This window comes from Serratia sp. JKS296 (genome assembly GCF_900215445.1).
In the GTDB taxonomy this organism is placed as follows: domain Bacteria; phylum Pseudomonadota; class Gammaproteobacteria; order Enterobacterales; family Enterobacteriaceae; genus Serratia; species Serratia marcescens.
In genome coordinates, this window is sequence record NZ_OCMX01000001.1 from 169,048 (window position 1) to 284,390 (window position 115,343).

Annotated in this window: 94 protein-coding genes (1 of these 94 running past the window's edge); 42 read left to right on the forward strand and 52 right to left on the reverse strand. The window is 61.8% G+C overall.

The genetic code is table 11. The annotated features are described in order from the left end of the window. Nucleotides 1-31 precede the first annotated feature (31 nt). From CRO23_RS00830 to CRO23_RS00840, 3 genes are all read left to right on the forward strand, one after another. Entirely contained in the window at nucleotides 32-3,055 is a 3,024-nt protein-coding gene (locus tag CRO23_RS00830) for an autotransporter serine protease (RefSeq protein WP_097101220.1), read from the forward strand. A gap of 118 nt (nucleotides 3,056-3,173) precedes the next feature. Next, entirely contained in the window at nucleotides 3,174-6,278 is a 3,105-nt protein-coding gene (locus CRO23_RS00835) for an autotransporter serine protease (RefSeq protein WP_441347582.1), read from the forward strand. A gap of 454 nt (nucleotides 6,279-6,732) precedes the next feature. Next, nucleotides 6,733-7,584, forward strand: a complete 852-nt coding sequence (locus tag CRO23_RS00840; RefSeq protein WP_016930454.1) for a helix-turn-helix domain-containing protein — start codon at nucleotides 6,733-6,735, stop codon at nucleotides 7,582-7,584. On the opposite strand, the gene CRO23_RS00845 is transcribed toward CRO23_RS00840, so the two are convergent. From CRO23_RS00845 to CRO23_RS00855, 3 genes are all read right to left on the reverse strand, one after another. Continuing rightward, on the reverse strand, nucleotides 7,574-9,358 hold the full coding sequence (locus CRO23_RS00845; protein WP_016930453.1) for an ATP-binding response regulator: 1,785 nt from the start codon (nucleotides 9,356-9,358) through the stop codon (nucleotides 7,574-7,576). The two genes, CRO23_RS00840 and CRO23_RS00845, sit on opposite strands and share 11 nt — an antisense overlap. Further along, the gene (locus CRO23_RS00850; protein ID WP_004931017.1) at nucleotides 9,355-9,849 is read right to left on the reverse strand and encodes a molybdopterin-dependent oxidoreductase; all 495 of its coding nucleotides are present in this window, start codon (nucleotides 9,847-9,849) and stop codon (nucleotides 9,355-9,357) included. Before CRO23_RS00850 ends, CRO23_RS00845 begins: the two co-directional genes overlap by 4 nt. A 161-nt stretch (nucleotides 9,850-10,010) precedes the next feature. Further along, nucleotides 10,011-11,360, reverse strand: a complete 1,350-nt coding sequence (locus CRO23_RS00855) for an aminotransferase-like domain-containing protein (RefSeq protein ID WP_097101224.1) — start codon at nucleotides 11,358-11,360, stop codon at nucleotides 10,011-10,013. 139 nt (nucleotides 11,361-11,499) lie between these two features. Between CRO23_RS00855 and CRO23_RS00860 the strand changes: the two genes are divergently transcribed. The 3 genes from CRO23_RS00860 (at nucleotide 11,500) to CRO23_RS00870 (ending at nucleotide 13,599) form a co-directional block, all read left to right on the forward strand. Continuing rightward, entirely contained in the window at nucleotides 11,500-12,129 is a 630-nt protein-coding gene (locus tag CRO23_RS00860; protein WP_016930451.1) for a LysE family translocator, read from the forward strand. 33 nt (nucleotides 12,130-12,162) lie between these two features. Continuing rightward, nucleotides 12,163-13,014: a PhzF family phenazine biosynthesis protein gene (locus CRO23_RS00865; RefSeq protein ID WP_016930450.1), complete on the forward strand. Its 852-nt coding sequence runs from the start codon at nucleotides 12,163-12,165 to the stop codon at nucleotides 13,012-13,014. A 66-nt stretch (nucleotides 13,015-13,080) separates the two neighbouring features. Next, on the forward strand, nucleotides 13,081-13,599 hold the full coding sequence (locus CRO23_RS00870; RefSeq protein WP_097101226.1) for a DinB family protein: 519 nt from the start codon (nucleotides 13,081-13,083) through the stop codon (nucleotides 13,597-13,599). 78 nt (nucleotides 13,600-13,677) lie between these two features. Here the strand turns inward: CRO23_RS00870 and gorA are convergent, their stop codons facing one another. Both gorA and CRO23_RS00880 read right to left on the reverse strand, forming a co-directional pair. Continuing rightward, complete coding sequence (gene gorA / locus CRO23_RS00875) at nucleotides 13,678-15,030, reverse strand: glutathione-disulfide reductase (RefSeq protein WP_016930448.1); 1,353 nt, start codon at nucleotides 15,028-15,030, stop codon at nucleotides 13,678-13,680. A 130-nt stretch (nucleotides 15,031-15,160) separates the two neighbouring features. Further along, nucleotides 15,161-16,003 carry a 23S rRNA (adenine(2030)-N(6))-methyltransferase RlmJ gene (locus tag CRO23_RS00880; RefSeq protein ID WP_004931012.1) on the reverse strand — a complete coding sequence of 281 codons (843 nt, stop codon included), beginning with the start codon at nucleotides 16,001-16,003 and terminating at the stop codon, nucleotides 15,161-15,163. Between the two features lie 135 nt (nucleotides 16,004-16,138). Between CRO23_RS00880 and CRO23_RS00885 the strand changes: the two genes are divergently transcribed. The 4 genes from CRO23_RS00885 to rsmJ all read left to right on the forward strand — a co-directional run bounded on the left by CRO23_RS00885 (nucleotide 16,139) and on the right by rsmJ (nucleotide 19,937). Then, the gene (locus tag CRO23_RS00885; protein WP_097101228.1) at nucleotides 16,139-16,543 is read left to right on the forward strand and encodes an ASCH domain-containing protein; all 405 of its coding nucleotides are present in this window, start codon (nucleotides 16,139-16,141) and stop codon (nucleotides 16,541-16,543) included. Between the two features lie 16 nt (nucleotides 16,544-16,559). After that, on the forward strand, nucleotides 16,560-17,021 hold the full coding sequence (locus tag CRO23_RS00890) for an HIT family protein (protein ID WP_097101230.1): 462 nt from the start codon (nucleotides 16,560-16,562) through the stop codon (nucleotides 17,019-17,021). Nucleotides 17,022-17,139: 118 nt separating this feature from the next. Continuing rightward, nucleotides 17,140-19,182 (forward strand): oligopeptidase A, encoded by a 2,043-nt coding sequence (gene prlC / locus CRO23_RS00895; protein WP_097101231.1) that lies wholly within the window; start codon nucleotides 17,140-17,142, stop codon nucleotides 19,180-19,182. Between the two features lie 8 nt (nucleotides 19,183-19,190). Beyond that, nucleotides 19,191-19,937 carry a 16S rRNA (guanine(1516)-N(2))-methyltransferase RsmJ gene (gene rsmJ / locus CRO23_RS00900; protein ID WP_028128290.1) on the forward strand — a complete coding sequence of 249 codons (747 nt, stop codon included), beginning with the start codon at nucleotides 19,191-19,193 and terminating at the stop codon, nucleotides 19,935-19,937. A gap of 28 nt (nucleotides 19,938-19,965) precedes the next feature. On the opposite strand, the gene CRO23_RS00905 is transcribed toward rsmJ, so the two are convergent. The 10 genes from CRO23_RS00905 to CRO23_RS00950 all read right to left on the reverse strand — a co-directional run bounded on the left by CRO23_RS00905 (nucleotide 19,966) and on the right by CRO23_RS00950 (nucleotide 31,105). Beyond that, entirely contained in the window at nucleotides 19,966-20,565 is a 600-nt protein-coding gene (locus CRO23_RS00905) for a KpsF/GutQ family sugar-phosphate isomerase (RefSeq protein WP_016930443.1), read from the reverse strand. Further along, a complete protein-coding gene (locus CRO23_RS00910) occupies nucleotides 20,565-22,202 on the reverse strand; it encodes an FGGY-family carbohydrate kinase (protein WP_016930442.1) in 1,638 nt (545 codons plus the stop codon). Before CRO23_RS00910 ends, CRO23_RS00905 begins: the two co-directional genes overlap by 1 nt. Before the next feature lie 10 nt (nucleotides 22,203-22,212). Beyond that, a complete protein-coding gene (locus CRO23_RS00915) occupies nucleotides 22,213-23,166 on the reverse strand; it encodes an ABC transporter permease (RefSeq protein WP_016930441.1) in 954 nt (317 codons plus the stop codon). A 1-nt stretch (nucleotide 23,167) separates the two neighbouring features. After that, a complete protein-coding gene (locus tag CRO23_RS00920; RefSeq protein WP_004930997.1) occupies nucleotides 23,168-24,157 on the reverse strand; it encodes an ABC transporter permease in 990 nt (329 codons plus the stop codon). Further along, complete coding sequence (locus CRO23_RS00925) at nucleotides 24,150-25,649, reverse strand: sugar ABC transporter ATP-binding protein (protein ID WP_028128101.1); 1,500 nt, start codon at nucleotides 25,647-25,649, stop codon at nucleotides 24,150-24,152. The genes CRO23_RS00920 and CRO23_RS00925 overlap by 8 nt, the downstream gene beginning before the upstream one ends. Nucleotides 25,650-25,754: 105 nt before the next feature. Then, nucleotides 25,755-26,741, reverse strand: a complete 987-nt coding sequence (locus tag CRO23_RS00930; protein ID WP_028128102.1) for an autoinducer 2 ABC transporter substrate-binding protein — start codon at nucleotides 26,739-26,741, stop codon at nucleotides 25,755-25,757. A gap of 328 nt (nucleotides 26,742-27,069) precedes the next feature. After that, nucleotides 27,070-28,413 carry an NADP-specific glutamate dehydrogenase gene (gene gdhA, locus CRO23_RS00935; protein WP_016930438.1) on the reverse strand — a complete coding sequence of 448 codons (1,344 nt, stop codon included), beginning with the start codon at nucleotides 28,411-28,413 and terminating at the stop codon, nucleotides 27,070-27,072. Nucleotides 28,414-28,612: 199 nt separating this feature from the next. After that, nucleotides 28,613-29,050, reverse strand: a complete 438-nt coding sequence (uspA, locus tag CRO23_RS00940) for a universal stress protein UspA (protein ID WP_004930988.1) — start codon at nucleotides 29,048-29,050, stop codon at nucleotides 28,613-28,615. Between the two features lie 267 nt (nucleotides 29,051-29,317). Further along, entirely contained in the window at nucleotides 29,318-30,226 is a 909-nt protein-coding gene (locus CRO23_RS00945; RefSeq protein ID WP_097101233.1) for a LysR family transcriptional regulator, read from the reverse strand. 105 nt (nucleotides 30,227-30,331) lie between these two features. Then, nucleotides 30,332-31,105: an SDR family oxidoreductase gene (locus CRO23_RS00950; protein ID WP_033639172.1), complete on the reverse strand. Its 774-nt coding sequence runs from the start codon at nucleotides 31,103-31,105 to the stop codon at nucleotides 30,332-30,334. 433 nt (nucleotides 31,106-31,538) lie between these two features. Between CRO23_RS00950 and uspB the strand changes: the two genes are divergently transcribed. Further along, nucleotides 31,539-31,874: a universal stress protein UspB gene (gene uspB / locus CRO23_RS00955; RefSeq protein ID WP_016930435.1), complete on the forward strand. Its 336-nt coding sequence runs from the start codon at nucleotides 31,539-31,541 to the stop codon at nucleotides 31,872-31,874. 343 nt (nucleotides 31,875-32,217) lie between these two features. Here uspB and pitA read toward each other — a convergent pair whose 3' ends face one another. Next, nucleotides 32,218-33,720: an inorganic phosphate transporter PitA gene (pitA, locus tag CRO23_RS00960; protein ID WP_016930434.1), complete on the reverse strand. Its 1,503-nt coding sequence runs from the start codon at nucleotides 33,718-33,720 to the stop codon at nucleotides 32,218-32,220. A 300-nt stretch (nucleotides 33,721-34,020) separates the two neighbouring features. Here pitA and CRO23_RS00965 point away from each other — a divergent pair, with 300 nt between their 5' ends. Next, entirely contained in the window at nucleotides 34,021-35,220 is a 1,200-nt protein-coding gene (locus tag CRO23_RS00965; protein ID WP_049278804.1) for an NAD(P)/FAD-dependent oxidoreductase, read from the forward strand. A 28-nt stretch (nucleotides 35,221-35,248) separates the two neighbouring features. Here CRO23_RS00965 and add read toward each other — a convergent pair whose 3' ends face one another. Together add and CRO23_RS00975 are read right to left on the reverse strand one after the other, a co-directional pair. Beyond that, nucleotides 35,249-36,241, reverse strand: coding sequence for an adenosine deaminase (gene add, locus CRO23_RS00970; RefSeq protein WP_097101235.1), 993 nt, complete (start codon nucleotides 36,239-36,241; stop codon nucleotides 35,249-35,251). A gap of 9 nt (nucleotides 36,242-36,250) precedes the next feature. After that, nucleotides 36,251-37,192 (reverse strand): nucleoside hydrolase, encoded by a 942-nt coding sequence (locus tag CRO23_RS00975; RefSeq protein WP_016930431.1) that lies wholly within the window; start codon nucleotides 37,190-37,192, stop codon nucleotides 36,251-36,253. A gap of 160 nt (nucleotides 37,193-37,352) precedes the next feature. Here CRO23_RS00975 and CRO23_RS00980 point away from each other — a divergent pair, with 160 nt between their 5' ends. Next, nucleotides 37,353-38,036, forward strand: coding sequence for a Crp/Fnr family transcriptional regulator (locus CRO23_RS00980; protein WP_016930430.1), 684 nt, complete (start codon nucleotides 37,353-37,355; stop codon nucleotides 38,034-38,036). Here the strand turns inward: CRO23_RS00980 and CRO23_RS00985 are convergent. The 4 genes from CRO23_RS00985 to CRO23_RS01000 all read right to left on the reverse strand — a co-directional run bounded on the left by CRO23_RS00985 (nucleotide 38,033) and on the right by CRO23_RS01000 (nucleotide 40,896). After that, nucleotides 38,033-38,452: a VOC family protein gene (locus CRO23_RS00985; protein ID WP_016930429.1), complete on the reverse strand. Its 420-nt coding sequence runs from the start codon at nucleotides 38,450-38,452 to the stop codon at nucleotides 38,033-38,035. The two genes, CRO23_RS00980 and CRO23_RS00985, sit on opposite strands and share 4 nt — an antisense overlap. A 127-nt stretch (nucleotides 38,453-38,579) precedes the next feature. Continuing rightward, nucleotides 38,580-38,996, reverse strand: a complete 417-nt coding sequence (locus CRO23_RS00990; RefSeq protein WP_028127813.1) for an SRPBCC family protein — start codon at nucleotides 38,994-38,996, stop codon at nucleotides 38,580-38,582. Nucleotides 38,997-39,032: 36 nt separating this feature from the next. Continuing rightward, a complete protein-coding gene (locus CRO23_RS00995; RefSeq protein ID WP_028127812.1) occupies nucleotides 39,033-39,830 on the reverse strand; it encodes an SDR family NAD(P)-dependent oxidoreductase in 798 nt (265 codons plus the stop codon). 55 nt (nucleotides 39,831-39,885) lie between these two features. Further along, on the reverse strand, nucleotides 39,886-40,896 hold the full coding sequence (locus CRO23_RS01000; RefSeq protein WP_016930426.1) for an aldo/keto reductase: 1,011 nt from the start codon (nucleotides 40,894-40,896) through the stop codon (nucleotides 39,886-39,888). Between the two features lie 142 nt (nucleotides 40,897-41,038). On the opposite strand from CRO23_RS01000, the gene CRO23_RS01005 reads away from it, so the two are divergent. Next, on the forward strand, nucleotides 41,039-41,938 hold the full coding sequence (locus CRO23_RS01005; protein ID WP_016930425.1) for a LysR substrate-binding domain-containing protein: 900 nt from the start codon (nucleotides 41,039-41,041) through the stop codon (nucleotides 41,936-41,938). 33 nt (nucleotides 41,939-41,971) lie between these two features. Here the strand turns inward: CRO23_RS01005 and CRO23_RS01010 are convergent, their stop codons facing one another. Genes CRO23_RS01010 through CRO23_RS01020 form a run of 3 tightly spaced genes read right to left on the reverse strand, consistent with a single transcriptional unit; the run spans nucleotide 41,972 to nucleotide 48,341 of the window. Further along, entirely contained in the window at nucleotides 41,972-44,161 is a 2,190-nt protein-coding gene (locus CRO23_RS01010; RefSeq protein WP_097101237.1) for a virulence factor SrfC family protein, read from the reverse strand. Beyond that, on the reverse strand, nucleotides 44,158-47,103 hold the full coding sequence (locus CRO23_RS01015) for a virulence factor SrfB (protein ID WP_176519310.1): 2,946 nt from the start codon (nucleotides 47,101-47,103) through the stop codon (nucleotides 44,158-44,160). The genes CRO23_RS01010 and CRO23_RS01015 overlap by 4 nt, the downstream gene beginning before the upstream one ends. Further along, a complete protein-coding gene (locus CRO23_RS01020) occupies nucleotides 47,103-48,341 on the reverse strand; it encodes an SrfA family protein (protein WP_097101241.1) in 1,239 nt (412 codons plus the stop codon). The genes CRO23_RS01015 and CRO23_RS01020 overlap by 1 nt, the downstream gene beginning before the upstream one ends. A gap of 294 nt (nucleotides 48,342-48,635) precedes the next feature. Here CRO23_RS01020 and CRO23_RS01025 point away from each other — a divergent pair, with 294 nt between their 5' ends. Continuing rightward, on the forward strand, nucleotides 48,636-49,553 hold the full coding sequence (locus tag CRO23_RS01025; protein ID WP_028128293.1) for a DMT family transporter: 918 nt from the start codon (nucleotides 48,636-48,638) through the stop codon (nucleotides 49,551-49,553). Here CRO23_RS01025 and pdxR read toward each other — a convergent pair. From pdxR to CRO23_RS01070, 9 genes are all read right to left on the reverse strand, one after another. Next, nucleotides 49,550-51,043: a MocR-like pyridoxine biosynthesis transcription factor PdxR gene (pdxR, locus tag CRO23_RS01030; RefSeq protein ID WP_097101243.1), complete on the reverse strand. Its 1,494-nt coding sequence runs from the start codon at nucleotides 51,041-51,043 to the stop codon at nucleotides 49,550-49,552. The two genes, CRO23_RS01025 and pdxR, sit on opposite strands and share 4 nt — an antisense overlap. 79 nt (nucleotides 51,044-51,122) lie before the next feature. After that, nucleotides 51,123-51,746: a LuxR C-terminal-related transcriptional regulator gene (locus tag CRO23_RS01035; protein WP_016930419.1), complete on the reverse strand. Its 624-nt coding sequence runs from the start codon at nucleotides 51,744-51,746 to the stop codon at nucleotides 51,123-51,125. A 108-nt stretch (nucleotides 51,747-51,854) separates the two neighbouring features. Further along, nucleotides 51,855-52,394, reverse strand: a complete 540-nt coding sequence (locus tag CRO23_RS01040; protein ID WP_016930418.1) for a fimbrial protein — start codon at nucleotides 52,392-52,394, stop codon at nucleotides 51,855-51,857. Nucleotides 52,395-52,412: 18 nt separating this feature from the next. Beyond that, on the reverse strand, nucleotides 52,413-53,417 hold the full coding sequence (locus tag CRO23_RS01045; RefSeq protein WP_016930417.1) for a fimbrial protein: 1,005 nt from the start codon (nucleotides 53,415-53,417) through the stop codon (nucleotides 52,413-52,415). Between the two features lie 14 nt (nucleotides 53,418-53,431). Then, complete coding sequence (locus CRO23_RS01050; protein ID WP_004930909.1) at nucleotides 53,432-54,043, reverse strand: fimbrial protein; 612 nt, start codon at nucleotides 54,041-54,043, stop codon at nucleotides 53,432-53,434. Between the two features lie 11 nt (nucleotides 54,044-54,054). After that, nucleotides 54,055-54,801: a fimbrial biogenesis chaperone gene (locus tag CRO23_RS01055; RefSeq protein WP_016930416.1), complete on the reverse strand. Its 747-nt coding sequence runs from the start codon at nucleotides 54,799-54,801 to the stop codon at nucleotides 54,055-54,057. A 24-nt stretch (nucleotides 54,802-54,825) separates the two neighbouring features. Beyond that, nucleotides 54,826-57,312 carry a fimbria/pilus outer membrane usher protein gene (locus CRO23_RS01060; RefSeq protein WP_042706109.1) on the reverse strand — a complete coding sequence of 829 codons (2,487 nt, stop codon included), beginning with the start codon at nucleotides 57,310-57,312 and terminating at the stop codon, nucleotides 54,826-54,828. An 86-nt stretch (nucleotides 57,313-57,398) separates the two neighbouring features. Continuing rightward, nucleotides 57,399-57,950 (reverse strand): fimbrial protein, encoded by a 552-nt coding sequence (locus tag CRO23_RS01065; protein ID WP_016930414.1) that lies wholly within the window; start codon nucleotides 57,948-57,950, stop codon nucleotides 57,399-57,401. Between the two features lie 91 nt (nucleotides 57,951-58,041). After that, nucleotides 58,042-58,572, reverse strand: coding sequence for a fimbrial protein (locus CRO23_RS01070; protein WP_015379342.1), 531 nt, complete (start codon nucleotides 58,570-58,572; stop codon nucleotides 58,042-58,044). A gap of 826 nt (nucleotides 58,573-59,398) precedes the next feature. Between CRO23_RS01070 and CRO23_RS01075 the strand changes: the two genes are divergently transcribed. The 5 genes from CRO23_RS01075 to fetB all read left to right on the forward strand — a co-directional run bounded on the left by CRO23_RS01075 (nucleotide 59,399) and on the right by fetB (nucleotide 62,836). After that, complete coding sequence (locus CRO23_RS01075; protein ID WP_370446676.1) at nucleotides 59,399-59,743, forward strand: hypothetical protein; 345 nt, start codon at nucleotides 59,399-59,401, stop codon at nucleotides 59,741-59,743. Between the two features lie 29 nt (nucleotides 59,744-59,772). Continuing rightward, nucleotides 59,773-60,882, forward strand: a complete 1,110-nt coding sequence (locus CRO23_RS01080; RefSeq protein ID WP_079452439.1) for an FKBP-type peptidyl-prolyl cis-trans isomerase N-terminal domain-containing protein — start codon at nucleotides 59,773-59,775, stop codon at nucleotides 60,880-60,882. A 37-nt stretch (nucleotides 60,883-60,919) separates the two neighbouring features. Beyond that, entirely contained in the window at nucleotides 60,920-61,207 is a 288-nt protein-coding gene (locus CRO23_RS01085; protein WP_004930885.1) for a FaeA/PapI family transcriptional regulator, read from the forward strand. Between the two features lie 191 nt (nucleotides 61,208-61,398). Beyond that, nucleotides 61,399-62,076: an iron efflux ABC transporter ATP-binding subunit FetA gene (gene fetA, locus CRO23_RS01090; RefSeq protein ID WP_016930411.1), complete on the forward strand. Its 678-nt coding sequence runs from the start codon at nucleotides 61,399-61,401 to the stop codon at nucleotides 62,074-62,076. Beyond that, on the forward strand, nucleotides 62,063-62,836 hold the full coding sequence (gene fetB / locus CRO23_RS01095) for an iron efflux ABC transporter permease subunit FetB (RefSeq protein ID WP_097101245.1): 774 nt from the start codon (nucleotides 62,063-62,065) through the stop codon (nucleotides 62,834-62,836). Before fetA ends, fetB begins: the two co-directional genes overlap by 14 nt. A 35-nt stretch (nucleotides 62,837-62,871) precedes the next feature. Here fetB and CRO23_RS01100 read toward each other — a convergent pair whose 3' ends face one another. Both CRO23_RS01100 and CRO23_RS01105 read right to left on the reverse strand, forming a co-directional pair. Continuing rightward, a complete protein-coding gene (locus CRO23_RS01100; protein WP_016930410.1) occupies nucleotides 62,872-63,708 on the reverse strand; it encodes a TIM barrel protein in 837 nt (278 codons plus the stop codon). Nucleotides 63,709-63,740: 32 nt separating this feature from the next. Next, nucleotides 63,741-65,183: a sugar porter family MFS transporter gene (locus CRO23_RS01105; protein WP_079452440.1), complete on the reverse strand. Its 1,443-nt coding sequence runs from the start codon at nucleotides 65,181-65,183 to the stop codon at nucleotides 63,741-63,743. 556 nt (nucleotides 65,184-65,739) lie between these two features. Between CRO23_RS01105 and CRO23_RS01110 the strand changes: the two genes are divergently transcribed. The 4 genes from CRO23_RS01110 to CRO23_RS01125 all read left to right on the forward strand — a co-directional run bounded on the left by CRO23_RS01110 (nucleotide 65,740) and on the right by CRO23_RS01125 (nucleotide 68,942). Continuing rightward, nucleotides 65,740-67,245, forward strand: a complete 1,506-nt coding sequence (locus tag CRO23_RS01110) for a CoA-acylating methylmalonate-semialdehyde dehydrogenase (protein ID WP_015379335.1) — start codon at nucleotides 65,740-65,742, stop codon at nucleotides 67,243-67,245. 77 nt (nucleotides 67,246-67,322) lie between these two features. Beyond that, entirely contained in the window at nucleotides 67,323-68,144 is an 822-nt protein-coding gene (gene iolB / locus CRO23_RS01115) for a 5-deoxy-glucuronate isomerase (RefSeq protein ID WP_033639188.1), read from the forward strand. 175 nt (nucleotides 68,145-68,319) lie between these two features. Then, entirely contained in the window at nucleotides 68,320-68,589 is a 270-nt protein-coding gene (locus tag CRO23_RS01120) for a hypothetical protein (protein ID WP_004930864.1), read from the forward strand. 14 nt (nucleotides 68,590-68,603) lie between these two features. After that, on the forward strand, nucleotides 68,604-68,942 hold the full coding sequence (locus CRO23_RS01125) for a type II toxin-antitoxin system RelE/ParE family toxin (protein ID WP_004930859.1): 339 nt from the start codon (nucleotides 68,604-68,606) through the stop codon (nucleotides 68,940-68,942). Between the two features lie 41 nt (nucleotides 68,943-68,983). Here CRO23_RS01125 and CRO23_RS01130 read toward each other — a convergent pair whose 3' ends face one another. Together CRO23_RS01130 and CRO23_RS01135 are read right to left on the reverse strand one after the other, a co-directional pair. Continuing rightward, entirely contained in the window at nucleotides 68,984-69,820 is an 837-nt protein-coding gene (locus CRO23_RS01130) for a MurR/RpiR family transcriptional regulator (protein WP_004930856.1), read from the reverse strand. 203 nt (nucleotides 69,821-70,023) lie between these two features. Further along, complete coding sequence (locus CRO23_RS01135; protein WP_097101247.1) at nucleotides 70,024-71,955, reverse strand: bifunctional 5-dehydro-2-deoxygluconokinase/5-dehydro-2-deoxyphosphogluconate aldolase; 1,932 nt, start codon at nucleotides 71,953-71,955, stop codon at nucleotides 70,024-70,026. Between the two features lie 548 nt (nucleotides 71,956-72,503). Here CRO23_RS01135 and iolD point away from each other — a divergent pair. The 4 genes from iolD to iolE are packed head-to-tail and all read left to right on the forward strand — an operon-like array spanning nucleotide 72,504 to nucleotide 77,379. Then, nucleotides 72,504-74,444, forward strand: coding sequence for a 3D-(3,5/4)-trihydroxycyclohexane-1,2-dione acylhydrolase (decyclizing) (iolD, locus tag CRO23_RS01140; protein WP_079450495.1), 1,941 nt, complete (start codon nucleotides 72,504-72,506; stop codon nucleotides 74,442-74,444). A gap of 41 nt (nucleotides 74,445-74,485) precedes the next feature. Continuing rightward, a complete protein-coding gene (locus CRO23_RS01145; protein WP_097101248.1) occupies nucleotides 74,486-75,499 on the forward strand; it encodes a Gfo/Idh/MocA family protein in 1,014 nt (337 codons plus the stop codon). Nucleotides 75,500-75,538: 39 nt separating this feature from the next. After that, a complete protein-coding gene (locus tag CRO23_RS01150) occupies nucleotides 75,539-76,423 on the forward strand; it encodes a sugar phosphate isomerase/epimerase family protein (protein WP_004930845.1) in 885 nt (294 codons plus the stop codon). A 59-nt stretch (nucleotides 76,424-76,482) separates the two neighbouring features. Continuing rightward, on the forward strand, nucleotides 76,483-77,379 hold the full coding sequence (gene iolE / locus CRO23_RS01155; protein WP_016930404.1) for a myo-inosose-2 dehydratase: 897 nt from the start codon (nucleotides 76,483-76,485) through the stop codon (nucleotides 77,377-77,379). Nucleotides 77,380-77,440: 61 nt separating this feature from the next. Here the strand turns inward: iolE and CRO23_RS01160 are convergent, their stop codons facing one another. Together CRO23_RS01160 and CRO23_RS01165 are read right to left on the reverse strand one after the other, a co-directional pair. Continuing rightward, nucleotides 77,441-78,619: a P1 family peptidase gene (locus tag CRO23_RS01160; protein WP_097101250.1), complete on the reverse strand. Its 1,179-nt coding sequence runs from the start codon at nucleotides 78,617-78,619 to the stop codon at nucleotides 77,441-77,443. Continuing rightward, the gene (locus CRO23_RS01165) at nucleotides 78,612-79,127 is read right to left on the reverse strand and encodes a GNAT family N-acetyltransferase (protein WP_016930402.1); all 516 of its coding nucleotides are present in this window, start codon (nucleotides 79,125-79,127) and stop codon (nucleotides 78,612-78,614) included. Before CRO23_RS01165 ends, CRO23_RS01160 begins: the two co-directional genes overlap by 8 nt. A gap of 389 nt (nucleotides 79,128-79,516) precedes the next feature. Between CRO23_RS01165 and CRO23_RS01170 the strand changes: the two genes are divergently transcribed. The 4 genes from CRO23_RS01170 to gntK all read left to right on the forward strand — a co-directional run bounded on the left by CRO23_RS01170 (nucleotide 79,517) and on the right by gntK (nucleotide 83,624). Then, nucleotides 79,517-80,212, forward strand: coding sequence for a pirin family protein (locus CRO23_RS01170; RefSeq protein ID WP_004930835.1), 696 nt, complete (start codon nucleotides 79,517-79,519; stop codon nucleotides 80,210-80,212). Between the two features lie 130 nt (nucleotides 80,213-80,342). Then, complete coding sequence (gntR, locus tag CRO23_RS01175) at nucleotides 80,343-81,338, forward strand: gluconate operon transcriptional repressor GntR (RefSeq protein WP_016930401.1); 996 nt, start codon at nucleotides 80,343-80,345, stop codon at nucleotides 81,336-81,338. A 340-nt stretch (nucleotides 81,339-81,678) separates the two neighbouring features. Then, complete coding sequence (gene gntT / locus CRO23_RS01180; protein WP_097101252.1) at nucleotides 81,679-82,995, forward strand: gluconate transporter; 1,317 nt, start codon at nucleotides 81,679-81,681, stop codon at nucleotides 82,993-82,995. Nucleotides 82,996-83,096: 101 nt separating this feature from the next. After that, the gene (gene gntK / locus CRO23_RS01185; RefSeq protein ID WP_016930399.1) at nucleotides 83,097-83,624 is read left to right on the forward strand and encodes a gluconokinase; all 528 of its coding nucleotides are present in this window, start codon (nucleotides 83,097-83,099) and stop codon (nucleotides 83,622-83,624) included. 30 nt (nucleotides 83,625-83,654) lie between these two features. Here the strand turns inward: gntK and CRO23_RS01190 are convergent, their stop codons facing one another. After that, on the reverse strand, nucleotides 83,655-84,248 hold the full coding sequence (locus CRO23_RS01190; protein WP_025159894.1) for a YhgN family NAAT transporter: 594 nt from the start codon (nucleotides 84,246-84,248) through the stop codon (nucleotides 83,655-83,657). Between the two features lie 395 nt (nucleotides 84,249-84,643). Between CRO23_RS01190 and asd the strand changes: the two genes are divergently transcribed. From asd to glgP, 6 genes are all read left to right on the forward strand, one after another. Beyond that, nucleotides 84,644-85,747 (forward strand): aspartate-semialdehyde dehydrogenase, encoded by a 1,104-nt coding sequence (gene asd / locus CRO23_RS01195; RefSeq protein WP_016930397.1) that lies wholly within the window; start codon nucleotides 84,644-84,646, stop codon nucleotides 85,745-85,747. Nucleotides 85,748-86,190: 443 nt separating this feature from the next. Next, on the forward strand, nucleotides 86,191-88,377 hold the full coding sequence (gene glgB, locus CRO23_RS01200; protein WP_097101253.1) for a 1,4-alpha-glucan branching protein GlgB: 2,187 nt from the start codon (nucleotides 86,191-86,193) through the stop codon (nucleotides 88,375-88,377). Next, nucleotides 88,374-90,356 carry a glycogen debranching protein GlgX gene (gene glgX / locus CRO23_RS01205; protein ID WP_016930395.1) on the forward strand — a complete coding sequence of 661 codons (1,983 nt, stop codon included), beginning with the start codon at nucleotides 88,374-88,376 and terminating at the stop codon, nucleotides 90,354-90,356. Before glgB ends, glgX begins: the two co-directional genes overlap by 4 nt. A 15-nt stretch (nucleotides 90,357-90,371) precedes the next feature. Then, entirely contained in the window at nucleotides 90,372-91,649 is a 1,278-nt protein-coding gene (gene glgC, locus CRO23_RS01210) for a glucose-1-phosphate adenylyltransferase (RefSeq protein WP_016930394.1), read from the forward strand. A gap of 134 nt (nucleotides 91,650-91,783) precedes the next feature. Further along, nucleotides 91,784-93,214, forward strand: a complete 1,431-nt coding sequence (gene glgA, locus CRO23_RS01215) for a glycogen synthase GlgA (RefSeq protein ID WP_004930807.1) — start codon at nucleotides 91,784-91,786, stop codon at nucleotides 93,212-93,214. Nucleotides 93,215-93,355: 141 nt separating this feature from the next. Then, on the forward strand, nucleotides 93,356-95,803 hold the full coding sequence (glgP, locus tag CRO23_RS01220; RefSeq protein ID WP_004930804.1) for a glycogen phosphorylase: 2,448 nt from the start codon (nucleotides 93,356-93,358) through the stop codon (nucleotides 95,801-95,803). Nucleotides 95,804-95,862: 59 nt separating this feature from the next. Here glgP and glpD read toward each other — a convergent pair whose 3' ends face one another. The 5 genes from glpD to malT all read right to left on the reverse strand — a co-directional run bounded on the left by glpD (nucleotide 95,863) and on the right by malT (nucleotide 102,559). Then, the gene (glpD, locus tag CRO23_RS01225; RefSeq protein WP_004930801.1) at nucleotides 95,863-97,371 is read right to left on the reverse strand and encodes a glycerol-3-phosphate dehydrogenase; all 1,509 of its coding nucleotides are present in this window, start codon (nucleotides 97,369-97,371) and stop codon (nucleotides 95,863-95,865) included. A gap of 247 nt (nucleotides 97,372-97,618) precedes the next feature. After that, nucleotides 97,619-98,377 carry a DeoR/GlpR family transcriptional regulator gene (locus CRO23_RS01230; RefSeq protein WP_004930797.1) on the reverse strand — a complete coding sequence of 253 codons (759 nt, stop codon included), beginning with the start codon at nucleotides 98,375-98,377 and terminating at the stop codon, nucleotides 97,619-97,621. Nucleotides 98,378-98,427: 50 nt separating this feature from the next. Then, nucleotides 98,428-99,264, reverse strand: a complete 837-nt coding sequence (glpG, locus tag CRO23_RS01235) for a rhomboid family intramembrane serine protease GlpG (protein ID WP_097101255.1) — start codon at nucleotides 99,262-99,264, stop codon at nucleotides 98,428-98,430. Nucleotides 99,265-99,435: 171 nt separating this feature from the next. After that, nucleotides 99,436-99,762, reverse strand: a complete 327-nt coding sequence (gene glpE / locus CRO23_RS01240) for a thiosulfate sulfurtransferase GlpE (protein WP_004930790.1) — start codon at nucleotides 99,760-99,762, stop codon at nucleotides 99,436-99,438. A gap of 82 nt (nucleotides 99,763-99,844) precedes the next feature. Beyond that, nucleotides 99,845-102,559: an HTH-type transcriptional regulator MalT gene (malT, locus tag CRO23_RS01245; RefSeq protein WP_016930390.1), complete on the reverse strand. Its 2,715-nt coding sequence runs from the start codon at nucleotides 102,557-102,559 to the stop codon at nucleotides 99,845-99,847. Nucleotides 102,560-103,019: 460 nt separating this feature from the next. On the opposite strand from malT, the gene malP reads away from it, so the two are divergent. Then, complete coding sequence (gene malP / locus CRO23_RS01250) at nucleotides 103,020-105,425, forward strand: maltodextrin phosphorylase (protein WP_097101257.1); 2,406 nt, start codon at nucleotides 103,020-103,022, stop codon at nucleotides 105,423-105,425. Between the two features lie 9 nt (nucleotides 105,426-105,434). Then, nucleotides 105,435-107,525: a 4-alpha-glucanotransferase gene (gene malQ / locus CRO23_RS01255; RefSeq protein WP_097101259.1), complete on the forward strand. Its 2,091-nt coding sequence runs from the start codon at nucleotides 105,435-105,437 to the stop codon at nucleotides 107,523-107,525. Between the two features lie 182 nt (nucleotides 107,526-107,707). Here the strand turns inward: malQ and nfuA are convergent, their stop codons facing one another. Both nfuA and gntX read right to left on the reverse strand, forming a co-directional pair. After that, nucleotides 107,708-108,283 carry a Fe-S biogenesis protein NfuA gene (gene nfuA / locus CRO23_RS01260; RefSeq protein WP_004930777.1) on the reverse strand — a complete coding sequence of 192 codons (576 nt, stop codon included), beginning with the start codon at nucleotides 108,281-108,283 and terminating at the stop codon, nucleotides 107,708-107,710. A gap of 58 nt (nucleotides 108,284-108,341) precedes the next feature. Further along, complete coding sequence (gntX, locus tag CRO23_RS01265) at nucleotides 108,342-109,025, reverse strand: DNA utilization protein GntX (protein WP_028128296.1); 684 nt, start codon at nucleotides 109,023-109,025, stop codon at nucleotides 108,342-108,344. Nucleotides 109,026-109,065: 40 nt separating this feature from the next. Here gntX and bioH point away from each other — a divergent pair, with 40 nt between their 5' ends. Continuing rightward, the gene (gene bioH, locus CRO23_RS01270; protein WP_016930386.1) at nucleotides 109,066-109,836 is read left to right on the forward strand and encodes a pimeloyl-ACP methyl ester esterase BioH; all 771 of its coding nucleotides are present in this window, start codon (nucleotides 109,066-109,068) and stop codon (nucleotides 109,834-109,836) included. Between the two features lie 270 nt (nucleotides 109,837-110,106). Further along, the gene (locus tag CRO23_RS01275; protein WP_004930765.1) at nucleotides 110,107-110,391 is read left to right on the forward strand and encodes a YdgH/BhsA/McbA-like domain containing protein; all 285 of its coding nucleotides are present in this window, start codon (nucleotides 110,107-110,109) and stop codon (nucleotides 110,389-110,391) included. Between the two features lie 41 nt (nucleotides 110,392-110,432). Here the strand turns inward: CRO23_RS01275 and CRO23_RS01280 are convergent, their stop codons facing one another. The 4 genes from CRO23_RS01280 to CRO23_RS01295 form a co-directional block, all read right to left on the reverse strand. After that, entirely contained in the window at nucleotides 110,433-110,672 is a 240-nt protein-coding gene (locus CRO23_RS01280; protein WP_049300451.1) for a FeoC-like transcriptional regulator, read from the reverse strand. Then, on the reverse strand, nucleotides 110,672-112,987 hold the full coding sequence (gene feoB, locus CRO23_RS01285; protein ID WP_097101261.1) for a Fe(2+) transporter permease subunit FeoB: 2,316 nt from the start codon (nucleotides 112,985-112,987) through the stop codon (nucleotides 110,672-110,674). The genes CRO23_RS01280 and feoB overlap by 1 nt, the downstream gene beginning before the upstream one ends. A gap of 71 nt (nucleotides 112,988-113,058) precedes the next feature. After that, nucleotides 113,059-113,283 carry a ferrous iron transporter A gene (feoA, locus tag CRO23_RS01290; RefSeq protein ID WP_028127609.1) on the reverse strand — a complete coding sequence of 75 codons (225 nt, stop codon included), beginning with the start codon at nucleotides 113,281-113,283 and terminating at the stop codon, nucleotides 113,059-113,061. Nucleotides 113,284-113,889: 606 nt separating this feature from the next. Then, a protein-coding gene (locus tag CRO23_RS01295; protein WP_097101262.1) for a Tex family protein crosses the window boundary here: on the reverse strand, nucleotides 113,890-115,343 show its 3' portion. The gene runs 880 nt beyond the window's last position; the window shows 1,454 of its 2,334 coding nt (coding positions 881-2,334); its start codon lies beyond the right edge, outside the window — the gene reads right to left on this strand; its stop codon occupies nucleotides 113,890-113,892.

Here is a 115,343-nt window from a genome sequence, read left to right on the forward strand (position 1 = left end):
AATCGGAGTTCATCGCGCACAATGGAGCGCGATGCTGATCTGCCTGACGGCGATTGGCGGGGCGCAGGCCTCCAGCTATATAGAGAACGGCAAAGCGGGCGATCCGGCCAGCTGGCGCAGCAGTGAGTTTAATGCGGAATGGGGGCTGGGGGCGATCCACGCCGACCAGGCCTACGCCGCCGGTTATACCGGAAAAGGCATCAAACTTGGCATTTTCGATCAGCCAGTCTACGCCAAGCACCCGGAGTTCGCCGGTGAGAATAAGGTGATCAATCTGGTTACCGAAGGCATCCGCGAATATACCGACCCCTATATTCCGGTGAAAAAAGGCGACGCTTTCCGCTATGACGGCACGCCGAGCGTGGATTCCGATGGCACGCTCGGTTCGCACGGCACCCACGTGGGCGGCATCGCCGCCGGCAGCCGAGACGGCGGCGCCATGCACGGCGTGGCGTTCAACGCGCAGATCATCAGCGCGGAAAACGGCGATCCCGGCCCGGAGGACGGCATCATCCTCGGCAACGACGGCGCGGTGTACCAGGCCGGTTGGGATGCGCTGGTGGCCAGCGGCGCGCGCATCATCAACAACAGCTGGGGCATCGGCATCACCGAAAAGTTTGATGAGGGCGGTTATGACCCGGCTTATCCGCATTTCACAGTAAACGATGCGCAAAAGCAGTTCGATCAGATCAAACAGATCCTCGGCACCAAGCCCGGCGGCGCCTATCAGGGCGCGATCGACGCGGCCCGCAGCGGCGTGGTCACCATCTTCGCCGCCGGTAACGACGGCAATCTGAATAACCCCGATGCCATGGCCGGTCTGGCTTATTTTGTGCCGGACATTGCGCCGAACTGGCTCTCGGTCGCCAGCCTGCAGGATCCGACCAATACCGGCGATTACAGCATCAGCACCTTCTCTTCTCGCTGCGGTTACACCGCCAGCCTCTGCGTCTCGGCGCCGGGCACCCGGGTATACAGCTCGATAATCGAAGGCACCAGCGTGGAGAATCTGACGACCGGTTACGCCAAATACAGCGGCACTTCGATGGCGGCGCCGCACGTGGCCGGCAGCGTTGCCGTGCTGATGGAGCGTTTCCCGTATCTGAATGGCGCGCAGGTGGCGGAAGTGCTGAAAACCACCGCCACCGACATGGGCGCGCCGGGCATCGACGCGCTCTACGGCTGGGGGATGATCAACCTGGGCAAGGCCATCAACGGCCCGGGCATGTTGGTGACCGCCGAGGATATTCCCGAAGAATTCCGCATTCCGGATCCGACGGGCGTGGCCTACGGCCCGACCCAGTTTGTAGTGGATCTGCCGGGCGTCGGCGCGGTGCTGGACAAGGGCAAACCGACCGAGCGCGTCTGCAGCGATGTGTTGTGCGGCCTGGATTTCTGGAGCAACGACATCTCCGGCCATGGCGGCCTGACCAAACAGGGCATCGGCACGTTGGTGCTGACCGGTAACAACACCTATTCCGGCCCGACGCTGGTCAATCAGGGGCGGCTGGCGATCAACGGCTCGGTCACCTCGGCCGTCAGCGTGCAGAGCGGCGGCATCGTCGGCGGCAGCGGTACCGTCGGTTCGCTGACCGCCCGCCGCGGCGGCACCGTGGCGCCGGGCAACTCGATCGGCACCCTGAACGTGGCCGGCGACGTCAGCTTCGAGCCGGGTTCGCGCTATGCGGTGGAAGTGGGGCCGAACGGCCAGAGCGATCGGATCCAGAGCGGCGGAGCGGCGACGATCGGCGGCGGCGAGGTGGCGGTCACGCTGGAGAACAGCAGCAACCTGCTGACGCAAAGCGAGGTGCGCAGCCTGCTGGGCCAGCAGTACACCATCCTGAGCGCGCAGCAGGGGGTGAGCGGACAGTTTGACGCGGTGGCGCCGAACTACCTGTTCCTCGGCACCGGGCTGAGCTACCAGCCGACCGGGGTAACGCTGAGCGTCGGGCGCAACGGCACGAGCTTCGCCAGCGTGGCGCAGACGCCGAACGAACGGGCGGTGGCAGCGGCGGCGGATGCGCTGGCGGCGGGCAACCCGGTGTACGAGAGCCTGCTCAACAGCGGCACGGCGGGCGAGGCGCGGCAGGCGTTCCGTCAGCTGTCGGGGCAAATCCATGCGGACATCGCGTCGGCGCTGGTGAACGACAGCCGCTACCTGCGTGAGGCGCTGAACGGGCGTCTGCGTCAGGCGGAAGGGCTGGCGAGCTCGTCGGCCATCAAGGCGGACGAGGACGGCGCCTGGGCGCAGCTGCTGGGAGCGTGGGACCATGCGTCGGGCGACGCCAACGCCACCGGCTATCAGGCCTCGACCTACGGGGTGCTGGTGGGGCTGGACTCGGCGGCGGCGGCCGACTGGCGGCTGGGGGTGGCGACCGGCTACACCCGCACCTCGCTGCACGGCGGGTATGGGTCGAAGGCGGACAGCGACAACTACCACCTGGCGGCGTACGGCGACAAGCAGTTCGGGGCGCTGGCGCTGCGGGGCGGGGCGGGCTACACCTGGCACCGCATCGACACCAAGCGGTCGGTGAACTACGGGATGCAGTCGGACCGCGACACGGCGAAGTACAGCGCGCGCACCGAGCAGCTGTTCGCGGAAGCGGGCTACAGCGTGAAGGGCGAGTGGCTGAACCTGGAGCCGTTCGTCAACCTGGCGTACGTGAACTTTGAAAACAACGGCATCGCGGAAAGCGGCGGCGCAGCGGCGCTGCGCGGCGACAAGCAGCACACCGACGCGACGGTGTCGACGCTGGGACTGCGCGCGGACACTGAGTGGCAGGTGAGCCCGGGCACGACGGTGGCGCTGCGCAGCGAGCTGGGGTGGCAACACCAGTACGGCGGGCTGGAGCGTGGCACCGGGCTGCGGTTCAACGGCGGCAACGCGCCGTTCGTGGTGGATAGCGTGCCGGTGTCGCGCGACGGGATGGTGCTGAAGGCGGGGGCGGAAGTGGCGGTGAACGAGAACGCCTCGCTGTCGCTGGGCTACGGCGGGCTGCTGTCGCAGAACCATCAGGACAACAGCGTCAACGCCGGCTTCACCTGGCGCTTCTAAGCAACATCGACTTAATCCTTGTACGGGAACCGCCTGCGGGCGGTTCCTTTTTCACATCCTGCTAATGAGAACCCGGCGCACCTGGGGCGTCGGCCAATAACAAGCAAAAGGTAAGGAAATGACAACAACAATGGGTTTTGATAGCAAAGGAAACGCTCGCCGCTCGCCGTGGCGGCTGAACGCGCTGGTCTGCTGCATGGCGCTGGCGGGGTATGCGCAGGCGGCGCCGCACGAGGTGAGCGGCCAAGCCGGCGATCCGGCCAGCTGGCGCAGCGCAGAATTCAACGCCAACTGGGGGCTGGGGGCGATCCACGCCGATGAGGCCTATGCCGCCGGCTACACCGGCAAAGGGCAGACGGTGGGCATTTTCGATACCCCGGTCAACCGCCATCCCGAGTTCGCCGGCGACGGCAAACTGATCAACGTGGTCACCGAAGGCTATCGCGCCTATACCGATCCGCACCGGCCGGGGATTAACGCCGGCGATCGCTTTTACTTCGACGGCACCTTCCACTTCTACAGCGGTTCACAGGGCATGCTGAGCAATCACGGGGTGCACGTCGCGGGCATCAGCGCGGCGAACCGCGACGGCGTCGGCATGCACGGCGTGGCCTTCGATTCGCAGGTGATCAGCGTCGATAACGACAACGACGGCCCGGCCTACGGCGAATTCCTTGGCCTGGACGGCGCCGTCACCAATGCCGGCTGGCAGGCGATGATCAAGAGCGGCGTGCGGGTAATCAACAACAGCTGGGGCGTCAGTATTCCCGATTTCCTGTCCGACGGCGGCCGCGATCCCAACGCGCTGCACTTTGAGCTGAAGGATGCGCAGGAACAGTTCGATCAGGTCAAACCGCTGCTCGGCAGTTTGGCCGGCGCAGGCTATCAGGGCGCCATCGACGCGGCGCACAAAAATATTCTGGTGCTGTTCGCCGCCGGTAACGACGGCAACTACAACCAGCCGGATGTGATCAGCGGCCTGGCCTATTTCGTGCCGGACATCGCGCCGAACTGGCTGTCGGTCGCCAGCGTGGCGCAGGATGCGACATCGACCAACAGCGTGCCTTACACCATCAGCAGCTTCTCTTCCCGTTGCGGCTATACCGCCAGCTTCTGCGTCTCGTCGCCGGGCAGCAAAATCTACAGCACCGTGGCCAACGGTTCCGATCCGGCCAACCTGGTGTCGGACTACGGCAATAAAAACGGCACCTCGATGGCGACGCCGCACGTCACCGGCGCGGTGGCGGTGTTGCTGCAGCGCTTCCCGTACATGAGCTCGGCGCAGATTGCCGACGTGCTGAAAACCACCGCCACCGACATGGGCGCGCCGGGCATCGACGCGCTCTACGGCTGGGGAATGATCAACCTGGGCAAAGCCATCAACGGCCCGGGCATGTTCTATACCGTCGAAGATATTCCTGCGGAGTTCCGCATTCCGGATCCGACGGGCGTGGCTTACGGCCCGACCCAGTTTGTCGCCAATATTCCGGGTCTGGGCGCCGAGGTGGATGCCGGCACGCTGCACGCCAGAAAGTGTGACGACATCAGTTGCGAACTGGAAGTCTACTCCAACAACATCTCCGGCCATGGCGGCCTGACCAAAGAAGGGAGGGGCACGCTGGTCATGACCGGCGCCAACACCTATTCCGGGCCGACGCTGGTCAATCAGGGGCGGCTGGCGATCAACGGCTCGGTCACCTCGGCCGTCAGCGTGCAGAGCGGCGGCATCGTCGGCGGCAGCGGCACGGTCGGTTCGCTGACCGCCCGCCGCGGCGGCACCGTGGCGCCGGGCAACTCGATCGGCACCCTGAACGTGGCCGGCGACGTCAGCTTCGAGCCGGGTTCGCGCTATGCGGTGGAAGTGGGGCCGAACGGCCAGAGCGATCGGATCCAGAGCGGCGGAGCGGCGACGATCGGCGGCGGCGAGGTGGCGGTCACGCTGGAGAACAGCAGCAACCTGCTGACGCAAAGCGAGGTGCGCAGCCTGCTGGGCCAGCAGTACACCATCCTGAGCGCGCAGCAGGGGGTGAGCGGGCAGTTTGACGCGGTGGCGCCGAACTACCTGTTCCTCGGCACCGGGCTGAGCTACCAGCCGACCGGGGTAACGCTGAGCGTCGGGCGTAACGGCACGAGCTTCGCCAGCGTGGCGAAGACGCCGAACGAACGGGCGGTGGCGGCGGCGGCGGATGCGCTGGCGGCGGGCAACCCGGTGTACGAGAGCCTGCTCAACAGCGGCACGGCGGGCGAGGCGCGGCAGGCGTTCCGTCAGCTGTCGGGGCAAATCCATGCGGACATCGCGTCGGCGCTGGTGAACGACAGCCGCTACCTGCGTGAGGCGCTGAACGGGCGTCTGCGTCAGGCGGAAGGGCTGGCGAGTTCGTCGGCCATCAAGGCGGACGAGGACGGCGCCTGGGCGCAGCTGCTGGGAGCGTGGGACCATGCGTCGGGCGACGCCAACGCCACCGGCTATCAGGCCTCGACCTACGGGGTGCTGGTGGGGCTGGACTCGGCGGCGGCGGCCGACTGGCGGCTGGGGGTGGCGACCGGCTACACCCGCACCTCGCTGCACGGCGGGTACGGGTCGAAGGCGGACAGCGACAACTACCACCTGGCGGCGTACGGCGACAAGCAGTTCGGGGCGCTGGCGCTGCGGGGCGGGGCGGGCTATACCTGGCACCGCATCGACACCAAGCGGTCGGTGAACTACGGGATGCAGTCGGACCGCGACACGGCGAAGTACAGCGCGCGCACCGAGCAGCTGTTCGCGGAAGCGGGCTACAGCGTGAAGGGCGAGTGGCTGAACCTGGAGCCGTTCGTCAACCTGGCGTACGTGAACTTCGAAAACAACGGCATCGCGGAAAGCGGCGGCGCAGCGGCGCTGCGCGGCGACAAGCAGCACACCGACGCGACGGTGTCGACGCTGGGACTGCGCGCGGACACTGAGTGGCAGGTGAGCCCGGGCACGACGGTGGCGCTGCGCAGCGAGCTGGGGTGGCAACACCAGTACGGCGGGCTGGAGCGTGGCACCGGGCTGCGGTTCAACGGCGGCAACGCGCCGTTCGTGGTGGACAGCGTGCCGGTGTCGCGCGACGGGATGGTGCTGAAGGCGGGTGCGGAAGTGGCGGTGAACGAGAACGCCTCGCTGTCGCTGGGCTACGGCGGGCTGCTGTCGCAGAACCATCAGGACAACAGCGTCAACGCCGGTTTCACCTGGCGTTTCTAAGCCAAGCGGTCATTACAGGGTCAACGGAGCCGGCATGCCGGCTCCGTTTTTATTTGCGGCTGCGGGGTGAGTCCGTATGATGGCGCGGCACCAGGGCAATAAAAAACCGGGACCCTGACGGATCCCGGCTTAAAAGTGGGTAAAACAGATTAGCGCTAAAGGCTCAAGCCCCGTTTTGCTTATGCAGTCCAAGCGATGTGAGCATCGTCTCAGTAGCGGCAACGGAACAAATTTTCCCTGGTGTTACTATGGTTATTATTAAAAATCGTGCTGGTGTTATTTTTTATAGTGTATTGCTGTATGTCTCTTTTGATACCATGTTTGACGATACAACATGGTATGTCAAGCAACGTTTTTAACGCATAATTGCATGGGATGCTAGTTTTAGGTGTGGCTTTTTCAGCAGAAATAATCAAAACGACTGATAAATCAGTAAAAAAAATCGAAGGAACAAATGGATAACAATCATCAAAAATTCGATTCACAGTCGATTGCCAATCGGGTCAGGGAGCTGTTTTTACATTACGGGATTGGAAAACGTCAGCATGCCCGCGAACTCAGCCGCATCTTGGATCTGAGTTTTTCACATGCGCACCGCAAATTGAAAGGGCAAAGCCCCTGGACGCTGGAACAGATCAACAGCGTCGCGGCCGCGTTGGGAGAAACGCCGGCGGCGATCGCCGATTTGAGCGCCGAACATGAGACGACCGAGCCAAACATGGCGCGTGATGCCATCTTTTTCGTGGCGGGGGTGGCGATGCCCTGTGTCGGGCACATTGGCGACGAACTTCCTGCCGGGCGGCCGGCGGAATTTGTGGCGCTGCGCGTGGAGGGGCAATGGCATATCTATCGCGCCGATGAGGCGCCGGCAGGCCCGCGTTACGGCGTCGAACTGATAGAAATTCGGCCCGGTTACGGCGATGACGAGCGGTTGAGCATCGCGGTATTGGACGATTCGCATCAGGCGGCCGATGAGCTGGCCAAGTACCTCGGCGGCTGCGGTTTCAACGCAGTGGCGTTTTACGATGTCGACAGCTTCTGCCAAGCGCTGCAGCAAAGCCTGTTCGACGGTTACGTGGTGGACTGGCTGATCGGTGAGGAAACGGCGGATCGCTGTATCGCCACCATCCGCGCCTCCGACAACCCGGACGCGCCGGTACTGGTGCTGACCGGCGAACTGGGCACCGACCGACGCGAGTCGGAGATCGCTCAGGCGATGCGCGAGTACGATGTGCTCGGTCCTTATGAAAAACCGGTGCGGCTCCATGTGATCGAAGCCGCACTGCAACGCTGTTTTAATCTTTAGCGGGGAACACCTCGGCCAGCGCGCTCGACAGCGCATCCAGCCGAACCGGTTTCATCAGGTAGTTATCGAACAGGGCGCGCTGATCCGCCGTCAGCTGCTCCGGCGTATAGGCGCTGATGCCGATGATTGGCACATGGCGGTTGGGGCCGCGACGATTGCGCAGCTGCCTGGCCAGGGCGGCGCCGTCGATGCCCGGCATCTGCAGATCCAGCAACAGCGCGTCGTAAGGGCGTCTGAGCAGTTTCTGCAACGCGCGCTCCGGCGAGTCGCACAGTTCGTGCTGGTAGCCCAGCTTGTCCAGCAGCGCCGCAAAGGCATCCCCCACCGACTTGTTGTCATCCACCACCAGCACCTGCTGCGGCTTTTGCTGCAGGGGGGCATTGGCGGCGGCGGGCTCGTCGGCGCGCTCTTCTTCACTGATCTGCACCGGAATGCTGACGATAAAGGTGCTGCCTTTCTTGATTTCGCTGTATACCGTGATGGTGCCGTTGAGCAGCGTCACCAGGCCGTGCACGATCGCCAGCCCCATTCCCACGCCGGCATACTGTTTGGTATGCGACTGATCCAACTGGGTAAAGGGTTTGAAGATCTGATCGAGCTGGTCTTTTTCAATACCGATGCCGGTGTCGGTCACTTCGATGATCAACGAATTGCCGCCCGGCTGGCGGCGCAGGCAGCTGTGCAGCGTAATGCTGCCGCTTTCGGTGTATTTGTAGGCGTTGGTCAGCAGGTTGACGATAATCTGCCGGATGCGCAGCGGATCGGAGTGCACCAACAGGTGGCTGCACTCCACTTCGCAGCTCAGTTTGACCTGCTCTTTGCGGGTCAGGGTGGCGATTTCGTTGGCGGTTTCCGCGATCAGCTTCTGCGCGTCGAACGGCACGATGCGCAATTCCATCATGCCGCTGTCGAGGTGCGCGTAGTCGGTCAGATCCTTCATCTGGCTTTCGATTTGCTGCGCGGCGGTCTCCAGCCGCTGGAAAGTGTCCGCATGCTCCGCCGACACTCGGGTGTTCACCAGCACGTCGATGGCCGACATCACGCTCTGCAATGAGGTGCGCAGCTCGTGGCCGATGGCGCCGAGGAAGGCGTTTTTGGTGCGCGTCGCTTTCTCCGCCTCAATGGCTTTGGCCTGCTGGCGAATGGTCAGCCGCTGCTGGCGGAACACGATCAGGGTGATGGCGATCAGCGCGATCACCGAGAACATGACGATCACCAGCCCATAGAAAATAATGTGCCGTTTCTCGATGTAATCCTCATAGGCTGCGGTGCGCTGCTTCACCTCGGCGTGGTCGGTCAGGTTGGCCATTTCGATAGCGTAAGGCTTGATGGCCTTCATGGCCGCGAAAACCTGGCTGAAGTCGATTTTCGGGTTATCCAGCAGTTTATCGATGCGATCCATCTGCAGGCGCATCTGCTTGACCACTTCCGGGTAGCCCGGCTCGGCGTACAGCGGTTGCGTGGATTCGGAGACGGTTTCCAGCACGTAAAAGCGCGAATAGAGGATTTCGAACCGCAGTCGCAGATTGTCGCTGTCCACCTGCGCGGCATGGCTTTGCTGCTCGACCAGCGTGTCGAACTCCGCCAGCTTGATGGAGAACTTGGCGATAGACCAGGAGTAATTCTCCTGCGTGCCGGCGATGGCATACAGCCCTTTTTTCGACAGGGTGGCGCTGTAGTAATAGAGCGTGACGGTCGAAGCCACTAAAAACAGCGCGGCAAAGATGGCCGGGATCGCCAGCCTGCTGCCGTTCTTAAAGGTCGTCAGCTTCATTTGATCACGATCCTGTCGACTTGCCAGATAAAGCGTGAATTGTACAACGGCGAGTTCAGTTCAGGCCCGGCGGCGTCGCGCGGGTAAACCAGGAACAGCGGGCCGAAGTTTCTGAGCTTCAGCATTTCCCCGTCCATCCTGTAGGCCAGGATCATGTTGTATTTCTTGACGTCGGACAGCGGCACGTCGATGTAATAATCGTTCAGCGCGTAGAAAGTCAGCGTCTCGCCCTTGGCGCCGACGCGCTCCAAGATATCGGCCACCGAAATCCCTTCAAATTTTCTCTGCGGCGTCCAGGAAGTGGAGGTGGTGATGCTGCGCACCGGCATCGCCAACAGCTGCTTATCGGTGAACAGATAGCTTTTTTTGACCGGGTCGGTCACGTTGTCGATCTTGCCCGCCACTTCCAGGGTAAAGCTGAGCGCGCTGCTCTGGGCGATAATCAGGGCCACGCAGGCCATCGCAAGGGTTTTGCATAGTTTGAACAGCATCGGTGTTCTCCAGAGGCGCGGGGAGGTTGTATCAGTCCCGCTAATTTATCAGGCAGAATAATGGCAGAAAAAGCAGGCGGGTGCGAAGGGAATAGTAAACCGCACAAAAAGAACAGTCCTGAGCCGGTCGGCCCGTGCGCGTAACCTTTCTCTTCCGTTTGTCAGCCGTTCCGATGCTCTTTCAACAGCTGTGCCAGCTGCGTCAGGCCTGCCGTTAGCTCGTCCGGCGAGGGGGAGCCCAGGCACAGGCGAATGCCCGTCGCACGTTCGTCGCGGGCCACTATCACGGTGTCCGGCGGTGTCACCTTTACGTTGACCAATGCGGCGGCGGCGGCCACAGACTCGGCGGTTTCGCGCGGCATCGGCAGCCAGACATGATAAGCGTCGGGATGCGATACGCAGTCGTCGGCATCAAATATCGAGGTGGCCAGATGCACTCTTCGCTGAGCCTCATGGCGCAACGCTTGCGGTATCGTCTCGATTGCGCCGCTGGACAGCCACTCCTCCACCACAGCGCAAGACAGTGGCGAAGGCGCGAAAGGAATATCTTGCAAGGCTTCTTCCGCCGCAGTTTGCATGCCGGGCGGCAGAGTCAGCATGCCGATCCGCAACCCCGGGCCGAGCGTTTTCGACAGGCCATTGACATGGAACGCCCGCTCGGGCGCCAAAGCCGCGAGCGCAGGCGCCGCAGAGTGACCCAGCGCGTAGACGCCATCCTCGATGATCCAGACATTCGCCTGCCGACATATCTCGACGATAGCCTGCCTGCGCTCGGCGCTCATGGTGGCGGTCGTCGGGTTATGCAGCGTCGGCGTCAGATAGACCGCGGTATGGCCGGAGGAGACTCGCTCGAGCGCGCTCGCCAGCGCCTGCGGCACCATGCCTTGCGCATCGATCTCCACGCCGATCAGGCGATGGCCTTTACGTCGGGCCAGCGCGATCGCGCCGGGGTAGGTGAGTCTCTCCGTCAGTATCGTGCCGCGTGACCCGCAGGCCAGGTCAAACGCCAGCGAAATCGCCTGACGGGCATTGCTGGTCAGCGCCAGGTGCGACGGATCGATCGTGACGCCGACGTTTTCCAGCCAGCGGGCCAACAAACGCCGGTGCTCCAGATGCCCGGTCGGAGGGGAATAGAAGTTCAGATGGTCCGCATCCATTTTCCGCGCAATGCCGGCCAGCGTGCGCGCCAGCAAACGATCGGTAAGCATCGCCGGCGGCGCATTGGATGAAAGATCGATTTCGCGTTTTTCACGGGCGCGGCGAATCGCCACGAACATCCCGCGGCCTTTCACGCTGCGAACCAGCCCGCGTCGTTCCAGGATGGCGTAGGCTTTGGTCACCGTGCCCAGACCGATCGCCAATTGCCAGGCGAGGGGACGGTGAGCCGGCAAACGATCGCCCCCTTGCAGCTTGCCCTCGATAATGTCGTCAGCCAACGCCAGCACCAGCCGTTCGACGGTAGTGGCTTCCACGTTGGCCAGGCGGGGTTGCCAGGGGGATTGAAGCCGCATGGTCGCTCTCCGGAGAAAGAATATAGTGTCACGTGACACTATTTAAATAGGCGAAAAGTGTAACACATACTATGTTGGTGAGGAGTCCCGGCGTTTTCAACAACGGCTCGGCCGTAAGGCGGGTCAGCGGAGTTTTTCCATGATGGTCAGTCAGCTTGCGTTGGTTTACGGCGCCTATCTCCTCGCAACCGCCAGCCCCGGCCCTAGCAACATGGCGATCATGGGCGTGGCGATGCGTGACGGCCGCAGGCCCGCATTGGTGCTGGCCGCCGGCGTGATGACCGGATCGCTGTGCTGGGCGATGTTGGCCGCGACCGGCCTTTCCGCCGTGTTGGCCACGTATGCGCAGGCGCTGTGGACCATCAAGATCGTTGGCGGCGTGTATATGCTGTATCTGGCGCTGCGCGCCGGAAAGTCCGCGTTACGCACGTCCGCCGCGACGTCGGGCATGGCCGCGGAGCGCGATGCGCGGCCTTATCGGGCGCTTTATCGGCAGGGCGTGCTGATGCATCTCGGCAATCCCAAGGCCATCATGTCCTGGATGGCGATCATGTCGCTGGGATTGCGGCAAGGCGCGCCTGAGCAGGTTTTACCGGCAATTATTGGCGGTTGCGCGCTGCTCGGCGTGACGATTTTCGGGGGGTATGCCCTGTTGTTCTCAACGGCGCCGATGATCGCGTTTTACACCCGGGTGAGGCGCTGGATTGAAGGAACGCTTGCGCTGCTGTTCGCTTTGGCGGGCCTGGAGCTGTTGATATCGCGGGGGTAATGAACGCCCGGCGTTAACCTGAGGAGAGAAGCGATGGTTTTTGGCATGCAAATGGTGGATGTCTTTGGCGCCGGGCCGCTCGCTGGCAATCCGTTGGCGGTGATCACGGGCGCCGAAGCGTTGTCGACGGAGGACATGCAGCGTTTGACGCGTTGGTTCAACCTGTCGGAGACGGCCTTTTTGCTGCCGCCGACGCACCCCCAGGCGGATTACCGGGTGCGGATATTCACGCTGGATCGTGAAATGCCGTTTGCCGGGCACCCGACGCTCGGCAGTTGTCATGCCTGGCTCACTGCGGAGGGTATGCCGCGCAATGATGCGGAGATCATCCAGGAGTGCGGGGCGGGCTTGGTGAGCATTCGCCGCGAGGCCGGACGGCTGTGTTTTGCCGCGCCGCCGTTGATTCGCTCCGGGGCGCCTTCAGAAGCGGCGTTGGCCGACGCGCTGCGGTTTTTGGGGATCGCGCCTGAGGAGGCGCTCGATGCCGCCTGGATCGATAACGGTCCGGGGTGGCTGGGGATCCGGCTGGCCAGCGCCGAACGGGTGCTTTCCCTGACGCCGGCGAGAAGCTGGCCGCGCAGGGTCGACATTGGCGTCGTCGGCCCACATGCCGATGGTGACGCAGCCTTCGAAGTTCGCGCCTTTTTGAGCGATCATCTTGGCGCTATCGTCGAAGATCCGGTCACCGGCAGCCTCAATGCCTCCCTGGCCCAGTGGTTGTTCGCAAGCGGCGTGGTCAGCGGCGGCTATATCGCCGCTCAGGGGCGCTGCCGTGGGCGCAACGGACGCGTGCATGTCACCCGCGACGCGAGCGGCCGGATTTGGGTGGGCGGCGATACGCGCACTCAGGTCGAAGGGCGGCTGCAAGGGATTGGCACGGCGTAGAACGCGCCGCCGCACCGCGTGCGGCTGAGCTGAATATCGATTTTCATCCGATAAGGAGTGAGCAGTATGTCTGCAACGGCCATCGATACCTTGAAAATGCTGGTGCGTTACAAAGCCTGGGCGAACGCCTTGACCTTTGACTGTGTGGCGGCCTTGCCGGAAGGCGAAGCGCTGCGGCCGCGCCCGACCCGTTTCGGCAATATGGTGCATACCTTGAATCATGTGTATGTGGTGGACGATATCTTCAGGCACCATCTGCAAGGCCGCAAGCATGGCTACCTCGCGCGCAACACCGAGCAAACGCCTGCGCTTGACGACTTGCGGTGCGCGGTGGAGGAAATGGACCGCTGGTATATCGAACAGGTGGACAGCTGGTCGCCGGAGGCGCTGGCGCAAGCGGTGCATTTCGAGTTCGTCGGCGGGGGGGAAGGCCGCATGACGCGGCAGGAAATCGTGCTGCATGTCGTCAACCACGCTACCTATCATCGCGGTTTTGTCGGCGATATGCTCTATCAGGTGCCCTTTGCTTCACCGGCGAACGATTTGCCGGTGTTTCTTCGCGATCATTACCGCCGGGCGCCGTGAGGCGAGCGAGATAAATAAAAAAAGCCAGACGCTTTCGCGCCTGGCCTGTTACGCGCCGGAACCCGGCGAGGTTGCGCCTCAGCGCATGGTGACGAACTCTTCCGCTGCGGTCGGGTGGATCGCCACGGTGTTGTCGAAGTCCTTCTTGGTGGCGCCCATCTTCACCGCCACCGCGAAGCCCTGCAGGATTTCATCCATGCCGAAGCCGATGCCGTGCAGGCCGACGATCTTCTCTTCTTTACCTGCGCACACCAGCTTCATGCGGCACGGCTGACGGTGCTGCGTCACGGCGCTGTACATGGCGGTGAAGGAGGATTTGTACACCTTCACGTTGTCCGCGCCGAACTTCTCGATGGCTTCCGGCTCGGTCAGACCGACGGTGCCGATCGGCGGGTGGCTGAACACCACGGTGGCGATGTTGCTGTAATCCAGGTGTTCGTCCGGCTTGTTGTTGAACAGGCGCTCGGACAGACGGCGGCCGGCGGCCACGGCGACCGGGGTCAGCTCTACCGCGCCGGTGTTGTCGCCCACCGCATAGATGCCTTTGACGTTGGTGTTCTGGAACTTATCGACGTCGATGTAGCCTTGTTCGTTGGTTTTCACCCCGGTGACGCCGAGGTTCAGGTTGTCGGTCGCCGGTTCGCGGCCGATGGCCCAAATCAGGCAGTCGACGGTGAATGCCTTGCCGTTTTCCAGCTGCAGCGTCAGGCTGCCGTCGGCGTTCTTGACGATCGCTTTCGGCACGGATTCGGTGTGCAGGCTTGGTCCTTCGGTGTTCATCACTTCCACCAGGGTTTCGACGATCATCGGATCGAAGGTGCGCAGCGGCGCGTGCTTGCGCACGAACAGATGCGTTTCCGCGCCCAGCGCGTTCAGCACGCCGGCGATCTCTACGGCGATATAGCCGGCGCCGACGACGGCGACGCGTTTCGGCATGGCGTCCAGCTCAAAGAAGCCGTCGGAGTCGATGCCGTATTCCGCGCCCGGAATAGCCGGATGGCTCGGGCGGCCGCCGGTGGCGATCAGGATGTGGTCGGCGGTGATGGTTTCGCCGTTCACTTCCACGGTGTGCGCATCCACGAAGCGCGCGAAGCCTTTGATCACGTCGACCTTGTTCTTGCCCAGCACGTTGTCGTAGGAATTGTGGATGCGGTCGATATAGGCGGTGCGGTTGGCGACCAGCTTTTTCCAGTCGAAGGCGTTGACGGTGGTGTCGAAGCCGTAGTCCGGGCCGTACTGATGGATGGCCTCGGCGATCTGCGCCGCGTGCCACATGACTTTTTTCGGTACACAACCCACGTTTACACAGGTGCCGCCCAGCTCTTTGGCTTCAATCAGCGCACACTTTTGGCCGTACATGGCTGCCCGGTTGATCGATGCGATACCGCCGCTGCCGCCGCCAATTGCTAGATAATCGTAATGTTTCGTCATCTGGGATTTCCATGAGTTGTGAATTTGAAGAGGGTAAGAGTTTAACGCCTGACCGGGGTTTGTCGCAAAGATTGCGTCGATGGCTGCGATAGGTGGACGCAGGGCGCGGCAAACCGCGCCCTGATGGGGATTATTCCGGTACCACCCAGTTCACCAGATGGTGACCGATGCCCGACGGCACCAGCACCTTGTGCAGCCACGGCAGCACGTTCTTCATCTGCTGTTCCAGCTTCCACGGCGGGTTGATGACGATCATGCCGGAGGCGGTCATGCCGCGCTGATCGCTGTCGGGTTTCACCGCCAGCTCGATCTGCAGGATGCGGCGAATGCCGGTGGCTTCCAGATCGCGCAGCATGCGTTTGATCTGCTGGCGCATCACCACCGGGTACCACAGCGCGTAGGTGCCGGTGGCGAAACGCTTGTAGCCTTCCTGAATGCCTTTGACCACATCCTGGTAATCGGTCTTCATTTCATACGGCGGGTCCATCAGGATCAGGCCGCGGCGCGACAGTGGCGGCAGCTGGGATTTCAGCTGCTGATAGCCGTCGGCGCGCTGCACTTTGGCGCGCTCGTCTTTCTGGAATTCGCTGCGCAGCAGCGGGTAATCGCTTGGGTGCAGCTCGGTCAGGTGAATTTTATCCTGAGGGCGCAGCAGCTGGCGGGCGATCAGCGGCGAACCGGGATAGTAGCGCAGCGTGCCGGAACGGTTGAAGTTGTGCACCACGCTCATGTAGGCCGCCAGCTCCTCGGGCAGATCGTCGCGTTGCCACAGCAAGCCGATGCCTTCCAGGTATTCGCCGGTGCGCTCGGCGTGTTCGCCGCTGAGCTGATAACGGCCCGCGCCCGAGTGGGTATCCAGATACAGGAACGGCTTCTCTTTTTCCTTCAGCGACTCGATGATCAGGCTCTGAACGGTGTGTTTGAGCACGTCGGCGTGGTTGCCGGCGTGGAAACTGTGGCGATAACTTAACATGACGGGTGGCGGTTCCTTGTGCTCCGCAGGCGGAGCATTCAATGCAATAAGGCTTATAATCTGCACAGTATAAACTGTCTGGCCGGGAAAAACCGGACTCCGTTGCCGCAGACGTTAACAGAAAGGGACAGGACGATGAGCAAACAGGCGATTTTGGCGAATTACCCCGACGCGGCGCGCTGGGCGTTCGGCGACGGCCCCGCGTTAGCCGACGAGCTGCTGGGATTGGTGCTGAGCGGGGATAAAACCGCCACCTGCAGTTCCTATGCGAGCTATCGTCGGGAACAAACCCCGCGGATCGGCGATTACAGCATCGTTCTCGATGGCCGCGGCGAACCGGCCTGCGTGATCAGAACCCTGGCGCTGCGCCTGGTGCGCTACGATCGGGTGACCGCCGAGATGGCGGCCAAAGAGGGTGAAGGCGACAAAAGCCTGGCGTTTTGGCGCCAGGGGCATCAGGCGTTCTTCACCCGCGAGGGCACCTTTGCGCCGGACATGTGGCTGGTGTTCGAAGAGTTCGAACGGGTTGAAACGCTGTGAATCACAAGGAGAAAAGATGAGCTGCATTTTTTGCGACATCGTGGCGGGCAAGGCGCCGTGCCATAAAATCTGGGAAGACGACGACCATTTGGCGTTCCTGTCCATCTTTCCCAACACCGACGGTTTCAGCGTGGTGATCCCCAAGGCGCACCACCCGAGCTACGCGTTTGATCTGCCGGACGAGGTGCTGAGCGCGTTGATGCTGGCGACCAAGCGGGTGGCGCGGCAGCTGGATCGCGTGTTCGAGGATGTCGGCCGTTGCGGCATGGTGTTCGAGGGCTACGGCGTCGACCACGTGCACGCCAAATTGATCCCGCTGCACGGCACCGCGTCGCTGGAACAGTGGCGGCCGATCGAAGCGACCTCGCCGAAGTTTTTCACGCGTTACGAGGGCTATATCTCCTCCCACGATGCGGCGCGCGCCGACGACGAACAGCTGGCGGCGCTGGCTGCCCGCATCCGCCAAAGCGCCATTTAAGGCACGAACGATCAACGCCGGGCATTGATTTTCCTGCTGCCTGGCTCCATGTTAGAGATTCATACGCATTTTAAGGCTCGCCCGTGCGGCGGGCCCCAACGCTAATCAGGACTGCCCTATGACAAATCCGTTGCTGACCCCGTTTTCCCTGCCGCCTTTCTCGGCGATCCGCCCTGAAGATATCGTGCCAGCGGTGCAATCCGCGCTGGCGGACTGCCGCGCTGCGGTAGAGCGCGTGGTCGCGCAGCCGGGCCCGTTCACCTGGGACAATCTGTGTCAGCCGTTGGCGGAGTCGGACGATCGCCTGTCGCGCATCTGGTCGCCGATCGGGCACCTGAACTCGGTGAAAAACAGCCCGGAGCTGCGCGCCGCCTATGAGCAAGCGCTGCCGCTGCTGTCCGAGTACGGCACCTGGGTCGGCCAGCACGAAGGGTTGTATCAGGCCTACCGCAGCCTGAAAGAGGGCGCGGCGTTCGAGGCGCTGAGCGTGCCGCAGCGCAAGGCGGTGGACAACGCGCTGCGCGACTTCGAACTGTCGGGCATCGGCCTGTCGGCGGATAAACAGCAGCGCTATGGCGAGATCGTTGCGCGCCTGTCCGAACTGGGTTCCACCTACAGCAACAACGTGCTCGACGCCACCATGGGCTGGAGCAAACTGATTACCGACGAAGCCGAGCTGAGCGGCCTGCCGGAAAGCGCCCTGGCGCAGGCGCAGGCGATGGCGCAGGCCAAAGAGCAAGACGGCTGGCTGCTGACGCTGGACATGCCGAGCTACCTGCCGGTGCTGACCTACGCCGACAACCGCGCGTTGCGTGAAGAGATGTACCGCGCCTTCGCCACCCGCGCCTCTGACCAGGGGCCGAACGCCGGCAAATGGGACAACAGCGAAGTGATGGCGGAAACGCTGGCGCTGCGCCACGAGCTGGCTCAGCTGCTGGGCTTCGCCACCTACGCCGACAAGTCGCTGGCGACCAAAATGGCGGAAAGCCCAGAGCAGGTGATCGGCTTCCTGAGCGATCTGGCCAAACGCGCCCGCCCGCAGGCCGAGCAAGAGCTGGCGCAGCTGCGCGCCTTCGCCAAACAGCACTATGGCGTGGACGAGCTCGACGCCTGGGACATTACCTACTACGGCGAAAAACAGAAGCAGCACCTGTTCTCCATCAGCGACGAGCAGCTGCGCCCGTACTTCCCGGAGCAGCGGGTGGTGGAAGGGCTGTTCGAAGTGGTGAAACGCATTTACGGCATCACCGCCAAAGAGCGTAAAGACGTGGAAACCTGGCATCCGGACGTGCGCTTCTTCGATCTGTTCGACGCCGACGGCGAGCTGCGCGGCAGCTTCTACCTCGATCTGTACGCCCGCGAGAACAAACGCGGCGGCGCCTGGATGGACGACTGCGTCGGCAGCCTGCGCAAGGCCGACGGCACGCTGCAAAAACCGGTCGCTTACCTGACCTGCAATTTCAACCGTCCGCTGGGCGACCAGCCGGCGCTGTTCACCCATAACGAAGTGACCACGCTGTTCCACGAATTCGGCCACGGTCTGCATCACATGCTGACGCAGATCGATACCGCCGGCGTCTCCGGCATCAACGGGGTGCCGTGGGATGCGGTCGAACTGCCGAGCCAGTTTATGGAAAACTGGTGCTGGGAGCCGGAAGCGCTGGCGTTTATCTCGGGCCACTACCAGAGCGGCGAGCCGCTGCCGAAGGCCATGCTCGACAAGCTGCTGGCGGCCAAGAATTACCAGGCGGCGCTGTTTATCCTGCGCCAGCTGGAGTTCGGCCTGTTCGATTTCCGCATGCACTTCGAATACAGCCCGGAGAAAGGCGCGCAAATCCTGCTGACCCTGGCGGAAGTCAAGAAAATGGTGGCGGTGGTGCCTTCGCCAAGCTGGGGCCGCTTCCCGCACGCCTTCAGCCACATCTTCGCCGGCGGCTACGCGGCGGGTTACTACAGCTACCTGTGGGCGGAAGTGCTGTCGGCCGACGCCTACTCGCGCTTCGAAGAAGAGGGGATTTTCAACGCCGAAACCGGCAAATCCTTCCTCGACAACATCCTGTCGCGCGGCGGGTCGGAAGAGCCGATGGCGCTGTTCAAACGCTTCCGTGGCCGCGAGCCGCAGCTGGATGCTATGCTGCGCCATTACGGCATTAAAGGATAACCCGACACGTGAGCGTGTGTTTATTGTGTGAAGCAGGCGCCGATCCCGGCGCCTTGTCTGTTTTGGCGCAGCGCTGGCGGCTGACGTCCGACGACGACGCGCCGATGGCGCTGGTATTGACCCCGCAGCGGCTGGAACTGCGCAAGCGCGACGAGCCGAAGCTGGGCGGGATCTACGTCGATTTCGTCTCCGGCGCCATGGCGCATCGGCGCCGCTTCGGCGGCGGCCGCGGCGAGGCGGTGGCCAAGGCGGTCGGCATCAAGGGCAGCTACCTGCCGGACGTGGTGGACGCCACCGCCGGGCTGGGGCGCGACGCCTTCGTGCTGGCGGCGCTGGGCTGCCGGGTGCGGATGCTGGAGCGCAATCCGGTGGTGGCGGCGTTGCTGGACGACGGTCTGCAGCGCGGCTATCAGGATGCGGAAATCGGCCCGTGGCTGCGCGAGCGTCTGACGCTGCTGCACGCCTCCAGCCTGACGGCGCTGGCGGATCTCAGCCCGCGCCCCGAGGTGGTGTATCTCGATCCGATGTTCCCGCATAAGCAGAAAAGCGCGTTGGTGAAGAAAGAAATGCGGGTGTTTCAATCGCTGGTGGGCAGCGACGATGACGCCGACGGCCTGCTGGAACCGGCGCGCCGTTTGGCGACCAAGCGCGTGGTGGTGAAACGCCCGGACTACGCGCCGCCGCTGGCCGACGTGCCGGCGCACGCCGCCACGCTGACCAAAAGCCACCGTTTCGATATCTACATGCCGCTGTAATGTCTGCCGGGCCCGCCGTGTCGGGCCCTCAGTTTTCCTCTCGCAAACTTTTCCCCACGCCGCCGCCCGGATGCACCGCCAGCAAGGCGCTCTTGTCGTAACCGCTGCGCGCCATCAGGCAGGCGCAGGCGGCGTCGAAGATCGCCAACACCAGCACGATCGAGGTAGTGGCCAGCATATTCAGCGGATCTATTTCCTGTTGTACCCCGGTGGCGATCGTCAGCTGCGCCGCCTGCGCGATGGCGGAGTGCGGGTTTTCCGTCACCGCGATCAGCGGCACCCCCTTGGTCTGCAGCGTCGGCAGCAGACGGGTCAGCTCGTCGGAATTGCCGCCGCGCGAGATCAGGATCAGCAGATCGTCCGCGCGCAGAAAGCCCAGATCGCCGTGCGCCGCGCCGGTGGCGTCGAGGTAGACCGCCGGTCGCTCCACGCAGGCCAGCATGTGGGCTATCTTGCGCGCCGCAATTCCCGAGGTGCCGACGCCGGTGACGGCGATTTTACCGCGGCAGCCGGCCAGCAGCCCCAGCAGCCGCTGCCAGGTGTGCGCGTCGAGGCGTTCGCCCAGCTGCGCCAGTTCCCGGCTGTAAGTTTGCCAGCCCTGTACGGCCTGCCGCCATTCCTGCTGCATCACGCCTCCTCCTGCATCAGCCGGCGGTATTTCATGTGGTCGTTGTACAGTTCGTGGAACACCCGGTATTTGCGGTCGTAGTAGCTTTTTATCTGGTTGGTCTGCGGCGTAACCGTCTTGCCGATGCGGCTCATGGCGCTCATCGCCTCCGGCAAGGTGTCGAATACGCCGGCCGCCACGGTGCCCATCATCGCGCCGCCCAGCAGCATTGCTTCGCTCTCCTCCGGCAGCAGCATGGCGCAGCCGGTGGCGTTGGCGTGCTCCTGCACGAAGATCGGGTTCTTGGTGCCGCCGCCGCTGGCCATGATGGTATCGATGCTGTAGCCGCTGTGGTTCATGGTTTCGATGATGTGGCGGGTGCCGAGCGCGATGGCCTGAATGGTGGCCAGGTAGTGCAGCGCCATGTCTTCCGGCGTGCGCGACAGCTTCAGCCCGGTCAGGATGCCGGTCAGCGTCGGGTTGGCGCGCGGCGAGCGGTTGCCGTGGAAGTACGGCAGCATATGAATGTCCTGCGTCAGGAAGGCGATGTTCTCCGGTTCGCCGGCCATGCGGCGCAGAATGGCGTTCAGCACCTCATAGATGGTCTGCCCCTGGGTTTTCGCCTGCGCCAGCAGCTCCTGATAGCACGGATGCGACTGGATGACGTGGTCGATCAGCGCGCCGGTGGCGGACTGGCCGCCTTCGTTCAGCCAGTATTCCGGCAGGATCGCCGAGTAATACGGCCCCCAGACGCCGCCGATAAAGCGGGCGGTGCGCGACATCGCCATATGGCCGGTGGAGGTGCCGCCGATCAGCGCGACGCGGCGATTGAAGTCGGCCACCTCGCCGGAGACGCCGGTGGCGCCCAGCGTGCCGAGGGTGCCGGCGTGCGCGTCGATGATCGATACGCTTACCGCCGTGCCGGCGATCAGTCCCATTTCAGCGGCGGCGCGCTGAGTCAGGCCGTGGCCCAGCGGCTCGCCCATCATTTTGACGTCGCTGCCGATCTTGGCCGCGTCGTGTTCCAGCACGTCTTCCAGCCCGATCTGCTGGAAGTAGCTCTTGTCCCAACGCTGTTCGTGGCCGAGATAGGTCCACTTGCACACCGTCGAGCACAGCGAACGGGTGGCGTCCTGGGTGGCGCGCCAGGTGAGGAAGTCCGGCAGATCGAACAGGTAACCGGCGTTGGCCCAGGTGGTGGGCATGTGTTGCTTCAGCCACAGCAGTTTCGGCGTCTGCATCTCCGGCGAAATGATGCCGCCAACGAAGTCCAGCACCCGGTGTTTGGTGGCGTTGATGCGCTCGGCCTGGGCGATCGCCCGGTGATCCATCCACACGATGATGTTCTGCTCGGTGCGGCCGGAGGGGCTGACGGTCAGCGGTTTGCCTTCTTTATCCAGCACCACCAGCGAACAGGTGGCGTCGAAGCCCAGCCCTTTGACCTGGATCGGGTTGATGTCGGCCTGGTTGACCGCATCGCGCACCGCATTGCACACCGCCTGCCAGATGTTATCCGATGACTGCTCGACGAAATCCGCCTTCGGCCGGTACAGATCGATGGCCCGGCTGGCCTGGCCGACCATGCGGCCATTGAGATCGAATACGCCTGCGCGCGCGCTTCCGGTGCCCACATCTACGCCAATAAAATAGCTCGCCATTATTTTCTCCTCAGGCTTTTCGATTCTGTAACGCGATAAACAGGATCAGCACGCCGCCCCACAGGGCCATGGTCAGGTAGCTGCTGACCCCCAGCAAATTGAGGCCGCTTTCCAACATTTGCAGCACGATCAGCGCCAGCACCAGCCCCAGAATACGGCCGAAACCGCCGTCCGGGTTAATGCCGCCCAGCACCGAGGCCAGAATGGTCACCAGCAGATAAGATTCGCCGTAGCCGGCCTTGGCCGAGTTGAACTTGGCCATCATCAGCAGCGCGGCTCCCCAGCCGAGCAGCGCCGACAGGATATACACTGCGATCTGCACCCGCGCGGTGTTCACGCCGCTGAAGCGGGTGGCCTGCTCGTTGGAGCCGATCAGGTACAGGCTGCGCCCCAGCGTGGTGTGCTCCAGCAGCAGCCACAGCCCGACCGCCACCAGCAGGAACAGGATCAGCGCCACCGGCACGCCGAGCACGGCGCCGTTGCCGAGAAATTGAATCGCCGCCGGGAAGCCGGAGATCACCGCGCCGTTGGACAGTAGAATATTCAGGCCGGTGATCAGCGTCATGGTGCCGAGCGAGGCGAGGATCGGCGAAACGCCGATCCAGGCCACCAGCGCGCCGTTCAGCGCGCCGATCGCCACCGCCACCAACAGGCCGGCCAACAGCGCCAGCGCCAGGAACAGCGGCTGGTCGGGATGGCTGACGATGATCGCCGCCATCACCAGCGAACAGGCGTTGGCGCCGGCGATGATCGACAGGTTGATGCCGCCGGTCAGCATGGTGATGCCCATGCCGAGCGCCAGCAGGCCGAGGATCGGCAGCTGCGAGGCGATCGACTGGAAGTTGCCGAGGCTGAAGAAGCGGGATCCGAGCAGCCCGGCGAACAGCAGCGCCACCGCGATGATGATCGCGCCCTGCAGGCGAATGATCCGATCGTTTGGGATCAACCGAGTTAACTGCGTCATGTCAGATCTCCTTGAGCAGCTTGCGTTTTTCGTTCCAGGCGGTGGTGCTGATGCTGATCAAAATGATCGCGCCGCTGAATACCTGGTGCCAATAGGCCGAGACGCTGAGCAGCGTCAGCCCGTTTTGCAGGAAGGCCAGCAGCACCACGCCGAGCAGGGTGCCGGTCAACGATCCGCGGCCGCCGCTCATGCTGGTGCCGCCCAGCACCACCGCCGCCAATACCGTCAGCTCGAAGCCGAGCAGCGAGTTGGGCGCCACCGACTGGGTGATCTGCGCCTGCACCACCGCCGCGACGCCGGCCAGAATGCCCATATAGCCGTAGACGCAGAAGTGCAGCCGCAGCAGGTTCAACCCCAGGCGCGACGCCGCGTCGCGGTTGCCGCCCATGGCGTAGATCTGGCGCCCCAGCCGGGTGCGGTTCATCAGCACGCCGGTGACGACGATGGTCGCCAGCAGGCACAGCAGCGGCAGCGTCAGACCGTAGTCGTAGCCGTCGGCGCCCTGGAACGAGAACCAGTTGATGCCGTTCATGAACCAGTCCGGGAAGCCGTACAGCCAGGTGCCGTTGGTGGCGTATACCAGCAGGCCGTAGAACAGGTTGAGGGTGGCGATGGTGATGATGATCGCCGGCACCTTGAGCCAATACACCAGGAAACCGTTCACCAACCCGAGCAGCAGGCCGACGCCGATCGCCAGGGCGAACGCCAGCGGGAAGCTGCCGCCGTGCTGGATCACCCAGCTGGCCATCACGTACTGGGCGATGGCGGTGATCGCCGGGAACGAAATATCGATGCCGCCGGCGATCAGCACCACGAACAGCCCGCAGGCCAGGATGCCGAGAATGGCGTAGCTGGTGGCGACATCGGTCAGGTTGCCGAGCGTCAGAAACTCATCGGTGCCGGCGCTCAGGCCGATCGCCAGCAGCAACACCAACAGGCCGAGATAAAACTCGTGTCGCCCGGCCAAGCGGGCCAATAATGACTTATCCATTCACCACCTCGGCGATCTGTTGTTCGGTACTCTGGTGCGGCGCGAACTCGGCGATCAACTCGCCTTTGCGCATCACCATCACCCGATGGCTGTTGTAATAGGCTTCCGGGATCTCGTCGCAGATCATCAGCACCGCCATGCCCAGCTGCGCCAGATCGCGGGCGATCTGGTAGATCCCCTCTTTGTTGGCGATGTCCACGCCGACGGTGGGCGAGTCGAGGATCAGGATCTTCGGCTGGGTCGCTACCCATTTGGCGATGGCGATGCGCTGGGCGTTGCCGCCGGACAGGGTTTTCACCGGCAATGCGCTGTCGGACACCTTGATGTTCAGATCGCGGATCAGCCGGTTGACCAGCTCGGTCGCCTTGGCGTGATCCAGCAGCCCGAGCGAGGTATGCAGCCGATCGAAGACGGTGACGATGGTGTTGTCGTAGATCGATTGCTCCATGATCAATCCCTGCGTCAGACGATCCTCCGACACATAGCCGATGCCGTGGCGCACCGCTTCGCGGTTGTTGTGCAGCTGCACCGCCCGGCCCTCGATGCGGATCTCGCCGCTGTCCGGCCGCGTCATGCCGAACAGGCTGAGGCACAGTTCGGTGCGGCCGGCGCCGAGCAGGCCGACGATCGAGACGATCTCGCCGCCGCGCAGCGCCAGATTGACGTTGCGGTATTTCTCGCCGCGGCTGAGGTTGCGCACCTCGAGCAGCGGCGCCTGTTCGGCCGGCGGCAGCGGCGGCAGCGGGCTGTAATGGAAGCGTTGGCCGGTCATCAGGAACGCCAGCTCATGGCTGTCCAGCTCGCTGGCCGGCCAGGTGCCCACCAGCTTGCCGTCGCGCATCACGCTGATGCGATCGGCGACTTCCATCACTTCATCCAATCGGTGGCTGACGAACACCACGCAGATGCCGGCTGCTTTCAGTTCGTTAACCACCCGCAGCAGGCCGTCGACCTCCTGGCGGGTCAGCGAGGCGGTCGGTTCGTCCATGATAACCAACCGCGCCTCGGCGGCGATGGCGCGGCAAATCGCCACCAGCTGCCGATCGGCGATTGACAGTTTTTCCACCTTTTTATCGGGATCGATGTGTACGCCGACCCGCGCCATGGCGTCCAGCGCCGTCTGGCGCATCACCCGCTTGCGCACCCAGAAGTGGCCGCCGGGCAGGTAACGGTGGATGGCGATGTTTTCCGCCACCGTCAGATTAGGGAACAGCGACAGGTCCTGGTAGATCACCTGTATGCCGTAATAACCGGACAGCTGCGGCGTCAGGGCGTGGAAGAGTTTGCCTTCCAGCGAAATATTGGCGCCTTTTTCCGGCTGATAGACGCCGGAGATGATTTTAATGATGGTGCTTTTGCCGCAGCCGTTTTGCCCGGCCAGACAGTGCACTTCGCCTTTATTCAGCGTCAGGTTGATCTGGTCTAATGCCAGCACGCCTGGGAATCGCTTGCTGATATTCTCCAGGGTGATAAATGCGGGGGAGGCTGTCATAACGTTAACCTGTGCTTGCGTAGCGGCCGAAGCCCTGGGCGCAGCAACGCTGCGCCCCTACGAGGGTTTAACTACTTTCCCGGTGTAGCGAAATTACGCGAAAAATCAGAATCCGAGCGATTTGGCGTTGTCTTTGGTCACTTCCAAAATCTTATTAAACCGAATCACTTTGTGTTCCATATCGACGTCGGCCTTGCCGAGGCCCTCGATCGACAGGTCTTTGTTCACGTCCTTGCCCTGCAGCAGCTGATCGGCCACCGTCACCAGCGCATAACCGGCGTCTTTCGGATCCCACAGCAGCGCTTTCTTGATGTCGCCGCGCATCAGGTAAGGGGCGGCCTGCGCCGGCATGGCGATGCCCACCACCGCGATTTTGTCCTTGGCGCGCTTCTTGGCCACCGCCTGGCCGGCGCCGATCGGGCCGAGCGAGCCGAAGCCGATGATGCCCTTCATCTGCGGATAGGTTTTCATCAGATCCAACGTGGTGGCGTAGGATTTGTCGATGCTTTCCGCCACCGGCAAGCGCGAGGTGACTTCAAACATGTCCGGGTATTTTTCTTTCTGGTACTTGATGGCGGAATCGGCCCAGGCGTTGTGCAGCGGCACGGTCAGCGAGCCGACGTAGATGGCGTAGCCGCCTTTGCCGCCCATGTCTTTCGCCAGTTCATCGACGTTGGCCTGCGCGTATTTCTCGCTGTCGATGGTCTCGATGTCCCACTGGCCGATCTGCTGGTCCGGGGATTCATGGGTCAGCACCACGATGCCTTTGTCACGCGCTTTTTTCAGCACCGGTTCCAGCACCTTGGCGTCGTTCGGCACCACGATGATGGCGTTGACGTTCTTGGCGATCAGATCCTCAATCACCTTGACCTGCGCGGCCGGATCCGGCGTAGAAGGGCCGGTCTGGTAAGCGTTGACGTCGAGTTTTTTCGCCGCTTCGTTGACGCCCACTTCCATGCGGTTGAACCACGGAATGCCGGTCACTTTGGCGACCACGGCAATCTCATATTTATCAGCGGCGAACACAGGTGTTGTCGATAACATGCACGCAGAAACCACACATGCATTTAATAATGCGAGGTTAAATTTCATTAGCTGTACCTTTTTTATCTGTAGGGGTGGCGGTTTTTCCACCGCTGCAGATTACAAAGGAATGGAAGAGGGGGCGTAGCCGAAGTTAACAAAATGTGATCTGCACACATTTAAGTAAAATATTGACGTATTTAATGTTAAATAAATGTTTAATTATTTGACAGTGGTAAATTTACTACCAACTAAACGGCTTTAAATAACTTTTTATTAACTTTTAATTAACGTATTCGCATCATTTCGATGGCTTGGACGCGGAAAAAAATGCCGGCGAAGGAGCCGGCATTGAAGCATTTAATCGATGTGTGAACAAGATCACCTTTGCGCCCGATTACAGCACGCCCTGGGCCAGCATCGCCTCCGCAACCTTAACGAAACCGGCGATATTCGCGCCGTGTACATAGTGGGTTTGCTTGCCCTCGCCGCCGTATTCCACGCAGGCATGGTGAATATCCGCCATGATATGTTGTAAACGTACATCCACTTTTTCCGCCCGCCAGCCGATGCGCGCGGCGTTTTGCGCCATCTCCAGCCCCGACGTGGCCACGCCGCCGGCGTTGGCCGCCTTGCCGGGCGCGAACAGCACCCCGGCGTCAAGGAAGGCGTCGGTGGCCTGGATGGTGGTCGGCATGTTGGCGCCTTCCGCCACCGCTTTCACCCCGTTGCGGATCAGCGTCTGCGCCGCCTCGAGATCCAGCTCGTTTTGGGTGGCGCACGGCAGGGCGATATCCACCGGCACGCTCCACGGCTGCTGGCCCGCCAGATAGGTCAGACCGCGCTCACGTGCATAGTCCGCCACCCGGCCGTAACGCTGGTTTTTGATCTCCGCCAGGTGCGCCAGCTTCTCGGTGGTGAAACCGTCTTCGTCCACCAGGGTGCCGCCGGAATCCGACACGGTGATCACGCGCGCGTCCAGCTCCAGCGCTTTCTCGATGGTGTACTGCGCCACGTTGCCGGAGCCGGATACCGCCACCCGCATGCCCTCAAAGCCCAGGCCGTGGCGCTGCAGCATGGCGTCGGTGAAGTACACCAGGCCGTAGCCGGTCGCCTCGGGGCGGATCAGGCTGCCGCCGAAGGAGAGGCCTTTGCCGGTAAACACGCAGGCGGTGTTGTTGGACAGTTTTTTCATCATGCCGGCCATAAAGCCGACTTCGCGGCCGCCGACGCCGATGTCCCCGGCCGGCACGTCGGTGTCCGGGCCCAGATGGCGATACAGCTCGGTCATCAGCGCCTGGCAGAAGCGCATGATCTCCCCCTGGCTTTTGCCCTTGGGATCGAAATCGGAGCCGCCTTTGCCGCCGCCCATCGGCAGGGTGGTTAGCGCATTCTTGAAGGTCTGTTCAAAGCCGAGGAACTTCAGGATCGACAGGTTCACCGACGGATGGAAGCGCATGCCGCCCTTGTAGGGGCCGATGGCCGAGTTGAACTGCACGCGGAAGGCGCGGTTGACCTGCACCTGGCCGCGATCGTCCACCCAGCTGACGCGGAACTGAATGATGCGCTCGGGCTCCACCAGGCGCTCCAGCAGCGCCTGTTCGCGATAGCGCGGATTGCGTTCGATAAACGGCCACAGCGAGGTGAACACTTCGCGCACCGCCTGCAGATATTCCGGCTGGTGGGGGTTATGGCGTTGTAACGAGGACAGGAAAGACTCTACCGATACGGCATATTCCATGGATAACTCCTTTTCGCATTAAATTTCCCCCGCTATTTCTTATAGATATGGGTATAGGCGATGCCCGGGGGAGGATGTTGTGTCTTTAGCGACTATATCATCGGAGGGCGGTTGATTATCAAGCGATTAATCGGCGTGGCGGCATGAAAAACGCCCGCAGGGCGCGGGCGTTGGTCAGTTAAGTTAGCAGGCGCTTACTTTATTCGTCTTCTTCATCGCGCAGCGGCACGATCAGCATATCGATGTGCACGGTATTGATCAGCTGGCGCGCGGAAGACATCAGCTTGCTCCAGAAGTCCTGATGGTGGCCGCACAGCACCAGGTCCATATCGTATTTCTTGATGGCGTCCACCAGCACCTGCGCCAGATCGCCGCTGCCGCTCAGGGTCTCGGTGATCGGGTAGCCGGCGTTTTGCGACAGCTCGGTCAGCGCCTGATGGGTTTCTTCAGAGATGCGTTTTTGCATGTCGCCGAGATTGACGTCGATCAGGCCGGTATAGAGGTCGGAATAGTTGACATCGACGTGGATCAGAGAAACTTTGGCGTTATACGGCCGCGCCATAGAGACGGCTTTTTCTACCAGGATCTTGCTTTCCGGGGATAGGTCCACCGCGATCAATATGTGTTTGTAAGCCATAAGAATACTCCTTCCATAAACATGCCGATTAAAAAGGGTTAGCAGGCGTTCCGTGTACCCGCCTGGCGCTGTTGGTTCCATAGTATCATTTGGATAACGCAATGATATGTTGGGGCGATCACACTGCGCCGCATCGGAAATCTCTGCGCACGATACCTTTCGTTGTACACCCGCGCGGCGTAAAAGCCTATGGGTTATGCGGGTTTTAACGGTCTGACCGCTTGAATTATAAGCGTTATTAAACAAAGTATAGCGCTAAATGTGCAATCAGCGCTCCAGATGCGGCTGCAGCAGGCTTTCAAACCACTCATGAAACACCGCCAGACGCCTTGAGCGCTGGCGGCGATGGGGGTAGATCAGGGCGATCGGCATGGAGGCGGCGCGGTAACCGGGCAGAACTTCCATCAGTTCACCGGCGTCGAGCAGGTGTTGTACGTCGTAGCGCGGGATTTGCATCAGCCCCAGCCCCGCGCGGCAGCAGGCGATATAGCTTTCGGCGTTGTTGACCACCACCCGGCTGGGCAGTTCGAGCCGTTGCGTATGGCCGTCGCCGGTCAGGTATTCCCAGGGGGATTCGCGGCCGGTTCTGGGCGAGGCGTAGCCGATGCTCCAGTGCCCCTCGGCGAGATCGCCGGGGTGGAGCGGATGACCGAATTCGCTCAGGTAGGCGGTGCTGGCGCAGTTGATCAGCGCGATATGGCCGAGCGGGCGCATCACCAGGCTGCTGTCGTGCAGATCGCCGACGCGCACCGCGCAGTCGACCCCTTCCTGCACCAGATCGATGGCGCGATCGGCGGAGCCGAGCGCCAGCTGCAGGTGAGGATGGCGCCGCAGCAAGCCGGGCAGCGCCGGCGCGATCAGCCGGCGGGCGATGCGGCTCGGCACGTCGACGCTGAGCCGCCCGGAGGCCTGCCGCTGGCTGGCCTGAAATGACTGATCGATGTCTTCCACTTCGGCCAGCAGCGGGCGCAGCCGCTCGAGCAGCTGTTCGCCGTCGGCGGTCAGCCGCACTTGCCGCGTGGTGCGGTGCAGCAGCCGTACGCCCAGTTGCGTTTCCAATTGCTGCACGGCGGCGGACACCGAGGCGCGCGGCACCTCCAGCGCATGGGCCGCCCGGATAAAGCTGCCCATTTCCGCCACCTGTACGAATACGCGGTATTGATTGAATCTGTCCATCTCGCTGACCTGCTGTTCCTTGGCGCCGTTTCTGACAGTAGAGTGTAGCCGCATGGCGCGGTTGCGTGCGAGCAGGTGCGGGGGCCTCTCCGCCCCCCGTCGAACTTATTTGGTGGTGTAGCCGCCGTTGATCAGGATGGTTTGGCCGGTTATCCACCAGCCGTCGCTGACCAGATGGCGGATGAACGGCACCACGTCTTCGATATCGGTCAGGCCGGTTTTACTGAACGGCGACAGCGCCGCCGCCGTCTTGTGGTAGGCCACGGCGTCCGCGCCTTCAGCCGGGTAGAAGAACGGGGTATCCATCGGGCCGGGGCCGACCGCCGTCACGGAGATGCCACGTTCGCCAAACTCCTTGGCGGCGGCGCGGGTGAAGTGCTCCACCGGTGCTTTGGTGCCGGCGTAAGCGGCGTAGAACGGCGTGAAGGCGCCGAGCAGCGAGGTGACCAGCGTGCAGATTTTACCGTTGTCGTTAAGGTGCTTGCCCGCCTCTTTCAGGAAGAAGAACGCGGTTTTGGCGTTGACCGCGGTCATTTCGTCGTACTCGGCTTCGCTGATGTCGATCATCGGCTTTTTCAACACTTTGCCGACGGTATTGATGGCGATATCCGGCTTGCCGACGGCGGCGACCGCGTCGGCGAACAGCTTCTCGACCGCGCCCGCGGTGGTGAGATCGGCCTGCAGCGCGACACCTTGTGCCCCGGCGGCCTGAATGGCGGCGACGGTTTTTTCCGCTTCGGCTTTGGAAGCGGCGCTGTTGTAGTGGATCACCACCGCTTTGGCGCCTTGTTCAGCCAAATCGCGCGCGATCAGCCCGCCGAGGTTCTTGGCGCCGCCGGCGATGAGGACGGTTTTTCCCTTGATTGAATGGTTTGCCATAACAGTTTCCTTGGATGAACGTAACGGAAACCTGAGTCTAGCCAGCGTGGGGGGAAAGATCAGCGGCGCAGCGCGGGATAGACTATCCAGAAATGCGACATAATCGAAACGGATGGTTATCGCTTATAACGCCCCGGCAGGTGACTTTTCGGTACAGGGCGGTAAATTTTATCCACTGCTCAGGCCAGTTTGCGTTCCATTAACCTACAATGATGAATATGGGCTTCACCATTTCTCCTCTGAGTAGAACCATGCCGTGCAAATCTCTCTGTGCGGCGCGGCAACGTCTTTGGAGGCGGTGGGTTATGGGCGTGGCTCGTGCAGGCAAAAAAAGGGGATGAGAGCGGTAAGCTCCAGCAGAGTATCGGGTAATGAGGTAGGGCGGTTGGACCCGGCGGATGGCCGCGGATAACAACGCCTTGAGGGGGTAATCATGATCAGTACCGTCGCGCTGTTTTGGGCCTTATGTGTGGTGTGTGTGGTAAACATGGTGCGGTATTACTCTTCTCTGCGCGCGTTGCTGGTGGTATTGCGCGGCTGTGACCCGTTGCTGTACCAATACGTCGACGGCGGCGGCTTCTTCACCGCCCACGGCCAACCCAGCAAGCAACTGAGGCTGGTGCGCTATATCTTCGCGCAGCGCTATGTCGAACACCACGATCCGGAGTTTATTCGCCGCTGTGAGCGGGTGCGCGGGCAGTTTATGCTGACCTCGGCCCTGTGCGGCCTGGTGGTCATCAGCTTGATAGCGCTGATGATCTGGTATTAATGCCTTCCTGTTTCCCTTGATGCAGGCAAAAAAAAGGCGGCCCTGCGGCCTAATGCTTATCAGTTAGCGTTTTTTTGAAGTACTCGTGACGTTTTCGGTCGATAAATGAGAGGTGCATCATGAAGCTCCTGTCACTCGACCGAGCCAGGGGCCGAAGGCGCGGCCCCTGGCAACCCGCGCCATCGGCCCCTACAATTGCCGTTCGCTACGGCATCAGAGAAATGCGAGGGTTTTACGGCAATTCTCCTGCACAGAACGCCCAGAGGATGGATAAAAAAATGCCAGTCAGGCTTAACTGACTGGCATTAGGCCCTGCGGCCGCCTTTCTCGTGGTGCTTATCGCTTAGATCAGCTTCAACGCAACCCAATACAGCGCACCGGAAAGCAGAATCGAGATTGGCAGGGTCAGTACCCAGGCCAACAGGATGTTCTTCACGGTTTTGCTCTGCACGCCGCCGCCGTCCACAATCATCGTCCCGGCAACCGCCGAAGAGAGGACGTGGGTGGTGGAGACCGGCATGCCGGTATAACTCGCCACGCCGATCGACAGCGCCGCGGTCATCTGGGCCGATACGCCCTGGGCGTAGGTCATGCCTTTCTTGCCGATCTTCTCGCCGATGGTGGTGGCCACGCGTTTCCAGCCCACCATGGTACCGAGCGACAGCGCCAGCGCGACGGCGACGATGATCCACATCGGCGCGTACTCGACGGTCTGCAGCAGATCCTGACGCAGGTTCTTCAGGAAGCGCTGGTCGGCGGATGAGGTTTCCGGCAGCTTGGCGACTTTATCCGCCGTGTCGGTCACGCACATCAGCAGGCGGCGCAGGTGGCTGCGCTGGTCAACCGTCAGCTGATCGTAGCTTTGCAGGTTGGTCAGCATGCCCTGAGCCAGTTCGATGGCCGGCATGGCGCGCGAACTGTCGCAGTGGAACTCGGCAGGCTTGCCAGACGCAGCTTCGTCATCCGGGCTTGGCACCAGCGGCGTCAGCGACACCGCATGCGACAGCGCGTCGCCGTGCTGCTGGTAATATTGCTGCAGGTGGGTCACGGCGTCACGCGTACGGGTGATGTCATAACCGGTTGCATTCATATTGACCACGAAGCCGGCCGGCGCAACGCCGATCAGCACCAGCATGATAAGGCCGATGCCTTTCTGGCCGTCGTTGGCGCCGTGCGAGAAGCTGACGCCAATCGCCGACAGGATCAGCGCGATACGGGTCCAGAACGGCGGCTTGCGTTTGCCGTCGACCTTTTCACGTTCCGCAGGGGTCATGTGGATACGCTGGCGTTTCTTGGTGCCACTCCAATAGCGGCGCAAGGCGAACACCATCACTCCCGCCACCATCATGCCGACCAGCGGCGAGAACAGCAGAGAAAGGAAAATCCCAATCATTTTCGGGACGTTAAGCGCATCCACCACCGAAGTGTGGGTCATCAGGGCGTTGGTTAAACCGACACCGATGATTGCGCCTATCAGCGTATGGGAACTGGACGCCGGCAGACCGAAATACCAGGTGCCGAGGTTCCAGATGATTGCCGCCAACAGCATGGAGAAGACCATGGCTAATCCGTGTGCTGAACTGACGTTCAACAACAGATCGGTAGGCAGCAAGTGGACGATGGCGTAAGCAACACTCAAACCGCCGAGCATTACGCCAAGAAAGTTGAACAAACCTGCCATCACGACCGCAAGTTGCGAGCGCATGGCGCGGGTATAAATAACTGTAGCGACCGCATTGGCCGTATCATGAAAACCGTTGATGGCTTCATAAAACAACACGAACAACAATGCGAGAATTAACATCAGGCCGGTATGGAAATCCAGGCCAGCGAACAAATGCAGCATAAGCGTTACGCCAGTTTGTGGACATGAACGCCGCGCATTATCAGTGACAACCGGGGCCGGGGAAAAGGAAAATATGACGTTTTTTTGATTTGGACATGACGAAACGATGACGCGCCTATAACAAAAATATTGAATATCAACGCGTTATTCTCCTCTGACCTCTGTAATATTTTCTTACTGTGGCGTTGGCGGCGCCGGGGCTTTACAATCTTCCGCCGTGAATTTGGCGGTGACCGGCGGCGAAACGGCGTAATATGGCGCTCTTTTGTCGCGATTGTGGTTTTGATAAGTGAGGCTCAGGTGGAACAGTTTGATGTCGTAGTGATTGGGGCGGGCGCCGCCGGCATGTTTTGCGCCGCGCAGGCGGGGCAACTCGGTTGCCGCGTGTTGCTGCTCGACAACGGCAAAAAACCGGGCCGCAAGATCCTGATGTCCGGCGGCGGGCGCTGCAACTTTACCAACATGTACGCCGAACCGGCGGCCTATCTGTCGAACAACCCGCACTTCTGCAAGTCGGCGCTGGCGCGCTACACCCAGTGGGACTTCATCGATCTGATCAACCGCTACGGCATCGCCTACCATGAAAAAACGCTGGGGCAGCTGTTCTGCGACGATTCGGCGCAGCAGGTGGTGGATCTGCTGGTTAAAGAGTGCGAGCTGGGCCAGGTGACGATGCGCCTGCGCAGCGAAGTGTTGGGCGTGGAGAAAACCGAGAGCGGCTACCAGCTGGCGCTCAATGGCGAAAAAGTAAGTGCTCGCTCACTTGTGGTGGCTAGCGGCGGATTATCCATGCCGGGGTTGGGCGCGTCGCCGTTCGGTTACAAACTGGCGGAGCAGTTCGGCCTCAGAGTGTTGCCGACGCGCGCCGGGCTGGTGCCTTTTACCCTGCATAAGCCGCTGCTGGAGCATGTGCAGACGCTGTCCGGCGTGTCGGTGCCGGCGGTGATCACCGCCGAGAACGGCGTCAGCTTCCGTGAAAGCATCCTGTTCACCCATCGCGGTCTCTCTGGCCCGGCGGTATTGCAGCTGTCCAGCTACTGGCAACCGGGTGAGTATGTGAGCGTTAACTTACTTCCGGAGCTGGATCTGGCGGGCTTCCTGGATAACCAACGCCAAGAGCACCCGAACCAAAGCCTGAAAAACACCCTGGCGCTGCATTTGCCGAAGCGGTTGGTGGAGTGTTTGCAGACCCTGGGACAATTGCCGGAGGCGACGCTGAAGCAACTGAATGCGCCGCAACAGGCGGCGTTGGTGGATCTGTTGCAGAACTGGCGCGTGCAGCCGAACGGCACCGAAGGCTACCGCACGGCGGAAGTGACGCTCGGCGGCGTTGACACCAACGAACTTTCTTCCAAGACGATGGAGGCCCACAAGGTGCCAGGGCTCTATTTCATCGGCGAAGTGGTGGACGTGACCGGGTGGCTGGGCGGCTACAACTTCCAGTGGGCCTGGAGTTCGGCCTGGGCCTGCGCCCAGGCGCTGGCGGCGCAGGGGCGTTAAAACCCGCTCAGCCTTGACACGTGCCGGGTCACATTGGCCCGGCCTTGAGCTGATTCATTAATTTTATTTTAGTGTTTCCGTCGAGAAAGCTCGCCTCCAGCGCCTGTCGGTTGCTGCGGTTAAAATCGTCATCCTGCCAGCCGAAGGCGTCATGCAACAGCTGATACTCCTTGTTCAGCGTGGTGTCGGCGACGGTGCGCGCATCGGTATTCACGTTCAGCCGCACTCCCATCCTTTTCAGCCGATCTATCGGATGATCGTCGATGCTGTCGAACAGATTGCAGACGAGATTGCAGCTGGGGCAGATCTCGAGCAGGACGCCGGTGGCTATCAGACGCTCGACGAGCGCAGGGTCCTCGATGCTTCTGACGCCGTGGCCGATGCGCGACACCTGTAGCTGCTCCAGCGTTTCCCGTACGCTGTCGGCGCCCTTCGCCTCGCCGGCGTGGGCGATGACGTTGCCGCCGGCGGCACGCACGGCGCGAAAGGCCGCCACATGGTGGGTCAGCGGGTAACGCGCTTCATCGGCGGCCAAATCCAGCGCCACCACGCCGCTTCCCTGATAATCGATAACCAGTTTCGCCGTTTGCAGGCTGGCGGCCGCGTCGAAATGCCGCAGCGTGCACAGGATCAGCCCGGCGGCGATGCCGTAAGCCCGCGAGGCGTGATGCATGGCCGCCAGCACCGTCTCGACCACCGCTTCACCGCTTAACCCCAGCCGGGTATGCAGCAGCGGCGCGAAGCGCAGCTCGGCATAGATGACATTATCCGCCGCCAACTGCGCGAATAAGTCCTCGACGGCCAGCGTTATCGCCTGGCTTGTCTGCAATAGATCTATTTGCGGCGCTATCTTGCTTAGAAAGTCCCCCAGATCGGCGCATCGTTTCGGCGCGACAAATTGCCGATTAAATGCCGTTCTGGTTATTTGCGGGTCGACCTTTTTTAAATAGTGGTAGCTTAAACAGGTATCCAAATGAACGTGTAATTCCACTTTCTTCAATTTTCTTGGATCGAATTTCATGCGAGTCACTTATTTCATTAACGGCTGAGATAACAACGAGAACAGTTTTTCTTTAAACAGGCCGGGCTTAATGCGGGTAATCACGCGCGCATTGGCCGGTTCGCCGGTAAGCTGAGTGGAATCGATGACGTAATGGCCGTAAGACCTCTCACTTTTATATTCAACCCAGGAATACGCCTCCAGACTGGTCTCGACGATATCCGGATAGAGCGCCACCGCCATGGTGGTCGGATCGGGCAAATCAAACCCTTTGCGTTCGGTACGCCGTGCGTTGAACGCCATCAGCGCGCGATTGCAGCGCACGGCAAAGCGTCCCAGTTCGCCGAGGTTATTCAATCGTTCTATATCGCGTTCGTCGATAAACGCTTCCCCCATGCCGATCTCCCAGCCGACGAGAGTGAGCGGCAGCCCGGCAGTGAGCACCAGGTGCGCGGCCTCGGCATCGGCGTAAAAATTAAATTCGGCCAGCGGGGTGATATTGCCGGGCATCAGCCCGGAACCGCCCATCACATAAACCCTCTTCACTTTTTCGGCCAGCGTGGGCGCTTTCAGCACCGCCATCGCGAGATTGGTCAACGGCCCGAGGGTGACGATTTCCAGCTCGCCATTGAGCCGTGCGGCGCAGTCGATGATGGCGTCCACGGCATGAACGGGTTCGGCGCTCTGGCGCGGATCGGGCAAGGCCATGTCGCCCATGCCGTCTTCGCCGTGAATATGGTGCGAATGATAACGCGTTCGGAAAAGCGGTTTCGCCATGCCGGCATAAACCGGGGGCGCATAGGTTCCCGCTTTTTCCACGCAGATAAGTGCATTTTTGACGCACTGTTCAAGCGGGCAGTTTCCCGCGACGGTGGTGATCGCTTCCACCTTCACGTCGGGTGCGCGCAACGCCATCAGCAGCGCGACGGCATCGTCGGAAGCAGTATCGGTATCTATCAAAATATGTCGCATGGCCATCTCCTCGGGTGGGCTATGCGGAGAAAGTACCCAGACGACCTAAGGCAAAAAAGGTCAGATGTCCTTTTTCGTTCTGAAGCGCGTCGGCTATGCTGAACGCAGTCGAAAGCGAGGATGTAAGACGTTTAAGGATGAGCCCTGGGAGTGAATCGCCTTGAAAACGGTCGGTGACAGCAAGCTAAAAGAAGCTTTTATCGACGCTCACGATCTGCGAACGGCGCTTTCGCCCACGCTGCTCGCCGCACTGCGCCTGGTCAGCGTCGAAGCCGGCGAATACCTGGTGACGCAAAGCGATCGTTTGACCCACCTGTTTTTTCTCGTGCAGGGAAAATTGCAGGTTGAGAATTTTGATGTGAATGGCGCGCACATTGTCTTTTCCTTCGAAACGGATTTCTCGGTGATTGGCGATCTGGAGCTGTTCTCCCAGACGCAGCGCACGCTGTTCAGCACCGTGCAGGCGGTGACCGACGCGCTGCTCCTCGCGGCACCGATAGAGGCCATCAACAATCACGCCCTGAGCGACCCGGCGTTCCTCACCTTTATCTGCCGGCAATTGAGCACTAAGCTGCTGAATGCCTCTTTGCTGCATGCGAACGGCGTTTTTACGGCGGAGTATAAACTGCGAAAATTTTTATTATTCAAGATAAAGAACGAAGGGGAATTGATTGAGCTGGAAAACCGGGAGGCGCTGGCGGCGAGATTGGGCATCTCCGTCAGACAGCTGAGCCGCGCGCTGGCGCAGCTCGCGGCGGACGGCATCATTCAATTTAAAAACAAGTCACTGTGGGTGACGGATCGCCAACGGCTGTCCGACATCAACGGGAGCGCCAGGATCTAGCCGATCGCCGGCCCCTTCAATTCCACGCGATTGCCGTCCGGATCGCTGAAATAAATGGACGGGCCGTCGCCTTCAGCGCCATAGCGCGATTCGGCGGGATCCACGCCGATCCCCTGCGCTCGCAGATAGGCCAGCAGCTCGTCCTCGTTGAAAGGATCGATGCGCAGGCAGACGTGATCGACATTTTGCCGGTGACGATCGGGCGCCGCGCCGCCTTTTTTCCCCAACACGCCGTTAATATCCACCAGATCGATCATGGCCGCTCCGGCGCGCAGGTGCATCAGCCCCAAATCCGGCCGCTGTTTGGCGATATCACAGCCGACGATCTGGGTATAAAAATGCAGGCTTTTCTGCATATCGCGCACGCGCAGCACCACATGGTCGATAGTCTTCAGGCTGAAAGGGCGCACGGCCATCTCCTCAAACGGAAGTCTCCTTTACAGCATAAACGGCGCTGGCGGATTTATCCTGCTCCAGAGCTAAAGCCAAAAAAAACGGCCAATGGCTTTCACCATCGGCCGCGAGCGCTTGAGCATACCGGCGTTAGCGCGGGAAGTTGCCGCTCAGCGCATCCAGGCCGCCCTGGTAGATGCCGCTGAACAGGGCGACGGCCTCGTCGTCGCTGATGTTGACCGGCGTGAAGCTGCCCGACCATTCCACGCGCGCCACGTTGGCGTCGTCGGTGGCGTGTACTGACAGGGTGGACAGGTAATTCACCACCGGGAACGGCGCCTGCATGATGGAGTAGCTGTAGCTGCGTTGACGGTTGTCGAACGCTTCCAGCCGCTCGATGACGGTGCCGCCGTCGGCGGTGGTTAAGGTACGCACGCGGCCGCCTTCCGAAATGACGCTTTTCGGGATGAACGGCAGCCAGTCAGGCAGGGCGTCGAAGCCGCCGATCAGTTGCCATACGGTGTCGGCGGATGCCGGGATGTTCATAGATACGGATGTATTAGCCATTTTCTTTCTCTCTTGATATCGGTTTAGGGTACGGAATTACATTGCCAGGGTGTCGACGACGCCGCCGTCGACGCGCAGCGCCGCGCCGGTAGTGGCCGAAGACAGCGGGGACGCAAGGTAAACGGCCAGGTTGGCCACTTCATCGACGTCCGCCGCGCGCTGAATGATGGAGCTTGGGCGTTCGGTTTTAACGAACTCGTCGGCCTGATCGCGCGCGCTGCGCCCGGATTTGGCCGCCGCTTCCGCCAGCATCTCCTGCAGGCCTTCGGTAAAGGTTGGCCCTGGCAGGATGGCGTTGACCGTCACGCCGGTGCCGGCGAGGCGTTTCGCCAGGCCGTGAGACACCGCCAGGTTGGCGCTTTTGGTCACGCCGTAGTTGATCATGTCCGCCGGGATGGCGACGCCGGATTCGGACGACACGAAAATAATGCGTCCCCAGCCCTGTTCGGTCATGTTCTGCGCGTAGTGGCGCGCCAGACGCACGCCCGAGAGGACGTTGACGTTATAGAAGTGCATCCACTCGCTGTCGGGCACGGTAAAGAAGTCTTTATCGTTGAAAATGCCCAGGTTGTTGATCAGCACGTCAGCTTTAGGCTCCGCGGCGAACAGGGTTTCTGCCCCTTGTTCCGTGCCGAGATCGGCGACCACGCCGCGCACTTGCGCGCCGGGCACGTTGGCGCTGATGTCGGCGATAGCGTTATCGACCCCGGTTTTTTGACGGCCGACGATCACCACGGTGGCGCCCGTTTTGGCGAGTCCGCGCGCGATGCCCAAGCCGATGCCGGAGGTGGAGCCGCTGACGACGGCGACTTTGCCTGAAAGATCCAGTTTCATCATGTATATCACTCTGTAATGTGGGTAATGGGGCCGGGGGGCGGCCCCATAAAACTTAACGAATCGGCAGCGGCGCGTTGTCGGCCACCAGTTTCTGACGGCGCATCTCCGCCCAGAACTCAGCCGGGATCACTGCATCCAGCGCAGCCAGATCTTCGGCCATGCGGCCAGGACGGCTCGAACCGGGGATCACGGCGGCGACGGCCGGGTTAGCCAGCGCAAACTGCAGCGCAGCGGCTTTGACGTCTACCTGGAAGCGAGCGGCGATCTCTTTGATTTTCGCGACTTGCTGGCGAATAGCCGGGGACGCTTTCTGATATTCGAAATGTTCACCGCCGGCCAGCACGCCGGAGCTGTATGGGCCGCCGACGACGATATCGACATTCTGTTCCAGCGCTTCCGGCATCAGGCGTTGCAGGGCGCGTTCGTGATCCAGCAGGCTGTAGCGACCGGCCAGCAAGAAGGCATCCGGTTTAGGTTCATCGAGCGCCAGCGTCAGCTCGCAAGGCTCGACGCGGTTAACCCCGAGTCCCCAGGCTTTGATCACGCCTTCGTCACGCAGGCGGGACAGCGCGCGGAAGGCGCCGGTACGGGCGATATTGAACTGTTCCAGCCAGCTGTCGCCGTAGAAATCCTGAGCGACGTCGTGGATCCAGACGATATCCAGACGGTCGGTTTTCAGGCGCTTCAGGCTGTTTTCAATGGAGCGAAGCGTGCCGTCTTCCGAGTAGTCGTTCAGGATCTTGTTTTTCAAACCGTGTTCGAACAGGCCGCCTTTCTCACCCAGATCGCGGGCGGCGGGATCTTCCATTTCGTCCAGCATGATGCGGCCCACTTTAGTGCTCAGTACGAACTCATCGCGTGGGTACTGAGAAAGCGCTTCGCCCATGCGAATTTCCGACAGGCCGGAACCGTAAAGCGGCGCGGTGTCGAAGTAGCGGATGCCCAAGTCCCAGGCGCTGGTTACGGTAGCCCGCGCTTCTTCTTCTGGAATGGCGCGGTACATATTGCCGAGCGGCGCGCCGCCCAAACCGATCTTGCCGGGTAAAATATTTTTGATGCTCATGGTGAATCCTCAATACGTTATCTTTTCAGGGAAACTTGTGGGGCTCATACAGCGTCTGCCCCGTCACGAGGCTAAAGATAACTTGGCAAGTTGTGACTTGATAGGACATAATTTGTCTAAGTTAAGTCCTTTGAGGTCTGAGATGATCGATTTACGTCAGTTGAAATACTTCGTCGCGGTGGCGGAAGAGGAGCACGTCGGCCGCGCCGCCGAACGGCTGCACATTTCCCAGTCACCGCTGAGCCGGCAGATTTCCCAGCTTGAGGAACGTCTGGGTTTGATGCTGTTCGAGCGCAATCAGCAGCGCATCCGCCTGACCGCCGATGGCCAGACGTTTCTGGCCGAAACCCGCGCGCTGTTGACGCACGCCACCCGGCTCGAATCGCTCGGGCGCCGCCTGGGGCGGGGGGAAGACGGCGGGCTGTGCATCGGCTATATCGAAAATGCGATGCACTCCGGCGTCTTGTCGAACGCATTGCGGTCGCTGCGGGTTTCCCGGCCGGATGTGCACATCGTGCTTTACAGCCAGCCTTCTTCCATGCAGCTGGAAGGGCTGCGGCAGCGCAGCCTGGACGTAGCGCTGGTCAATACGGCGCCGGATCGCGCGGATCCGGATTTTGAATATACGCAGGTGCTGGACGATCGCATGCTGCTGGCCTTGCCGCAGACGCATCCGCTGGCGGACAGGGAAACGCTGCAGCCGGCGGATCTCACCGATCAGGCTTGGATCTCGGTGATCCACAAAGAGGATGCCCATTCGCGCGACGACTTCGTGGCGGCCTGCGTGAAGGCCGGGTTCGATCCGGATATTCGGCTGGAGGCGGGCGAGCCGCTGACCGCGCTGGGGCTGGTCGCCGCCGGATTGGGGATGACGTTGATCCAGCACAGCCTGCGGCATAACGCGCCGCAAGGCGTAGTGCTGCGCGAACTGCCCTGGATGCAATACACCACGCAGCTGTGGGCCGTGTGGCACAAGGCCAACCTGCGCCCGCTGGTCACCCATTTCCGCGAAGTGATGTCGGCCGGTCCGGCCTGCCACTGACTGCGCGGCGGTGTCCGGCCCGGCTTGCGCCCGCTACGGCACAGCGCGTAGGGCGGCGACGATCGCCGTCAGTGCGCCGCGCTGCTCGTCTGCCAGCGCGGGCTGCGCCTGCGCGGCATTTTCCGCCAGCAGGGTCTGCAGGCCGATCAGCCAGTCATAGATATAAAACGCGGTATTTTTGGTTGGCGTCGGCGCCAGCCGGGTGAGCCGCTGCTGGCCGCTCCAGTCCACCGCCGGCTGCGGCGGCGGGGTAAAGATCGGCTGGCCGGGATTGACGCGGCTCTCGGGGCGCGTTGCCGCATCGCGCCGCTGGAAGCCGAGCCAGGCGACGAAGTCGCCCAGTAGCGCCAGCGCCTGGCTGATCTGCCGATCTTCTCCCTGTTCCGGCAGGCCGCCGGCGCACAGCGCGCGCTCCAGTTCGTCGTCGAGCCGCTGGCGGCAGGCGGCGCCGATCAACGCATCGACCAGCAGTTCGAGATGCGGTTTGTCGACACCGAGCAGATCCAGCAATCGGCGGTTGTCCGGCAGGCTGCGCAGATGGTTGATCCAATCCGCGAATACCCGCGCGGCAAAGGGTGACGCGGGGGGCTCGCCGGAGGCCGGCGTTTCCGGTGCGCCGAACAGATCGATGTCGAGCCCGAACGGCGCAGGCGTCGCCGGGGTCGGCGCGGCGTGCTGCTGTTGCTGGTAAAGCTGGCGCAGCGTATCGCGCTGGGGCAACAGTCGTTCCAGCAGTTCGCCGTGGCGGCCGGCCTGCGCCTGCAGCGCGCGCAGCAGCTGTTGGGCGCGTTGCTGGGTCGCGTACGGATCGGCGGCGGTGAGCCAGTTGCCGAGCAGGCTGTCCGTCAGCTCGCGCTGCAACTCTTCGCGCAGCTCGAGCAGGCGCGCTTGCTTGTGGGCCGGGCGCGCCTGTGCGGCCAGGTAGTTCACCATGCGGCGGCAATCCTGCTCATCCAGCGCCAGCAGCGTGGCCCAGCTGTCACCGGGTTCGCCGACCTGACGCTGAACGGCGTCGTCAGGGCGCGGTTTGCCTTCCTGGCGTGAGTCGAACGGCGTGATTGCCCAAATTAAACCGGGTTTGCGGCGTTGGCGCAGCGCCGGGGTTTCCCCCTGGGTGTGGTCGACCCAACCGGCGAGCGCCTGGCCGATGCGCGCGGCGTCCTGCGGCGCGGCGGCGGCATCGGTCACCAGCAGCAGGTTGGCGTGCAGGCCGTCCGCGCAGCGGGTCAGCAAATGGGCGCGTTTCGCCTGTTGCAGCCGCTGCGCCGGCTCCGCCTGCGGGCGGGCGCGGCTGCCGGGCAGGTCGATCAGCGCCACGTCGGCGGGCAGGCCCGCCTGCGCCGTCTGCGGCAGACCGGTGGTCACTTCGGCGGTCAGCCAGGCCAGATCGCTCAGCGCGATCTCCCGTTCACCGCCGTGTTCGGCCATCACGACGATTGCCGTGTTTTCCGGTGCGGCGCTCGCGGTCAGCAGCGTCAAGGCGCGGCGCGGGGCATGAACCCGCCGGCTGTCACCGAGGGCATGCAGCGTATGTGCCAGCTGGCGATAATGCGTCGTCAGCGTCGTTTCCTCTCCCCACAGCGGCGCAAACAGGCGCGCGCGATCGTCGATGCTCAGCTGCGGCGCCAGCGCCACGGCCTGCGGCCAGAAATGCCTGTCCAGCGTCTGTTGCCCCTTGTCGCCGTGGCGGCGTTGGCTATCCCACAGCGCCAGCACATCGCTGTCGCTGAGGCCGTCGGGGGCGACGGCTTGGCGGTGGCGTGCCAACGTTTGCAGATGGCAGGCGATCGCGCGGGCGTCCCAGTCCAGCCGGAAGCCGCCCATCGCGGCGGCATCGAGCGTGATGGCCAGCCACTGCGCTTCATTGAGCAGGGCGAGGGCGATCGGATACTCGGCGGGCCCCGCCTCGGCCGCCGTGCAGTAGCGCACCGCGAGCGAAAGGTCCGCGCTGAAGCGCTTTGCGCCAGGGGCCAGCGCCGCCAGCAGGTGGGCCTTGGCGGCGGCGTTGTGGCCATACAAACCGATGGCGACCTGCGCAGGCTGGGTGTTTTCCAACTGGACGGCGCGATTATGGCAACGGCGCAGGCGCAGCGTCAGGCGATCCGCCTCCTGTTCCAAACGGGCGGACTGCCGGCGCGCGGCGTCCACCCAGTCGATCGCCTGCAGAATGCCGGCGCTGAGCGCGTTATTTGGGGCTGATTGGACGGTGGTAGTCGCTTTCATCGTGGGTAAATGCTCCCGCTGTCTATCCAGTAGTGGGTCGCGCCGGAGGCGCTGGCAGCCAGGGTATTGAGTTTCAGTTGCAGATGGTGCGCCGGGACGGCACTGCCGTCGGCCAGCACCGCCTGCGCGATCTTGACGCTTTCGGCGCCCTGTTCGGCGCTGGCGGTGATGGCCAGCCGCAGGCCGATCACCGCGTCACCGGCCAGCTTACGCGCCAACTGGGCGTCATTGATGGTCAGCGTATAGAGCGGCGAGGCCGGCCAACGTTCGTTGTCCAACTGGCGGAAGCCCAGGCGCAGCGGGCCGCGCAGCTGGAAGCTGCCGGCGGGATCGAGCGCGAAATCGGCGCGATCCAGATCGATGTCGCGGTAATAGACGTTATCGTCCGCCAGCATGTTGTTGCCGTCCAGCATGCCCAGATAGCGAATGGTGGAGTAGGGCTGGAAATCCCCGACGTTGAAGTAAAAGCTCTCCAGCCGCAGGTCGATTGCCAGCAGGCACAGCATGGCGCCCACGGCGGCGGTGGATTTTGGGTTGTCGATACGGCCGCGTTTGTTGAACGGGTACCAGCTGCGGGTGTGATACCCCTCCAGCGGCAGAATGCGGCTGGCGGGCAGCGGCTGCAGGTGGCGCAGCAGCGCCTGCACGCCGGGGAAGCGCGCCGGGCGGCCGGTCAGCAGCAGCACGTCGCAGGTGTACAGCGCCACCACCTCAGCCAGTAGGCGCAGGCAGCGGCCGATGCCGATGCGATCGGACAAGAAGGCGGCGTGCAGATCGGCCAGGCGGATCACCAGCGGGGTGTGCAGAATATCGAAGGCGTTGCTGTCAGCTTCGCGCTGCACTTCGCCGTTGATAAACGCCAGCACCTGCGGCGTCGGCGGCTGCGGCAGCAGATCGCCCAGGCTGGCGGCGATTTCCGCCCGGCTGTCCAGCGGATCGTATTCTTCATAGGCGCTGAGCAGCGCGCGTCCGGCGGGCATGAAGATCTGCAGCGCGGCCTGCTGACGCAGGGTGGAAAGCCCGTCCATGCGTCCTTCGTTGCCGAACAGTTTGTCCATCAGCGCCGCGGCGGCGCTCACGCCGGTGGCTTCGAACGCCTGTTGCACGGCGGGCAGAACAAATTGCTGGATGATGTCCAGCAGGATGTCGTCGCCGGCGACCTTAAAGCCCTCGCGGAACAGCAGGCGCGGGTTGATTTTGATGTTGTTGCCCACGCCGTCGTCGAGCGAGTAGTGCGTGATCGCCAGATCGGTGGTGCCGCCGCCGATGTCGATGGAGGCGATGCGCAGCGTTTTGCCCGCTTGTTCGCTTGGCGCCAGCGGCCGGTCGGGCCGGGCCATGGCGGCGAAAAAGGCGTCGGTGCGGCCGGCGAAGTTCACCTGGGTTTCGTTGTACAGATAGACCATCTGGCCGCAGGTGGCCTCGTCCCACTCCATCTGCACCTGCGGCGCCGGGAAGCGGGTGCGCGCGCCGTCGAACGGCGCATCCTGCGGGTGCCAGCCGAGGGCCTTCCACACCAGCCCGATCGCCTCCTGCATGCGGCGGCGGAAAATCTCGCGCTCCGGCTTCGGCATCGCCGAAGGCAGCGTCAGAATGATGGCGCGCAAACGGCGCGGCGCGGCGGCGTTCGGCATGCGGCTGCGCTGTGCGATGCTGTTGATCTGCATCAGCGCCTGCGCCAGCAGCTCGCTCAGCATCAGGCTCATCACCGCGCTGCGGCTGTAATGGGCGGCGAATACCGGCAGCCGTTGGGACGTCGGCAGGGCGGACAGCGGCACGCCCTCGTCGTTGATCAAGGTGGTCAACGGCGCGGCGGCGGCCATCGGCTCGTGCCGCTCGTTGAAGCGCCAGCCGGGCGCATAGCGCTCCTCGTCCCACAGATAGCGCCGTGGGCTGGAGATGCCGGTGGTGCCTTCATGCCCTTCGCGTCGCTGCGCCAATTGCGCGGCTTCACGGCCGACGCGGGTGATGGAGGGCCATTGGAAGGCGTCGTCGCGTCCACTCTGGAAGGACAGATGCGGCTTGCCGAACGAGACCCGAGAAAACTCCACCCGGCTCTCGAACAGTTCGTTGTAGACGCAGTGCGGTTCGGACAGCGAGCGCAGCTGCAGCTCATAGGTTTGCTTCAGGCCGTTGCTCTCTTCCGGATGGTCCTCGACCAGTACGCCGCAGGTGTGAGAATTGCCGACGTCCAGCACCAGATCGACGTCGATCGCCGGCTGTTGCAGCGTCGCCGCCGCCATTTTTATCTGCGGTACCGTCAACTGATGGCCGAGCATGTGCAACAGGTTGAGGTAGTGCGCCTGATACTCGAAGGTTTTCAGCCCGGCGTTGATCTCCGCCTCGGTGCGCTGTTCCCGCTCGGCGGCGCGCTGGCTGAACGCCTCGCGCAGCCAGCCGTCCACCCAGGTCAGATCGAGGAACTCGCCCAGCTCGTGGTTGCGGTGCGCCAGCGCGAAGCTGAGGCCGGCGCCGAGATCGCTCTCGCTTGGCGCCAATGCTTCCTGGCCGGGCGCGGCGGCGCGGGTGTCGAAGGCCAGCACCACCCGCAGCAGGTTGCCGTCCTGATCCGGTTCATCCAGCTGCACCACCTGCAGGCGGGCCCAGTTGTCCGGGCCCGACAAAAACAGGCCCGCCGGAGTGTGGCGCAAGAAGGGCAGCGGCAGCCAGAGCTTATCCAGCAGGTGCAGCGACTGCTGCAGCGGATAGCTGAACTCCGGCCGCACCACTTCGGCGGCCTGGTCGCCCACGGCCGGCAACTGGTATTTGCCGCTCTCGGCCTCCCATTGCAGGCGCAGCAGCGGGCCGCTGGCGGTCTTGCGCACGAATTTGCCGGGAAACTCGGCGTTCAGCCGCGGCGTCAGGGCAAAGTCCAGAAACTGAATGCCGCTGTCCTGAATCAGCGTAATGCCGTGTTTGTAGTCAGTTAGGGGGGCCAGCATCATTTACTCTCGCGCTTGAACGTCATGGGATAGGTGGTGTCCGCATCGTAGCGTCCGGTGCACTCCGCCGCGCCGGTTTCGCCCTGGCGGCAAACGATTTCCGGGATCTGATAGCGGCTGCCGTCGCTGCAGCGCGCCTTGGTGCGGCTGTTGATCACCAGATTGCCGGACTGCATCAGCCCGGCCTCGACCGCCGCCCGGCAGGTGACGCCGTCGCCGTAGGCGATGACGGCGCTGCCTTTGCCCGCGTTCAGGCGGTATTGCAGGCTGGGGCGCTTGCCGGTGATCGGATCTTTCAGCGCCACCGTGGCGCGCCATTTGCCGTTAAGGAAACGGGTGGAGCCGGCCTTCACCGCCTCGGGCGGCAGCACCAGCGCATTTTTGTCCAGCGGTTGCGGGATGGCCGGCGCCGGGGGCGGCGGCATCAGCGTGGCGTGCGCCAGCGGCAAGCGCAGTTTGGGCAATGGCGCGGCGGTTTTTTCCGACGACGCCGGATGGCGCACCTCCGCCGGCATCGCCGGTTGCGGGGGCGGCGAGCGGTGCAGCCAGGCGGCCAGCGCCGCGCTGCCTAGCAGCAGTACCGGTAACAGCCAGAGGGCGTGACGCCGGCGCGGGCGAACAACGGCAGGGGATTCGACGGGCGCCGCCGGGGCGGGCACCGGTTCAGGCTCTGCCGCCGGAGCCGGTTTGGCCGGCTCGACAATGGCCGGTTTGCGCGGAGCGGCGGCGATCGGCGCCGGTTTTTCTACCTCCGTTTCGGCAGGGCGCAGGCAGGCTAAAGGATCGTCCGGGCTCTGCGCCTGCGGTTTGATAAAGCCCCAAAAGGTCAGCACCGGCCGATCGTCCACCAGGTAGACGTGGTTGGGATCGGGAATGTGCATCGCTTTGGTCAGCAGCGCGCCGAACAGGCGATGGCTGGGGTGATCGGTTGCCCGGGCCTGTTCGGTCAGGCTGCGGAAGGTCGTCAGGCAGTGTTCCAGGTGGCGAACCGCCTGCGCGCGCTGGGCGTCGCTCGCCGCCAGCCAGGAGGTCACCTTGCCCGGAAAGGGCGCATACCAGTCGATGCGGGTGCCGCTTTCGTTCGGCTGGGGGATCGCCAGACAGTCGGCGGCCTGCTGCTGCCGGCGAAGACGCAGGGTTTCCCGCAGCTGCTGCGCGCAGGCGTAGATCGATTGCCCGTTTTCGCCTAAAGCCAGCACATCATCCAAACTGCCACTGCGTAAGAAGGGTTTCACCACGGCGCCGCACCTTGTCCTGTTCTGCAAAAACGCATAAAAGTCCATGATACCCCGCAGGCAGAGCCGCCAAACGGCCAAGGACAGCCCGAAAAACGCCCTTCTTTGGCGTTAGCGGCGCACTTTGGCAACCGGCACAGTGAAAATCTCGCTATCTGGACCTGTCTGTGAACCGCTTTATCTGAAAAATAGAACGCAGCCCCGGCAGGCGACGCCGGGGAACGATGTTCTCTTTCACTATGACATCGCCTCGCGGGTTGCCGATTTCGGTATGCCTCAGGCGTGCGGAGCGTTCACATGACGGACAGCCAGTCTGAAAAAACTCTCGTTGTTACCCCTGCACATCCCGCCGCCGGGCATTCGGCCCAGGGCTGGATGAACGGTTTTCTTGGCATGATTATCTTCAGCGGTTCTCTGCCCGCCACGCGAGTGGCGGTGCTGGAGCTCGATCCGCTGTTTCTGACGGCGGTCAGGGCGGCGATCGCCGCCTTGCTGGCCTTGTGCGCGCTGCTGATCACCCGCCAGGCGCGGCCGACGCGGGCCGATTTGCCGCCGCTGCTGTTTGTGGCGCTCGGCGTAGTCATCGGTTTTCCGCTGCTGACGGCGCTGGCGCTGCAGCACACCACGTCGGCGCATTCGCTGGTGTATATCGGCCTGCTGCCGCTGGCGACCGCCGGTTTTGGCGTCTTGCGCGGCGGAGAGCGGCCCAAGCCCGCTTTTTGGGTTTTTTCGGGCGTCGGCGCCGCGCTGGTGGGCGCTTTCGCGCTGAGCCAGGGGAGCGGCGGCGCCTGGCAGGGGGATGCGCTGATGGTCGGCGCGGTGCTGCTGTGCGGTCTGGGTTATGCCGAAGGGGCGGTGCTGTCGCGTCGGATCGGCGGCTGGCAGGTGATCTCCTGGGCGCTGGTGGTGGCGTTGCCGTTGACGCTGGCGGCCACCTGGCTGGCGGCACCGGCCGCCTGGCCCGTGGTCAGCGGCGCCGCTTGGCTGTCGCTGGTTTACGTCTCGGTGTTCAGCATGTGGATTGGGTTTATTTTCTGGTATCGCGGCCTGGCGCAGGGCGGCATCGCCGCCGTCGGGCAGTTGCAGCTGCTGCAGCCGTTCTTCGGCCTGGCGCTGGCGGGCTGGCTGCTGCATGAAGCCGTCCAGCCGATGATGATCGCCGTGATGGCCGGCGTGGTGGTTTGCGTGTTCGGCGCCAAACGTTTTTCCCGCTAGGCGCCGCTGCCGGCGCAGGCCAGGATCACCTGTCCGAGCCGTTCCACCGCCTGTTGCACCTGGCGGTCGGCGTAACCGCCCAACCCCAGCACCAGGCCCGGCTCACCCTGGCCGGGCGCATACATCGGCGACACCGCCCGCAGCGCCAACCCGGCTTCGTTGGCCTGCCGGGCGACACGCACGTCGTCGAGATCTTTCCTCAACCACAGCACCATGTGCATGCCCTGATCGCAGGGCTGCACCACCGCCAGTTCAGCCGGGATGTACGCGTTGATCGCCTCGATCAGCACCCGACGTTTTTCGGCGTAGACGCCGCGCATTTTTCGGATATGCCGGTCGAGATACCCTTCGGCAATAAAGGCGGCCAGCACGTATTGATCCGCGCTGGGCGGGTGACGATCCATCAGGATCCTGGCACCGCAAAAGGCGTCGACCAGAGGCGGCGGCACGATGGCGTAACCCAACCGCAGCGAAGGGAACAACACCTTGCTGAAGGTGCCGAGATAAAGCGTCCGCTCGGGCGCAAGCCCCTGCAGCGAAGGGAACGGGTGGCCGGCGTAGCGCATCTCGCTGTCGTAATCGTCTTCCACGATCCAGGCCTGCCGCTCTCTGGCCCAGGCCAGCAAGGCGCTTCTTTTCGCCATGCTCATCGGCATGCCCAGCGGATACTGATGCGACGGCGTGACAAAGGCGGCGCGGGCATTGGCGGCCAGGCGCACGCCGGCGGCGACGTCGATGCCGTCGTCGGCGACGGGCACCCTAATCATGCGCCGATCGCGAAACAGGCTATCGAAAATGGCGGTAATGCCGGCGTAGGCAGGATCTTCGACCCAGGCGCTGTCGCCGGCGTCCAACAGGATCTGCGCGGCCAGATACAGTCCCTGTTGGGTGCCGGAGGTGATGAGGATTTGCTGCGGCGTGCAGTTTACCGAGCGGGAACGGCGCACATAGTCGCAGATGGCTTCGCGCAGCGGCAGCGCGCCCAGCGGATCGCCGTAGCCCGACGGCGCGCCGGGGCCGCGGGCGCGGATGCGGTTGCCGAGCCGCCGCCAGATATCGTCGGGCGCGGTATCGCCGATTGGCACTGACACAGTGAACGGCACCGGCGGCAGCGCTCGCGCCTGAGTGGCAAAGCGCGCCAGATGCTGCGCCTGTGAAGAAAGCGGCACGGCTGTGGCCGGAGCGGTTTGCACCGTGGCGTGTGGCGTGCGGCGCGGCGCCTGATAGTGGGCAACTCGGGTGCCGGAACCGGGCTGCGGTTCGAGAAAGCCTTCCGCCGTCAGTTGAGCAAAGGCCTCCAATACCGTGCCGCGCGCCAGAGTCAGCGCCGCCGACAGCCGGCGCGTCGAGGGCAGCAGATCGCCCGCTTTCAGATCGCCCCGGTGGATGGCCTGACGCAGGGCCTGCGCCAGCTGGTGGCTTAGCTGGCCCGCCTGGCGATCGAGCTCGCCGAGGGCGGGGACGTCAACGACTTTGGCTGTTCTGGGCATGGATTCCGGCTCGCTTTGCAGTGCGAAAATGAGTATTCAGAGTAAACCACTCTGTCGGTACTCGCGAGTCCGTTGTCAGTCAGCTTAGCCCACGCTGATTCAGCAGCACTTTATTCAACTCGCTGTTTTTACGCACGTTAAGCTTGCGCATCGCCGAGCGCTTATGGGCGCTGATGGTTTTCTGGCTGCGCTGCAGCAGGCCGGCGATGCTGCAGGCGGACATGCCGCTGCTCATCAGCCCCAGCACTTTTTTTTCGCAGTGGCTGAGCGCGGCGATGCGGCAGGCCTGGCATTTCCACATGCCGGCGGCGTGCAGCGCCATCCATGGATGCTGGATAAATTTTTCCAGCGCCATCTGCAGCTTGAGGCGGATGGCGTAGGCCGAATCGCGCCGGTGGATGCTGAACAGCGGCGGCAGGTTTTTCACCTGTTGCTGGGTCGCGTCGTCGAGGATCAGCAAAGTCAGCTGCCGCTGGCGCGGGATGCCGTAGGGGCTCTGGTAACAGCAGGCGCAGCCCCAGCGCTCTTCCGGCGTGCGGAACACGATTTCGATGTTATCCAACGCCTGCAGCGCCAGCGGCGAGAACTGCGGGTACAGGCGCTGGCATTCGTTCAGGGAGTGCAGATAATCCTGCAGCAGCAGACGCAGCCCCTGCTGGTAGAAGTTATCGCTGTCGAACAGCGTGAAGCGAATATCTGGCATGGGTGGCTCCTTAAAAGGCCGTGGCGCCGCGCCGGAGCGAACGGTGACGGCCCATTGCCGGCGTTCGCGCGCCGGTCGTTTTCCTGATTTCCCTGGGCGGTGCGGGGCTTATTGGTACGCCAGCACAAAATTGGCGACGGAGGTGAATTCGCCTTCGGTAATGCTTTGGTTCTGGATCGCGCTCGGCCGCCCCTGCACATAGGCGGTAAAGTTCAGGCTGTTGGGGCCGTTTTGCAGCGCGACGGCGCTGGTGGCCTTATTCAGGTCGATGTCCGCCCCTTGATGATCGAACAGCGCGATGGCGGCGCCGTTCGCGCCGTTGTTGATCGCCAGCTTGCCCGGCAGCTCACCGTCTTCGGCGCCGCTGAAGGTCACGCTGACGGATTTGAATACCGTGGTCTTGCAGTCGGTCAGCTTGATGCTGAATGGCACCGGCGTGGTGTGGCCATAGCGGTACAGGGTTTTGACGATCACCGTGCCCATTTCCACCAGCTGATCGGCGGACTGCGGTTCGATATTGCACGGGCGGCTCACCACGGTGCCGTGGAACTGCACCGGCGCACCGATAAGTTCGGTGTTCGCCGCCGCCGGCATGGCGGCAAACCACCAGGGCGCGCAGCTCAGCAGCGCTAAAGCGCGTAGACGCATTTTCCGTTCCTCCCTCGGTTACTGGAATGCCGCCACGATGGTGGCCGATGCGTTGAATTCCCCTTCGCCGATCTCTGCGCCGCCGTTGGCGAACGGCGCCGCCACCAGGTTCCAGGAGCCGCCGTTGCCGATGTTCGGCACCGGGTAAAACTCATTCGGGATAACCAACTGGCCGTTGTGCGTCAGCCGGATGCCGAGATCGTTCTTGTCGGTTTTGAACACCTCGTTGCTGAAGGAGGCCGCCGTACCCGACACCGCCAGCTTGATATTCAGCGTGCCGTCCTCGAAGCTGCCGCCCTCGCACTGGAAGCGCACCGGAATGCTTTGCGGGTAGTTGGAGCCGTTGAGATCGCTGCCGCCGATCTCGCCGAACTCCACGTTGATCAACTGGCCTTCGTTCACCACGCATTTATCGGGCACGTAGAGGATTGCGGACTGGATAAACACCTGCGCCATCGGATTGGGGCCGAAACCGCCGTCGGTCGAGCCGAGGCGGCCGTACATCTCGATGATCTGCCGATCGTTAATCTCAACGCCGTTAATGATTTTTTTGCGCACCCGGAAGGTGATCTTGCCTTTGGAGCCGCTGCCGTAGTTGTTGACCTGTAAGTACGGCGGTTGGCAGCGGTGTTGGCTCAGCAAATTCGATTCGTTGTAAAAAGGCACGGTGACGTAGGCGTTCTTGTTGCCGGCAATCCACACCTCGGCTTTTAAATCCAAAAAGTCATTCAGTTTTAAATAGCCGTTGCCGTAGTCGGAGGGGGGCAACGACGAATCCGACTTGTAAAAGTGCGGGCTGGTGGGGATAGGGGTATCGCAATACACCTTGCCGGTATAGGTGCCGCCCAGATCATAGGGAAACAGTTTGGTGAACCCCACCTGGTTGGTGATGTTGCTTTCATTCAGATCGATATAGAACTGTTTGGGGCCGCCGTCCGGCGTGACGTAGCCGTTGGCCCAGGCGGCGGGGGCCGCCAGCGCGATCGCCAGCGGCAGGCAGAGTTTGGTCAGTTGTGTTTTCATCGCGTTCTCGAGCCTCACAGGTAAATCACCTGAATGTGCGCCACGGCGGCGAAACCGGCGGCCATCACCGCCCGCTGGGTGGATTCCACGCTGGCGCTGAACCACAGGGTGTTGCTGCCGGGTTGCAGAATGTAGGGGCGGCTGCGCTGATTCAGCTCCAACGCCTGGCCCTGCTGGTCTTGCAGCCGCAGGCCGATGCCCTGTACGCCGCCGTTCAGCTTCAGCAGCGACGGGTTGTCGACGTCGCTTTCGCCGAGAAACACCAGCGTGGCGGCCTGTTCACCCTGCAGGTAGAGGCGGCCGGCGTCGCCGTTGCGCGGGCCGGCCGGATTATCCGCCAGCGCGCGCGCGCCCAGCAGGCAGTTGCGGAACGAGAGGCGAAAACGCACCGGCGCGCTGCGATCGCCGGCGTTACGGAAGTCGCGTGCGCTGACGTCGCCCAGATCGACGGACTGATCCCGGCTGTCCGGCGTCAGGCTGCAGGGAGAGCTGAGCAGGCCGCCGTGAAAGCTGACGGTGCCGGTGGTGCCTTCGATCACGCCCAGCGGCGTTGCCGCCAGCGCGCCGCCGCCGCACAACAGCGCGCCGAGCAGCAGCGGGCGCAGTCGATCGGTGAATTCAGCCATGCTGGATCTCCTTATTTTTTCTCGGGCACGGCGGTGCAAACGCTGCCGTTGCAGGCGAAGCGCAGCTCGGGGTGGCCGCCGTAGTCGTTGATGTAGGTGATGACGAAGCTGTTCATGCCGGTGTCGTGCAGCTTGAGGCTTTCGCTGGATTTCGGCTTCAGCATCAGCGGTTGAAAACCGCCGATCGCGCCGCCGCCCTGTTTTTGCGTCTGCCGCGTCATGCCGGTCAGGGTGATGTAAAACGGCGTCGGGTTGTCGACGGTGATGGCGCCGCCGCTTTTACGGAACACCAGCTTTTCCTGCCACACTTCACCCTTGGGCGCGACAATCGCCTTCGGCCGGTAGAACAGCTTGATCTGCGTTTGCAGCGCCAGCTGCATCACGTTGGTTTTGGTGCTTTTCGGCGGAATTTCGCGCAGGTTGAAGTAGAACACCGACTCGCGATCCTGCGGCAGGCGATCCGCCTCCGGCGTCTTGGTGATGCGCACCACGCTGCGCTCGCTCGGCTCCACGCGCTGCAACGGCGGCAGCACCACCAGCGGCGAGGTGATTTTCTGATGCTGCTCGTTCTCCAGCCAGGACTGCGCCAGGAAAGGCAGTTCTTTGTTTTCGTTGACGATATTCAGGCTGATCGATTTGGCGTCGCTCACATAGACGGCGCGCGTGCGATCCAGCGATATCGCCGCGTCGGCGGTGGGCAGTACGGCGCTCAGGGCCAGGCCGGCGGCGGTCAGTAGCGTTATCGGGTGTTTGTTCATGTCATCATTTCTCAGCGTTACGGATTACAGGGTGGCGCACGGCAGCAGCAGCTGGTCCAGCGGCTTGGCGGCGCCCGGGATCACGATGCGGCAGCGGCGTTGGCCTTCCCAGGCGACGTCCAGTTTTTCCTCCGGCTGCACGCCGGTCAGGTAGACCGAGCCGCCGTCGTTGACCACCGCGACCTCGCGGCCTTTCTCGCTCAGCACCGCGGCGCCGAACGGCGGTTCGCTGCCGTCCGCGAGGCGAATGGTGGCCAGCAGCTTGCTGCCTTTCACCACCTCGAAGTGGCGGTAGCCGATGGCGCCTTCGGTCAGCGTGCCTTGCACCACGGCGCGAGTGGCTTCGACGTCGTCCGCCAGCTTGTTGACGTCGATGCGGGTGTCGGTGTTGTAGTAGCTGGTGATGTCGGAAATCACCGCCAGCCCGAAACGGTTGCTGTAGGCGCGGCCGTTATTGATCGGCACGCCGGCGATGCCGTCGGTGTCGAGCATCATGCGGCTGCCGCCGTTGCTCGAGTTCTGATGCGCCGCGATACCGTGCCGGGTCGCGGTGAGACCGCCGCGGAACGAGCCGCCGATCGACGAGTAGCTGTCCTGTTGGTAAGAGGCGCTGGCGTTCAGCGAGCCGAACGAGGCGTTGTGGGTGTAGTACCCGCGCGCCAGCGATTTGCCGGACTGGTTAAAGCCGCCGCTGACCTGCCAGGTATTGTCCGGATCGCTGTAGTCGTTGTACGACGCGGTCTGCGTGACGTCGCCGTTGTTGGTTTGCAGCGCATAGCCGACGCGCCGACGATCGCCGATCGGTACGGTGAAGTTGATCATCACGCTGTCGTCGGTGCGGCCCTGGTAATAGGTGCGGTAAGCCGACAGCGAGGCGGTGATGTTGCTGATATCGCCGATGCTGAACAACTTGCTGGTCGACAGCCCGTAACGATCCTGGGTTCGCGCGTCCCAATAGGTCTGGTGCGAGTAGGTCAGATAAGTGGTGATCGCCCTGGCGCTGTCTTCCGCCATAAAGGTTTTGCTGGCGGTGATGGTATACAGCTCTTTCTGACGGCCGTTGTAATTCTTGTCGTAATCGCCGTAGCGCTCCTGCAGATACTGCGACATGTTCATGAATTTGCGTTGCGAGAAGCGGTAGCCGGCGAAGGTGATCTGGCTGTTCAGCTCGTCGAAGCGTTTGGCGTAGTTGAGCTTGAACGACATGCCGCTGGCGGTCGGCTCGCCGGGCAGGCGAGCGATCGACTGGGTGACGTCCAGCGACATGGCGCCAAACACGTTCAGATCGCGGCCGAGGCCGAGCGCCCAGGCGTTATAGTCGCCGCCGAGCAGCGCGCCGCCATACAGCGACCAGGCGTTGCTCAGCCCCCAGGAGAAGTCGCTGGCGGAAAACAGCGGGCCCTGGGTGCGGTGGTCGTAGGCCGAGGTTTTGCCGAGCGCCACGTTGTAGCGCACGTAGCCCGGGCGGGTCAGGTACGGAATGGTGGCGGTATCCACCTGGAAGGTCGAGACGGTGCCGTCCTGTTCTTCCACCTTGACGTCCAGCTTGCCGCGCACCGAGCTGTTGAGATCCTGAATGGCGAACGGCCCGGCGGGCACGGTGGTTTCGTACAGCGTGCGGCCTTCCTGCGAAACGGTGATCTTGGCGTTGCTCTTGGCGATGCCGCGCACTTCCGGCGCATAACCCTGCAGGTTGGGCGGCAGCATGCGCTCGTCGCTGGCCAGGTTGAGGCCGGTGAAGCGATAGGCGTCGAACACCCCGGAGTCGAGATAAATCTCACCCAGCGTCAGCTTGGCGGCCTGCATCGGCAGCGCGCGATAGGCATAGATCTGGTTCCAGTCGAAACCGGTGCTGCGATCGCCGGCCTGCTGATTGTAATTGGCCTGGTAGTCCGCGCGCAGGCGCCAGGGGCCCAGGTTGGCGCCCAGCGTGCCGTAGCTGCTCAGGTTCTGGGCGGTGTTGTTGTTGTGGCTCTGCTTGCCTAACTGGCCGCTCAGGTTGTAGTCCAGCAGCAGGCCGGGAATGCCGTCGTCCCACTGCTCGGGCGGCGTCCAGTCGGGATCGGAGTATTTCATCCACGCCTGCGGGATGGTGATCGCCAGCACGCCGCCGCCGATGCGATCGGAGATGGTCGCGCCTTTGATGCCGCGAATATCGGCGCACTGGTTGTCGTGCCACAGGGTGATTTTTTTGGCCGCTTCTTCTTTCAACGCCATTTTTTCCACCAGGTCAGGCGGCAGGCACACCTGGCTGCCGCTCTTGTTATCCGGTGACGGGAAATACTGAATGCTGCGCTGGGGCAGCGTTTTCTGGTTGATCTTGATGTCCAGCAAATAAGCGCCGGGCATGACGTAGTCGGCGTCGGAGAAGCGCGAAAGATCCACTTTGCTGCGCTCGCCGATATCCAGGACGTCGGTATTGAATTCCGTGGCGGAAAATGCCGGACGCACCCAGAGGAAAGATAGAATGACGAGGAGAGGTAGGTGTTTCCGTGTCAGTAATGACGTCATAGCATAATCACTCATGGCAAGTCCGCGCCCAATAGCAGGTCATCCGTACGACCTGAATACGTAATGCTGTGCAGCGCCCGCCGGCGCTAGAGATAAGACAGGGTGAATTTGGCCAGAGAGCTGAAGCCGCCCGCCCGCGCCTTGTCGGGATGCAGGCGCAACTGCGCGCCAAAGCGCAGCGTGTTGTCGCCGGCGACGATCTGGTAATCCGCCGTCGTGCTGCCGAGCGGGATCGGCGCGCCGGCATCGTTCAACAGCTCGATAGCCACGCCCTTCGCCTCGCCGTAAACGCCGAGCAGGGACGGATCCCCGCTGTCGGCGGTGCCGTCGAACGTGACGTTGGCCGCGCGATAGATGAAGTCAGGCTTCACCTGGCTGGCCAGCTCGCAGTTCACCAGTTTGATCGTGAAATGGCGGCGGCTGCCGATCAGCACCGACTGCCCGTCCTGCGAGGCGTCGGTCATGGAAATCAGACCAAAATCGACGGTTTGATCCAGGCTGTCGCTGGCGATGCCGCACGGCGTTTCAACGATGGTGCCGCCCAGGCTGACTTTGCCGTGGCCCTGATTTTTCGCTGCCGCCGCCGCGCTGCCGACGCTGAGCGCGATGAGCAACAGGCCGCAAAGGCGGATAGTCATGCTGGCGTCTCCCTGTCTTTCCCTGTTCCCTTGCCGGTATCCTCGGCATGCAATAAAGCGGGGGATGCCCTGAGACATCCCCTGTGGGGTATTACAGGTAAGCCAGGGTGAAGTTCGCCACGCTGGTGAAGTCGCCCGGCACCACGGCGCTTGAGGCGCTGCTGCCCTGCAGATAAGCGGCGAATTTCAGCGAGTTGTCGCCATCGTTCAGGCCTTGACCGTCGGTCGCGGTGCCCAGTTCCACCTCTTTGGAGTGCAGGTTGTCGTAGATCACGATGCCGGCGCCGGTTGCCGTGCCGCTCAGGGCCAGCAGTTTGTTGTTGACCGGATCAGGCGTGCCGGTAAAGGTCACTTTGACGTTTTTCATGGTGGAGATGGAGCAATCTTTCAGTTCGATGTTGAAAGGCTGCATGCTGGATTTACCCTGGTTGGCCAGGATGCGGCTGCTGATCTGGCCCATCGGCACGGTTTGGTCAACGGATTCCGGCGCGACGCTGCATGGTGCATCGATAATTTCGCCGGTAAAGGTGACTTTACCGCTGCCCTGATTAGATGCGGCATGAGCAACAGATGCGGAAGCGAAAGCAATCACGGTTGCCAGCATTAATTTATTCAGTTTCATTTCTCAGGTTCCTGTAGAGAGTTTTTAAATAAAAAGAACAGCACATCTAAATCCCCCGCGGCGGCGGCAACGCCATGTCGCCGTCCGTGCGGTTGGAGCCAGATCCTTTTGCTCTGGGCAATACGCCGACATCCGTTATTTATGAGAAATAACGAGATTTGGAAAATCGATAATGGATTTTCTGGTAAATAAAATGCGATTTTTACGTGTGGCGTGTTGCTGGGAATATTCTTGCAAATAATAGTATTGCTTGGAAATAGATTTTATTAAATTAAGTCAAATTCAGAATATAAAACCAAAAGGAAAAAGAAATATATTTGCTTTAAAATCAATAGATCGTATACAAATATTATCCAGTATAAATCACTATATAAATAACGATATGCGAGATATTAGATCGGGGGAAATAGGGTGGCACCTACAATTCACAATATTGTTTTGCTAATATCGCTCTGAGGCAGCAGATGATGCATTTCCTTTTAGAAACAAAATATAAAACATAATTCATTGTTTTTATTGTTGTTTAGTGATTTTCTGTTCACGAGTGATTGGGTTTCTTATTCGCGTTTAGTTCGCGTTTAAGCCTAATTGATTAACAATTAAATAACAATTTCACCGGTAGTGAATTATCCTATCACCTTGCGGAATAGGGATTTTTCGCTGCCTAACCCATTTTGATTAATCAAATTAAGGCATGTGCTGCTGCCGTTCGCCACATAATGATGACCTAAGTGACAATTAAAGGATTATAAACGGAATGATAACGATGATTAATGCTTGCGGCGGGCGCCGTTGGGCGGGTTTGACCCTATTTCTGCTGTCTTTTATGGCGCTTTCTGGCTGTGCGGGCGGGAGCAAGACAAAACTGAATTCCGTGAAAAAAATCTCACAGAACAATCCTAATGATAAATCCGATGAGCAACGCATCGCGCTTTGTCAGCAGCGGGTTAATTCATTAAAGAATATTAATCCGCAAAGTTACCAAAAACGCATCGCCTATTTTAATGGCCTGCTTTCCAACGCTTCGGGATATGCCGGGGTGCGCGGCAACGTGGATGAGAGTACCCGTAAAGCGATTGATGCTCTTTATCAATATAAAACCGAGAAATTCTGCGCCGACGTCGAGCATGAGCTGATGTCCGATCTGTCCAGCCGGGTTGAGAATCTGTAGCCATGAAGCGATGCGCGCAAGGATGGGCGATGGCTCTTTTGCTGTTGGCGGCGAGCGGGGCCGCTTGCGCCGCTGATGACGGCATTCCCGCGTTGTTGAAGTTTGCCGAACAGCGGCAGGCGCCACCGGCCGCGCCCAGGGAAGACACCGTGCGTCAATCGGCGTCAGCACCGGCCGCCAAACCGGCCGCTATCGTCGGGGCAGACAGCGCTCGTTTAACGTCGTTGAAGCAGTCTTTGCAACAGCAGACGGAGAAAATCCGTCAGTTGGAGCGGCAGTTGGCGGCGGCTCAGGCCGCGGCGGCGCCGAAACGGGAACCGGCCGTCGTCGATATTCGGCCGCTGGCCGATGCCCTGAAGGGATTGCGGCACGCCGTTGCGCCGGTGCCAGAAGTGGGCGTGCTGGCCGCTTCGTTAACGCGGGCCGAACAGCGCAGCGCAAGTTTGGCGGCGCAGCTGGCGCAGCAGCGCCGGCGGGTAGAGACCTTGCTGGCCGAACGGCAGCAGGCGGCCGAGCCGCCTGCGCTGGCCAGCGAGGCGGACAAGCAGGCGTATGCCGCCGGCGTGTCGCTCGGACGCGACATTCTGCATCTGCAGCAGGAGAACCGGCGCGCGGGGTTGGAAGCGGATACCCAGCTGTTGCTGGCGGGCATCGCCGATACCCTGGCCGGGCGGTTGCGGCTCGATGAAACCGCCATCGACGGCGCGCTGCACACGGCGCAGCAGCGGTTGCAGCAGGCGCAACAGACGCAGGCGCCACCTCGGGATGACAACGCCTACCTGGCCAATTTCGTCCGTCAGGAGGGGGTCAAGCAGGATGCGCTCGGTTTCTATTACCGGGTGGACTATGCCGGCAGCGGGGCGATCGGCGCCGACGATCGGGTGGATATCGTGGTGCGCGAAAGCCTGACCGACGGCCGGGTGGTCAAAGACATGGAGCTGGCGGGGACGGTGATCTCGCAGCCGTTGACGCGCTACCCGCCGCTGTTTCGCGCGGCTATCGAGAAGCTGCAGCGCCACGGCGCGATCACGCTGGTGGTGCCGCCGGCGCTGGCGTATGGCAAACAGGGCAACCCGCCGGCGATCCCCCCGAATGCCACCATGATTTACACCCTGCGCATCGCTGACGTGCAGCCGTGAGCGGGGTGCTCAGCAGTAACCACTCAGGAGGAATGCTATGGCCAAGGCGCCGAAAACGTTTGAAAGCAGAAAATCGCTGATGCTGAATGTGTTGCAAGGATTGTGCAGGGAGCGTGTGGAAGGATCTGGGGGCCATCATCCCCCGCCGGAGCAGTGGCCGAAGACGCGCGAGCTGGCGGATAAATGCGGCGAAAATATTTATACCACCCGCACCCTGCTGCTGGCGCTGGAAAAGGAGGGTAAGGTTCACTGCACCCACCGCAGCATCAACAATTCCCTCCGCTGGTACAGCTGCGACGAACAGGCAGCGATAAAAAAAGAGTGATTCGACCCTGGCGGTCGCTTTTGACTATTCCTACAGCTAATCATTAATTAAATTTATCATTTGACGGGGCGTTTCGCTCCGTCAATCCTCCCCCTTCGTTCGCTGCCATCCGCACAGCCATTGCTAAGATGTTTTTGGCGGCCATATACTTATCGCTCAGACGGGAACAGGTGTAGGGAGCCGGCATCGTAATGAAGGAAAAGAAAGACATACTGAGATTGGATGATATTCATTATCAAATAGACAGCCAGGTGATCCTGGATTCCGTCTCTTTCACGCTGGGTGAAGGCGAGTTCAAACTGATCACCGGGCCTTCCGGTTGCGGGAAAAGCACCCTGCTGAAAATCATCTCTTCCTTAATGGATCCGACCAGCGGAAAGCTCTATTTCGACGGTCAGGCGATCGACGAGATGTCGCCGGAGGCGTATCGCAAGCAGGTCTCTTACTGCTTCCAGACGCCGTCACTGTTCGGCAATACGGTTTACGACAATCTGGCGCTGCCCTACCAGATCCGCCAGGAACCGCCAGCCGAGCGAAAAATGAAGGCCGATCTGGCGCGTTTCGGGCTGCCGGAGGCGATGCTGACCAAAAGCATCAATGAACTGTCCGGCGGGGAGAAGCAGCGGGTGTCCCTGATCCGCAACCTGCAGTTTATGCCCCGGGTGCTGTTGCTCGACGAGATCACCAGCGCGCTGGACGAGGAAAACAAACGCAACGTCAATGAGATCGTGCATCAGCTGGCGGCGGAACACCGGCTGGCGGTGCTGTGGGTGACGCACGATACCGAAGAGATAGCGCATGCGGACGAAGTGATCACCCTGCGCGCGCACGGCGCCGAGCAACAGGAGCAACAACATGAATCAGCATAACATCACCAACGAATCCTTGGGCTTGTCGATGGTGCTGGTGGTGGTCGCCATCCTGATCAGCCACCGGGAAAAGCTGGCGCTGGAAAAGGACATTATCTGGAGCATCTGCCGCGCGGTGGTGCAGCTGATCGTCGTCGGCTACGTGCTGAAGTATATTTTCGACCTGGATAACGCCGTTCTCACCGTGTTGATGGTGCTCTTCATCTGCTTTAACGCGGCCTACAACGCCAAGAAACGCAGCAAGTACGTCGAACACGCGTTCGTGACGTCGTTTATCGCCATCACCACCGGCGCGGTGCTGACGTTGGCGGTGTTGGTATTGACCGGTTCCATCGAATTTACGCCGATGCAGGTGATCCCCATCTCCGGGATGATCGCCGGCAACGCCATGGTGGCGGTGGGGTTGTGCTACACCAACCTCGGCCAGCGTTTCAAAAGCGAGCAGCAGAAGATTCAGGAGATGCTCAGCCTGGGGGCGACGCCCAAGTTCGCATCGGCGGCGCTGATCCGCGACAGCATCCGCGCTTCGCTGATCCCGACCGTGGACTCGGCGAAAACCGTTGGGCTGGTCAGCCTGCCGGGCATGATGTCCGGGCTGATCTTTGCCGGCATCGACCCGGTGAAAGCGATCAAATACCAGATTATGGTGACCTTTATGCTGCTTTCCACCGCCAGCCTGTCGACCATCATCGCCTGCTATCTGGCTTACCGTAAGTTCTACAACGCGCGTCACCAACTGGTGGTCGGCAACCTGAAGTAACGCCATGAAAAACGGCCTCCGCGGAGGCCGTTTTTTTACCCTTGCAGCAGGGCGATGCTCTGGCGGATTTCCCGTTCGATATCGGCCTCGCTCCAGCCGTCCAGCTGTGAAGAGAAGGGCTCGAAGGCATAGACGCCGGTATAGCCCAGGCGTTCCAGGTTCTGCACCTGGCGGCGGCTTTCCAGCCGGTCGCCCTCGCTCAGCATAATGCGTTCTTCGTCGCTCAACGCGCCTTTATCCCGCCCGTCCTCCACGCCGGACAGATGCACCAGGCCGATCTGCGCCACCTGGATCTGCGCGTCGAAGTCGGCCTGCGTCACATCGCTCAGGTAGTGGTGGAACGTATCGAGCACGATGCGGTACGGCGCGCCCGAATCGCGGATGATCGCTTGGGTCAGCAGCGACGATCGCAACGAGCTGATGCCGAAGCCCAGCGGTTCGACGTATCCCTGCACGCCATAGCGGGCAAACAGCGGCGCCAGCAGACGCAACGCGGCGAGGGTGTCGTCCCGTTTTTGCTGCTCGCTGCGCGTGTCGTCGGCGCTGCAGTGCGGGCACAGCACCAGCGCCCGGCTGTGGATAGCCTGCGCCTGCGCCAGCAACGCTTCGGCGCGCTGCTGCAGCGCCGCCGGGTCATCCACCCGATTGAACATGCCGAGGGCGTTGATCGTGACGATTTCAATGCCGTATTGCGCGGCGAGCGCGTTGAGCTGCGCGTTACTCAGATCGTCGGTCACCTTGCCGCTGGGCATGTCGTTGCGCAGCTCAACTTTGCTGAGCCCGCAGCGTTTCACCAGGCGGAAAAAATTGTCCAGATCGAGATTCGGCGCGATCTTGCGGTTAATGCAGAAGCGGTTCAGCGCAATGGTCATGAGGCATTACTCCAGCGGTCAGGGGTGAGAGATCAGGATTTGCCGTTTTCCAGCGGCAGCGGCTTACCGTCGGGCAGGGGTTGGCGGTGGCGTTTGGCCAGCACCACCTGTTCCATTTTTTCCAGCGAGACGCCTTTGGTTTCCGGAATATAGCGGCCGATAAACCAGTAGCTGAACAGGCAGCAGGCGGCGAAGATCCACATCGGGAAGGCGCCGTGGAAATGCGAGAACAGGTAAGGGTGGTCGTTGATCATCGGGAACGACTGCGACACCGCGAAGTTGGCGACCCACATGCAGCCGACGGCGATGCTCATCCCCTGCGCGCGCATGCGGTTCGGGAAGATTTCCGATACCAGCACCCAGGCGCCGACGCCCCAGGACAGCGCATAAAACACCATGAAGAACAGCATGCCGAACAGCGCGAAATAGCCGGTGGCCTGCGTGTAGAGCGCGTACGAGGTGAGCAGCAGGCCGGCGATGGCGCCCAGCGTGCCGTAACGCATCAGCGGAATGCGGCCCATGCGATCCATCAGCATGGCGCCGATGACCGAACCGACCAGCTGCAGCACGCCGATCCAGATGGTCTGGAACAGCGCTTCCTGCGCGTTTTCAGTGACGGTTTTCAGCACTACCGGCGCGTAATACATCATCACGTTGACGCCGGTGACCTGCTGCAACATGGCGATCATGCAGCCGACGAACAGAATGAACCGCACCCGCACATCGCCGTAGTTCAGCTTCCGGTGCTGCTGCTGTTGATCCTGCTGCAGCGAGTCTTTGATTTCTTTCAGCAGATTCTGCGCGTGGGCGGCGTTGGATACCTTGGTCAACATCGCCAGCGCCTGATCGTCGCGGCCCATCATCACGTTCCAGCGCGGCGATTCAGGAATGACGAATACCAGGATGCAGAACAGAATGCAGGGGATCACGCCCGAGGCGAACATCCAGCGCCAGCCCATTTCCACCAGCCAGGCTTCGCTGGCGATGCTGGCGATTTTGAAGTTGACGTAGAAAATCACGATCTGGCCGAAGACGATGGCGAATTGCTGCATGCTGAGCGCCCGCCCGCGCATGTCTTTCGGCGACACCTCCGACATGTACATCGGCGACACGGTGGCGGCAATGCCGACCGCCAGCCCGCCGATGATGCGGTAGATGACGAACCAGGTGAAGGTCGGGGCCAAGGCTGCGCCGACGGCGGACACGGTGAACAGCAGCGCCGCCAGCATCAGCGCCTTTTTACGGCCCCAGCGCGCCGCCAGCGGCCCGGCGGCGAAGGCGCCGGCCACGCAGCCAATCACCACGTTGGAGACTGCCCAGCCGGTTTCGGCCGGGCTGAGATCGAAATAGGCTTTCAACGCTTCGATCGCGCCGGAGATCACGGCGGTATCGTAGCCGAACAGAATGCCGCCCAGGGCGGCGATGCCGCAAATTCGCAATATGTAGCCGGTATTGTGCTTACGCTGATATGACATGTGTTGCTCCGATTTTTATCCTGGCTTCCGTCCGCACGGTTGGGGTGTCGGGAAGGGGGCGAGCGGAAGGGTGTGAACCGTGCCTGTCATCAAGGCGATGTCGTCGATAAATGCTGGAACAAACAAGAACATTTATTTCATAATTAGTGAATAATGGAATATTGATTTTTAGATCCAGTTCAAAAAAAACCGTCACCTCTGTGCCGGGTCTCTTGGGCGAACGAGGGCGTGCGGTAACGGCGACAGGGCAGGCGCAGTGCGGGTTTTCTGTAGCAAAGTCAGTGTGTATTCCCCCAACTTTCGCCGCCGCCGTTGCGCTTTCCCTGGCACGGCAATGCAAGCGCCCGCCCGATCGACACCGCAAAATTGCGACCTCACGCACTAAAAACAAATTTTTCAAAACAATTTATTTGAAACTTTTTTTTCAATGAAATAGAGTTTGCTGCATCCGGTCAGGATTTAGCCGGCTTGCCGACGGAGCTTGGCGAGCGGGACGATTAACGCCGCGCCGCCTGGGTGTGGCCAGGCGACAGCGGACTTGAAAAGAGGGCGTGACATGAAAACCGTGGGTAACTTTATTGACGGGCAGGTGTGCCTGAGCAGCAGCAATCAAACCGTCGACGTGCACAACCCGGCCAGCGGGCAGGTTGAGCGGCGCGTTACGCAGAGCACCGCCGCCGAAGTCAAACAGGCCATCGACGTGGCCCACCGGGCGTTCGCCGACTGGTCGCGCACCACGCCGCTGCGCCGCGCGCGCATCATGTTCAATTTCAAGGCGCTGCTGGAACAGCACCGTGACGAGCTGGCCGAGCTTATCGTCAGCGAGCACGGCAAAGTGTATTCGGATGCGCTGGGCGAACTGACGCGCGGCATGGAAGTGGTCGAATTCGCCTGCGGTATCCCGCATCTGATCAAGGGCGAGTATTCGCCGGACGTCGGCAGCGGCGTCGACAGCTTCTCGCTGATGCAGCCGCTGGGCGTGGTGGCGGGCATTACCCCGTTCAACTTCCCGGCGATGGTGCCGATGTGGATGTTCCCCATCGCGCTGGCCTGCGGCAATACCTTTATCCTCAAGCCGCCGGCGCTGGTGCCTTCGGCCTCGGTGCGCCTGGCGGAGTTGCTGAAAGAAGCCGGCCTGCCGGACGGCGTGTTCAACGTGGTGCACTGCGCCAATGAAGATGCGGCGCAGCTGTGCACCGATCCGCGCATTCAGGCGGTGAGCTTCGTCGGTTCCTCCACCGTGGCGGAACATATCTATACCACCGCCAGCGCGCACGGCAAGCGGGTACAGGCCTTCGGCGCGGCGAAAAACCAGGCGATCGTCATGCCGGACGCCGATCTGGACGCCACGGTCAACGCGTTGATGGGCGGCGCGTTCGGCTCTGCCGGCGAGCGCTGCATGGCGCTGCCGATCGCCGTGGTGGTCGGTGACGATACCGCAGACAAACTGATCGCCAAACTGAAGCCGCTGATCGCGCAGCTCCGCGTCGGGCCGGGCTTGCAGCAGGGTGGTGAAGAGAATGAAATGGGGCCGCTGGTGTCGTCCGCCCATCAGAAAAAGGTGCTGGGCTACATCGATCTGGGCGTGGAAGAAGGCGCCACCCTGGTGGCCGACGGCCGCAATTATCAGGTGCCGGGCTACCCTGAAGGCTACTACGTCGGCGGCACGCTGTTCGACCATGTGAAGCCGAACATGCGCATCTACCGCGAAGAGATCTTCGGGCCGGTGCTGGGCATCGTGCGGGTGCCGGACTATCGCACCGCCATCGACACGGTCAACGGTCACGAGTTTGGCAACGGCAGCGCCATCTTTACCGGCAGCGGCCACTACGCGCGTCAGTTCGTGCAGGAAGTGCAGGCCGGGATGGTCGGCGTCAACGTGCCGGTGCCGGTGCCGATGGCGTTCCACAGCTTCGGCGGCTGGAAGCGCTCGGTGTTCGGCGCGTTGAACGTGCACGGCACCGACGGCGTGCGCTTCTACACGCGCATGAAGACCGCCACCGCGCGCTGGCCGGCCGGGCAGCAGACGGTGTCCGAATTCAGCATGCCGACGCTGGGCTAAGCGATCGCAGAGTATGAGCGGGCCGTTGCTCCTTTGGGGCAGCGGCCTTTGCACGGGGAGTTAACAGGAGAATCGAAATGTCTTCACTGCTTGCCAAATGTCAGGCGCCGAACGCCGAGGGGCGTATCCAGCACGTGACGCCGGAAAATGCCGGTTGGGGCTATGTCGGCTTTGACGTTTACCGCCTGGCCGCCGGGCAGTCGCTGCAGTTGGAATGCGGTGGCAGGGAACTGTGTCTGGTGCTGGTGGCCGGTATCGCCTCCGTCGCCACGCTGCGCGCCGAATACCCGCATATCGGCAAACGCATGAGCCCGTTCGAGCGCACGCCGCCTTACGCGGTGTACGTGCCGCACCACGATCGCATCGACGTGCGGGCAGAAACCGATCTGGAGTTGGCGGTGTGCAGCGCGCCCGGCAGCGGCCACCTGCCTTCACGGCTGATCACGCCGGCGGAAATCGGCGTGGAGCGGCGCGGCAAGGGGCGCAACCAGCGGTTGGTGCACAACATTCTGCCGGACAGCGAGCCGGCAGACAGTCTGCTGGTGGTGGAGGTTTACACCGACGAGGGCAACACCAGCTCCTACCCGAGCCACAAGCACGATCAAGAAGACTCGCCGGACGAAACCTATCTCGAAGAGACGTACTATCACCGCATTCAGCCGGAGCAAGGGTTCTGCATGCAGCGCGTCTATACCGACGATCGCACGCTCGACGAATGCATGCCGGTCTACAATCGCGACGTGGTGAAAGTGCCGCGCGGTTATCACCCGGTGGCGACCCTGGCGGGTTACGACAACTATTACCTTAACGTGATGGCCGGGCCGGTGCGACAGTGGAAATTCACCTGGGAAAAAGACCACGCCTGGATTAACGGCGACGGCTATCCCGCCGCGCAATAAGCGCTTGAGGCCCGGCTTGCCGGGCTTTCTCTTTAATCAGGGTATAAATTTGACCTAAATTTGCCCTCTATCTTGCTCAAATGATAACCTGTCCGCACGCGATTGCTCCCTGGCTGAGTGAATCTAACGAACCGCTGTTATGCAGTGAGAATGCCGGTACACAGGAGGAAAAATTATGACAACCACCATGTCTCAAAAAGCGGCGCGCGAAGGATTAGGTTCGCCCGATCTGTTTGAAGGCGGGGTTTACGTCACAAAAAATGGTGTTGCCGAGCTGTTTGTACAAACGGCGGCTGAGAGAGAGGCCGAAATACGGGAACGCAATCTCGAGCGCCAGTCCAACGCGTTGTTGAAACTGACTATGATGGCGAAGCAAGAGATTAAAAATCAGCGCGGTCTGTCGCCCGAAGAAACCTTGCAGCGGCTGCGTGACGCGCGGAAATAGACCCGAGGTGCAGGATGCCCCAGGAAATACGTTTTACCGTCGCGCCGGCGGCGGAATGGAGCCTGAAAGACATCGAGTCTTATAAGAGCGGAACGATAGGGGCCGTCGCAGCCGGGATGTTCGTGGACAATCTGTTGTTATCGTCCCTCGCGGCAATTGCCGACGATCCCGCCCGCTACCGCTTCAACGCCGTGCTGGCGGGCATGGGAGTGCGGTTGCACGAACGATTGGATCCCGACAGCGAATACCGCGTCATCTATGACTACGACGGCCAAACGGTGGAGATTCTGCTTTTCATCAGCATGAAGCAGGATCTGGAAAGCGCGCTCTACCGCTATTTGTTGCTGCAATAATCCCGCCGCGCCCGAGCCTGTCGGGCGCGTTCACATCGGCCTTACTCGTCCCGGGCGTTATTCAGCGCCAGCGAGACCGCCAGCGTCTGCGCCAGACACATCGAGGCCACCTGCGAACGGAACCCGTCCACCTGCGCTTCGCGCACCACGAAACAGACGTCGCTGAAGGCGGCCAGCGGGCTGACCTGGCTGTCGGTGATGGCGATCTGTTGCGCGCCGCGCTTGGCGCCCAATTCCACCAGTTCCACCGCCTCGCGGGCGTACGGCGAATAGCTGATGGCGATCACCACGTCCTTCGGTTTCACCATGCTCAGCTGTTCGGTAAACATCCCGCCCAGCCCGTCAATCAGAAACGCGCGGCGCTCCAGATGGCGCAGCGCATAGGTGAGGTAGGAAGCGACGCTGAACGAGCGGCGCAGGCCGATCACGTAGATGTTTTCAGCGTTGTTGAGCAGCTCGACGGCGCGATCCAACTGCTCGGGGGCGATCTGCATCGCCAGCTGCTGCAGCGCCTGCGCGTTGACCATGGTGAATACGTTGAGAATCTCCGCCGGCTTCTCCGGCGCGACGTTGTCGTCGGTGGAGGTTTGGCGGAACAGGCGTGCGCGCTCGGTATAGTTCACCGTTTCTTCCATCAGATGCTGACGGAACACCTGCTTCATTTCGTTGAAGCCGCTGAAGCCGAAGGCGTTGGCGAAACGGATCAGGGTGGAAGGCGGCACGCTGGCCTGTGCGGCGATGGAGGCAACGGTATCGAAAGCGATGCTGTTACTGTTATCCAAAATATAGCGCGCCACCTGCTTCAAACGCTTGCTCAGCGTTTCATAACGGTGGCGGATCTCGTCCTGTAACAGCGAAAGTTGAGTTGGGTTGTTCATCCATTCGGCTCGCAGTGGGGTGAAGGCGCATTGGCCTGACGCCTGAAATATTGACAGGGTATTTTAACAGACGGAGCGGAAATTTCATTTCCTCAAAAAGCGATTTATTCGATTGCACATTGCGCGACTTCACAGAAAATGGGCAAAAAAATCCCCTTAAAGCGGCGAAATGGCCTTAAGGGGACGTGAACCTGCTGTAGCTGTCAGTGCGCGCTGCCCACCTGTGGACGGTACTGGCGCCAGAAACCGATCAGCGTCAGGTATTTTTGTTTCACCTGCTCGATCAGGGCCGCGTCGTCGATTTCCCCCTGCAGCCAGCGGCGCGAAGGTTGGCCGAAAATGGTGCGGCCGACGGCGAAACCTTTGACCCAGCGCGCATCCGCGGCGGCGGCAAAGCCCGCCTTCAGCACCGCCTCCGGGGAGTCGAGCCCCAGGATCAGCACGCCGCGGCAGTCGGGATCGCAGGCGTCGATCAGCGCGCCGACCCGCTGCCAGTTTTCCGCGCTCAGCGGCGGCAGTTTCCACCAGTCCGGCTGAATGCCCATGTGGTAGAAGTGTTCAATCATCTCCAGGTAATAGCGTTCGTCTTTGTCGGCGTTGCTGTCCGGCAGGATCACCTCCAGCAGCAGTTCGTGGCCGGATTTGCAGCAGCCGCGGTAGACGTCGGCGATCAGCGCATCCTGTTCGCGGCGCAGTTCCGCCGCGTCGTGCGGGTGATAGAACACCAGGCACTTCACCACGTGCTCCTGCGGCCAGTCGATCAATTGCGAGCCAATATTGCCGTGCTCCAGGCGCAGTGGGCGCGAGCTGGGCAGCTCCACCGGCCGGCCGATCCACCATCCCTGGCCAGTGATTTCGTTCAGCGCCGCCTGCCCGTAGGTGGTGTCGGCCAGAATGCCACTGTTGCCGTCGAGGCCGGCCTGCGCGGCAGCCTGTTGCGCCGCGGTGAGCAGCAGGGTCTTCAGGCGCGGAATGCGTTCCTCGCCGACGCCGGCTTCGCGCGCCATGTCCGCCAGCTGCTTGCGGTGATCGAAGGCGAACACGCACAGTTCCGGCCACTGTTGCTTGCGGGTGGTGACCCGGTGCAGGTGGTTCAGACGTGCGTCGCGGTCCGGGCGCGTGACCTGTTGTTCACGCTGCAGGTAGTCGTCCAGCTCCCGTTTGGTCGGCATCGCCGGCGCGCAGCCGTGGCGCGAAACCACCAATGCGCCGCAGGCGTTGGCGTAGCGGCAGGCCTGCTCCCAGCCTTCATCGTTCAGGTAGCCGCGCAGCAACCCGGACATAAAGGCGTCGCCGGCCCCCAGCACGTTCAGCACCTCCACCCGCACGCCGGCGTGCAGCTTCACCTGTTCCCAGTCGTCGGCGATGTCATCTTCGAACACCGAGCAGCCCTGCGCGCCGCGCTTGCACACCAGCGTGGCCGCCGTGGCCCGGCGCACGTTTTTCAGCGCCGTCAGCGTGTCGGTGCTGCCGCCGGCGATATGAAATTCCTCTTCAGTGCCGACGATCAGATCGAAATGGTGCAGCACCTCCTGCAGTTCACGGGTCACCTGGTCTGATTCCACAAAGCGGGTTTCGCCGTCGCCCAGCGACGTCAGCCCCCACAGTACCGGGCGGTAATCGATGTCGAGCGCGGTGCGCAGGCCGTGGCGGCGCGCATACTCCAGCGCCTTCAGCACCGCGGCGCGGGTGTTCGGGTGCGACAGGTGCGTGCCGGTGATGGCCAGCGCGCGCGCGGAGGCGATGTAGGCCTCGTCGATGTCGTCCGGCGTCAGCGCCATGTCCGCGCAGTTTTCGCGGTAGAAGATCAGCGGGAAGGTTTCCTGATCCTTGATGCCGAGGATCACCAGGCCGGTTAATCGTTGCTTGTCGGTGATCAGACAGCGGGTATCGGCCCCGACGCGCTGCAGCTCTTCACGCAGAAAGCGGCCCATGTGTTCATCGCCGACGCGGGCCAGCATGCCGGATTTCAACCCCTGAATGGCGGTGCCGTAGGCCACGTTGCCGGAAGAGCCGCCGAGGTATTTGGCGAATGTGCCGGCGTCTTCCAGACGCGCGCCGATCTGCTGAGCATAGAAATCGACGGCGATGCGCCCGAGACAAATGACATCAAGCTGTTTTTGTTGTGTAGCCATACCCGTTTCCTTCTGTTTAAGCAAAACTCCGGCGGCGGCCCGAGCGTGGCGCCCTGCAGGAAGCATGGGGACAGTATGGGGAATGAAAATTTCAATTTCAATATGAAATGAAATTTACACCCCAAAAATGTGATGCGTTTAAAACATCGACAGAGGCGTGGGAAAAGGCGGTGAACCGGCTGGATAAGGGCCGCCGGGGCCGTACATAAAAGGGGGGTGAGGGCAGGGTAAAAGGCTGTCAGCCCATGTGCCAACGACTTTTATCGGCCGGTGCGCGGCACGAAGCCCATGAAGGCTGAACCACGAGATGAAACGCGCTTTTCATGTAATATGCGATCTTTATCGCAAAATGAAATATTTCTTCTGTAATGTGATTTTATGAAAAATATATTTGTTTATAATCGCTTCACGTTTCAGGTTGTCGACTTCGTGAGCAGCGCGGGCATCGTCTGCTCAAGATAATAGCTGCCGCCGCGTAACACAAACACGGGATTGTCGGCTCGGCATGAGCGCTTTCCGGGGCGGCCCTCAATCTAAAGGGTGAGTAAATGGGCAAGATCAGGTTAACCATGGCGCAGGCGCTCGTCAGATTTCTCGATAACCAGTATCTGCTGGCCGACGGCGTGGAAACCAAATTCGTCGCGGGCATTTTCGCGATTTTCGGCCACGGCAACGTGCTGGGGCTGGGGCAGGCGCTGGAACAGGATAGCGGCGATCTGCGGGTGCACCAGGGCCGCAACGAGCAGGGGATGGCCCATGCGGCGATCGGCTTCGCCAAACAGAAGCTGCGTCGGCAAATTTACGCCTGCACCTCATCGGTCGGCCCCGGCGCCGCCAATATGATCACCGCCGCCGCCACCGCCACCGCTAACCGCATCCCTTTATTGCTGCTGCCGGGCGACGTTTACGCTTCTCGCCAGCCGGATCCGGTGTTGCAGCAAATCGAACAGTCTTACGATCTCAGCATCAGCACCAACGACGCGTTCCGTGCGGTGAGCAAATACTGGGATCGCATCGTGCGCCCGGAACAGCTGATGAGCGCCTGCATCAATGCGATGCGCGTGTTGACCGATCCGGCGGAAACCGGCGCGGTGACGCTGTGTCTGCCGCAGGACGTGCAGGGTGAAGCCTACGACTATCCCGACTATTTCTTCCAAAAACGCGTGCATCGGCTCGATCGCCGCCCGGCGACCGAGGGCATGTTGGCGGACGCCTTGGCGCTGCTGACGGCCAAACGCAAACCGCTGCTGGTGTGCGGCGGCGGCGTGAAATACTCGCAGGCCGGGCGGGCGCTGCGCGAATTCGCCGAGCGCTTCGGCATTCCGTTCGCCGAGACCCAGGCCGGCAAAGGCGCGGTGCCGAGCGACCATGAATTCAACCTCGGCGGCATCGGCGAAACCGGCTGCCTGGCGGCCAACACGCTGGCCCGACAGGCCGATTTGGTGATCGGCGTCGGCACCCGCTACACCGATTTCACCACCTCGTCCAAATGGCTGTTCCAACATCCGAGCGTCAGCTTCCTCAACGTCAACGTCAGCGCCTTCGACGCCGGCAAGCTTGACGGCGTGCAGGTGCTGGCGGACGCCCGCGAGGCGCTGAGCGAACTGGGCGCACGGCTGGCGCAGGCCGATTATCGCGCCGGCTGGGGCGACGCCATCGCCACGGCGCGCAGCGCGCAGCATGAAGAGACCGAGCGGGTTTACGCGGTGGAATACAGCGGCGCAGGCTTTGTGCCGGAGATCGACGATCACCTCGATCGCGAGCGGGTGTTCGCCGAATTTATCGCTCAGACCGACTCGGCGATGACGCAAAGCCGGGTGCTGGGGGTGCTGAACCGCGAACTGCCCCCGGACAGCGTGATCGTCGCCGCCGCCGGCAGCCTGCCGGGCGACCTGCAGCGGGTGTGGCACAACCGCGGCGAGCACGGTTACCACGTGGAATACGGCTACTCCTGCATGGGGTACGAGGTGAACGCCGCATTGGGGGTCAAGCTGGCCGAGCCGCAGCGTGAGGTGTACGCGATGGTGGGTGACGGCGCGTTCATGATGCTGCATTCCGAGCTGGTCACCTCGATTCAGGAAGGCTGCAAGATCAACGTGGTGCTGTTCGACAACATGACCAACGGCTGCATCAACAACCTGCAGATGGAACATGGCATGGACAGTTACACCACCGAATTCCGCTTCCGCAATCCAGAGGGCGGCAAGCTCGACGGCAAACTGGTGCCGGTCGATTTCGCCATGCTGGCGGCGGCTTACGGTTGCAAAACCTATCGCGTCACCACCGAGCAGCAGCTGCTTGATGCGCTGGCCGACGCCCGCAGGCAGACCGTGTCCACGCTGCTCGACATCAAGGTGCTGCCGAAGACCATGGTGCACAAATATCTCAGCTGGTGGCGCGTGGGCGGCGCTCAGGTGGCCGACAGCGAGAAAATCGTCGAAGTGGCGCGCAAGCTGCAGGAAAACATCGATAAGGCGCGCGATTACTGATTCGTTTTCGAACACAACACACTTTCCAGAGGGTAGCGAAAATGACATTGAACATTGGGGTTATCGGCACCGGCGCCATCGGCCGCGATCATATCCGCCGCTGCAGCAAAGTTTTGCAGGGCGCCCGCGTCGTGGCGGTGAACGACATCAATCGCGACAACGCCGCCAAGGTGGTGAGCGATCTGCAGCTGGATGCGCGGGTGTATGACAACGGCCACGATCTGATCAAGGCCGCCGACGTGCAGGCGGTGCTGGTCACCTCCTGGGGGCCGAGTCATGAAGAGTTCGTGCTGGCGGCCATCGCCGCCGGCAAACCGGTATTCTGCGAGAAGCCGTTGGCGGTGACCGCGCAGGGCTGCAGAAACATCGTCGACGCCGAAGCGAAGCACGGCAAGCGGCTGGTGCAGGTCGGCTTTATGCGCCCCTATGACCAGGGGTATCGCGCGTTGAAACAGGTGCTGACCAGCGGCCAGATCGGCGAGCCGCTGATGCTGCACTGCGCGCACCGCAATCCGACGGTCGGCGAGGCCTACACCACCGATATGGCGATCACCGACACCCTGATCCACGAAATCGACGTGCTGCGCTGGCTGCTCGACGACGACTATGTGTCGGTGCAGGTGGTGTTCCCGCGCAAGAGCCCGAAGGCGTTCCCGCACCTGAAAGATCCGCAAATTGTGCTGTTTGAAACCGTCAAAGGGACGCGCATCGACGTCGAAATCTTCGTCAACTGCCAGTACGGCTACGACATTCAGTGTGAAGTGGTGGGGGAAACCGGCATCGCCAAACTGCCGGAGCCGTCCTCGGTGCAGATGCGCAGCGGCGCCCGCCTGTCGACCGAAATCCTGACCGACTGGAAGGATCGCTTTATCGACGCCTATGACGTCGAGCTGCAGGGGTTCATCAACGACGTGACCGCGGGCAAATTGACCGGGCCTTCCGCCTGGGACGGCTACGCCGCCGCCGTGACCGCCGACGCCTGCGTGGCCGCCCAGCTCAGCGGCGAGATCGTGCCGGTGACCCTGACGGCGCGCCCGGCGTTTTACGGCAAATAACCGCTCGCAGCGCGTACCCATGATTGTAGAGGAGTGACCATGAAGATCGCTTTTGATGTCGACGTTATCCGGGATTTGGGCGTCACCAAAATGGTTCAGCAGGTGGCGGACTGGGGCTACAAATACATCGAGCAGTCGCCGCACCCGCAGATCAACCCGTTTTACAAACATCCGAAGGCCAGCCGCGAAATCATGGCGGAGTATAAAAATGCCCTGAAAGCGACCGGCGTGGAGATCTCCTCATTTATCGTGGTGTATCGCTGGTCCGGGCCGGGGGAAGATCGCCGCCAGGCGGCGGTCAAAAACTGGCGGCGGATGATCGAAATCGCGGTGGAAATGGGCGTGCAGGTGATCAACACCGAACTGGCCGGCAACCCCAACGAACCGGAGATCTGCGAGGAGCTGTGGTATCGCTCGATGGAGGAGTTGCTGCCGATCGTTGAGCGCGAGGGTATCCGTATGGAGATCCAGTCGCACCCGTGGGACTTCTGCGAGCTGAGCAACGAAACCGCCGATCTGGTGAAGTCGCTGCGCAGCGACCACGTCAAATACCTCTACAGCGTGCCGCACACCTTCTACTACGACAAGGGACAGGGTGACGTAGCCGGCATGCTGCAGTACGCCGGGGACGATCTTTCCCACGTGCTGATCGCCGACACCATGAATCACACCAAGCATTGCCGTTATATCGTCAACCCGCCAGGCGTTGACGCCGCGGTGCACCAGCACGTCGGCATCGGCGAAGGCGAAGTGAATTTCGACGCCCTGTTCCAGACGCTGCGCGACATGGAATTCGCCAACCGCAGCTTCAAGGTCGGCGGCGAATCGATCATCTGCACCTCGCTGTTCGGCTACCCGGAAAAGATGCCGAGCCAGGCGGTGGCGACCAGAGAACGCATCGAAAGAGAGCTGTTGGGCAAATAATCTGATTCGGCTCGCCGGCGGCGTTTGTACCGGCGGCCCTGCAAGGACCGAGGCAAACCATGAATAAAGACAACGTGAAATTGGCCATTGCGCCGATCGGCTGGACCAACGATGACATGCCCGATTTGGGCAAGGAAAACACCTTCCAGCAGTGCGTCAGTGAAATGGCGCTGGCCGGTTTCACCGGCAGCGAAGTGGGCAGCAAATACCCGCGCGATCCGGCGGTGCTGAAACCGATGCTGGATATTCGCGGCATCCAGATCTGCAACGCCTGGTTCAGCACCTTTTTCGCCGACGGCCAGAAAGACAAAACCATTGATGAATTTATCAACCACATGAATTTCCTGCATGCCATGGGCGCCAGGGTGATCGGCTGCTCCGAGCAGAGCAAGAGCATTCAGGGCACCACCAAAGGCGTGTTCGAAGAGAAGCCGTATTTCAGCGATGAAGAGTGGCGGCGGGTGGCCGACGGTTACAACGAGTTGGCGAAGATCGCCGCCGATAAAGGCATGCAGGTGTGCCTGCACCACCACATGGGCACCGGCATTCAGACCACGGCCGAAATCGATCGCTACATGAGCATGGTCAACGACGACGTTTATCTGCTGTTCGATACCGGCCATGCCTACTATTCGGAAGGCAGTCAACAGGCGATGATGGCGATCCTGGAGAAGTATCTGCCGCGCATCAACCATGTCCACCTGAAGGACGTGCGCGATGAGGTGGTGGCGGAAGTGAAGGCCAACAAGCTGAGTTTCCTCGATGGCGTGAAGAAGGGCACCTTCACCGTGCCGGGTGATGGCGTGATCGATTTCAGACCGGTGTTCAAGCTGCTGGACGAGCGCGGTTACAAAGGGTGGATGGTGGTGGAGGCCGAGCAGGATCCGGCGCTGGCCAACCCGTTCGAGTATGCGGTGAAGGCGCGCCGTTATATTCGGGAAACCGCCGGCATTTAGGCGGCGAGGGGCAATAGAGATCGAGGGGCGCCGCCGGCGCCCCTTTTTTGATGGCGGTGCGTTAGCCGCCGAGCGTTTGCCAGGTTGTGACCTGGCTGCCCGGCCACGGGGTGGCGGCGTATACGCCACGGGCGATCGCCCGAGCGAGGGTGTCCGCCGCCAGCGCGCCGATCTGCAGCACCACCAGTTCACGGCTGCCCTGCACCTCGCGCTGCCCGGTGGATAGGGCGAACACCACGTCGCCGTCAAATGGGCTGTGTAGCGGGCGGATGGCGCGCGCCATGCCGTCTTGCGCCATGATGGCCACCCGTTTCAACTCCACCCGCGTCAGCGCCAGGTCGGTGGCGATGCAGGCCAGGGTGGTGTTCTTTCTGCCGCCCTGCGGCTCTTGCACCATCCCGTCTTCGCCCTGCGCGCGCAGCTGCGCCAGAGCCGCCGCGCCGCCGTTGCCGAATTCACCATCGATTTCATAGGGCGTCGCCCAGAAGGCGCGGGTGCCGGGCGCTACCACCGCACCCAGGCTGTTGACCGCCACCAGTGCGCCGACGGTAGCGCCATTGGCGGCAACGATCGATGCCGAACCGAGCCCGCCTTTCAGCTTGCCCATGCCGGTCATGGCGCCGTAGCCGGCGCCGACGGTGCCCAGTGGAAAGTCCAGGCCGGCCTTGCCGACCGCGTCGATGCCCAGCTGGCGATACGGCGGCGTGAGCTGCCAGTTTTTATCGCCGCCGTTGGCCAGGTCGTACAGGCAGGCGGTGGGCACGATAGGTGAGACCGGCACACCGGGAGCCGGCCGCAGCGCATAGCCTCTGCCTTGTAGCCCGAGCCAGGCCGCGACGCCGTCCGCCGCCGCCAGGCCGTATACCGAACCGCCGCTGAACGTCAGCGCATCGATGGTCTGTACCAAATTGTCCTCACCCAGCGCGTCGGTTTCACGGGTGGCGGGGCCGCCGCCGCGCACGTCCACGGCGGCAATCGCCGGGCCGTCTGGCAGGATCACCGTCGCGCCGGTGCGCACCCGGCTGTCCTGCGCCACGCCGACCTTCAGGCCGGGTACATCGGTAATCAGGTTGCGGGCGCCAGGGCGCCCGGCGGCGGAAGTTGGCATAGCGGCACCTAATGGGGTGAAGGGGGGGAACATGCCGGCGGCGGTCAGGCCGGCCAGCGCGTGTAAAAAGGTTCGGCGGTTGATATTCAGGGGCCGGCGCAGCGGCCCCTGCGGGGGGATGATATCACGCATCGCCGCGCGGCTGCCCGGAGCGAAAACGCGCCATATGGTAGGCATCGACCAGCACGCCGTCGCGCATGGCGAAAGCGCGGCTGGTGCCTTCAATCTCAAAACCGAACTTGCGATACAGCGCGATGGCCGCCGGGTTGTCGGTAAACACCGTCAGTTCGATGCGCTCGATGGCCGCCCAGTTGTCGCACAGGTCGATCATCGCCTGCATCAGGCGGCTGCCGACGCCTTTACCGTGGTAGCGCGGATCGACGCCGATGCCGAAGGTGGCCACGTGGCGGCGGCGCACGCGCTGATTCAGCATCACGGCTAACTGACCGACAAGCTGTCCGTCAACGAAGGCCGCCAGGTTATGCGTGCCCGGTTCGGGATTGGCGAGGCGTTTATGCCACAGGTCGACTGTCGGTAGCGGTAGGTGCAGCGTATCGCGGTAGACGGGCATCTGAGAATAAAGATGATGCAGGGCCTGCGCATCCGATGTTTCCACGTGGCGTATCGCGATCTCGCTCATCTCGCTGCTCCTTTTGCTTACCGGTTGAATAACCTCTGAATTTATCCGTTTACTGCCTTGAGTCAATATTATTTCAACGGGTCAAAAAAAACGCTTTACAGGTGCGAATGATAATGATTATTATTGCGATGCGTTCCGGGGAGGGCATCAACCCTTGATACTCTCGCTGCGAAGGCACGACATTGCTCACATTGCTTCCAGTGTTTACTTAGCCAGCTCGGGTGCTGGCTTTTTTTTTGCCCTTTTTCAGCCGGTTCCGCTTTCAACAAATCCGCTGCCCATTCGCTGTTTCATTCCATCGAAATTTTTGAACAGAGGCATGAGTTTTTTACGCTTTCTTATTCTGCTGGCAGGACTAGACTGTAAAAAAACATTGAGGAGAGTTGAAAATGATTTATGTACGTAAAGCGGAAGACCGCGGCCACGCCAATCATGGCTGGCTGGATAGCTGGCACACCTTCTCATTTGCCGATTATTACGATCCGAACTTTATGGGGTTCTCGGCGCTGCGAGTGATCAACGAAGATGTGATCGACGCAGGGCAGGGTTTCGGTACTCACCCGCATAAAGACATGGAAATCCTGACCTACGTGCTGAGCGGCACGGTAGAACACCAGGACAGCATGGGCAACAAGGAGCAGATCCAGGCCGGCGAATTCCAGATCATGAGCGCGGGCACCGGGGTGCGTCACTCCGAGTACAATGCCAATCAGGATCGCCCGTTGCACCTGTACCAGATTTGGATCATTCCGGATCAGGTCGGGCTGGAGCCGCGCTACGAGCAGCGCATGTTTGATGCGCCGCAGGGCCGTCAGCTGGTGCTGTCGCCGGATGCGCGCGACGGTTCGCTGAAGGTGTTCCAGGATATGACGCTGTCGCGTTGGGCGCTGAATAAAGGCGAGCAGGGGGAATGCCCGATCGCCGCCGGCCGCCGCGTTTGGATCCAGGTGGTGCGCGGCAAGGTCTCGGTCAACGGCCAGACCGCCGGCATCAGTGACGCGTTCGCGGTGTGGGATGAATCGGCGCTGACCATTCAAGCCGACGAAGAGAGCGAAATCCTGCTGTTCGATCTGCCGCCGGTGTGATTAAGCGGTAAATTTCAAGGGCTCACGGCGTGAGCCCTTTTTGCGTTGGCCGTCGCATAACCGACAATATCGGCCCGCCGTTTTTTTTGCTAAAATGGCTGCCCATTCACGGTTAGTCAGTTCATTGATAATGAAGAAAAAACGGCCGGTACTCCAGGATGTGGCGGACAAGGTGGGCGTGACCAAGATGACGGTGAGCCGTTATCTGCGCAATCCCGACCAGGTTTCCGCCGCCCTGCAGCAAAAAATCGCCGTCGCGCTGGATGAGCTGGGCTACATCCCCAACCGCGCGCCGGACATCCTCTCCAACGCCACCAGCCGGGCGATTGGCGTGCTGTTGCCGTCGCTGACCAACCAGGTGTTCGCCGAAGTGCTGCGCGGCATCGAAAGCGTCACCGACGCGCACAACTACCAGACCATGCTGGCGCACTATGGTTACCTGCCGGAGCGTGAAGAAGAGCGTCTGACTTCGCTGCTTTCTTACAATATCGACGGCCTGATCCTGTCCGAGCGCCACCATACGCCGCGCACCCTGAAGATGATCGAGGTGGCGGGCATTCCGGTGGTGGAACTGATGGACTGCGTCTCGCCGTGCATCGATCTGGCGGTGGGCTTCAACAACTTCGAGGCGGCGCGCCAGATGACCCAGCAGATCATCGCGCACGGCCACCGTCACGTAGTCTATTTCGGCGCTCGCCAGGATGAGCGTACTATTATCAAGCAGCAGGGGTATGAGCAGGCGATGCGTGAATCCGGCCTGGAGCCGTACAGCATCATGACCGCGCGTTCTTCCTCTTATTCCGCCGGCGGGGAGCTGTTGCGCCAGGCGCAGCGTGACTATCCGCAGATCGACAGTATCTTCTGCACCAACGATGACCTGGCGATCGGCGCGGCCTTCGAATGCCAGCGGCAGGGGCTGTCGATCCCGCAGGAGATGGCGATCGCTGGCTTCCACGGCCATGACATCGGCCAGGTGATGGTGCCGAAGCTGGCCAGCGTGCTGACGCCGCGTGAACGCATGGGGCAGATCGGCGCAGAGCGCTTGCTGGCCCGGCTGCGCGGCGAAACGGTGTGCCCGCGCATGGTGGACGTCGGTTTCACCGTGATCCCCGGCGGCAGTATCTGAGCCATTTTAACGTTCTGTTTTAACACCCTTTCTTTTTGCAGCGCGCCCTGAGGCGCGCTGGTTATCCCGCCTGTAAGCCCGCAGCTCGTTGCCGACATAAGTTTGATCTCTGTCCCAGAACGCGAATTTTAGCCGGTTACCCGGTTCCGGCGCACTCGTTGTTACCGGTATCATGATACCGGTAACAACGAGTGCGCGGTCATCTTGCTGCAAGACTGAACCTCTGACTCAACAACACCTACAGCTCTTCTTAAACACCGGGAAAGAGCCTAAAAATAAAACAACCGCACGCTTTACGCCTATCGTAAAGAGAGTCGCGATAAAAGGTTGGAGAAAAACTATGCCATTAGTGATTGTTGCAGGCGGCGTAGCGCTGCTGCTGCTGATGATGATCCGCTTCAAGCTGAACGGCTTTATCTCTCTGGTTCTGGTTGCCCTGGCGGTCGGGATTGCACAGGGTATGCCGGTCGATAAGGTCATCGGCTCCATCAAGGCCGGCGTGGGCGGCACGCTGGGCAGCCTGGCGCTGATCATGGGCTTCGGCGCCATGCTCGGCAAGCTGCTGGCGGACTGCGGCGGCGCACAGCGCATCGCCACCACGCTGATCGACAAGTTCGGCAGAAAACACATTCAATGGGCGGTGGTGCTGACCGGTTTCACCGTCGGCTTCGCGCTGTTCTACGAAGTGGGCTTCGTGCTGTTGCTGCCGCTGGTGTTCACCATCGCCGCCTCCGCGCGCATTCCGCTGCTTTACGTCGGCGTGCCGATGGCCGCCGCGCTGTCGGTGACTCACGGCTTCCTGCCGCCGCACCCAGGCCCGACCGCCATCGCCACCATCTTCCATGCCGACATGGGTAAAACCCTGCTGTACGGCACGCTGCTGGCGATCCCGACGGTGATCCTGGCCGGCCCGGTCTATGCCCGCTTCCTGAAAGGCATTGACAAGCCGGTGCCGGAAGGCCTGTACAACCCGAAAACCTTTACCGACGCGGAGATGCCGAGCTTTGGCGTCAGCGTTGCCACGTCGCTGGTGCCGGTGATCCTGATGGCGTTGCGCGCGGTCGCTGAAATGGTGCTGCCGAAGGGCCACAGCCTGCTGCGCTTCGCCGAGTTCTTCGGCGACCCGGTGATGGCGACCCTGATCGCCGTGCTGATCGCCATCTTCACCTTCGGCCTGAACCGCGGGCGCACCATGGATGAAGTGATGGGCACCATCACCGATTCGATTAAAATCATCGCCATGATGCTGTTGATCATCGGCGGCGGCGGCGCCTTCAAGCAGGTGCTGGTGGACAGCGGCGTCGAGCAGTACATCGCCGGCCTGATGGAAGGCAGCAACGTTTCGCCGATTCTGATGGCCTGGTCGATCGCCGCCGCGCTGCGTCTGGCGCTGGGTTCCGCCACTGTGGCGGCGATCACCGCCGGCGGCATCGTCGCGCCGCTGATCGCCACCACCGGCGTCAGCCCTGAGCTGATGGTGATTGCGGTCGGCTCCGGCAGCGTCATCTTCTCGCACGTCAACGATCCGGGCTTCTGGCTGTTCAAGGAGTATTTCAACCTGAGCATCATGGAAACCATCAAATCCTGGTCGGTGCTGGAAACCATCATCTCGGTGTGCGGCCTGGTGGGCTGTCTGCTGCTGGCGACGGTCGTATAATCTTTATCCGGCGCCCTGCGGGGCGTCGGCGTTCCAGAGTATCTTTATCAGTTGGGACGCATTTGGCGCGCTCGCGCCAGTTCCCATAGGGGCATGACACAATGAGTAATCCGCAGAATCACGTATTTATTCTGATGGGCGTATCCGGCAGCGGCAAATCCGCCGTAGCCAGCACTGTCGCCCACGAGGCCGAGGCCGCCATGCTGGACGGCGATTATCTGCATCCGCGCGCCAACATCAACAAAATGGCTGCCGGGCACGCGCTGGACGACAACGATCGCGCCCCGTGGCTGGCGGCCTTGAACGACGCCATCTTCGCCATGCAACGCACCAATCCCGTGTCGCTGCTGGTCTGCTCGGCGCTGAAGAAAAGCTATCGCGACCGCCTGCGCGAAGGAAATAGCAACCTGCATTTCCTCTACCTGAAAGGCGATAAGGCGGTGATCGAGGAGCGCCTGAAGCAGCGCAAAGGTCACTTCTTCAAACCGCAGATGCTGGTTTCGCAGTTCGCCACGTTGGAAGAGCCGGGCGAGCAGGAGCCGGATGTGCAAGCGATTGACATCAACCAGCCGCTGGACGGCGTGGTCGCCGATACGCTCGCCTATATTCGCCGCGTTACCGCCCGCTGAGCGCGGGCCGTTGTCGGCGCCGTCAGGCGCCTACAGCTTCATGTAAGCCCGCACGCCATCCAGGAACATCTGGGTCGACAGCATCACCAGAATCAGCCCCATCAACCGCTCCAGCGCGCTGACGCCTTTGCTGCCCAGCAGGCGCAGGAACAGGTTCGACATCAGCAAAATGGCCGCAGAGAGACCCCAGGCGATCAGCAGCGCCGCCACCAGATGGGGCAACTGATGCGGGTATTGGTGCGACAGCAGCATCAATGCAGCCAGAATCGACGGCCCGGCCACCAGCGGGATCGCCAGCGGCACCAGGAACGGCTCCTCGCCGGCGGACAGCCCGGAGCTGTTTCCCTCCTGCGAGGGGAAAATCATCTTGATGGCGATCAGAAACAGGATGATGCCGCCGGAAATGGAGACGGTTTCGGTGCGCAGGTTGAGGAACGCCAGAATTTTCTCGCCGGCGAACAGAAAGATCAGCATCAGCAGCAGGGCGATCAGCAGTTCGCGAATCAACACCACGCGGCGGCGGCGCGGTTCCAGGTGCTTGAGTACCGACATGAAAATCGGCAGGTTGCCCAGCGGATCCATAATTAAAAACAGCAATACCGTAGCGGAAATCATCTCTGTCATGGTGACCTCGTGATCGGGAAAACGCCTCGGCCTTTCCGGCCGCGTCCTTGCCTATCCCCTATGGATTTCAAATTGCAGCTAGGCGCCCAGCGATCGCATCCCCAGGAGCTTACTCAAGTAAGTGACCAGGGTATGACAAATCTGCCGGGAGCAGATTTGAACGCTGCTCGCAGCGGCCCCTTGGGGCGTGGCCCACGGATGGGCCACGTAACTACGTGCAGGTAACAACGCTGCAGTTTGAAAGACGACGGGTATATAAGAAGGATTGCTGAGAAATCCTCAGCCATCGAATAAATTCACTTTGCGCCCGCGCCGACATTTTGTAAGGTGAGGAGATATTGCACACAACTCGTTATCACCTACATAAGCCCTTATCCGGGCGGGACACAGATATTATGAAAAACGTTGGTTTCATCGGTTGGCGCGGAATGGTCGGCTCGGTTCTCATGCAACGCATGACGGAAGAGCGCGATTTCGACGCCATTCGCCCGGTCTTTTTCTCCACCTCGCAGCACGGTTCCGCCGCGCCGGCCTTCGGCGGCCAGCAGGGCACGCTGCAGGATGCGTATGACATCGACGCGCTGAGCGCGCTCGATATCATTATTACCTGTCAGGGCGGCGATTATACCAACGAAGTTTATCCTAAGCTGCGCGCCAGCGGTTGGCAGGGTTACTGGATCGACGCGGCCTCGTCGCTGCGCATGCAGGACGACGCCATCATCATCCTGGATCCGGTCAACCACGCGGTGATTCAGCAGGGCCTGGACAAAGGCATCAAAACCTTCGTCGGCGGCAACTGCACCGTCAGCCTGATGCTGATGTCGCTCGGCGGCCTGTTCGCCAACGATCTGGTGGAGTGGGCGTCGGTCGCCACCTACCAGGCGGCCTCCGGCGGCGGCGCGCGCCACATGCGCGAACTGCTGACCCAAATGGGCATGCTGCATGCCGACGTGGCGAAAGAGCTGCAGGATCCGGCTTCCGCCATCCTGGATATCGAGCGCAAGGTGACCGAAGCCACGCGCAGCGGCAAACTGCCGACCGATAACTTCGGCGTCCCGCTGGCCGGCAGCCTGATCCCGTGGATCGACAAGCAGCTCGACAACGGCCAGAGCCGTGAAGAGTGGAAGGGTCAGGCGGAAACCAACAAGATTCTGAATACCGGCAGCGTGATCCCGGTCGACGGTCTGTGCGTGCGCGTCGGCGCGCTGCGCTGCCACAGCCAGGCGTTCACCCTGAAGCTGAAAAAAGACGTGTCGCTGCCGGAAATCGAGCAGATGCTGGCGACGCACAACGACTGGGTGCGCGTGATCCCGAACGACCGCGAACTGACCATGCGCGAACTGACGCCGGCGGCGGTGACCGGCACGCTGAATACGCCGGTCGGCCGTCTGCGCAAGCTGAATATGGGGCCGGAGTATCTATCGGCGTTCACCGTGGGCGACCAGCTGCTGTGGGGCGCGGCTGAGCCGCTGCGCCGCATGCTGCGCATCCTGCTGTAAACCCATACTTCCTGGGGGCTGAGCGCATTCAGCCCCCTAACGCCTTATTTTCCGCTTTTTTGTTCGCCGCGCACCGCGTCGGGCAACGTCATCGCAAGCCTCGTTTCAATGGGCGGGATCCCGCCTATCTCCTCGTCAGTCACTGCATGCAAACGCCGCCAGGCTGGCAGTTTTCTTAATGAAGAATTTTCCTCACCAATGCCGAGCAGTTTTTAACAGACATTGGCTATGCTTAACGCAGGGGTGAACACTTTTTCACCATGACTGAAATATTTCAAAAAATAAGCATAAAGAGCGAAATTCAGGTCGGCAGAGTAAAGATTGGTCAATAACCGACCGCAATCACGCTTTAGAGTCCGAATGCATTGCATGATGACCAAAACGGCCAAGGAATAACCAACAAGCCGTGCTTAGATCATGCTGTTAATCTAAGGAAGAAGACTATGCCTGTACTTCCCGATCGTGACGTGATTGATCAGATCATCTCCGGCCATTACGCCGATCCCTTTGCTCTGCTTGGCATGCATGCGACCGATAACGGTCTGCAAGTGCGCGCGCTGCTGCCGGACGCCGGCGCAGTCTGGCTGGTGGAACAGCAAACCGGCCGGCGACTGGTGCAGCTGAACTGCGACGATCCGCGCGGTTTCTTCAGCGCCGTGGTGCCGCGGCGAAAAAATCCTTTCCGCTATCAGCTGCAGGTCAGCTGGCGCGATCATCAACAGATCGTCGACGATCCCTACCGGTTTGGCCCGCTGCTGCAGGATATCGACAGTTGGCTATTGGCCGAGGGCACGCATTTGCGTCCCTATGAACGGCTGGGCGCCCATCTTGTTACGCTGGATGACATCGACGGCGTCAGTTTTGCGGTCTGGGCGCCCAACGCCCAGCGCGTCTCGGTGGTGGGGGAGTTCAACTTCTGGGACGGCCGCCGCCATCCGATGCGTTTGCGGCGTGAAAACGGCATCTGGGAGCTGTTCCTGCCTGGCGTGCGGGCCGGCCAGCTGTACAAATATGAAATCGTCGATTGCTACGGCAATACCCAGCTGAAAGCCGATCCTTACGCCTTCGAGGCGCAGATGCGCCCGGATACCGCCTCGCTGGTGGCGCCGCTGCCGGAGGTGGTGCCGTCGACGCCGGCGCGCCGCCGCGCCAACGATTTTGACCAGCCGATCGCCATCTACGAGGTGCATCTCGGCTCATGGCGCCGCCACACCGATAACCACTTTTGGCTCAGCTACGGTGAACTGGCGGTGCAGCTGATCGACTATGTGAAGGACATGGGATTCACCCATATCGAGCTGCTGCCGGTCAACGAGCACCCGTTCGACGGCAGCTGGGGCTACCAGCCGCTGGGGCTGTATGCGCCGACCCGGCGCTTCGGCACGCCGGCCGACTTCAGGGCGTTTGTGGCGGCGGCGCATGAGGCGGGCATCAACGTGATCCTCGACTGGGTGCCGGGGCACTTCCCCAGCGACGCCTACGGCCTGGCGAATTTCGATGGCACTGCGCTGTACGAATACGCCGATCCGCGCGAGGGCTACCATCAGGACTGGAATACGCTGATTTACAACTACGGTCGCCACGAGGTGCGCAACTACCTGGCGGGCAACGCGCTGTATTGGCTGGAGCGCTTCGGCATCGACGCGCTGCGGGTCGATGCGGTGGCGTCGATGATCTATCGCGACTACAGCCGTGCCGACGGCGAGTGGGTGCCGAATTACTACGGCGGCAACGAGAATCTGGAGGCCATCGCCTTCCTGCGTTATACCAACCAGACTATCGGCCAGGCGCAGCCGGGCGCGGTGACGCTGGCGGAGGAATCCACCGACTATCCCGGCGTCACCCTGCCGCCGGACGCCAACGGCCTTGGGTTCCACTACAAATGGAACCTCGGCTGGATGCACGACACGCTCAATTACATGAAGTGCGATCCGGTGCACCGTAAGTATCACCACAACCAGATGACCTTCGGCATGCTGTACGCCTATACCGAGAACTTCGTGTTGCCTATCTCGCACGATGAAGTGGTGCACGGCAAAAAATCGGTCCTCGACCGTATGCCGGGCGACGCCTGGCAGAAATTCGCCAACCTGCGCGCCTATTACGGCTTTATGTGGGCGCATCCGGGCAAGAAGCTGCTGTTTATGGGCTGCGAATTCGCGCAAGGGCGCGAGTGGAATTTCGATACCAGCCTTGACTGGCATTTACTGGAAGGGCTGGATAACTGGCATAACGGCGTGCAGCGGCTGGTGCGCGATCTGAACCACTGCTACCGGCAGCAGGCGCCGCTGTACGAGCGCGACTACCGCCCGGACGGCTTCGAATGGCTGGTGGTCGACGATCACGACAACTCGGTGTTCGCCTTCGCGCGCTACGATTCGCAGGGCAATGAGTTGATCGCCATCAGCAACTTTACCCCGGTGCCGCGCTACCGCTACCGCATCGGCCTCTCGCGCGCCGGTGACTACCGCGAGATCCTCAATACCGATTCGCACCACTATCACGGCAGCAATGCCGGCAATCAGGGGCGGGTTTCTTCCGAAGCGGTCGGCAGCCACGGCCGTGACTTCTCCATCTGCGTAACGTTGCCGCCGCTGGCGACCATTTATCTGCTGCGGGAGGCGCCATGACGGAGCTGACAGCCGGCCTCGCCGCGCCGCTGGGCGCGCAGTACGACGGCGAAGGCATCAACTTTACCCTGTACTCGGCGCATGCCGAGCGGGTGGAGTTGTGCCTGTTCGACGGCCAGCAGCGCGAAGTGCGCCTGCCGCTGCCGGCGCGCAGCGGCGATATCTGGCATGGCTACTTACCGGGCGGCAGGCCGGGGCAACGTTACGGTTACCGGGTCTACGGCCCGTTTGACCCGGCGAACGGGCAGCGTTTTAACCCCAACAAACTGGCGCTCGATCCGGCCGCGCGCGCGGTGGAAGGGCCGGTGGCGGACCACCCGCACCTGCACGGCGGTTACGAGCAGCCGGACCCGCACGACAGCGCGGAGCTGATGCCGAAGTGCGTGGTGGTGGACGAACGGTACGACTGGCAGGACGATCGCCCGCCCGCCACGCCCTGGGGGCAGACGGTGATTTACGAAGCGCACGTGCGCGGTCTGACGCTGCTGCACCCGCAGATCCCACCGGCGCTGCGCGGCAGCTTCGCCGCATTGGGGCACCCGGCGATGATCGCCCACTTCAAACGCCTCGGCATCACCGCGCTGGAACTGTTGCCGGTGCAGCAACATACCTCCGAACCGCGCCTGCAGCGGTTGGGGCTGATCAACTATTGGGGCTATAACGTGCTGGCGCCCTATGCGCCGGACAACCGCTACGCCAGCCTGAGCACCGATGCCACGCCGCTGAACGAATTCCGCGATGCGGTCAAGGCGCTGCACCAAGCCGGCATCGAGGTGATCCTTGACGTGGTGTTCAACCACAGCGCCGAGCTGGACAGGGACGGGCCGATGCTGTCGCTGAGCGGCATCGATAACCTGAGCTACTACTGGCTGACGCCCGAAGGGGACTACGTCAACGACACCGGCTGCGGCAACACGCTGCGGTTGGATCAGCCGCAGGGCGTGGCCTGGGTGATGGATTGCCTGCATTTTTGGGTGCGGGAGTGCCACGTCGACGGCTTCCGCTTCGATCTGGGCAGCGTGCTCGGTCGCACGCCGGGGTTCGATCGCGATGCGCCGCTGTTCCAGGCGATGCTGGCGGACGATCTGCTGTCGCGCTGCAAGCTGATCGCCGAACCCTGGGACATTGGCCCCGGCGGCTATCAGGTGGGGGCATTTCCCGGCCGCTTCGCCGAATGGAACGATCATTACCGCGACGACATGCGCCGTTTCTGGCTGCAGAGCGGCGTGTCGCTCGGCCAGTTCGCCCAGCGTTTTGCCGCCTCCAGCGATCTGTACAACCAGCGCGGGCGGGCGCCTTACGCCACCGTCAACATGCTGACCGCCCATGACGGGTTTACCCTGCAGGACGTGGTCAGCTTCAACGAGAAACACAATCAGCCGAACGGCGAGGGCAACCGCGACGGCAGCGATCGCAATTTCAGCAACAACCACGGCGTCGAAGGCCTGGTCGCCGACGACGCCATTGTGCAACGCCGCAGGGCCAGCCAGCGGGCGATGCTCGCCACGCTGTTGCTGTCCCAGGGTACGCCGATGCTGCTGGCCGGCGATGAACAGGGACACAGCCAGCAGGGGAACAACAATGCCTATTGTCAGGACAACGCCACCACCTGGCTCGATTGGGCCACGGCGGACGATGCGCTGACCGATTACGTCGCGGCGCTGATCGCGCTGCGCCGCCAGATCCCCGCACTGCAGCAGGACCGCTGGTGGCAGCAGGACGACGGCAGCGTGCAGTGGCTGAACGCGCAAGGCCAGCCGCTCGACGCGCAGCAGTGGGAGCGGGGCGAGCCGCTCATGCAGATCCTGCTGTCGCAGCGCTGGCTGTTGCTGGTCAACGCCACGCCGCAAACGACGGAGATGAGATTGCCGGAAGGCGATTGGCAGGTTGTCGCTCCCTTCACTCAGGAAGACTCACGGGCGGTATTGCCCGCCTGGCACCAGGCCGCGCGCTCGCTTTGCGTACTGGTACGGAAATAATAAAAGGAGTCCGCTATGGTTAGGTTTGAAAATAAAGACCCCCTGATGTTGGCGCGCCAGTTGCCGATTAAATCCGTAGCGCTGATCCTGGCCGGCGGCCGCGGCTCACGTTTGAAAGATTTGACCTCCACCCGCGCCAAGCCCGCCGTCCACTTTGGCGGCAAATTCCGCATCATCGATTTCGCCTTGTCGAACTGCCTGAACTCCGGCATCCGCCGCATCGGCGTGATCACCCAATACCAGTCGCACACGCTGGTGCAGCACATTCAACGCGGCTGGTCGTTCCTCAACGAGGAAATGAACGAGTTCGTCGATCTGCTGCCGGCCCAGCAGCGCCTCAGCACCGAGCATTGGTACAAGGGCACCGCCGACGCGGTGTACCAGAACCTGGATATCATCCGCCGCTACGAGGCCGAATACGTGGTGATCCTGGCGGGCGATCACATCTACAAGATGGATTATTCACGCATGCTGATCGATCACGTCGAGAAGGGCGCTCAGTGCACCGTGGCCTGCCTGCCGGTGCCGCGCAGCGAAGCCGGCGAATTCGGCGTGATGAAGGTGGATGAAAGCGACCGTATCATCGAGTTTCTGGAAAAGCCCGCCGATCCGCCGGCGATGCCGGGCAACCCGGATATGTCGCTGGCCAGCATGGGCATCTATATTTTTAATGCCGCCTACCTGTTCCAGCTGCTGCAAGAGGATATGTCGACCCCCGGCTCCAGCCACGATTTCGGCAAGGATCTGATCCCGAAAATCACCGCGCAGCAGGCGGCGTGGGCGCATCCGTTTACCTTGTCCTGCGTGACGTCCAATCCCGATCTGCCGCCGTACTGGCGCGATGTGGGCACGTTGGACGCCTATTGGCGCGCCAATCTCGATCTGGCGTCGGTGACGCCGGAGCTGGACATGTACGACCGCGCCTGGCCGATCCGCACCCACATGGAACCGCTGCCGCCGGCCAAGTTTGTGCAGGATCGCTCCGGCAGCCATGGCATGACCATGAACTCGCTGGTGTCCGGCGGTTGCATCGTGTCCGGGTCGGTGGTGGTGCATTCGGTGCTGTTCCCGCGCGTGCGAGTGAACTCGTTCTGCACCATCGACTCTACCGTATTGTTGCCGGACGTGAACGTCGGCCGTTCCTGCCGCCTGCGGCGCTGCATCATCGACCGCGCCTGCCATATTCCGGAGGGCATGGTGATCGGGGAAAACGCCGATGAGGACAGCAAGCGTTTCTATCGCTCGGAAGGCGGCATCGTGCTGGTGACGCGCGAAATGTTGTCAAAATTGTGAGTTAACGTGGGGGCAGAACGATAGCCTGCCGCCCGATGAACGGTTCGATGGCTTGCGCAACGCGGCACACATAACAGCGGCAAGCCTGCTTTATTTCTTATCCAGAGGCCTTCGGCCGACTTTCAGGAGTGATAATGCAGGTCTTACACGTATGTTCTGAAATGTTCCCCCTGCTGAAAACGGGCGGACTCGCAGACGTGGTTGGCGCGCTGCCGGCGGCGCAAATCGCCGAAGGCGCCGATGTTCGGGTGCTATTGCCCGCTTTCCCTGACGTACGCAACGGCATACCCGACACCGTGCTGGTGGCGGAAATCGACTCGTTCGCCGGCCGGGTTGGCCTGCGTTACGGCACCTACCATGGCGTGGGCATCTATCTCATCGATGCGCCCTGGCTGTATGACCGGCCGGGCAGCCCGTACCACGATCAGTCTATGTACGCCTACCCCGACAACCACCGCCGCTTTGCGCTGCTGGGCTGGATGGCCTGCGAGCTGGCCAAGGGGCTGGATCGCTACTGGCGGCCGCAGTTGGTGCATGCCCACGACTGGCACGCCGGTCTTAGCTGCGCCTATCTGGCCGCCAACGGCCACCCGGCGCGTTCGGTGTTCACGGTGCATAACCTGGCCTATCAAGGGCTGTTTTCCGCCCATCACGTGACCGAACTGTGGCTACCGGCGTCGTTTTACAACGTCTATGGCCTGGAGTTCTACGGCCAGATGTCGTTCCTCAAGGCCGGGCTGTTTTATGCCGACCACGTGACCGCCGTCAGCCCGACCTATGCGCGCGAGATCACCCGGCCGGAGTTCGGCTACGGCATGGAGGGGCTGCTACAGGAGCGGCAGCGGCAGGGCAGGCTGAGCGGCATCCTCAACGGGGTGGACGACAAGATTTGGGATCCGGCCCACGACCCGCGGCTGAGCGCCCGCTATGACGCCGACGATCTGAAAAGCAAGGTCAAAAACAAGCTGCATCTGCAAAAGGCCATGGGGCTGAAGGTGGACGAATCGCTGCCGGTGTTCGCGGTGGTGAGCCGATTGACCAGCCAAAAAGGCCTGGATCTGGTGCTGCAGGCGTTGCCTGAACTGCTGGCGCAGGGCGGGCAGCTGGCGCTGCTGGGCGCCGGCGATGCGGTGCTGCAACAGGCGTTTCTGGCCGCCGCCGCCGACTACCCTGAACAGGTCGGCGTGCAGATCGGTTATCACGAATCCTTCTCCCACCGCATCATCGGCGGCGCCGACGTTATTCTGGTGCCGAGCCGCTTCGAGCCCTGCGGTCTGACGCAGCTCTACGGTCTGAAGTACGGCACGCTGCCGCTGGTGCGCCGCACCGGCGGGCTGGCGGACACGGTGGTGGACTGCGCGCTGGAGAACCTGGCCGACGGCACCGCCAGCGGATTCGTGTTCGACGATTGCGACGCCGTCGCGCTGGGCAACGCCATCCGCCGCGCCATGGTGCTGTGGAGCCGGCCGAAACACTGGCGCCACGTTCAGCGCCACGCCATGAGCGTGGACTTCGGCTGGCCGGTGGCGGCGAAAGAGTATTTATCGCTTTATCAACGCTTGTAGCCCGCGTTTCGCGTCTCGGGTTGACGCGCGGCGGGCAGCCGTAAGGGTAGATTGTCGGGGCGCGGCGTGCCGCGTCCATGTTCAGCGGAGCCCGCTATTCCGCGGCGAATGGCGGGGCTCCCCACAAGGGATTAAAAAGCCATGACTTCACCGTTTAGTTACACCTCACCTACGGTCAGTGTGGAAGCGCTGAAACACTCCATCGCCTATAAGCTGATGTTTATCGTCGGCAAGGATCCGGCCATCGCCAACCGGCACGATTGGCTGAACGCCGTGCTGTTCGCGGTGCGCGATCGCATGGTGGAGCGCTGGCTGCGTTCCAACCGCGCCCAGCTGTCTCAAGACGTGCGGCAGGTGTATTACCTGTCGATGGAGTTCCTGATCGGCCGCACCCTGTCAAACGCGCTGCTGTCGATGGGCATCTATCAGGACATCGACAACGCGCTGAACGAGATGGGGCTGAACCTGGCGGAGCTGCTGGAGGAAGAAAACGACCCCGGGCTTGGTAACGGCGGCCTGGGCCGGCTGGCGGCCTGTTTCCTCGACTCGCTGGCGACGCTGGCGCTGCCGGGGCGCGGCTACGGCATTCGCTATGAATACGGCATGTTCAAGCAGAACATCGTCAACGGCCAACAGATGGAGTCGCCGGACTACTGGCTGGAGTACGGCAATCCGTGGGAGTTTCCGCGCCATAACACCCGCTACAAGGTGCGCTTCGGCGGCCGCGTGCAGCAGGAGGGGGCCAAGGCGCGCTGGCTGGAGACCGAAGAGGTCGTGGCCATCGCCTACGATCAGGTGATCCCCGGTTTTGACACCGACGCCACCAATACGCTGCGGTTGTGGGGCGCGCAGGCCAGTAATGAGATCAACCTCGGCAAGTTCAACCAGGGCGATTACTTCGCGGCGGTGGAAGACAAAAACCACTCGGAGAACGTGTCGCGCGTGCTCTATCCGGACGATTCGACCTCCTCCGGGCGCGAGCTGCGGCTGCGGCAGGAGTATTTCCTGGTGTCGGCCACGGTGCAGGATATTCTCAACCGCCATTGGCTGATGCACAAAACCTTCGACAACCTGGCGGACAAGATCGCCATTCACCTCAACGACACCCACCCGGTATTGTCGATCCCCGAGCTGATGCACCGGCTGATCGACGAGCACAAATTCAAGTGGCTCGACGCCTGGGAAGTGGTGGAGCAGGTGTTCTCTTACACCAACCACACGCTGATGAGCGAGGCGCTGGAGACCTGGCCGCTGGACATGATAGGCCGCATCTTGCCGCGCCATCTGCAGCTGATTTTCGAAATCAACGATCACTTCCTCAAGATGGTGCAGGAAGTGGCGCCGGACGACAACGACCTGCTGGCGCGGGTCTCGATCATCGACGAAACCAACGGCCGCCGGGTGCGCATGGCGTGGCTGGCGGTGGTGGCCAGCCACAAGGTCAACGGCGTTTCCGCCCTGCATTCCGAACTGATGGTGCAGTCGCTGTTCGCCGACTTCGCCCGGCTGTTCCCGACTCGTTTCTGCAACAAAACCAACGGGGTGACGCCGCGCCGTTGGCTGGCGCTGGCCAACCCGCCGCTGGCGGCGGTGCTGGACGACTGCATCGGCCAAACCTGGCGCACCGATCTCAGCCAACTGAGCGAGATCAAAGCCAACGTCGATTACCCGAGCTTCCTGCAGGCGGTGCAGCGCGCCAAACGGCAGAACAAGGAGCGGCTAGCGCTGTATATCGCCAAAACGCTCAACGTGGTGGTCAACCCGGATGCGTTGTTCGATGTGCAAATCAAGCGTATCCACGAGTACAAACGGCAACTGCTCAACGTGCTGCACGTCATCACGCTGTATAACCGTTTGCTGGCTGACCCTGACATCGAGCGCGTGCCGCGGGTGGTGATCTTCGCCGGCAAGGCGGCCTCTGCCTACTATGCCGCCAAGCAGATCATCCGTCTGATCAACGACGTGGCCAAAGTGATCAACAACGATCCGCGCGTGCATACCCAACTGAAGGTGGTGTTCATTCCGAACTACGGCGTCAGCCTGGCGCAGATCATTATCCCGGCGGCGGATCTGTCGGAACAGATCTCGCTGGCAGGCACCGAGGCCTCGGGCACCAGCAACATGAAGTTCGCGCTGAACGGCGCGCTGACCATCGGCACGCTGGACGGCGCCAACGTCGAGATGCGCGAGCACGTGGGGGAGGAGAATATCTTTATTTTCGGCAATACCGCCGAGCAGGTTGAGGAACTGCGCCGCAACGGTTACAACCCGCGCCAGTACTATGAGCAAGACCCGGAGCTGCATCAGGCGCTGACGCAGATCGCCACCGGGGTGTTCAGCCCGGAAGAGCCGAAACGCTATGGCAATTTGTTCGACTCGCTGGTCAACCTCGGCGATCACTATCAGCTGTTGGCGGATTACCGCAGCTATGTGGACACGCAGGACAAGGTGGACGAGGTGTATCTCAATCAGGACGAGTGGACGCGGCGCGCGGTGCTGAATATCGCCAATATGGGCTACTTCTCATCCGATCGCACCATTCAGGAATACGCGGATGAAATTTGGCACATTAAGCCGGTGAAGCTGTAAAGCGGGAGAGGAAAAAAGCAAAGGGCCGGATAACCGGCCCTTTGTCGTTACGCTGCAGCTCAGGAAGCCAGAGACAGCGCTTTCGTTTTCGCGTGTTCCGCCAGCCAGGCTTTCACTCGCGCCTGCTGCGCCTCGTCCAGCCACATGCCCAGCTTGGTGCGGCGCCAGATGGCGTCGTCCAGCTCTACGACCCACTCTTTCTCGGTCAGGTAACGCAGCTCGGCTTCATACAGACCGTGGCCGAAATCTTCGCCCAGATCGGCGAGGCCGTTGGCGCCGGCCAAGATCAGCTCGCTCTGGCTGCCGTAGGTGCGGGCATAGCGGCGCGCCAGGGCTTCCGGCAGCCAGCCGTGCGCACGGCGCAGTTTGGCCGCGTAGCCATCGCGATCGCCGTCGATGTCACCGCCCGGCAGCGTGGCGTTTTTGGTCCACGCCGGGCCGCAGCCTGGGTAGTAGTGGGCCAGTTTTTCCATCGCATGTTCGGCCAGCTTGCGGTAGGTGGTCAGCTTGCCGCCGAAGACCGACAGCAGCGGCGCTTTGCCCTGCTCATCGTGCACGTCCAGCGTGTAATCGCGGGTGATCGCCTGCGGTGAATCGGATTCGTCGTCGCACAGCGGACGCACGCCGGAGTAAGTCCAGACGATGTCGTCGCGGCCCAGCTGCTTCTTGAAGTGATCGTTGTACACTTTCAGCAGATAAGCGATTTCGTTCTCGTCGATCTTCACGTCTTTCGGATCGCCTTTGTACTCCACGTCGGTGGTGCCGATGATGGAGAACTCGTCATTCCACGGGATCACGAACACGATGCGGTGGTCTTCGTTCTGCAGAATGTAAGACTGCGGCTGATCGTGCACGCGCGGCACCACGATGTGGCTGCCTTTGATCAGGCGGATGCCGTAAGGCGATTTGAGCTTCAGGCCGTCGTCGAAGAAGTTTTTCACCCACGGGCCGGTGGCGTTCACCAGGCCTTTGGCGCGCCAGGTGAAGGTTTTGCCGCTGTCGATATCGACCGCTTCCACCATCCACAGGCCGTTTTCACGCCATGCGCGGGTCACTTTGGTGCGGGTGCGCACTTCGCCGCCGCGTTTTTCCACTTCCTGCGCGTTCAGCACCACCAGGCGAGCATCGTCGACCCAGCAGTCGGAATATTCGAAACCGCGCTTCAATTCGGGCTTCAGCACCGACTCTGGTCCAAAGCGCAAACCCTTGCTGCCCGGCAGGCTGGTGCGTTTGCCCAGGTGATCGTACAGGAACAGGCCGATACGGATCATCCAGGCCGGACGCAGGTGCGGCTGGTGCGGCAGGCGGAAACGCATCGGGAACGCGATGTGCGGCGCCAGCTTCAGCAGCACTTCACGTTCGGCCAGCGCTTCGCTCACCAGACGGAATTCGTAGTGTTCCAGGTAGCGCAGGCCACCGTGGATCAGTTTGGAACTGGCGGAAGACGTAGCACAGGCCAAGTCTTGCGCTTCCAGTAGCAGTACCGACAGCCCGCGCCCGGCAGCATCCGCCGCGATGCCGGCACCGTTGATGCCGCCACCGATAACGATCAAGTCTTTGGTTTCCACGTCATCTTCCTCCAGATGTTCGAAATAGCTCTTTCGTGTTCGTTTTCGCTCATGATTGTAATCAAAAACCAACAGGCAAGCCAAGAGTTAACCAAACAAAAACATTTAGGCGTGATAGAGGTAACAGTTTGGTGATGATAGTCACACAAGCAGTATGGATATGGCGCGGGCGCGCAAACGGCTGTCGATGAGGGGAGCCTGAAGGTATGAAACGGGACGGCGGCGCGCCCCGCAGGTTAAGGCCGAATCAGCACAACTCCAGCTGCACGTCGTACTGTTCGATGATTTTCATCACGCTCGGCGGCGGCAGTTGGTCGGTAAACAGGTAGTCGATCAGGTTCATGTTGCCCAGGTTGACCATGGCGTTGCGGCCGAATTTGGAATGGTCGGTGACCAGCATCACGCAGCGGGAATTTTCGATAATCGCGCGTTTGGTGCGCACTTCGTGATAGTCGAATTCGAGCAGCGAGCCGTCCATATCGATGCCGCTGATGCCGAGAATGCCGTAATCGAGACGGAATTGGGAGATGAAGTCCAGGGTGGCTTCGCCCATGATGCCGCCGTCGCGTGTGCGCACTTCGCCGCCGGCCAGGATCAGGCGGAAGTCTTCCTTGGCGGTCAACAGGGTGGCGACGTTAAGGTTGTTGGTGACCACGCGCAGGTTCTTGTGGTTCATCAGCGCATGGGCCACCGCTTCCGGCGTGGTGCCGATATCGATGAACAGCGTGGCGCCGTCCGGGATCTGGCTGGCGACGCGCTGCGCGATGCGGGCCTTCTCTTCCGACCACATCACCTTGCGATCGTTATAGGCAGCGTTGACCGAGCTGGAAGGCAGCGCCGCGCCGCCGTGGTGACGCTGGATCTTGTTCTGGTCGGCCAGGTCATTCAAATCGCGGCGAATCGTTTGCGGGCTGACGTCAAAATGTTCGACCAGCTCTTCCGTGCTGACGTAACCCTGCAGGCGCACCAGCTCGATAATTGCGTCATGACGCTGTGTTTGCTTCACGATAATCCCCTAAAACGCCCGCTATGCCCGCTGGACATAGCTCTCGGCTGTTATTGTTCGTTGTGTGCGCGATGACGCGTATCCCAAAATGCCATCAATAACCCTAACACTAAACCGGCTATGTGTGCCGCGTTGGCGATCGACATTCCTAAAATATCGAAATATCCGGCCACCAGCCACAACACCGAGAACACCATCAGGCCGCGCGGCAGCATCAGGCCGCGCTCCGGCGCCCGTTCGCCCGACAGCCACACATAGCCCATCAGCGCATAGACCACGCCCGACAGCCCGCCAAACAGCGCGCCGCTGAACAGCGATTGCGCCCAGCCGCTGAAGAAGGCCGACACCACCGCCAGCACGAACAGCTTGCCGGCGCCGAGGCGTTTTTCCATCTGGCCGCCGAGATACCACCACCACATCAGGTTAAACAGGATATGCAGCAGGGAGAAATGCAGGAACGCATGGCTGATCCAGCGCCACAGCTGGGTGTATTGGCTGCTGTCCTGCGGCCAGGAGAGCCAATACATCACGGTATCGTCGCCGAGCGCCTGCATCAGAATATAGACTGCGATGCACAGCACCATCACGCCGAGCGTCAGCGGACCGGCCTTGCTGCGCAGGGTATGCAGGTAGGATTCGCTCTGATAATGCAGGCCGGCGTCGGTATGGCCGGTCTGCCAGCTGGCGGCCTGATAACGGCGGTTGAGCGGATCGGCCAGAAACTGCTGCAGCTCGTGTTGCACCTGCTCGAGGTGACCGTCGTCGGCCAGCCAGATTTCCGCCGCCTCGCCGCTGTTGCGCAGCTCAAGCCGGATGCCCTGGGTCGCCATATAGTCGACAAAGGCCAGCGCCAGGCGCGGGTTGGATATGGCGATTACTCTAACCATTGCTCTTCCGTCGTAAGTGAATGATTTTGGCCGCGGCTTGCTCGCCGGCGACCCTGACGGCCGATTATAACGTCGAAATCCTGAGCGCTGGCAAACGGATCTGCGAAAAACCCGCGAAAACGCGCATAAAAACGAAGGGGAAGCCCGCCGACGCGCAGCGGGCGGCGGGGATCAGGCAGAGGTTTCCACGTCTTGCGGATACTGGCGGGCCCAGGCCTCGAAACCGCCGTCGATGCTGTAGACCGCGTCGAACCCCTGGTGCAGCAGGTACTGCGCCGCGCTGCGGCTGCTGTTGCCGTGGTAGCACATCACCATCACCGGCCGCTCGAAGTCGTTTTGCTGCATAAAGGCCGACAGGGTGGCGTTGGTGAGGTGAAAGGCGCCCGGCGTATGCCCGGCTTCAAAACTTTGCGGATCGCGGATGTCGACCAGGGCGGCGCTGCCCTCTTTCCAGCGGGTGTACGCCTGCTCAACGTTGATCGCTTCGAACTGTTCCATACTGCTGACTGCCTCGTAATAGGGGGACGCCGCTATTGTAACCAACTCTGCGGCGTTTAAGACCAGAGGGACATCAGGGTTTTTACGCGCCGTACCCCATCATCTTCAGCAGTTGCTGCGCCTGCTGCACCGCCTCCTGGCGATGGGCCACGCCCAGTTTCTGATACAGGTTGCGGATGTGCGTCTTGATGGTGGTGGCCGCCACGTCCAGCTCGCCGGCGATCTGGTCGTTGCTGTAACCGGAATAGATCAGCCCCAGCACCTGCCATTCGCGTTGGGTGAGCGGGCTGGTGCGGATCAGTTCCGGCACCTGCGGGTGGGTCAGCAGCTTATCGACGAAGTTCTCGTCGAAATGCGCGAACTTGTGCCGATGATGCTGGTTGATGTCGCGCAGGATACGCTGGGCGCGATGCTGCTCCAGCTCCGGCAGCGTGTTGAGCTGGATCAGCTGACGCAGCTGTTGCGCCATCGCTTCGCCTTCGATGACGAAGTGGCTGATAAAGCCGGTGCGGTTAGCCAGCGACAGCGCTTCGATCAGCGCCTGCTGCGCTTCGCCCTTGCGCTCCAGCAGCCAGTAGAGCTGGTTGCTGAGCAGCAGGTTGCGGTTGAGATCGCTCACCAGCCGCAGGCGACGAGCGTTTTCGTTCAGTTCATCCAGCACCACGCCGGCCTCTTCATACTGGCCGAGCAGGATTTGCACCCGCGCGATGTTGCGCCATTGGCCCTGCGTGAAGTGGTTGTCCGCCATGCCGGGTTTTTCGGTGTGGCGCAGCCACTGGGCGGCGGCGGCGGTGTCGCCGGTCATCTGCCAGTGGATCACCCGCGACTTGTCGGTGTTGGTCAGCCAGTCGCGATGATAGTGGGCGCCGTGCAGCAGGGTTTCGCAGCGCTGCAGATGGGTATTGGCGTTGTCCAGATCGCCGCGCGCCAGCGAGCATTTGGCCAACATGGCGATGCACTGCAGCTGCTGCTGCGGTTGGTAGTTGGCCAGAATTTTCAGCCCGGCGCGCGCCGCGTCTTCCGCTTCGTCCAACCGTGACCATGACCACAGGATCTGGGCGCGGATGCGCAGCAGAAATTCGTGCATCGGCAGCTGTTCCAAGTGCTGCTCGCGGATCAGTTCGAACGCCTTATCCTGGGTTTCGTAAGCGGCCTGCAGGAAGCCTTGGGCGATAAGGATTTCGCTCTGCTGCAGCAGCGCCCAGAGCGCGTAATGGTTGGCCTGATGACGACGCGCCATCTGCTCGGTCTGCTGCATCATCGGCAGCGCGCGCGCCAGTTCGCCCTTGCAGTGATGCACTTCGCCGGTCACCGAGGTGGCGACGATGCGGCTGTAATAGCTGGACAGCGGCAGGAATTTCAACGCTTCGGTCGCCAGCCGTTCGGCTTCTTCCGGTTTGCCGGCGTTGATCGCCACCTGGGCGCGCAGGGCGTCGAACTCGGCGTGCAGCGTTTGGTCTATCTCAATTTTCTGTTCGCGCATGGTGCGCTCGGCGCGCTCCAGCAGGGTGTTGACCTCGCCGTAGCGGTGCTGGCTCTGCGCCAGCCAGGCCTGCAGCAGCGCCAGTTTGGGGTTCTGGATCAGGCGCTCATAGGGCAGCGCGTTGAGGCACTCCTCCAGCAAGGCCAGTTCGCTGTGGTGGAACAGCGACCAGGCGTGTTGCAGCAGGATATCGCGCAGCATGCTGACGTCGCTGGCCGCCAACGCGTGGTGAATGGCCTCCGCCGGATACCCCAGCGCCAGCCAGCCCTCGGCGGCGGCGCGATGCAGCCCCGGCAGCTCCAGCGCCAGTTCCCACTGGCAACGCTGGCGCAGGAAAGAGGCGAACAGCGGATGGAAGTTGAACCATTCGCCGGTGTCGTCCATGCGGTGGATAAACAGCCCCTGGCGTTCCAGTTCCTCCAGCCGTTGCTGGCCGTTGTCTTCGCCGGTCAGCCGCACGATCAGCGCGTCGTTCATCGAGCGCAGCACCGAACAGCGCAGCAGGAAAGCGCGCGCATCGGCATCGACGTGGTCCAGCACTTCGTCCACCAGATAGTCGGACAGGTGACTGGCGTTCAGCCCCGCCAGCCGTTTGGCCGACAGCTGAGCCGAGGAGGCGGATTGGCGGGCCGACAGCGCGATCAGCTGCAGCGCGGTGGCCCAGCCTTCGACTTCGTCGCACAGGCGGCTGCTGTCCTGCTGTTCCATTGGCGCCGCCAGACGGCAATCGAAGAACTGTTTGGCCTCCTGGTGGGTGAACGCCAGCTGCTGCGTGCCCATTTCCAACAGCTGATCGCGCACCCGCAGGTTGGCGATGCCGAGCGGCGGCAAGGTGCGCGAGAGCAGGATCAGCGTCAGGTTTTCCGGCTGATGGCGCAGGAAAAAGCGCATGGCTTCGTGAATGGCGTCGTTGGTGATCAGGTGATAGTCGTCGATCACCAGGTACAGCGGTTGATGCCAGTCGGCCAGCTCGATAAACAGTTGGGCGAACAGCGCCGACAGGCTGGCGTACTGGTGTTTCTGGCTCAGCGCCTCGCTCTTGACGCAGCGGCCGCCGCTGGCCTGCTGCAGCGCGGCGATCAGGTAGCTGGCGAAGCGCTCCGGCTGGTTGTCGCTCTCATCCAGGGAATACCAGCCCAGATCGGCCTTGCCGGCTGCCCATTGGGCGATCAGCGTGGTTTTCCCGTATCCCGCCGGGCAATTGACCAGTGTCAGGCGATAGTTGCCCGCGCTGGCCAGTTTGGCCAGCAGGCGATCGCGGATCACGGTATTTTGCAGCCGTACCGGGCGGCTCAGTTTTGATGGGATCAGCATAGTATTCCAGGGTATAAATCGCGGTTCCCGCCGGGATTGGAGTGGCGCTAATTATTTTATGGTTCGTAATTAATAGCTCCCCCTAACTTCTGCCAACCCTAAACGTATTGCAACAAGCTTCCGCATCGGCTTGGAGTTAAGTTGCTATCGATCACACTTTTTTACGTTTGGCGCCGGCGCGCGACGATACGGTTGCGGATCGCATTTCCGGCCATGGACAAAACTTCAGCAGTGCGAATACTTGTGCTAACGTCATGGTTAACGTTCTCAGTGCTCGCCGCACGCGTTGGCGGGCTTTTTTGCATCGTTGCAAGGGAGTCAAACAGTGCCTGAGATCACAATTCCAGCTACGCCCCAATCCTCCTCCCCAGCTAATCCCCAGGCGGGATGATGCCGTCAGGCTTTCTCACCGGCACGATAGCGGCAATTTGACCCACTTACTGGATAGAGAGTTTTCCTTATGTCACAGCCTACGCTCAAGAAGGATGCTTTTCTGGCGGCGCTCGCCCGTCAGTGGCAACGGTTCGGCCTCAGTTCCGCACAGCAGATGACGCAACATCAATGGTGGGAAGCCGTCAGTGCGGCGCTGGCCGAGCAGTTGGCCGCGCAGCCGGCACCGCGCAAAAGCGCCAAACCGCTGCGCCACGTGAACTACATCTCGATGGAGTTTCTGATCGGCCGGCTGACGGCGAACAACCTGATCAACCTGGGCTGGTACGACACCGTCGAGCAGGCGCTGGCCGAGCAGAACGTCAAGTTGGCGGATCTGCTGGAGCAGGAAACCGATCCGGCGCTGGGCAACGGCGGGTTGGGGCGGCTGGCGGCCTGTTTCCTCGACTCGATGGCGACGGTGGAACAACCGGCCACCGGCTATGGGCTGAACTACCAGTACGGGCTGTTCCGCCAGTCGTTCCGCGAAGGGCAACAGCAAGAGGCGCCGGATAACTGGCAGCGCGAGAGCTACCCGTGGTTCCGCCACAACGCCGCGCTGGCGGTGGACGTGGGCATCGGCGGCAAGCTGGAAAAGCAGGCCGACGGCCGCGAACTGTGGCGCCCCGCCTTCACCCTGCGCGGCGAAGCCTGGGATCTGCCGGTGCTGGGGTATCGCAACGGCGTGGCGCAGCCGCTGCGCCTGTGGCAGGCGACCCATCAGCATCCGTTCAACCTGAGCGATTTCAACGACGGCAAATTCCTGCAGGCGGAGAAGCAGGGCGTAGAAGCCGACAAGCTGACCAAGGTGCTCTACCCGAACGACAACCATCAGGCCGGCAAGCGCCTGCGCCTGATGCAGCAGTATTTCCAGTGCGCCTGCTCGGTGGCGGACATTTTGCGCAAGCACCATCAGGCCGGCCGCAAGATTGAAGAGCTGCCGAAGTACGAAGTGATCCAACTGAACGACACCCACCCGACCATCGCCATTCCGGAAATGCTGCGCATTCTGCTGGACGAACACCAGCTGGAGTGGGAGGCGGCCTGGGCGATCACCAGCAACACCTTCGCCTATACCAACCACACCCTGATGCCGGAAGCGCTGGAATGCTGGGATGAAAAATTGGTGCGCAGCCTGCTGCCGCGCCATTTCTCCATCATCAAAAAAATCAACGCCAGGTTTAAAAAATTGGTGGATAAGCATTGGCCGGGCGACGAGGCGGTGTGGGCCAAACTGGCGGTGCACCACAACAAGCAGGTGCGCATGGCCAACCTGTGCGTGGTCAGCGGCTTTGCGGTCAACGGCGTAGCGCAGCTGCACTCGGATCTGGTGGTGAAAGATCTGTTCCCGGAATATCACCAGCTGTGGCCGAACAAATTCCATAACGTCACTAACGGCATCACGCCGCGCCGCTGGCTGAAACAGTGCAACCCGGCGCTGTCGGGCCTGATCGACGAGACGCTGAAGGTGGAGTGGGCGAGCGATCTCGACGCGCTGCGCGGGCTGGAAAAATTCGCCGACGACGCGGCGTTCCGCCAGCGTTATCAGCAGATCAAACGCGACAACAAGGTGGCGCTGGCCCATTACGTGCACGGCGTGATGGGGTTGACGCTTGACCCGGACGCGATCTTCGACGTGCAGATCAAACGCCTGCATGAATACAAACGTCAGCACCTGAACCTGCTGCACATCCTGTCGCTGTATCGCCAGCTGCGCGACAACCCCAACCTGGACATCGTGCCGCGCGTCTTCCTGTTCGGCGCCAAGGCGGCGCCGGGCTACTACCTGGCGAAGAACATCATCTACGCCATCAATCAGGCGGCCGAGAAGATCAACAACGATCCGTTGGTGAAAGATCGCCTGAAAGTGGCGTTCATCCCTGACTACCGTGTCTCGGTGGCCGAACTGATGATCCCGGCGGCGGATATCTCCGAACAGATCTCCACCGCCGGCAAAGAGGCCTCCGGCACCGGCAACATGAAGCTGGCGTTGAACGGCGCGCTGACGGTCGGCACGCTGGACGGCGCCAACGTCGAAATCGCCGAGCAGGTGGGCGAAGACAATATCTTTATCTTCGGCAATACCGTGGAGCAGGTGAAGGCGATAGTGGCGAAGGGTTACGATCCGCTCAGCTACCGCAAGAAAGACAAGCACCTGAAGGCGATTCTGGACGAGCTGGCGAGCGGCGCCTTCAGCCACGGCGATAAGCACGCGTTCGACATGATGCTGCACAGCCTGCTGGAAGGCGGCGATCCCTACCTGGTGCTGGCGGACTTTGCCTCGTACTGCCAGGCGCAGCGCCGGGTCGATGAACTGTATCGCGATCGGGACGAGTGGACGCGGCGGGCTATCCTTAACACCGCGCGCGTCGGCATGTTCAGCTCGGATCGCTCGATCCGCGATTATCAGCAGCGCATCTGGCAAGCCAAACGTTAAGGAGAGCGAATGGATCGCAAGCGTATCGATCAGGCGGCAGCGCAGGCGGGGATCGCTGCCGATTTCATCAATGCCCACGGCAAGCGGCAGGCGATTGAACCGGAGACCAAGCGCAAGCTGTTGGCGGCCATGAATCGGGCCGATGCCGCGCAGGACGACGCGGCGTCGCCGTTACCGGCGGTCAAGGTGTTCTATCAGGGCGCGCCGCTGGCGTTGACCCCGGCGGGTGAAGGCGAGTACCTGTGGGCGCTGCAGCGTGAAGACGGCGAATGCCTGCAGGGGCGCGTCGGCGCGCGCAAGACCCTGACGTTGCCCGGCGATTTGCCGGCGGGCTACCATCAATTGACGCTGAGCCAGGGCGTGCGGCAGTGGTCATGCCGCGTGATCGTCGCGCCGAGGCGCTGCTTCGAGCCGGACGCCTTGCTGACCGGCAAGAAACTGTGGGGCGCCTGCGTTCAGCTGTATACGCTGCGTTCCGATCGCAACTGGGGCATCGGCGATTTCGGCGATCTGCGCCTGATGGTGGAGCTGGTGGGGGAACGCGGCGGTGCCTTCGTCGGCCTCAATCCGATCCATGCGCTGTATCCGGCCAACCCGGAGAGCGCCAGCCCTTACAGCCCCTCGTCGCGCCGCTGGCTGAATCTGGCGTATATCGACGTCAACGCGGTGGAGGATTTCCAGCGCAGCGACGCGGCGCAGCGCTGGTGGCAGAAGCCGGCGACGCAGAAGCAGCTGGCCAGGGCGCGCGCCGCGGAGTGGGTGGATTACACCGCCGTGATGCAGCTGAAGCTGGCGGCGCTGAAGCTGGCGTTCCCGCTGTTTCAGGCGCGCCAGCCGAACGACGCGCAGCGTCAGGCGTTCGAGCTGTTTGTGGCTGAGGGCGGCGACAGCCTGTATCAGCAGGCGGCGTTTGATGCGCTGCACGCCCATCTGGCGGCCAAAGACGCCAGCCAGTGGGGCTGGCCGGCCTGGCCCGAACGTTATCGGCAGGGGCAGAGCGAAGCGGTGCGGCAGTTCTGCGCTGAACATCAGGACGCGGTTCGCTTTTATTTGTGGCTGCAATGGCTGGCGGGCACGCAGTTCGCGCAGTGTTTTGACCAGAGTCAACAGCAGCAGATGCCGATTGGCCTGTATCGCGATCTGGCGGTCGGGGTGGCGGAAGGCGGGGCGGAAACCTGGTGTGACCGTGAGCTGTACTGCCTGAAAGCGTCGGTCGGGGCGCCGCCGGATATTCTGGGGCCGCTGGGGCAAAACTGGGGCCTGCCGCCGATGGATCCGCACGTGATGGCGGCGCGCGGGTATCAGCCGTTCATCGATCTTTTGCGCGCCAACATGACCAGCTGCGGCGCGCTGCGCATCGATCACGTCATGGCGCTGTTGCGGCTGTGGTGGATCCCGTATGGCGAAACCGCCGATCGCGGCGCCTACGTCAAATACCCGGTAGACGATCTGCTGGCGGTACTGGCGCTGGAAAGCCAGCGCCACCGCTGCATGGTGATCGGTGAGGATCTCGGCACGGTGCCGGTGGAAATCGTCGGCAAGCTGCGCGACAGCGGCGTCTATTCCTACAAAGTGCTCTATTTCGAAAGCGACGGCGAACACCATTTCCGCGCGCCGCAGGCCTATCCGGTGCAGGCGATGGCGACCATCACCACCCACGATCTGCCGACGCTGCGCGGCTACTGGCAAAGCGACGACCTAACGCTCGGCAACCGGCTGGGTCTTTACCCGGACGCGGAAATCCTGCGGGCGCTGTTCGCCGATCGGGAACGCGCCAAGCAGGGATTGCTGGACGGATTGCATCGCTATGGCTGCGTGCCGCAGAAGGTGGGCAAGAAGGCGGCGCTGCTCGGCATGAGCCCGCTGCTCAACCGCGGCCTGCAGCGTTATGTCGCCGACAGCGCCAGCGCCTTGCTCGGCCTGCAGCCGGAAGACTGGCTGGATATGGCGGATCCGGTCAACATTCCCGGCACCAGCGATCAGTACCCTAACTGGCGGCGCAAGCTGACCCGGACGCTGGAGGAGATGTTCGCCGACCCGCGGATAAACCGGCTGCTGAAGGATTTGGACAAGCGCCGACGCAAGGTGTCGGTGGGGTGACGATGAGGTGTCGTTGTATTAGGTCAAAGGACGAGAACTTTAGTCCCATCCAAATGACGGATACCCGAATTAATTGGCGTTGCAGCTAGGCGGCAAGCGTAAAACCCCAGGAGCTTACTTAAGTAAGTGACTGGGGTGCGCGCATGCGGCCAACAACGCTGCAACTTCAAGTAAGAAGGGTATCAGTAGTAGGAGTGCTCGCCGCGCTGGTGCTCGGTCAGGTCACGCACGCCCTTCAGCTCCGGGAATTTCTGCAGCAGCTCTTTCTCGATGCCTTCTTTCAGCGTGACGTCGACCATCGAACAGCCGTTGCAACCGCCGCCGAACTGCAGAATAGCCATGTTGTCGTCGGTGATCTCCATCAGCGTTACGCGGCCGCCGTGGCCCGCCAGCTGTGGGTTGATCTGCGACTGCAGCACGTACTCCACGCGCTCCATCAGCGGCGCGTCGTCATCGACCTTGCGCATCTTGGCGTTCGGCGCTTTCAGCGTCAGCTGAGAACCCAGCTGGTCGGTCACGAAGTCGATTTCGGCGTCTTCCAGATACGGCGCGCTCAGCTCATCGACATAGGCGGACAGTTTGTCGAACTTCAGTTCGGTATCCGTCGCTTCTACCGCGTCCGGCGGGCAATAAGAGACACCGCATTCGGCCGTCGGCGTGCCCGGGTTGATCACGAATACGCGGATTTGGGTGCCTTCTTCTTGATTTGCCAGCAGTTTGGCAAAGTGTTCCTGTGCAGCATCTGTTATACGGATCATAGCATTAGCTCAATAGTTGACTTCTATAGTCGGTTATAATACGCCCATTGCCGTGGCACTACAACGTGCGGCAAACGCACCATATCTGCACCGAGGCGGCGCCTTGCCGCCGCAGCAGCGCCGCGATCGCCGCGACGGTGCTGCCGGTGGTCACCACGTCATCCACCAAGGCGATATGCCGGCCGGCGACCGGCACGGTACAGGCGAACGCGCGCTGCAGATTGCGTCTGCGGGCAGAGGCGCTCAGCCGCTGTTGCAGGGCGGTTTTGCGCACCCGGCGCAAGGCGGCGGGCTGATAGGCGCAGCCCAGCCAGCGCGCCAGCGGCCGCGCCAGCAGATCGCTCTGGTTATAGCCACGGCGCCAGCAGCGTGATGCATGCAAGGGTACCGCTAAAATCAGGTCGGGTCTGTTCAGATACTGCTCTCTGCGCGCCTGCTGCCACCGCAACAGCATCAGGCGCGCCAGCGTCGGCGCGAGCTCGGGCGCGCGGTGGAACTTGAACCTTTTTACCAGTTGGCTGAGGGGCGCAGCGTAGTCGCCGACGAACACCAGCCGTTGCCAGGGCGGCGGCCGTTGCAGGCAGCGGCCGCAGGGCGTTCGCGCCTTCCCGGCGGGCAATCCGCAGCGCGGGCAACACGGCGGGTGGGCCGGCAGATGGCGCAGGCAGCAACTGCAGATGCCATGACGCATCAGGCTCAACGGTTGTCGGCATAGCCAACAGCGGCTGCGGATTGATAGCATAGCGTCTCCGAGACGGGTAAGCATGAAAGGACAATAACCAATGACAGCGCTGTACTGGCAAACAATAGGCGAAGGCGAACGCGATCTTGTGCTGCTGCACGGCTGGGGATTGAACGCCGAAGTGTGGCGTTGCATTCAGGCGCGGCTGACGCCGCATTTTCGCCTGCACCTGGTCGATCTGCCGGGGTACGGCCGCAGCCAGGGGTTCGGCGCCCTGTCGCTGGAGCAGATGACGGAAATCGTGCTGGCGGCTGCCCCGCCGCAGGCCTGGTGGCTCGGCTGGTCGCTCGGCGGACTGGTGGCCAGCCAGGCGGCGCTGATGCAGCCGCAGCGGGTCAGCGGGCTCATCACCGTGGCCTCTTCGCCGTGCTTTGCCGCCCGCGATGCGTGGCCGGGGATCCGTCCGGATGTGCTGAGCGGTTTCCAGCACCAGCTAAGCCTGGATTTCCAGCGCACCGTCGAGCGTTTTCTGGCGCTGCAGACGCTGGGCACCGAGAGCGCGCGTCAGGATGCGCGCCAGCTGAAAGCGGTAGTGCTCAACCAACCGACGCCGAGCGTCGAGGTACTGAACGGCGGGCTGGAGATCCTGCGCACCGCCGATCTGCGCGCGCCGCTGGCGGAGTTGAATCTGCCGCTGCTGCGGATCTACGGCTATCTGGACGGGCTGGTGCCGCGCAAGGTCGCCGAGCTGCTCGACGCCGCCTGGCCGAACTCCACGTCGCAGATCGTGGCCAAAGCCGCCCATGCGCCGTTTATCTCTCATCCCGATGAATTTGTGACGATGATCGAAGCGTTTATTGCAGCACATTGAATGCAGCGGGAAAACGCACGATAGAGCGCGAAAAAAAACGCCGCCGGGTGGATAAAAGACAAAGCTGTTCAATACTTAGTGAGTCAATGCGTTGGCTGCAAAATGAAAAGACCGCGTGCGGCGATTTTCATTTTGGCGTTTCGTCTCTGGGAAACAGGCCTCGTCAGGGAAAGCAACGAGGCCTGTGGATGTCGCGGCAGCCTGCGGTACTACGCATGGATCCTGGACGGCTTTCATAACAGATAAATTATCCATTGAGAGGTTAGTGTCATGAAATCATTGAAGATGATTATTGCAGCGGCAGTGCTGGGTTCGGTGTCTTTCGGCTCCATGGCGGCAACCCTGCTGACCAAGGAAGATCTGGATAAGAATCCGGGTAAATACGAGAAGATCGGCACCGTCACCACGACGGCGGAAACCACGTCACCGATGGACGCCAAGGAAGAGCTGTCCAAACTGGCGGACGAAAAGGGCGGTCAATACTACGTGATCCTGGCGGGCCGCGAACACGGTAAATTCAGCGCCATCGCCGAAGTTTACAAAGACAAGCAATAAGCCTTGAACGGCAAGGGGCGCCGCTGCGGCGCCCCTGATCGTTAGGCCTTCAGCCGGTAGAATACCGTGCTGCATCCCTGGCCCTGCGGGCAGCTTTTGCAGCCGCCGCTCAGACAGGCGCCGCCATCCTGTTCGATACGTTCCACTTTCCCCATTGCCGTCAAACGATCCAGCATCGCCTGCACCAGCGGCAGCGGCGTCGCCAGTAATTGGCTGAGCTGCTGCGCCTGGGCGCTGCCGCGCAGCGCCAGCGCATCGCGCACCTGCAGCAGCCCGGCCATCAGTGACAGCTCCCTTTGGCGCTCTGGCAACAGGCCGCCGGCGTGGCGTTGCCCAGGCGCACCGTGACGCGGCTGCGCGCCCGGCGCAGGCCGAACAGCACCAGCAGATTCACCAGCACCACTGCCAGGATCGCCGTCAGGCTGTACTGCGGGTGTTGGTTGAAGGTCGCCGCCTGATAGAACAGCGTCGCCAGCGAGTAGGCGACGTTCAGCCCCCACAGGATAGAGAAGGTCATCCAGCCGCGGCTCGATTCGCGGGCGATGGCGCCCATCACCGAAACGCAAGGCACATACAGCAGCACGAAGATCAGGTAGCTGTAGGCGGAAATGCCGGAGCCGAATTTGCTGCTCATCACGCCCATCGAACCGACGCCCATCTCACCGTCGCCCTTGCTGGCTTCGATCGGGTTGGACAGCACGCTCAGGCTGAAGGTGTTTTTCAGGCCGTCCCAGGTTTCCTGCAGCGCGCCGCCCAGTTCATCGAGCAAGTTGAAGTTGGCGGCGTCGAACGCCTCTTTGTTGATGTGCTCGGCGGTATACAGCGTATTCAGCGTGCCGACCACCACTTCTTTCGCCATCGCGCCGGTCACCAGCCCAACGGTGGCCTGCCAGTTATCGCTGTGGACGCCCATCGGCTGCAGCAGCGGCGTCAGTACCTTGGAGACGGAGGCCAGCGCGGAGTCGTTGATGTTGTCGACCGTTTTGCCGCTGAACGAGAAGCTGTTCAGGCCGCCGATGAATATGCTGGCCACCACGATCACCTTACCGGCGCGCAACACGAAGCCTTTCAACCGCTGCCAGGTTTGCAGCAACAGGCTTTTCAGGTGCGGCACGTGGTAAACCGGCAGCTCCATGACGAACGGCGAGGCTTCGCCGCGCATGAGGGTATATTTGAGTACCAGGCCGGTCAGGATCGCCACCGCGATGCCGAGCATGTACAGCGAGAACACCACCCCAGCGCCGTCCTGGCCGAAGAAGGCGGCGGCGAACACCGCGAAGATCGCCAGACGGGCGCCGCAGGACATGAACGGCGCCATCATGATGGTGATCAGGCGTTCGCGTTGGGCGTCCAGCGTACGGGCACCCATGATGGACGGCACATTGCAGCCGAAGCCGACGATCAGCGGCACGAAGGATTTGCCCGGCAGCCCGAGCGCCTGCATCAGGCGGTCCATCACGAACGCCGCGCGCGCCATGTAGCCGGAGTCTTCCAGGAACGACAGGAACAGGTACATCATGCCGATCTGCGGCACCAGCGGCAGCACGGTGTTGATGCCGCCGCCGACGCCCTGCGCCAGGAAGACGGTCAACCAGTCGGGGAAGTGCAGGGTGTAACCCAGCCACTGAATGCCCTGAATGAAGATCGCCGCCGAGCCGATATCGAAGATCGGCTGCAGCGCGCCGCCGATATTGATCGCCAGCAGGAACATCAGGTACATCACCAGCAGGAAGATCGGCACGCCCAGCCAGCGGTTGAGGATCACTTTATCCAGCATATCGGTCAGGCGGTTGGGCATCGCCTGCTGCGAGTTGCTGACCGCGTCGCACAGGGCGGCGATGGACTGGTAGCGCGCGTCGGCGATCACCAGCGCCGGGTCTTCTTGCTGCTGCTGTTGCAACGCCTGAATGGCCGCAGGCAGCAGCGCGACGGCGGGGCCGGCCAGCCGGTGGCTGTAGATGTCGCCCTCCAGCATCTGCAATGCCAGCCAGCGGCGTTGCACCGCCGGCAGCGTTTGCGGCATGGCGTCGCTCAGCTTGGCGACCGCTTTCAGCAGCAACGGCGGGTAGTTCACCAGCGCCTGCTGTTCGTTGATGCGATGATTGTCGATCATCTGTTTCAGCACGCCGATGCCGTCGGCGCGGGTGGAGATCATCGGTACTACCGGGCAGCCGAGGCGCGCCGACAGCGCGGCGACGTCGATATCGATATGCTGGCTTTTGGCGATGTCGAGCATGTTCAGCGCCACGATGCAGGGGATGCCCAGCTCCAGCAATTGCAGCGTCAGGTAGAGGTTGCGCTCCAGGTTGGAGGCGTCGACCACGTTGATCAGCAGATCGGCGTCGCCGCTCAAAATGTAGTGGCAGGCGATCTGCTCATCGAGCGAGGTTTGCTCCGAGATGGTGGTGAGGGAGTAGGTGCCGGGCAAATCGACCAGCCGCACGTCGGACTGCGGGGTGGTGAAATGGCCTTCTTTACGTTCGACCGTCACGCCCGCCCAGTTGCCGACCCGTTGGCGTGCGCCGGTCAGCTGGTTGAACAGCGTGGTTTTGCCGGAGTTCGGGTTACCGATTAAGCCGATGGTGAGTTTTTTCATAGTTCAGCGTGTCGTCTTCAAGGAGAACAGCGCCGGCGCAAGGGCGCGTCGGCAAATGGAGGCGTGCCGGTTCAGGGCTGGCCGTCGAGCTGCAGCAGCGCCAGATCCTTCCTGCGCAGCACCAGGCTGACGCGGCGGGTTTTAATTTCTATCGGATCGCCCAGCGGCGCGACGCGCACCACGTCGAACGAAGAGCCGGGCAGCATGCCGAGCGATAACAGTTTCTGGCGGTAGGCCGGCGCAATTTCACCGGAAAAGCCGATAATCTTATATGTGTGTTTAGGTTGAAGCTGCATGTGATTAACCTTCCGGGTGCCGATGAACATCGGGCTGATGATAATTGGACGTTGCCGGCGAAAATGCCACGCCGTCGGCGGTATTCATCCATAAGGTCATGCAATAAAGTGAGCGCAAATAATAGTAATTATCATTATCGCGTTCAATACAAAAAGTAGGGGTATTGTAACCAATTATTATGGCGTCGACAGTTTTTGATGGCGTTGTCTTGATTAACGACGTTTTACCACCGCTTGCGATGGGGAACAAATGAGAATGGCGAGTTAAATCAGTTGCGTATTTGTAGCCAAGTTTTCTCGTTTGCAAATATCGAGGGTTTTTTCCCTTTATTTATTTCCGCTGAAAAGCAATTCGATAACATTATTCCGCCGTAATGCGAGCGGTAACCATTTGTGTTTCTCTCACAATTGGCGAGATGAAAAATGCGTGTTAACAAAGTTGTTAATAAATGGCTGCAGAAGGCATTTTTGCTGGCTGAATAATGAGAGGGTGATCACGCAGGAACGGGAAATAAAAAGATGACGGTTTATTGAGACGGGTCAAGAAATGCCGCAAGTTTTATTCATCAGAAAGGGCGGAGCAGGCTCCGCCCTGTTGGCTCTGACTTAGCGTTTCTTGCCGAATGCCGCCGCCAGCGCGTCGCCCATGGCGCTGTTGCCGGCCGGCGCCGCGTTGCGCGGTTTGGCCTTGTTGCCGCCCGCCGAACGGGTGGCGGTGTCGCGCGACTGTGCCGGCGCGTTGCCGCCGCGGCGCGGCGAGCCTTCGCCCGGTTGCTCATCCAGGCGCATGCTCAGCGCGATGCGTTTACGCTGCAGATCGACTTCCATCACCTTCACTTTGACGATGTCGCCGGCCTTCACCACGGTGTGCGGATCTTCGACGAATTTGTCCGCCAGCGAGGAGATGTGCACCAGGCCGTCCTGATGCACGCCGATATCCACGAAGGCGCCGAAGTTGGTGACGTTGGTCACCGAGCCTTCCAGGATCATGCCCGGCTGCAGATCGTTGAGGGTTTCCACACCTTCGGCGAAGGTGGCGGTTTTGAACTCCGGACGCGGATCGCGGCCCGGCTTCTCCAGCTCTTTCAGAATGTCGGTGACCGTCGGCACGCCGAACTTGTCGTCGGTGAAATCAACCGCTTTCAGGCTGCGCACCGCGGAGGCGTTGCCCATCAGATCCTGCAGCGCCTGCTCGGTGGCGGCCAGGATGCGTTGCACCACCGGATAGGCTTCCGGGTGAACGGTGGAGGCATCCAGCGGGTTGTCGCCGTGGTTGATGCGCAGGAAGCCGGCGCACTGTTCGAACGCTTTCGGCCCCAGGCGGCTGACCTTCAGCAGCTGTTCACGGTTGCTGAAGCGGCCGTTCTCGTCGCGCCAGTTGACGATGTTCTGCGCCATCATGCGCGTCAGGCCGGCCACGCGGGTCAGCAACGGCACCGACGCGGTGTTCAGATCGACGCCGACGGCGTTCACGCAGTCTTCCACCACCGAATCCAACTTCTTCGCCAGCTGGCTCTGACTGACGTCGTGCTGATACTGGCCGACGCCGATGGATTTCGGGTCGATCTTCACCAGCTCCGCCAGCGGATCCTGCAGGCGGCGAGCGATGGACACCGCGCCGCGCAGCGATACGTCGAGATCCGGGAACTCCTGCGCCGCCAGTTCGGACGCGGAGTACACCGATGCGCCCGCTTCGCTGACGATCACTTTCTGCGCCCGGACGTCGCTGAACTGCTTTTGCAGGTCGAGATAGAAACGCTCGGTTTCACGCGACGCGGTGCCGTTGCCGATGGCCACCAGCTCTACATTGTGTTTGATGCACAGCGCCGCGACGATGGCGGCGGCTTTGGCCGCTTGCCCGGTGTGCGGGTAGACGGTGTCGGTGGCGACCAGCTTGCCGGTTGCGTCGACCACGGCGACTTTCACTCCGGTGCGCAGGCCCGGATCGAGGCCCATGGTGGCGCGCATGCCGGCCGGCGCAGCCATCAGCAGATCATGCATGTTGCGGGCGAAGACGTTGATCGCTTCATCTTCCGCGCGCTCGCGCACCGTGCCCATCA

Excerpts from the sequence above, each read along its gene's own strand:
- CRO23_RS00830 (WP_097101220.1), top strand. The coding sequence starts at position 32 with ATGCTGATCTGCCTGACGGCGATTGGCGGGGCGCAGGCCTCCAGCTAT.
- CRO23_RS00835 (WP_441347582.1), top strand. The coding sequence starts at position 3,174 with ATGACAACAACAATGGGTTTTGATAGCAAAGGAAACGCTCGCCGCTCG.
- CRO23_RS00840 (WP_016930454.1), top strand. The coding sequence starts at position 6,733 with ATGGATAACAATCATCAAAAATTCGATTCACAGTCGATTGCCAATCGG.
- CRO23_RS00845 (WP_016930453.1), bottom strand. The coding sequence starts at position 9,358 with ATGAAGCTGACGACCTTTAAGAACGGCAGCAGGCTGGCGATCCCGGCC.
- CRO23_RS00850 (WP_004931017.1), bottom strand. The coding sequence starts at position 9,849 with ATGCTGTTCAAACTATGCAAAACCCTTGCGATGGCCTGCGTGGCCCTG.
- CRO23_RS00855 (WP_097101224.1), bottom strand. The coding sequence starts at position 11,360 with ATGCGGCTTCAATCCCCCTGGCAACCCCGCCTGGCCAACGTGGAAGCC.
- CRO23_RS00860 (WP_016930451.1), top strand. The coding sequence starts at position 11,500 with ATGATGGTCAGTCAGCTTGCGTTGGTTTACGGCGCCTATCTCCTCGCA.
- CRO23_RS00865 (WP_016930450.1), top strand. The coding sequence starts at position 12,163 with ATGGTTTTTGGCATGCAAATGGTGGATGTCTTTGGCGCCGGGCCGCTC.
- CRO23_RS00870 (WP_097101226.1), top strand. The coding sequence starts at position 13,081 with ATGTCTGCAACGGCCATCGATACCTTGAAAATGCTGGTGCGTTACAAA.
- gorA (WP_016930448.1), bottom strand. The coding sequence starts at position 15,030 with ATGACGAAACATTACGATTATCTAGCAATTGGCGGCGGCAGCGGCGGT.
- CRO23_RS00880 (WP_004931012.1), bottom strand. The coding sequence starts at position 16,003 with ATGTTAAGTTATCGCCACAGTTTCCACGCCGGCAACCACGCCGACGTG.
- CRO23_RS00885 (WP_097101228.1), top strand. The coding sequence starts at position 16,139 with ATGAGCAAACAGGCGATTTTGGCGAATTACCCCGACGCGGCGCGCTGG.
- CRO23_RS00890 (WP_097101230.1), top strand. The coding sequence starts at position 16,560 with ATGAGCTGCATTTTTTGCGACATCGTGGCGGGCAAGGCGCCGTGCCAT.
- prlC (WP_097101231.1), top strand. The coding sequence starts at position 17,140 with ATGACAAATCCGTTGCTGACCCCGTTTTCCCTGCCGCCTTTCTCGGCG.
- CRO23_RS00905 (WP_016930443.1), bottom strand. The coding sequence starts at position 20,565 with ATGCAGCAGGAATGGCGGCAGGCCGTACAGGGCTGGCAAACTTACAGC.
- CRO23_RS00910 (WP_016930442.1), bottom strand. The coding sequence starts at position 22,202 with ATGGCGAGCTATTTTATTGGCGTAGATGTGGGCACCGGAAGCGCGCGC.
- CRO23_RS00915 (WP_016930441.1), bottom strand. The coding sequence starts at position 23,166 with ATGACGCAGTTAACTCGGTTGATCCCAAACGATCGGATCATTCGCCTG.
- CRO23_RS00920 (WP_004930997.1), bottom strand. The coding sequence starts at position 24,157 with ATGGATAAGTCATTATTGGCCCGCTTGGCCGGGCGACACGAGTTTTAT.
- CRO23_RS00925 (WP_028128101.1), bottom strand. The coding sequence starts at position 25,649 with ATGACAGCCTCCCCCGCATTTATCACCCTGGAGAATATCAGCAAGCGA.
- CRO23_RS00930 (WP_028128102.1), bottom strand. The coding sequence starts at position 26,741 with ATGAAATTTAACCTCGCATTATTAAATGCATGTGTGGTTTCTGCGTGC.
- gdhA (WP_016930438.1), bottom strand. The coding sequence starts at position 28,413 with ATGGAATATGCCGTATCGGTAGAGTCTTTCCTGTCCTCGTTACAACGC.
- uspA (WP_004930988.1), bottom strand. The coding sequence starts at position 29,050 with ATGGCTTACAAACACATATTGATCGCGGTGGACCTATCCCCGGAAAGC.
- CRO23_RS00945 (WP_097101233.1), bottom strand. The coding sequence starts at position 30,226 with ATGGACAGATTCAATCAATACCGCGTATTCGTACAGGTGGCGGAAATG.
- CRO23_RS00950 (WP_033639172.1), bottom strand. The coding sequence starts at position 31,105 with ATGGCAAACCATTCAATCAAGGGAAAAACCGTCCTCATCGCCGGCGGC.
- uspB (WP_016930435.1), top strand. The coding sequence starts at position 31,539 with ATGATCAGTACCGTCGCGCTGTTTTGGGCCTTATGTGTGGTGTGTGTG.
- pitA (WP_016930434.1), bottom strand. The coding sequence starts at position 33,720 with ATGCTGCATTTGTTCGCTGGCCTGGATTTCCATACCGGCCTGATGTTA.
- add (WP_097101235.1), bottom strand. The coding sequence starts at position 36,241 with ATGAAATTCGATCCAAGAAAATTGAAGAAAGTGGAATTACACGTTCAT.
- CRO23_RS00975 (WP_016930431.1), bottom strand. The coding sequence starts at position 37,192 with ATGCGACATATTTTGATAGATACCGATACTGCTTCCGACGATGCCGTC.
- CRO23_RS00985 (WP_016930429.1), bottom strand. The coding sequence starts at position 38,452 with ATGGCCGTGCGCCCTTTCAGCCTGAAGACTATCGACCATGTGGTGCTG.
- CRO23_RS00990 (WP_028127813.1), bottom strand. The coding sequence starts at position 38,996 with ATGGCTAATACATCCGTATCTATGAACATCCCGGCATCCGCCGACACC.
- CRO23_RS00995 (WP_028127812.1), bottom strand. The coding sequence starts at position 39,830 with ATGAAACTGGATCTTTCAGGCAAAGTCGCCGTCGTCAGCGGCTCCACC.
- CRO23_RS01000 (WP_016930426.1), bottom strand. The coding sequence starts at position 40,896 with ATGAGCATCAAAAATATTTTACCCGGCAAGATCGGTTTGGGCGGCGCG.
- CRO23_RS01005 (WP_016930425.1), top strand. The coding sequence starts at position 41,039 with ATGATCGATTTACGTCAGTTGAAATACTTCGTCGCGGTGGCGGAAGAG.
- CRO23_RS01010 (WP_097101237.1), bottom strand. The coding sequence starts at position 44,161 with ATGAAAGCGACTACCACCGTCCAATCAGCCCCAAATAACGCGCTCAGC.
- CRO23_RS01015 (WP_176519310.1), bottom strand. The coding sequence starts at position 47,103 with ATGCTGGCCCCCCTAACTGACTACAAACACGGCATTACGCTGATTCAG.
- CRO23_RS01025 (WP_028128293.1), top strand. The coding sequence starts at position 48,636 with ATGACGGACAGCCAGTCTGAAAAAACTCTCGTTGTTACCCCTGCACAT.
- pdxR (WP_097101243.1), bottom strand. The coding sequence starts at position 51,043 with ATGCCCAGAACAGCCAAAGTCGTTGACGTCCCCGCCCTCGGCGAGCTC.
- CRO23_RS01035 (WP_016930419.1), bottom strand. The coding sequence starts at position 51,746 with ATGCCAGATATTCGCTTCACGCTGTTCGACAGCGATAACTTCTACCAG.
- CRO23_RS01040 (WP_016930418.1), bottom strand. The coding sequence starts at position 52,394 with ATGCGTCTACGCGCTTTAGCGCTGCTGAGCTGCGCGCCCTGGTGGTTT.
- CRO23_RS01045 (WP_016930417.1), bottom strand. The coding sequence starts at position 53,417 with ATGAAAACACAACTGACCAAACTCTGCCTGCCGCTGGCGATCGCGCTG.
- CRO23_RS01050 (WP_004930909.1), bottom strand. The coding sequence starts at position 54,043 with ATGGCTGAATTCACCGATCGACTGCGCCCGCTGCTGCTCGGCGCGCTG.
- CRO23_RS01055 (WP_016930416.1), bottom strand. The coding sequence starts at position 54,801 with ATGAACAAACACCCGATAACGCTACTGACCGCCGCCGGCCTGGCCCTG.
- CRO23_RS01060 (WP_042706109.1), bottom strand. The coding sequence starts at position 57,312 with ATGACGTCATTACTGACACGGAAACACCTACCTCTCCTCGTCATTCTA.
- CRO23_RS01065 (WP_016930414.1), bottom strand. The coding sequence starts at position 57,950 with ATGACTATCCGCCTTTGCGGCCTGTTGCTCATCGCGCTCAGCGTCGGC.
- CRO23_RS01070 (WP_015379342.1), bottom strand. The coding sequence starts at position 58,572 with ATGAAACTGAATAAATTAATGCTGGCAACCGTGATTGCTTTCGCTTCC.
- CRO23_RS01075 (WP_370446676.1), top strand. The coding sequence starts at position 59,399 with ATGGCGCTTTCTGGCTGTGCGGGCGGGAGCAAGACAAAACTGAATTCC.
- CRO23_RS01080 (WP_079452439.1), top strand. The coding sequence starts at position 59,773 with ATGGCTCTTTTGCTGTTGGCGGCGAGCGGGGCCGCTTGCGCCGCTGAT.
- CRO23_RS01085 (WP_004930885.1), top strand. The coding sequence starts at position 60,920 with ATGGCCAAGGCGCCGAAAACGTTTGAAAGCAGAAAATCGCTGATGCTG.
- fetA (WP_016930411.1), top strand. The coding sequence starts at position 61,399 with ATGAAGGAAAAGAAAGACATACTGAGATTGGATGATATTCATTATCAA.
- fetB (WP_097101245.1), top strand. The coding sequence starts at position 62,063 with ATGAATCAGCATAACATCACCAACGAATCCTTGGGCTTGTCGATGGTG.
- CRO23_RS01100 (WP_016930410.1), bottom strand. The coding sequence starts at position 63,708 with ATGACCATTGCGCTGAACCGCTTCTGCATTAACCGCAAGATCGCGCCG.
- CRO23_RS01105 (WP_079452440.1), bottom strand. The coding sequence starts at position 65,183 with ATGTCATATCAGCGTAAGCACAATACCGGCTACATATTGCGAATTTGC.
- CRO23_RS01110 (WP_015379335.1), top strand. The coding sequence starts at position 65,740 with ATGAAAACCGTGGGTAACTTTATTGACGGGCAGGTGTGCCTGAGCAGC.
- iolB (WP_033639188.1), top strand. The coding sequence starts at position 67,323 with ATGTCTTCACTGCTTGCCAAATGTCAGGCGCCGAACGCCGAGGGGCGT.
- CRO23_RS01120 (WP_004930864.1), top strand. The coding sequence starts at position 68,320 with ATGACAACCACCATGTCTCAAAAAGCGGCGCGCGAAGGATTAGGTTCG.
- CRO23_RS01125 (WP_004930859.1), top strand. The coding sequence starts at position 68,604 with ATGCCCCAGGAAATACGTTTTACCGTCGCGCCGGCGGCGGAATGGAGC.
- CRO23_RS01130 (WP_004930856.1), bottom strand. The coding sequence starts at position 69,820 with ATGAACAACCCAACTCAACTTTCGCTGTTACAGGACGAGATCCGCCAC.
- CRO23_RS01135 (WP_097101247.1), bottom strand. The coding sequence starts at position 71,955 with ATGGCTACACAACAAAAACAGCTTGATGTCATTTGTCTCGGGCGCATC.
- iolD (WP_079450495.1), top strand. The coding sequence starts at position 72,504 with ATGGGCAAGATCAGGTTAACCATGGCGCAGGCGCTCGTCAGATTTCTC.
- CRO23_RS01145 (WP_097101248.1), top strand. The coding sequence starts at position 74,486 with ATGACATTGAACATTGGGGTTATCGGCACCGGCGCCATCGGCCGCGAT.
- CRO23_RS01150 (WP_004930845.1), top strand. The coding sequence starts at position 75,539 with ATGAAGATCGCTTTTGATGTCGACGTTATCCGGGATTTGGGCGTCACC.
- iolE (WP_016930404.1), top strand. The coding sequence starts at position 76,483 with ATGAATAAAGACAACGTGAAATTGGCCATTGCGCCGATCGGCTGGACC.
- CRO23_RS01160 (WP_097101250.1), bottom strand. The coding sequence starts at position 78,619 with ATGCGTGATATCATCCCCCCGCAGGGGCCGCTGCGCCGGCCCCTGAAT.
- CRO23_RS01165 (WP_016930402.1), bottom strand. The coding sequence starts at position 79,127 with ATGAGCGAGATCGCGATACGCCACGTGGAAACATCGGATGCGCAGGCC.
- CRO23_RS01170 (WP_004930835.1), top strand. The coding sequence starts at position 79,517 with ATGATTTATGTACGTAAAGCGGAAGACCGCGGCCACGCCAATCATGGC.
- gntR (WP_016930401.1), top strand. The coding sequence starts at position 80,343 with ATGAAGAAAAAACGGCCGGTACTCCAGGATGTGGCGGACAAGGTGGGC.
- gntT (WP_097101252.1), top strand. The coding sequence starts at position 81,679 with ATGCCATTAGTGATTGTTGCAGGCGGCGTAGCGCTGCTGCTGCTGATG.
- gntK (WP_016930399.1), top strand. The coding sequence starts at position 83,097 with ATGAGTAATCCGCAGAATCACGTATTTATTCTGATGGGCGTATCCGGC.
- CRO23_RS01190 (WP_025159894.1), bottom strand. The coding sequence starts at position 84,248 with ATGACAGAGATGATTTCCGCTACGGTATTGCTGTTTTTAATTATGGAT.
- asd (WP_016930397.1), top strand. The coding sequence starts at position 84,644 with ATGAAAAACGTTGGTTTCATCGGTTGGCGCGGAATGGTCGGCTCGGTT.
- glgB (WP_097101253.1), top strand. The coding sequence starts at position 86,191 with ATGCCTGTACTTCCCGATCGTGACGTGATTGATCAGATCATCTCCGGC.
- glgX (WP_016930395.1), top strand. The coding sequence starts at position 88,374 with ATGACGGAGCTGACAGCCGGCCTCGCCGCGCCGCTGGGCGCGCAGTAC.
- glgC (WP_016930394.1), top strand. The coding sequence starts at position 90,372 with ATGGTTAGGTTTGAAAATAAAGACCCCCTGATGTTGGCGCGCCAGTTG.
- glgA (WP_004930807.1), top strand. The coding sequence starts at position 91,784 with ATGCAGGTCTTACACGTATGTTCTGAAATGTTCCCCCTGCTGAAAACG.
- glgP (WP_004930804.1), top strand. The coding sequence starts at position 93,356 with ATGACTTCACCGTTTAGTTACACCTCACCTACGGTCAGTGTGGAAGCG.
- glpG (WP_097101255.1), bottom strand. The coding sequence starts at position 99,264 with ATGGTTAGAGTAATCGCCATATCCAACCCGCGCCTGGCGCTGGCCTTT.
- glpE (WP_004930790.1), bottom strand. The coding sequence starts at position 99,762 with ATGGAACAGTTCGAAGCGATCAACGTTGAGCAGGCGTACACCCGCTGG.
- malT (WP_016930390.1), bottom strand. The coding sequence starts at position 102,559 with ATGCTGATCCCATCAAAACTGAGCCGCCCGGTACGGCTGCAAAATACC.
- malP (WP_097101257.1), top strand. The coding sequence starts at position 103,020 with ATGTCACAGCCTACGCTCAAGAAGGATGCTTTTCTGGCGGCGCTCGCC.
- malQ (WP_097101259.1), top strand. The coding sequence starts at position 105,435 with ATGGATCGCAAGCGTATCGATCAGGCGGCAGCGCAGGCGGGGATCGCT.
- nfuA (WP_004930777.1), bottom strand. The coding sequence starts at position 108,283 with ATGATCCGTATAACAGATGCTGCACAGGAACACTTTGCCAAACTGCTG.
- gntX (WP_028128296.1), bottom strand. The coding sequence starts at position 109,025 with ATGCTATCAATCCGCAGCCGCTGTTGGCTATGCCGACAACCGTTGAGC.
- bioH (WP_016930386.1), top strand. The coding sequence starts at position 109,066 with ATGACAGCGCTGTACTGGCAAACAATAGGCGAAGGCGAACGCGATCTT.
- CRO23_RS01275 (WP_004930765.1), top strand. The coding sequence starts at position 110,107 with ATGAAATCATTGAAGATGATTATTGCAGCGGCAGTGCTGGGTTCGGTG.
- CRO23_RS01280 (WP_049300451.1), bottom strand. The coding sequence starts at position 110,672 with ATGGCCGGGCTGCTGCAGGTGCGCGATGCGCTGGCGCTGCGCGGCAGC.
- feoB (WP_097101261.1), bottom strand. The coding sequence starts at position 112,987 with ATGAAAAAACTCACCATCGGCTTAATCGGTAACCCGAACTCCGGCAAA.
- feoA (WP_028127609.1), bottom strand. The coding sequence starts at position 113,283 with ATGCAGCTTCAACCTAAACACACATATAAGATTATCGGCTTTTCCGGT.